The following is an 85,105-nucleotide window of genomic DNA, read 5'->3' on the forward strand; positions in this document are numbered from 1 at the left end:
CCGGGGCCCGCCCCCCCGCCGGTGCGCCCGCCATGAGAGACGCTGCCCTTTTCGCCCAGTATGTCTTTGGTTTCCTGGTGTCCGTCCATGGACCTCTTGCGTTCAGCCATAATGGTCCTCCTCTCGTACACCGGACCAACGCACGAAACCCCGCCCGCGTTCCGGGCAAAAAACGCGTCGAAGCCACACGAAAAAGCCCGCCGGAGATCTCCGGCGGGCCTGAATAAGCCAATATGCGGCATGTGCCTTACATGCGCGAGGCGACGTTTTCCCAGTTCACCAGGTTGTCGAGGAAGTTCGACAGATAAGCCGGGCGCTTGTTGCGGAAATCGATGTAGTAGGAGTGCTCCCACACATCGCAGCCCAGCAGCGCGGTCTGGTTGAAGCACAGCGGGTTGACGCCGTTTTCGGTCTTGGTCACTGCCAGCGAGCCGTCAGCGTTCTTGACCAGCCAGGCCCAGCCGGAGCCGAACTGGCCCGCGCCAGCGGCGGAGAACTGCGATTTGAACTCATCGACCGAGCCGAAGGATTCCACCAGAGCTTTCTCCAGTTCACCCGGCATTTTGCTTTCACCCGGGCCCATCATTTCCCAGAACTGGTTGTGGTTCCACAGCTGGGAGATGTTGTTGAAGATGCCGTTCTGGGCAACCGCGCCGGCGTCATAAGTGCCTTTGATGATCTCTTCCATCGACTTGCCGTCCCACTCAGTGCCGGCAATCAGCTTGTTGCCGTTGTCGACATAGGCCTTGTGGTGCAGATCGTGGTGGTATTCCAGGGTTTCCGCCGACATGCCTTTGGCGGCCAGGGCGTCGTGTGCATAAGGAAGATCGGGAAGTTCAAAAGCCATTTTGGCCCCCTGTGAAATAAGTTTGCGTTCCTGCGCAGATACATGCGGTGTGCGCGCTATCAGGTCAAGGGGCCTAGGCGTGAAAACACCGCAGGACCCATGTGCAAAAAACTAGTGGCTACCAAGAATTCCAGGTCTCAATGCTGAACAGTCTTCAAGCAGCAACAGACCTTGTTAGCGCGCATATTGTCCACCAAAGGATGAGCTCGCATTGCCGTGCGACATTATCCGCGGACCTTGCAATTCTGGTTCCGAACTGTTTAGCCCTTCTTGACCTTGCACTTACCCCGCCCGCGCGGCAGGTTTTCGTAGCCGGTGATCACGCCACGGATCGACAGGGTGTTCTGCTTCATATTGAGAACCCCGGTGTACAAACCATCCACTTTGGTTCTGGCGTTGCCGACCGGGATATCATTTACACGCCAGTCCAAGTTGTAGGAAATCTCATTGCGCCGTTCAACGCGTGCCTCAAGAGGCTCACCAACAAGTTCGTGAATGAAACCATCATAAATCTTTGCCGACTCATCCTCATCGTTCCACATCACGATGACCCTAGGTGCAATCCAGCCATTGTTGGTGAAGGCTTTGATCTCACAATCATAAACCGTCTCGGCAAAGGCCACCTGCCCCGCGAAGCTGACGGAAGCTGCTATCCCGGAAAGTGCAAAACGTAGCATCTGTTTTTCTCCAAATTCATCCCGGGGTTGTTTGCAGCCGAAGAAAAGAAAGGCAAGCATATTCTAACGTCAAAAGAACACGTTTTCTACTATTGCGATATCAATGCGACGCAATTCACGCGTGCCAGCTAAGCCAGCAGGTCAGCCTTCGTTCTGAGCCAGCAAAGACAGGCTGCGGAGCATTTCGCAATGACCCTGTCCACGTGGCAGTACCCCATCCTGACCGCTGCGCTCTGCCTTGATGCTCATTTTGTGGTTCGCAGTGTTCAAAATCGCCCGGAATCGAGGCTTGGGCCGTCCAGCGTCTCCACCGACAGCCAGTTTCGGCAACGCCCAATTCAGCATATAAGAGGTTTCACTGTGCTGCATCACCCTAGCATTGACCGTCACGCCAAAGACCATATCGGTGATCACAGCGCCGCTGAAGTCATCCGCGAACTTCAGGCTGAAACGGCTGGGAATCCACTCTGTTCCGGAAATCGGTTTCAGGCTGCAGCGAAAGCCGGGCCCCGCGATAGCCGCGGCACCTCCAAGCGTTAGTACAAGTGCAAAGAACCCGCAAAACCGCAGACCCATGGGCAGCCCCCCGAAACATCGTCACGCAGCCACCTCCCCCCAAGGAAACAGCCAGAGTTCAACCGCTTGCAAAATGCGCAAAAGGAGACATTCCGGGAACGGGCAAAAAAAAGGTGCCCTGGAAGGTCTCCAGGACACCGTAAATGACGCGCAAAGGCGTCACAAGCAGAAAGCGAGTGATAATTTTAGTAAACACCCACTTTACTTTGCGGATGCGCCCCTGCGCTCAGCAGTTTGAACACATATTCACCAACCGAGCGGAAGCAGACGATGTAGAAGTTGCCGTCGTCGTTCAACCAGAAGGCGCCTGCCACCTGGGCCAGGCGCGAGCGGCGGAACTGGCCCGGTTTGAAGGCCGCAGCGTCAAAGTCCACCGGGCTCACCTTGCCCAGAACCTCGCGCGCACCCTCGCCCGACAGGCGGAAGAAGGCACGGGCGTCGGAGACGTTTACAGCCAGAGCATGCTCGCCTTTCAGCGCCTCGGCCACTTCCGCGGTCTTGGCAACTGCATCCTCATAGGGAACCAGCAGCAGCAGTTCGTCCGGGGACATCCACGCAGCGGCGCCGTTTTCGGCAACCGAGATGGAGCCCTGTGCCGGAACCTCGGCGCCGGTGGCGGCTTTGACAGCCGCCTTCAGCGCCGATGAACCCAGATCGCCGCGCAGGGTGATCATACCCTGCAGACCGGCATCCTCGACGGTGGCCAGACCCGAGAAACGGGCGCCGCTTAGTACGGAAACAGCCTTAGACATTCTGCTTCTCTCCATCCTTATCGTAGAAGACCGGATCAACGATCTTGGCTTTGTAGGTCTTGCCGTCAGTGCCGGGGAACTCGATCACTTCGCCCATCCGCTTGGGACCATGCTTGACCAGGCCCATGGCGATGCCGCGGCCCAGGGTCGCGGAGTGATAGGTCGAGGTGACCCGGCCGATCATGTTACGCTGGCCGTTGGCGTTGACGCCTTCACCCAGGGCATAGGCGCCGTCAGGCAGCACCGAACCGTCGACGGTTTCCAGGCCAACCAGCTGCCAGCGGTCCGGATCAACCATGTGCGAACGCTGCTGCGCGCGTTTGCCCAGGTAGTCTTCCTTCTTCTTCGACAGCGCCCAGTGCAAACCCAGATCCTGCGGGATCACGGTGCCATCGGTCTCGTCGCCGATCATGATGAAGCCCTTCTCGGCGCGCAGGATGTGCAGGGTCTCGGTGCCGTACGGCATGACTCCGAATTCCTTGCCTGCTTCCATCAGCGCATCCCAGAACGCCTGGCCTTCGGAGGCCGCAACCGCGATCTCGTAGGACAGCTCACCCGAGAAGGAGATCCGGTAAGCCCGGGCGTCAAACTCGCCGATCTTGCCGTCACGCCATTCCATGAACGGCAGCGCCTCTTTCGAGACATCCATGCCGCCGCCTGCTGCCGCATTCAGCTTCTCCAGCACCTTGCGGGCGTTGGGGCCGACCACAGCGATCTGGGCGTACTGTTCGGTCACGTTGGCTACGTAGACCTTCATGTCCCACCATTCGGTCTGCAGCCACTCTTCCATCCAGCCATGGATGCGCTCGGCACCGCCGGTAGTTGTGTGGCACAGGAAGGTGTCCTCGTCGATGCGGGCAACCACACCGTCGTCCATCAGGAAGCCGTTTTCGGTGCACATCAGGCCATAGCGGCATTTGCCCGGCTTCAGCGTCGACATCATGTTGGTGTACAGCATGTCCAGAAACTTGCCTGCGTCGGGGCCTTTGACCACCAGCTTGCCCAGCGTCGAGGCGTCCAGCAGGCCGAGGTTCTCGCGGGTGTTCTTCACCTCGCGGTTCACCGCTGCATGACGGTCCTCGCCCGGCTTGTTGATGGAGAACGGGCGGCGCCACTGGCCAACCGGTTCCCAATCAGCGCCGTTCTTGTCGAACCAGTCGTAGATCGGTGTCTTGCGCACCGGCTGGAAGATCTCGGCCCGTGCCTCACCAGCGATCGCGCCCAGCGAGATCGGGTGGTACGGCGGACGGAAGGTGGTGGTGCCAACCTGCGGGATTTCCGAGTTCAGGCTGTCGGCCAGAATGGCCAGGCCGTTGATGTTCGAAAGCTTGCCCTGGTCGGTGGCCATACCCAGCGTGGTGTAACGCTTGGTGTGCTCGACGCTCTCATAGCCTTCGCGGGCCGCCAGCTGCACGTCCGACACTTTCACGTCGTTCTGATAGTCCAGCCAGGACTTCATGCGCAGCTTGATGTCTGCCTTGGCAGGCATCAGCCACACTGCTTCCATCTGCGCTTCCGCTTCGGACTCGCCCTTGGCAGCCGCCACGGATTTCGCCGGGAATCCGGCCGCTTCAGCTGCTTTCGCGCCAGCCGCAGCTGCATCTTCCAGCAGCGCGCCCAGGCCGAACTCGCCGTTTGCGGCACCAGCAGGCACCACAAAGCCGTTGCCGTCGTGGCCCAGCGGCGGACGGGAGGCATCGGGGCGGAAATTGGCGTTCACTTCGTCCCAGATCAGCTTGCCGCCGCAATGGGACCACAGGTGGACCACAGGAGACCAGCCGCCGGACATGGCGACCGCATCGGCCTGCACGGTCTCACGCGCGCCGCCTTCGCCGTTCTGGGCGCAGATGGCGACCTCGGTCACGCATTTGCCGTCCTTCACCTTGGCGATGGCACGGCCCAGTTCAACCCGGATGCCCTTTTCGCGGACAGCTTCCATCAGCGCGCCGCCGCCAGTTTCGCGGGTGTCGACCACGCGGACCACTTCGACGCCAGCCTCATGCAGCACCAGCGCAGTGCGATAGGCATCGTCGTTGTTGGTGGCAACCACGACCTTCTGGCCCGGGTTGATGCCCCAGTTCACCACATAGTCGCGCATCGAGGCCGCCAGCATCACGCCGGGAACGTCGTTACCGGCAAAGGACAGCGGACGCTCGATCGCACCGGTTGCGGTGACGATCTGGGATGCACGGATCCGCCACAGGCGATGGCGCGGACCGCCCTGCCCCGGTGCGTGGTCGGTCAGGCGCTCATAGCCCAGGGCATAGCCGTGGTCATAAACGCCGGAACCCATGCAGCGGTCGCGCAGGGTGACGTTGTCCATGCCGCGCAGCTCTTCCAGGGTCTTTTCGATCCAGACCTCCGGCGCTTCGCCGTCGATGGTGCCGCCGTCAACCGGCGCACGGCCGCCCCAGTGGCTGTTCTGCTCCAGCACCAGAACCTTGGCGCCGGAGGCCGCAGCCGCCTTGGCCGCCTGCAGGCCGGCAACGCCGCCGCCGATGACCAGCACATCTGCAAAGAAGTAGAAGTGCTCGTATGCGTCAGCGTCCTTCAGTTCCTTGTCAGGGGCTGCGCCCAGACCGGCGGACTTCCGGATGATCGGCTCATAGACGTGTTTCCACAGCGGACGCGGATGGATGAACATCTTGTAGTAGAAGCCGGCAGTCAGGAAGCGCGACAGCTTGTTGTTCACCGCCAGAACGTCGAACTCCAGGCTCGGCCAGTGGTTCTGCGACTGCGCGGTCAGACCCGAGAACAGCTCGGTGGTGGTGGCGCGCTGGTTCGGCTCGTAGCGGTCGCCCACACCCAGCTGCATCAGCGCGTTGGGCTCTTCCGAGCCGGATGCGACAACGCCGCGCGGGCGGTGGTATTTGAACGAGCGGCCCATCATCACCTGGCCGTTGGCCAGCAGTGCGGACGCCAGGGTATCGCCGGCAAAACCCTGCATGGATTTACCGTTGAAGGTGAAGGCGATCTGTTTGGAGCGGTCGATCAGCCGGCCGTGTTTGGCAAGACGCGTGCTCATGGGCGCAGACCTTTCAAGAGAAAAGCGGGTGTTTCAATCAGGCGGAGGTTCATTTCTTGCCGTCCGCAAATTCGCGCCAGGCCCAGCCCGGGCGTTTGGCAGCGATCTTTTCCAGGATCTCCTGCGTCGGAACGCTGGTCTGTGCGGTATAGGTGCCAAAGACCTCCAGCGTCATGGTGCAGCGGGCGGCGTGAAACCACTTGCCGCAGCCGTTGGCATGGCGCCAGCGTTCAAAGTGAACGCCTTTGGGGTTTTCGCGCATGAACAGGTAGTCATGGAACTCATCATCCGAGGAACCGGGGCCATAGCGCTTCAGGTGCGCTTCGCCGCCCGCGGCCAGTTCGGTTTCTTCGGCTTTGACGCCGCAATAGGGGCATTCAAGGATCAGCATTGTGCTTGCTCCACAGTATTGAATTTTGCGGCGTTAGTGCGCCACACCGGCGGCGACGCTCTCGTCGATGAACTTGCCTTCTTTGAAGCGGTTGATCGAGAACTCCTCGGTCAGCGGCGAGTGGCCGGTGGCCATCAGCTCTGCCATCGCCCAGCCCGAGCCCGGGATCGACTTAAAGCCGCCGGTGCCCCAGCCGCAGTTGATGAAGCAGTTCTGAACCGGGGTCTTGGAAATGATCGGCGAGCGGTCGCCGGTCACATCCACGATACCGCCCCACTGGCGCAGCATCTTCAGGCGGCTGACCATCGGGAAGGTTTCGACCAGGGCGCGCACGGTTTCCTCGATATGGTGGAAGCTGCCGCGCTGGGTGTAGTTGTTGAACCCGTCGGTGCCGCCGCCGATGACCATCTCGCCCTTGTCGGACTGGGACATGTAGCCGTGCACGGTGTTGGCCATCACAACCACGTCCATGCAGGGCTTGATCGGCTCGGACACCATCGCCTGCAGGGCAACGGATTCCATCGGCAGACGGAAGCCCGCCATTTCCGACAGAACGGAGGCGTTGCCCGCAACGATCATGCCGATCTTGTCGCAGTCGATCGGGCCTTTGGTGGTGTCGACACCCACTGTGCGGCCGTTTTCAACGCGCACGCCGGTGACTTCACACTTCTGGATGATATCCATGCCCATGTCGGAGCACGCACGCGCATAACCCCAGGCCACAGCGTCGTGGCGGGCAGTGCCGCCGCGTTCCTGATAGAGACCGCCCAGCACGGGGTAACGGGGCCCATGCAGGTTGATGATCGGCACGATCTCCTTGACGCGTTCGGGGCTGATCCACTCGGTCTGCACACCCTGCTGCTGGTTGGCATGCGCGGTGCGCTTGTAGCCGCGGATCTCATGCTCGGTCTGGGCCAGCATGATCACGCCGCGCGGGCTGAACATCACGTTGTAGTTCAGGTCCTGCGACATGGTCTCATACAGGCTGCGCGCCTTTTCATAGATCGCAGCCGAGGGATCCTGCAGGTAGTTCGAGCGGATGATGGTGGTGTTCCGGCCCGTATTGCCGCCACCCAGCCAGCCTTTCTCGATGATTGCGACATTGGTAATGCCGAAGTTTTTTCCCAGGTAGTAGGCAGTGGCGAGGCCATGCCCGCCCGCACCCACGATGACGACATCGTAGTGGCGTTTGGGTTCCGGCGAGCGCCAAGCGCGCTCCCATCCGGTGTGATAGCGCAGGGCTTCCCGCGCGACAGCAAAGACTGAATAGCGTTTCATGAGCGAATCCGATGGTTCGTGTCTGATAGCGGGTATGCCCGAAACGCATGGCTGACCAGTGCCGTTTATCGCCCTGTTTCTGCGTTATTGCGACATATCGAAATGACGCATTGCAGCATCCCGCGGCAGATTGGCTCTTTTGTTCGCCCCGCCCCGCATATAGATGAAAACCAAACTTCGGAGACGGCATGATTTTCTGGACAGTCACCGCCCTCATCGCCTTTGCGGCCGCGCTGCTGCTGGCAATGATCATCATTCGCGCCCGTGAGCAAGGCGAACCTGCCGCGGCTTACGACCTGCGTGTCTACCGCCAGCAATTGCGCGAGGTTGACAAGGATCTGGCCCGCGGCGTCATCGCCGAAAGCGACGCAGAGCGCATCCGCACCGAGATATCGCGCCGCATTCTGGCCGCTGACACGCAGCTGCAAAAGCGCAAGTCCGGCCCCGCCCAGCCCCGCGCCCTGTCGCTTGGCTTTGCCATCACCACCGCAGTGCTGGTCACCGGCGGCACTTTGGGCCTGTACTGGCAGCTGGGCGCACCGGGTTATGGCGACCTGGGCCTGCAGGACCGTATCCGCCTGGCGGGCGAGCGCGCCGAAAATCGCCCCTCGCAGGCTGAAGCGGAAGCCGATGTTCCGGCGATTGAAAACCCGCAAGTGGAAGAGGGCTACCTTAAACTGGTCGAACAGCTGCGCAAAACCGCAGGCGAGCGCGAAGATGACGCCCGCGGCCAAGCGCTGCTGGCCCAGCACGAGGCTAACCTCGGCAACTTCAAGGCCGCCTATGAGGCCAAGACCAACTACATCCGCCTGGCCGAAGGCAAGGTGAACGCCCGCGACTTCACCGAACTTGCCGAGCTCAAGATCATGGCGGCCGGCGGCTATGTCTCGCCCGAGGCGCAGACCGACCTGCAAAAAGCCCGCGCCATTGACCCCACACACGGACCTGCCCGCTATTACTGGGGCCTGATGCTGGGCCAGATCGGCCGCCCGGACCTTGCCTACCGCGAATGGGCCGCTACCCTGCGCGACGGACCGGCGGATGCCCTGTGGGTCAAGGGCATTCAGGGACAGATCGAGGAAATGGCTTTCCGCGCCGGTGTCGAATACCGCCCGATCACCCCCGGCGGCGGCACCGCCCCTGCCCTGCCCGGCCCCAGCGCCGAGGAGATGTCGTCTGCCAGCGAACTCAGCCCCGAAGAACAGCAGGAAATGATCCGCGGCATGGTCACCCGCCTGTCGGACCGGCTGGCAACCGAGGGCGGCAGCGCTGAGGAATGGGCCCGCCTGATCGGCGCCCTGTCGGTGCTTGGCGAGACCGAGCGCGCCCGCACCGTCTATGACGAGGCCCGCGGCGCCTTTGAGGCCGACGTAGAAGCCCTGGCGCTCTTGGAAACCATCGCCGCCCAGGCAGGACTGACAGAATGATCCACGACGCCTTTGAAGACTTCGCCGCCGCCCTGCCTCCGATGCACTCGCTGATAGGGCTGGACCTGGGCACCAAGACCATTGGCGTCGCTGTCTCCGACCGCATCGGCGCTGTGGCGACACCCCTGGAAACCGTAAAGCGCAAGAAGTTCTCGGCAGACGCTGCCCGCCTGCTGGAAATCATCCAAGCCCGCGACATCAGCGGCATCCTCCTCGGCCTGCCCCGCAACATGGACGGCACAGAGGGGCCGCGCTGCCAATCCACCCGCGCCTTTGCCCGCAATCTGGGCCAGCTCACCGATCTGCCAATCTCCTTCTGGGATGAGCGCCTCAGCACTGTGGCAGCAGAAAAAGCGCTTCTTGAAGCAGATACGACACGCAAACGCCGCGCAGAGGTTATCGACCACGTCGCGGCCTCCTATATCTTGCAAGGCGCATTGGACCGGATGCGGCATTTGAAGAACGGGTGAACTGATGACTGACGACGTTTGGAAACGGGACGAGATCCAGTCCCCCTGCATCAAGATCTGCGTCGTCCACCCCGAGGCCCGCATCTGCACCGGATGCTACCGCTCCATCGACGAAATCCGCGACTGGTCGAAAATGACCAACGAGGAGCGCGCCGGTATCATGAACGACTTGCCGGAGCGCGCCAGCAAACTGGTCAAGCGCCGCGGCGGCCGCGGCGCGAGGTTAAAACGCAGCTAACGCGGCGCGCGGTGAGGTAACCGCTTGTCAATCATGCGGAATAAGCACTGACCCAATGTTTCGCGCGCGAAACATTTAGGCAGGATTGCTGACCTTTCTTTCAAAGATGCACTTCTCAACGTTTGGCAACTTCTGTGGAAGGACCTGCAAAAGGCTCCTATCCAATCAAGCAGCCTGCATTATCAAAGAAAAACATAACGCCGGCTTCCTTCGCAAAATTCAATTGGGGTTTCACAAACACTCTTAGTGCCAACACAAACTCATCAGGTGCCCCAGACCGGTACGGAGGCTGTCGATTGTCTTCGTATTCCCAGCCCCTCGCTTTAGAAGCCTCGACCAAGGCATCCTTAGTAAGGCAACTGAGAACCGACGCGTCCTTCAACAGACCACTGTAAGAACTATGAAAATTTCGGACGTTTCGAACATCCCACGCTATCAAAGATTGGTATGCGAGGAGCACAACAGCCACAAAAAACAAGAATGGAAGAACTACCCTCTTCATTCGAAATGCATTCCTTAGAATTGACGTTTAACACATTGAAAAGACCAGCTACCCTTCCGCCAGCCATCCCGTGGTCCAATCCAACAGCTCTGGCCGGAAGTACGCAATCATCCGTCCCTCTTCCGGCGCGCTTGCCCCCTCGCTCCAGGGCGCAACCCCATGCAGGCACAGCCGGTGCATCAGGTAGGACTCACCGGGTTTGGCGTGCACCGTGATCCGCGGGCAGGTCTCGAACACTTCGGCGCGGGCAGCCGTGTAGGCGTAGGTCACATCCACATCCGCCCAGTCCGCAGGCGATACCCCCTCAAACGCAGCAGCAAAGGCGCGGCGCATGATCCTGTGGCTGCCCTCCCAGATCACCAGGGGCGAAGCATCGGGACTGCTTTCGTTCAGCGGGATGCCCAGCACCCAGGCATGCGGCTCCTCCACCTTGCGGCGGCGGTGCTCGCCGTACATTTTCACCCCGTCCACATGCGCCGCATCGCGTTTGATGCGGTAGCGGAAGGCGGCCTCGCCCTCACCGGGGCGCGGGCGCGGATAACCGGGAAAGACCGAGGACACCTGCGCCCGGTGCAACTCGGGGATCGGGCCAAGGTTCTGCGTGATGAACTCCACCGGCGCCCCCGCCAGCGGCGGCCCGTCCGGCAAACGCCCGGCGGCATCATTGGGCAGCGCATCGACGCCGATGAACCAAGTGCGCTCGCACTGAAACCACTCGGCGCAGGCCGGGTCATCCAGAGACCGGATGCCGTGACGCAACGCATCCGCCGCCCACGCGGCGACCTGCGAGTCATGGGAAAAGCGCACCCAGCCCTTGTCCTGAAACTGTTCGAACTGCTCATTCATTGTCTTAGTACCCGAAAGCCTTGCGCAGCATGTTCAGTGCCACCAGCACCAGAAACGCCCCGAACACCCGCTTCAGCGGCTTGGGGTCCATCGCATGGGCCAGTTTCACGCCCCACGGCGCTGTAATCAGCGTCATGGCGATAACGATGAAGAACGCCACCAGATTGACCGCGCCGATGGTGAAGGGCGGCTTGGTTGCAGGGTCGACGTTCAGCAGCAGAAAGCCCGCCACAGAAGGTACCGCGATGATCACGCCAAAGCCGGCGGCGGTCGCCACCGCCCGGTGCACGGCAACTCCGTGCAGGGTCATCAGCGGCACCCCGAAGCTGCCGCCGCCAATCCCCATCAGCACCGAAAGGAACCCGACCGCAGGAGATAGCGCCGCGCGCTTGCCGCCCTTTGGCATGGCTTCGGCCAGTCTCCATTCCGAACGCCCCAGGCCAAGGTAGCAGCCAATCACCAGCGCCAGCCCACCGAACACGCCTTGCAGCACGGTAGAGCGCAGGGCGGAAGCAGCTAGAACGCCGACAACCGCGCCCAACGTAATGCCAATCCCCCAGGTACGCAGGATCTCCCAATCCACCGCGCCCTTCTTGTTGTGGCTCATGACAGAACGCAGCGAGGTCACGATGATGGTCGCCAAAGAGGTCGCCAGGCAAATCTGCATCAGCTGGTCGCCGCCATAACCAAGGGTCTGGAAGGCATAGAAAAACGCAGGCACCAGCACGATGCCGCCGCCAACCCCCAGAAGGCCAGCCAGCACGCCCGCAAAGGCGCCAATCACCACCAGAAGCCCTGCCATTTGCATCAGCAGCGCAGGCTCCGCCAGCAAGGCAGCGGTCACGGCAGGATCGTTCATCTGGGGCACCTCGGGCTTTTGCGTCTGCGGCAAAGGGTTAGCCGCCGCAGCCCGCTTGCACAAGACACTCGCGCATGAGGCGCCGCGTCACGCCGCCGCGCGGTTCTCCACCTGCGCCAGCGCGTCCAGGACCAGTTCCGGCCCGGCACCCGCCCGGCAGGCGCCCTCGGACAGCATCCGCCGCCACTGCCGCGCGCCCGGCTTGCCCGCAAACAGCCCCAGCATATGCCGGGTGATCTGGTTCAGTTTGGCGCCCTCGCTGAGCCTCGCCTCGATATAGGGCAGCATCTGCCGCACCGCCTCGCCCGCATCGCTCACCGCGCCGGTGCCGTATATCTCAGAATCCGCCGCGCACAGCAAATCGGCAGGCTGGTGATAGGCCGCCCGGCCCACCATCACCCCGTCAAGCCCGCGCTCCAAATGCGTCTTAGCCTCCGCCAGCGTGGCAATGCCGCCGTTGATCGAGACATGCAGGTCCGGAAACGCCGCCTTCATCCGGTGCACCAGATCATAATCGAGCGGCGGGATGTCCCGGTTCTCCTTGGGCGACAGCCCCTGCAACCAGGCCTTGCGGGCATGGATGGTGACCCGCTTGCAGCCAGCCGCGCGGATCTTCTCCAGGAAATCCGGCAGCACCTGTTCCGGCTCCTGCTCATCCACGCCAATACGGCATTTGACGGTGACTTCCACATCCACCGCTTCGCGCATGGCAGCCACACAATCGGCCACCAGTTCCGGCGTCTGCATCAGCACCGCACCAAAGGCCCCGGATTGCACCCGGTCGCTAGGGCAGCCGCAGTTGAGGTTGATTTCGTCATACCCCGCATCAGCCCCCAGCCGCGCCGCCTCTGCCAGTTCCTGCGGATCGGAGCCGCCCAGCTGCAGCGCCACAGGATGCTCCTCAGGGTTGAACTCCAGCAAATGCAGCGCCTGGCCCCGGACCAGCGCCGGCGCCGTAACCATCTCGGTATACAGCAGCGTCTCCCGGCTCAACAGCCGGTGCAGATAGCGACAGTGCCGGTCGGTCCAGTCCATCATGGGTGCCACGCTCAAACGCGCTGCTTTTTGTGCGTTATTTTTCGACACGTTAACTCCATATGACCTTTTTTTGGCCCCGTAGCACTATTCCCCCGATTTCGCCGGTTTTCCGCGGATTTCGGGGGTTCTCGATTCGAGCGTGCTACGGTGTAGCACATCCGAGGCTTACAAACAGCGGCGCCAATGCAGCTGGTTCCTGGCCCGGGCACCTCCGGTTCCATCTTCCGTGTTTCCTTCGGAATTCGGCTATCAAACCCCAAAAACTTTTCGTGCGCGCGAACCGAATTCCTTATCATCGAAATCAAGATGGGATGAATTCCATGACCAGTAGCAAGAACAGCTCGATGGATGTGCTCGGCTTTGTTGCAGAACTTGCTCAATGGCAGGAGCTATAAGATAAGGACGGACAACCCGTACAACACCGGTCTGCCCCCCCGCAAACTATCAGCCGCTGACGCCGCTGACCTTCCTGGAATGCGCCGCCAGCGCCTTTCCGGACCGCACGGCGATTGTGCATGAGTCCCTGCGGCGCAGCTACGCGGAGTTTTTTGCGCGGTCGCGGCGGCTGGCCTCGGCCTTGGCCAAGAACGGCATCCGCCGCGGCGATACCGTGTCGGCGGTGCTACCTAATACCCCGGCGATGCTTGAGTGCCATTACGGCGTGCCTATGTGCGGCGCGGTGCTGCATTCGATCAACACAAGGCTGGATGCAGCGGTGATTGCGTTCCAGCTCGACCACGCGATGTCGAAATTGGTAATCGTGGACCGGGAATTCATGCCGCTGATGCAAGAGGCGCTGGCGCTTGCCACGGTCTCGCCGGTTCTGATCCAGTATGATGACCCAGAGTATGACGGTGTGCCGGCAGATTCGGAGGCCGCCGACTACGAGGTGTTTCTGACCCGCGGCAACCCGGAATTCGCCTGGCTGATGCCGGAGGACGAATGGGATGCGATCTCGATCAACTACACCTCCGGCACCACCGGCGACCCCAAGGGCGTGGTTTCGCACCACCGGGGCGCCTATCTGCTCGCGCAGGGCAACGCGCTGACCACGTCGATGCAGAAACACGCGGTCTATCTCTGGACCCTGCCGATGTTCCACTGCAACGGCTGGTGCTTCCCATGGACACTGTCCGCCATCGCAGGCACCCATGTGTGCTTGCGGCAGGTGCGGGCCGAACCGATCTGGAACGCCCTGGCGGACGAGGGCGTGACCCACCTGTGCGGCGCCCCCATCGTGATGTCGCTGCTGATCTCGGCACCCGCAGAAGCCAAGCGTGAACTTTCCCAGCCGGTGCAGTTCTTCACCGCCGCCGCGCCGCCGCCGGAAAGCCTGCTGGCAGAGATGAAGGCCGCAGGCTTTGATGTGACCCATCTTTATGGCCGACGGAAACCTACGGTCCTGCGGTGGTCAATGACTGGCACCATAGCTGGTCGGATCTGCCGCCTGCCGAACAGGCCGCACTGAAGGCGCGCCAGGGCGTGCGCTACCTACCGCTGGAACAGCTGGATGTGCTGGACCCGGAGACGATGCGGCCGGTGCCGCGCGACGGCCAGACCATGGGCGAGGTGATGTTCCGCGGCAACGTCGTGATGAAGGGCTATTTCCGCAATCCCAAAGCCACCGAGAAAGCCTTTGCCGGCGGCTGGTTCCACTCCGGCGATCTGGGTGTCATGCACCCTGACGGCTACATCCAGCTCAAGGACAGGTCAAAGGACATCATCATCTCGGGTGGTGAGAACATCTCCTCGATCGAGGTCGAAGAGGCGCTTTACCGCCACCCGGCGGTTGCGGTTGCTGCCGTTGTGGCAATGCCGCACAAAAAATGGGGCGAAACTCCCTGCGCCTTTGTTGAACTGGTTCAAGGCCAGGAGGCCGACGCGGAAGTCCCGCGCAGCTGGTGCCGCGACCGTCTGGCGCCCTACAAGGTTCCGGGCAGGTTCGTGTTCATGGATATTCCAAGAACCTCGACCGGCAAGATCCAGAAATTTGCGCTGCGCGAGCAGGCAAGGGAAATCACGACCTGACCACTCAAGCACGGGGCGTCTGCATTCGATACGCTACAGAGGTGCGGCTTCCACTTACGCCGCCTTCTTGCTCCACATTTCGGTTCAGGGATCGATGCAGCTTCCGTCCCAAGCGAAGCAGTGTCCGCTCTGCGATGGCGTCAGAGTCTGGACTACAGCCATCATCCGGGAAACCGAGTATTGCGGTGAAAAGCGCTTGTCCGGGGCAACGTTGCGTAGAAACGGCTGGGACAGGCCGCTTTCCACCGTGCCGGGATGCAGCCCGACGGCAATGGCCTCTGGATTGCGGCGGCGGATTTCTATCGCGGCATTGCGGATGAACATGTTCAGGGCTGCCTTGGACGCCCGGTAGGAATACCAGCCGCCCAGATGATTGTCGGAGATGCTGCCGACACGGGCGGACAGAGCGACAAAGACCCCGCGCCTGTCACGCGGCAGCAAGGGCAGAAAGTGCTTTGCGGTCAGGGCCGGGGCCACCGTGTTGGCCGAGAAAAGCTCCAGGAGTTTCTCGGCGCTCAGCTCTCTCAGGGATTTCTCCGGCGTGATATCCCCCTGGTGCAGGATCCCGCTGGCCAAGATTATCAGGTCAACCGCGCCTTTCCCCGCGACCTGCCCCGCTGCGGCTTGCAGGCTGTCTTCATCCAGGTAATCCACCTGCAATGTCTGCACGCCGGGCGGCGCTGAGGCTTTCAGGCGACGGGACAGGCTGTGAATGCTGGCCTGCGGGTATTTCCGGGCCAGTTTGCTGAGGAAGGCCGACCCGATCGCTCCGGACCCGCCGCTGACAACTACATTGCGCATCGCTGAACACTTTCTTGCAGAAGGTTTCATGTGTTACGCCGCGCAGCCGGAGGCGGATCAGGTCTTGGTGCCCTGGCCGCCCATCGGGGTTTCCGGGCGTGCAAAAATTGCGGCGGCCCATGATCCAACTTCCACACCAGTCCGTATCCGGACTATGCTGACACAAAACTTGGACAGGCCGCCCGATAATTTCACCGTGCTTCGGGCTTCCCCTGAGGGCAAAGCAGTAGTGTCAAACGAGCAAACCTATTCGCAGCTCACCGTCTGGCTGCTGGCGGTGCGTGATCACCGTGACCGCGCGGCGTTCGGTGACATGTTTGACTACCTGGCACCGCGCCTGAAAGGCTTCGTCATCCGCTGCGGCGCGCGACCGGCGCTGGCTGAAGAGATTGTTCAGGACGTCATGCTGACGATCTGGCGCAAGGCGGGGATGTTCGATCCGCACAAGGCGCAGGCGTCGGCCTGGATTTACCAGATCGCCCGCAACCGCCATATCGATATCGTCCGCAAGGAAAACCGGCCCGTCCCCGATGAATTGGGCGAGGACCCCGGAACGGAACCCGATGCCAGCCAGATCCTGGCCCTGGAGCAGGAAACCCTGCAATTGAAACAGGCCATCGAGCAACTGCACCCCGATCAGAAAGAAATGATCGAGAAGGCCTATATCGGGGATTTGACCCATCAAGAGATCAGCACCCAGACAGGCTTGCCGCTGGGTACAGTAAAGTCACGTATCCGCCTTGGCCTCGGGCGGCTGCGCAAGGAACTAAAAGGATTGCGTTGAATGCCTGCAATCACACATCACATCCCCGACCCGATGATCGCGGCCTATGCCTCGGGCAGCCTGCCGCACGCCTTTTCCATGGTTGTTGCAAGCCACCTGTCGCTGTGCCGCGACTGCCAGGCGGCGCTTGGGGCGCATCAGGCGGTTGGCGGCGCGCTGCTGGAAGAGGCTGCTTGCGTGGCGGTGTCGCAGGACGCGAAATCAAACCTCATGGCGCAGCTGGATGAGCCTGCCGCGCCGGAGCCGCTCTATGACGCCAAGGGGATCTACCCGGGGCCGGTGATGCAGTCCCTGAAGGGGCAGCCGCTACGCTGGAAAACGCTGGGCATGGGGGTCAAGCAGAACATTCTGTTCGAGGGTCAGGGCGGATCTGCCCGGCTGCTGTATATCCCTGCGGGCCAGGCGGTGCCGGATCACAGCCACAACGGGCTGGAGCTGACGCTGGTGCTGCAGGGCAGTTTCAGCGACGAGACCGGGCGGTTTGGTGTCGGGGATGTCGAAATCGGCGATGAAACCCTGGAGCACACGCCAGTTGCGGATGCCGGCGATCCCTGCATTTGCCTGGCCGCCACCGATGCGCCGCTGCGTTTCAAGGCGTTCATGCCGCGTCTGCTGCAGCCCTTGTTCCGGATTTGAAGCATGCGGCCGAGGGCTGCCAGCCTCACTTGCCGCGGTAAACCAGCCAGTCGGGCAAAAGGTTGAACGCCTTGATTGCGTAAGAAAAAGGCCGGGGGAAGTCCGTTCTGAACCGGCGCGATTGCATGGCGGCCACCACATGTCCGGCGGCGTCCTCCGGTTCCATCAGCTGCGGCATCTTGAAACTGTTCTTGTCCGTCAGCCGGGTTTTGATGAAACCCGGGTTGACCACGCGCACGGTGACGCCGCTGTCCTTCAGATCATGCCGCATGGTTTCCGCAAGGCTGATCAGCGCAGATTTGCTGGCGCCATAGCCGATGGAGGCGGGCAGCCCCCGGTATCCGGCCAAGGAGCCGACCAGCGTGATATCGCCCCGGCCCGCCTTCACAAATTCAGGCACCACTTGTCCCAGAACCCGCAGCGCGCCTGTGAAATTCACATCGCTCATCCCCAGCGCAGCCTCGCTATCCCAGTCCTGAGTGCGCATCGGCTCATAGGCGCCTGCGTTGTAGATGACGCCATCCAGCTGCCCGGCAAGACGGGCAGCCTTTCTGACCGAGTGCATATCGGTCACATCCACAGGCACCGGCTTTGCCCGGCACAGCTCATGTGCCAGCGCTTCCAGCGCATCCTCTGACCGCGCCGAAAGGATCAGCCGGGCGCCGGTCCGGTCCAGCTGCCGGGCAATCTCGCGCCCCAGCCCGTGGCTCGCCCCGACCAGCCAGAAGGTCTTGCCTTCAAACTGCGTCACGCCTTGCCGCCCGAGAAGGTCGAGCTGTCGGAGATCAACGGTTCCGGCGGCTCCGGCTTCTTCAGAAACGGCGCGCGCTTTACCCAAAGCTTAAGCGCCTGCCAGTAGATCAACGCCACCACACGGGCAGCTCCCAGCGGCCTGCGCAGGGCGGCGCGCAGCAGCCCGCCGGTGGTTACCGGACGGCGCAGGCCATTCAGCGTCGCCAGCACGCCCTCGCGTCCATTGGTGTAGGAAATCCGGATGTTGAACGCCCGCTCCGTCATCTCGAAATTGAACCGGTAGCGCCCCGCCACCTGTTGAAACGGCGAGACATGCATCAGCTTCTCCGCTTCGATCACCTCGCTGCGCTGGATCGGACGGAAATCAGGATGGGCCGCAAAATAACAATGGCGGTCGCCGAAGGTGTTGTTCACCTCGGCTATAAAGGCCCGCGGGCTGCCATCCTTGACCGCGATCCAGAAGCTGACAGGGTTGAAATGAAACCACAGGAAACTCGGCTGGGTCAGCAGCAGCAGCTGAGCGCCTTGCAAGGGAAACCCGCGCCGCTCCAGCTCCTCTCGGAACCAGGCGGCGCCGCGCCCGTTGCCGAGGGGGCCGCCGTGGCGGCGGTCGTGGATCGAGAACAGGTTGAAGCAGTTGCGCGACAGCAGCGGCGGCGCGCCATCAGTCATGTCGGTCAGAATGAAGTCCACGCCGTAGCGGAAGGCATTCTTCAAGCGGCCCCGGCGCGCATGAAAGGTCTGTGCTGCAACATGTTCGATCATGCAGTGGTTACGCAGCCGCTGCCGCCCCGGATCACCCGCAAGCACAGTTTTATCGGGAAAGAAGTGATCCGCATTCTTGCTCCCGGCGTATCAGGTCCAAACATCAGCAAGGGAAAACCGACGCATGCTGGATCAAACTCAGGGACCGCGCCGCAAGATCGCCATCGTGGGAGGCGGTATTTCCGGGCTCTCCGCGGCGTATTACCTGTCTGAAAGACATGACGTTACCTTGTTTGAGGCCGCCCCCCGACTGGGCGGCCACGCGCGCACCGTGCTGGCGGGCAAGAATGGCGATCAGCCGGTGGATACCGGCTTCATCGTGTTCAACTATGCCACCTACCCCTACCTGACCCGGCTGTTCCGCGAGCTGGATGTGCCTGTGATCAAAAGCGAGATGAGCTTTTGCGCCAGCATCGACGACGGCCGTCTGGAATACGGGCTGAACAATCTGCGAATGCTGGCGGCACAGAAACGCAATCTGGTGCGGCCGCAGTTTCACAAGATGGTCGCCGATATCGTGCGCTTCGGCAAACGGGCCGAGGCCGCCGCCACCGACGACAACAAGACCATCGGCGAGCTGGTGGAGGAGCTGGGTCTGGGCAGCTGGTTCCGCAACCATTACCTGATGCCAATGTGCGGCGCGATCTGGTCGACCCCGGTCACCGACGTCGACGCTTTTCCGGCCAAATCGCTGGTCCGCTTCTTCCGCAACCACGCACTGCTGGCCGGGACGGGCAAACACCAGTGGTGGACCGTCAAGGGCGGCAGCATCGAATATGTCCGCCGCCTGGAAGCCGCCCTGGTTGCGCGGGGCTGTGAGATCCGCACCGGCAGTCCGGTCGAGCAAGTCACCCGTCAGGCGGGCTGTGTTTCGGTGCAGGCGCAGGGCGCGGACCCGCGCCTGTTCGATGACATCATCCTTGCCTGCCATTCCGATCAGGCGCTTTCCATACTGGGGGCTGATGCCACCCCGGCCGAGGCCGCGGCGCTTGGGGCAATCCGCTATCAGCCCAACACCGCGGTTCTGCATTGCGACAGCGGGCAGATGCCCAAGCGGCGCAGCTGCTGGTCCAGCTGGGCCTACCGCAGCCAGGACGGCGGCGTCGGCGTTACTTACTGGATGAACCGCCTGCAAAGCATTCCGGAAAGCGATCCGCTGTTCGTGACCCTGAACCCCACCCGGCCTATTCCTGCGGGTAAGGTTTATGACACGGTGGAATTCTCCCACCCCGTTTTCGACAAGGCAGCCCTGCGCGCCCAGCGACAGATCCGGACGATACAGGGGCAGAACAACACCTGGTTTGCAGGCGCCTACAACCGCCACGGCTTTCACGAAGACGGCATCGCCAGCGCCATGCGGATTGTCCGCATAATGAATTCTCTCACCCCTTACCTGGCCAAAGGAACAGATCATGGCATTCACGGACAAAGCCCTTCAGTCGGAATTTCTGACGGTCTGCGCGCGACTGCGTGAGGGCCGGCTGACGCTGCGCACCCCGGATGGCGCGCGCTATGAATTCGGCGACCGCGGCCCCGAGGCGGAAATGCAGATCAATGACTGGGCCGCGGTTTCCGCGATGGCGGCGCACGGCCAGGTCGGGCTGGGCGAGGCCTATGTGCAGGGCCTGTGGGACACGCCGTCAGTGGACGGCCTTATGCAGCTGGCAATGCGCAACCGCGAGCATCTGGGCAGCTACGATCAGGCCAGCCCCCTGAATCGCGCCAAGTTCCGCGTTGTCGACACCCTGCTGCGGGCGAATTCCAAACGCGGAGCGCGCAAAAACATCCGCGCCCATTACGATGTAGGCAATGAGTTCTACCAGCTGTGGCTGGATGACGGCATGACCTATTCCTCCGGGTTGTTCGAGGCGGAGGGCGATGATCTGGCGCAGGCGCAGACCCGCAAGAACGCCCGCATCCTTTCGCGGCTGGGCGGTGGCGAACGGGTGCTGGAGATCGGTTGCGGCTGGGGCGGCTTCGCCGAACAGGCCAGTGCCGCGGGCCGCGACGTGACCGGTGTCACCATCTCGCGCAACCAGCACAGCTATGCCGAAAGCCGCCTGGACGGGCGCGCCGACATCCAGCTGCGCGACTACCGCGATATCGAGGGCAAGTTTTCCAGCATCGTCTCCATCGAGATGATCGAGGCCGTGGGCGAGCGGTATTGGCCCAGCTACTTCGCCAAGCTCAAAAGCAGCCTTGCCGAAGGCGGACGGGTGCTGCTGCAGGCGATCACGGTGCGGGATGACTTCTTCCCGACCTACCGGACCTCCTCCGACTACATACGCCAATATGTCTTTCCCGGCGGTATGCTGCTGTCTGACCAGGTGATTGCGCAGCAGGCAAAATCGGCCGGTCTGCAGGTCGCGGACAGTTTCGCTTTCGGCCAGGATTATACCCGCACCTGCCGGATCTGGGCGCGTCGTCTGGCCGCGCAAAAGCGCCGGATCATGGATCTGGGATACGGCGAGGCCTTCTTCCGCAACTGGCAGTATTACCTGGAGATCTGCGCCGCCTCCTTTGCCATCGGCCACACCAATGTTGTGCAGGTGGAGCTCGCCCATGCGTAAGCTGCTCCTGACCCTCTGCCTGCTAGCGGTCCCAGCGGTCGGCTTTGCCTCTCCGGTTCAATCCCTGCTGCCGGGGGCCGAACAGCGTGGCGCGGCGACGTTCCGGCTGCTTGGCCTGCCAGTTTACCAGGCCCGGCTCTTCACCAAGCGTGCCGCGCCTTTGGACTGGTCGCAGGATTTCGGAATCGAACTGACCTATCAGCGAAAACTGAGCCAGGATGACTTGGTCGACGCAACGCTGCGCGAGATGCGGCGCCTTGGGTATTCCGCACCCGGCCGCCCCCGGTTCGAGGCCTGTTTCAAAGGCGTCTCCCCCGGCGACCGTTATCTGGCCGTGAGCCAGGGTCCGGACCGGGTCAGGTTTCTGCGCAATGGACGCACCGCCTGCACGCTGAACCAAGTGGGTATCAAGCGCAGCTTCATGTCGATTTTTGTGGGCGAAAACACCCGCTCCGCCCGATTCACCCGCGCGCTTCTGGGCTAATGATGCTGTATCCCCGGGTCAGCCTCTATGCGATGATGCTCGCCTCTGCGGGGATCCCTCTCTACATCCACCTGCCGCAGTTTGCGTCGGTGAACCTGGGGATAGGCCTGGGGACGCTTGGCGGCATCCTGTTGGGGATCCGCCTGTTTGATCTTGTCCAGGACCCGCTGATCGGCTGGGCCATCGACCGCTGGCCCGGGGCGCAGCTTTGGTTCGCGCTGCTGGCAGCGGGTGGACTGGCAATAGGCTTTCCGCTGCTGTTCGGCCTGACGGCAGGCCCCCTGGTGGTGCCCAAGCTTGTGCTGATCCTGCTTCTGCTGTTCTCGGCCTACAGCCTGGGCATGATCCTGCTCTATGGGCGCAGCGCCACTTTGGCCAAACGCGCTGCCCCGCGTGAACTGCTGACGCTGGCGGCCTTCCGCGAAGCGGGCATGCTGAGTGGTGTGATCTTTGCCTCCATCGCACCCGGCATCCTGGTGGCGCTTGGAGCCGCGGGTCAAGGCTATGCGGCCTTTGGCCTTGTGCTGGGAGGCTTTGCCCTGTTCACCGCCGCTGCAACCCGGCCGGTCTGGATGCGTTCGGCAGTCACCGGCCAGCCGCTGTCGGCGATGGCCCTGACACAGGCTGGCGCGCTGCGCCTCCTGTGCCTGGCGATGCTCAACAGTCTGCCGGTGGCACTGACCTCCACCCTTTTCTTGTTCTTTGTCGAGGACCGGCTGAACCTACCTGCATACGCAGGGCCGCTGCTGGTGCTGTTTTTCCTCTGCGCCGGGCTCAGCGTGCCGCTGTGGGCGCGCCTCAGCCAGCGGATCGGAGCGAAACAGACGCTGCTGATCGCCATGCCACTGGCCATCGCCAGCTTTGCCGGCGCAGCCTTTCTGGGGCCGGGCAGCCTGCTGGGCTTTGCGGTGATCTGCGCGGTGTCGGGTGCCACCCTGGGCGCCGACATGGTGCTGCTGCCCGCCATGTTCAGCATCGCGCTGACCCGCGCGGGCCTCAACGCCTCTGCGGCCTTTGGCATCTGGTCCTTTGCCGGCAAGCTGGCGCTGGCCCTGGCCGCCGCCCTGGCGCTGCCGCTGCTGGAGCAGCAGGGCTTCCGGCCCGGAACGGACAACAGCCCGCAAGCGCTTAGCGCCCTTGCTGTGTCCTATGCAGTCCTGCCCTGCGTCCTGAAAACCGCTGCCTTCGCCTTTGCCCTGACCCTGCCATCAGAAAGAGCAACAGCATGAAACTCCTGACCCTCTGCCTCGCGATCGCTCTTCTTGCGATGATCGCGAAAACCTACCTGTTCAGCTTTCGGTTCCAGTCGCCGCCGGATTATGCGGACACAGGCCCGCACTTCATCCTGACCGAACACCTGTCCGGTGAAATCCTGTCTGAAGGGGTGATCTTTGGCCCCACCGGTAAGATGGCCAACAGCTTTACCGCCAAAATGGTTGGCGAATGGGACGGCAGAACCGGCACGCTGAGCGAAGAGTTCACTTATTCCAACGGCGTCACCCAAAGCCGCAAGTGGTTCCTGACCCTTGGCCCCGGCAACACCTTCACCGCCACAGCCGATGACTTGGTGGGAGAGGCTCAGGGCATCGTGTCCGGCTCAACGGTGCAGCTCCAATATGAAATCACCCTGCCCGAAAGCGCCGGCGGGTACACCCTGAAAGCCACCGATTGGCTGTACCTGACCGCTGACGGGGTGATCATGAACCGGGCCGAGATGCGCAAGTTCGGCGTCAAGGTTGCCGAGCTGGTTGCCACCATGCGGCCCGCACCATGACCCGTCCTGGCGGCGCGGCATGACCGCAGAACGCGATCCGGCTGCAGCTGGAAATCTCATACTCATTCTAGGCGATCAGCTCAGCCGCAGCCTTTCCTCGCTGCGGGACGCGGACCCGTCCCGCGATATCCTGCTGATGGCGGAGGTTGCAGAAGAGGCGTCCTATGTCCGGCACCACAAGAAGAAAATCGCGTTTGTGTTTTCGGCCATGCGCCACTTCGCCAAGGAGCTGGAGGCCGACGGCTGGCAGCTGCGCTTTGTGCGGCTGGACGATCCCGAGAACACTGGCAGTCTGACGGGCGAGATCGACCGGCTGCGCGCGGACCATCCGGAGGCACGGGTGGTGGTCACGGAGCCCGGAGAATACAGGCTGAAATCCGCGCTGCTGGACTGGGCGGAACAGGCGGGCGCCGCCCTGGACATGCGGCTGGACAGCCGCTTTCTCTGCTCCCATCAGCGGTTCCGCAAATGGGCCGAGGGGCGCAAGCAGCTGCGGATGGAGTATTTCTACCGCGACATGCGCCGTGATACCGGGCTGCTGATGGACGGCGATAAGCCGGAGGGCGGCAAGTGGAATTTCGACCACGAGAACCGCAAACCCGCCGGGGGCGGATTGTTCCTGCCACGCCCGCCGCAAACCCCGCCCGACGGTATCACGGAGGATGTTCTGGACCTGGTCGACGCCCGGTTCGGCGGCCATTTCGGTTCTCTGCGCCCGTTCTGGTTTGCGGTCACCCGGGACGGCGCGCTGGAGGCGCTTGAAAGCTTCGTTGAACAGGCGCTGCCGGATTTCGGCGACTATCAGGACGCCATGCTGGAGGGGGAGCGGTTCCTCTACCATTCGGTCCTGTCGCATTACATCAATGCGGGCCTGCTGGAACCGCTTGAGGTCTGCCGCCGGGTCGAGCGCGCCTATTACGAGGGCCTCGCGCCGCTAAACGCGGCCGAGGGGTTCATCCGCCAGATCATCGGCTGGCGCGAATACATGCGCGGCATCTACTGGCTCAACATGCCAGGCTATACAGAGCGGAATTTTCTGGAGGCCACCCGCCCCCTGCCCGGTTTCTACTGGACAGGCGAGACAGACATGGCCTGCCTGTCTGCCGCCATCACCCAGACCCGCGACGAAGCCTATGCGCATCACATTCAGCGGCTGATGGTAACGGGGAATTTCGCCATGCTGGCGGGCGTTGACCCGCATCAGGTACACGAATGGTACCTTGCGGTTTACGCCGACGCCTATGAATGGGTCGAGGCGCCGAATGTGATCGGCATGAGCCAGTTTGCCGACGGCGGCCTGCTGGGATCAAAACCCTATGCCGCCAGCGGCAACTACATCAACAAGATGTCGGACCACTGCTCCAGCTGCCGTTACGATGTGAAGCACAAGTCCGGCGCGGGGGCCTGTCCGTTCAACCCGCTCTACTGGGACTTCCTTTCGCGCAATGCGGACAAACTGCGCGGTAACCCCCGCCTGCGTCAGGTCTACAGCATCTGGGACAGGATGAGTGCCGGACAGCAAGACGAATATCTGGAAACTGCCCGGCAGGTACTGGAGCGGTATTGTGACGAATAACCTTGCCTTATGTAATTTTGCCTGTCCGTCCACAAGCGCCGGATCGCGTTCCTATCGACAACTCAGAAAGTACTGGGGAATTCACCTTGTAGCTTGCATGCCATTAGTCGAAATATCCGCGTCTTGGATGCTGACACATACGAGGGTGGTTTTATTACCTGATCTACTCGTCACTTCGCACTCGCAAGGAACGGCTTTTCTATGTTGTTGCACCGCGGCATCCAGCCAAGAAAACGAATGCCCGGATTGGGCCGAGGCTGTGTTGAAACTCCCAGAGACTGCAAACTGCAGACGGGCATCGGCAAGTATTCATGGCATATTTTATTGAGGGCGTGAACTGGATGACATACCACCAGAAAAACGGTCCCGCTGCTCAGCTTGCCTCAAACTATGACAAGAAAAGACAGAGCTGCTGGCAAACGGAAGAAATTTAGCGCCGATCGCATCACCACTCTCCTTCATGTAACGTTGCGGACCCAGCTTGGAAACCCCATGCGGTCAAGGGCAGTCACTGCATCAAAGTCATCCTTAGACAACGTTGATTGCCAGGCTCACATTGCACCCCCATTGAACAATTTTCCTGAGCTTGCGGTCGCAGGTGTTTCTTCGAGATTTCGGTATGAACCCCGAAAAACGCCCTGCCCCGCAATGAACTGAGAGAAAGCAGCCTCTCAAAACGAAAACCGCGCAGTCGAAAGGAAAAACAGCCGCTCTTGAAGCCGTCAGCAACCCCGCCGCGGCGCTGCATAGGAAAACACCATGTTCGACCTTAGTCATGACACATTGAAAGAGCAGCGTGATTTCATGTCCTCACACGACGAGGCGCTTCAAAATGCGTCCGTCCTCCTGGGTGTCCAACCCGCTCTGCGCCGGACCCAGGCGCTTCTCGACGAAATCAAGTTGGCCCAAGGGCTAACACGAAGATTGAACGCACCGTTCACAAGGTGACGATGGAAGCGATCATCTTGGGCCGGTTGCTCGCAAAAGAATGGCTCGAAGGAAGTCTGGTTACAAAAGGATTGACCCGGCTGATCATCTTGGAAGCCTTACGGTCTCTCCGGGAGCGTGGGGGCCTCGTGGGCATCGACCAAGATCTGAGCGGGCTCATGGGAGAGCAAATCCGCAAAACACAGAATAAAATCCGCTACGGCAAAGGCGATGCCGCGATTTCGCAAGATGTGGATGTGGATTGGGAACAGGATCAAAAGGTCATCGAGTACGTGAACTGGCCTACCGCTGGAAACAATTCAAAGCCGCCAAGATCGCACTGGATGACAAACTGGCCGCCATCCGCGACGCAGATGTCCTTCTGGCCAAGATCCTGTGAGATATCAGCGGAATGGCCAGGACATTTCGCGCTGTCCTGGCACATTCATTTGGAGACCAAACAGAAAGGATGCATCCTCGAACAAATAAGGCCCGGCTTCACGATCAGGAAGGGACGGCTGCTACGTATGTGCTACACGCAAAATTCAGAACTGAAAAATCACACAAAATCAGCGCACTAAAATCAGTCGCACAAATCCGTCATCGGCGTCACGCTCAAACGCGCGGCCTGGTGCGGGGGGGCAAAATCTCTGATTCCGCGCCATATAGGCCCTGCACCGCCCGCTGCCAAGCCGCAGCGCAAAGCTCCCCGCTGCTAGCCCGCCAGGGACGGAAGGTAGAGAACAATCCCGGGGAAGGCGACCAGCAAGGCAATCGTCACTGCATCGGCGATGAAGAACGGCGTGACGCCGCGGAACACATCCTGCACGCTCAGATCCTCGCGCACGCCGGCCACCACGAAACAGTTCAACCCGATGGGCGGGGTGATCAGGCAGAACTCGGCCATCTTCACCACCAGAATGCCGAACCAGATCGCGCACATGGTGCCGCTCATGCCGAATGCGCTGTCTGCCGCGGCGACGCTTTCGCCGCCATTCAGCGCCATCACTGCCGGGTAGACCACCGGCAGGGTCAACAAGAGCATCCCGATGGCATCCATGAACATCCCCAGCACCGCATAGGCCAAGAGGATGCAGATCAGGATCAGCATCGGCGACATCTCCAGCGAGGTGATCCAATCCGAAAACGCCCCTGGCAGATCCGCAAAGCCAAGGAAGCGCACATAGATCAGGACGCCCCAGATGATGGTGAAGATCATCACGGTAAGCTTGGCGGTCTCCAGCAGCGCCGACTTCAGCTCCGCCCATTTCATCCCTTCCTTCAGCGCATAGAGAAACACGATGAAGGCGCCGATGGCACCGCCTTCGGTCGGGGTGCCCCAGGCATCGCCGCCAAAGGGGTTGTAGACAAAGCAGATGATGATCACGACCACCAGAACGATGGGCAGCGCGCCCGGCAGCGCCGCGAACCGCTGGCCCCAAGTAAATCCCTTGACCGGCGGGCCGACGGATTTGAAGACCACCGCGATGCCAACAATCAGCAGGCCATAGATTATTGCGGAGAAAGCGCCGGGGATGAAGCCTGCCAGCAGCAGCTTGCCCACGTCCTGCTCAACAATGATCGCGTAGATCACCAGAATGGCGGAGGGCGGGATCAGCGATGCCAGGGTGCCGCCCGCCGCCACCACACCAGCAGCAAAGCGCTTGTCATAGCCGATCGCCAGCATTTCCGGGATGGCGATGCGGGCGAAGACGGCGGAGGTCGCCACGGAGGCGCCCGACACGGCAGCAAACCCAGCTGTGGCAAAGACGGTGGAGACCGCCAGCCCGCCCGGCAGCCAGGCGATCCAGCGTTTGGCGGCCACAAACAGCGCGCGGGTCAGACCTGCGTAATACGCGAGATATCCGATCAGGATGAAGGTCGGAATAAGGCTCAGTGCCTGGCTGGACACCTTGGAGTGCGGCACCTGACCTGCGGTCTTGACCGCGATGGTCAGCGCTTTGCCAAAGCGCGCCGGGTCATAGCCGAACTTGGCCCAGAAGATCCAGATGAGACCCGCAAGCCCCGCCATGCCGGCAGCAAAGGCCACCCGCATCCCCAAAACCACCATGGCCAGCAGGCCGCCCGTGACCCACAGGCCGATTTCAATCGGTTCCATCTGCCTTACCCCTGCCCGCTGCCATTTGTGTCATGGCCCTGCATCTGGTCTGCTTCAGCCGCCGCCTGCTCTGCCGCGGTCTGGATCAGCGGCACCGCCACCGGCGCCTCCAGCCCCAGCACCAGCGCCCGCCCGTAGCCCCAGACCTGCAGCAGCAGCCGCAGGGCCAGCACCCCAAAGGCCACCGGCGCCAGCAGCTTAGCGGGCCAGATTGGCAACCCGATGTCGATGGAACTGTCGCGGCTCCACAGCGGCGCGGCGAAATCGAAGGAGCGCAGGAAATGCGACCAGCTGCCCCAGACCAGCGCCAGGATCAGCAGCAGGATCAGCACAACCGAGACCAGCTCGAACAGCCACAGTGCACGTCCCCTCAGTGCGCCGATAAAGATATCCATGCGGATGTGGCCGCCCTGACGCTGCACATAGGCAATGCCCATGAATGCAATCAGCGGCATGATCTGCTCGATCCAGTCGACATAGCCGGGCAAGGGCGCATTGGCCGCGTTTCGCCCGCCGACCGAAACCACCGCCAGGATCATCAGGGAGAACACCGCAAGCCCGCTTAGCAGCGCCAGCAGCTGCTCTGCTTTCAGCAATCTTCGGTCCAGCCTGCTGATCAGGCTGCCATCCTCCAGCACCGCCGCGCTGCCTGCCATGCCCTGCCCCCATCATTTCCGTAGTATCAAAGACAAAAAGGGGCCGGCGCTGTCCTGCCCGGCCCCTTCCAGTTCCGTCAGCCTCAGCTGCCCGAGCGGTGGTCGCTAAGGGTTTTCTGCACCAGGTCATAGAGCTCCTGCGCCGGCAGTCCCTGGGCGCTCATGTCCTCGATCCACTTGGCACGGATCGGGTCGGCGGCCACCTTGCGGAACTCGGCCAGCTGATCATCAGAGATCATCACCTTCTCGACGCCCTTCTCTTCCAGAACGCCGTCCCACTTGGTCAGCAGCGCGCCGTAGTTTTCCAGGTAGTGGGCAATCGCCTCCTCCACTGAACTGTCCAGTGCCTCGCGTTCGGCATCGCTCAGGGCATCATAGGCATCGGTGTTCACCACCACCGGGCAGTTCACTGTGCCGGGGTTCAGGTTGGCGGTCCACCAGTCGGCCTTGTTGATGGTGCCAAAGCTGAGATGCGCGTGCTGGGCAAAGGCGACAGTGTCGACAACGCCGGATTCCATGGCGTTGTAGGCTTCGGTTGCGGTCACCGAAGTGGGAACCGCGCCCACGGCCGAGAACGCCTGGCCGATGCCGCCGGTGGCGCGCACCCGCATGTCCTTGAACTCTGCCAGCTCATCGCGCGGCTCGCCGGTGCCGACGATATTGTACTGCGGCATCGGCGAAGTCATCAGCAGCTTGGCGTTCCAGCGCGCCAGATCGGCCTGCACCGCCGGGTGGCCATAGACCGCGTGGCTGACAGCGACCTCTTCTTCCAGCGTGTTCACGCCCAGGAACGGCAGTTCCAGCACGGTGATGGTCGGGTTCTTGTCGCGGTGGTATCCGGCGCAGAACTGCGCCATCTCAAAGGCGCCAATGGAGATGCCGTCGAGGTTTTCCTTGTTCTTGGACAGCCCGCCATAGCTGATATTCAGGGTGAACTCGCCGCCGGTTTTCTCGGAGACCAGCTCCGCCAGCTTCTCCACATGTTCAGTGAAGGCGCGGCGCTTGCCCCACAGGGACACGTTCCACTCGGTGGCCGCGGCCTCGCCAGCGATGGCAAAACCCACAGCAGCCGCCACGGCGGCAGTCAGAAATCTGTTCATGATGTAACTCTCCCGAATTGCGCCCTTGTGACTGCCGGCAAAAGGAAATCCGGCCTGGACGCTTGGCTGTCAGGCTAGCGGCAGGGATGCGCCCTGCCAAGCCCCCCGGCGGCAAAGGTGACGCAGCGACTCGCGCCGGGCATCTGGCGCCCGTTCCGCCCCGCCGGCACAATTTGCCGCAGGCTTCAGGCCGTCCCAGCCTGCGGCAGGACGCCGCTGCCGGGGCAATAGCGGCCCCGCAGGCAGCTATCAGCGTGCCCAGGACTTTACAGAAAAGGCCTTTAAAACAAGCGCTGGTATGCGCCGGCATGCAAATTACTTTTCAAACCCATCCTAAACCTTGAAATTCGTTTACAGATAAATCCTTTGATACCGGCATTTTATTCACAAATTTTCAGACTGCGGTATTATCTGGCCCCAGGAGGAAACGGTTTGACAGCCACGGCACAGCGTTGTCGTTTGTCTTGCCAATAAAATTCTGGGAGGAAACCGAATGAACGCGCTGCACGCAGACGCTGTCTATCCGCCGTCCGACGAAACCGTTGCCCGCGCGCATGTGAATGCCGCCAAGTATCAGGAGATGTATGAAGCCTCGCTGTCCGATCCCGAAGGGTTCTGGGGCGAACAGGGCAAGCGCATCGACTGGATCAAGCCCTTCACCCAGGTGAAGGACGTGAACTACAACTTCGGCAATGTCTCGATCAACTGGTATGCCGACGGCACCCTGAACGTCTCCGCCAACTGCATCGACCGCCACCTGGCGGCCCGCGGCGATCAGACCGCGATCATCTGGGAACCGGACAGCCCCGAAGAAGACGCACAGCACATTACCTACAGCGAACTGCACCGCCGCACTTGCCGGATGGCCAACATCCTGGAGTCGATGGGCGTGCGCAAAGGCGACCGGGTGGTAATCTACCTGCCGATGATCCCCGAAGCGGCCTATGCCATGCTGGCCTGCGCCCGCATCGGCGCCATTCATTCCATCGTCTTTGCCGGCTTCTCCCCCGACGCGCTGGCGGCCCGGATCAACGGCTGCGACGCTAAGGTGATCATCACCGCCGACGAGGCGCCGCGCGGCGGCCGCAAGACCCCGCTGAAGTCGAACGCCGACGCAGCCCTGCTGCACACCAAGGACAGCGTGACATGCCTGGTGGTCAAGCGCACCGGCGGCCAGACCACCTGGGTCGACGGCCGCGACTACGACTACAACGAGATGGCGCTGGAAGCGGATGACTACTGCGCGCCCGCCGAGATGAACGCCGAAGACCCGCTGTTCATCCTTTACACCTCCGGCTCCACCGGCCAGCCCAAGGGCGTTGTGCACACTTCCGGCGGTTATCTGACCTACGCCGCGATGACCCACGAGATCACCTTTGATTACCACGACGGCGACATCTACTGGTGCACCGCAGACGTGGGCTGGGTCACCGGCCACAGCTACATCGTCTATGGCCCGCTCGCCAATGGCGCCACAACGCTGATGTTCGAGGGCGTGCCGACCTACCCCGACGCCTCGCGCTTCTGGCAGGTCTGCGAAAAGCACAAGGTCAACCAGTTCTACACCGCCCCCACCGCCCTGCGCGCGCTGATGGGCCAGGGCAACGAATGGGTCGAAAGATGCAACCTGAGCGACCTCAAGGTGCTGGGCACCGTAGGTGAGCCGATCAACCCGGAAGCCTGGAACTGGTACAATGAGGTTGTCGGCAAGGGCAAATGCCCGATCGTCGACACCTGGTGGCAGACCGAGACCGGCGGCCACCTGATGACCCCGCTGCCGGGTGCCCATGCGATGAAGCCGGGCGCAGCGATGAAACCTTTCTTCGGCATTCAGCCGGTGGTCCTGGACCCGCAGTCCGGCGCCGAGATCGAAGGCAATGGCGTCGAAGGCGTGCTCTGCATCAAGGACAGCTGGCCGGGCCAGATGCGCACCGTCTGGGGCGATCATGAGCGCTTCGAGAAGACTTATTTCTCCGACTACAAGGGCTATTACTTCACCGGCGACGGCTGCCGCCGCGACGAGGATGGCGATTACTGGATCACCGGCCGCGTCGATGATGTGATCAACGTCTCCGGCCACCGCATGGGCACCGCCGAGGTCGAAAGCGCGCTGGTGGCCCATGCTGCCGTGGCTGAGGCCGCCGTGGTCGGCTACCCGCATGAGATCAAGGGCCAGGGCATCTACTGCTACGTGACCCTGATGAACGACCGCGAGCCGTCGGATGAGCTGCTGAAGGAGCTGCGCACCTGGGTTCGCACCGAGATCGGCCCGATCGCCTCTCCGGATGTAATCCAATGGGCGCCGGGCCTGCCGAAAACCCGCTCCGGCAAGATCATGCGCCGCATCCTGCGCAAGATCGCCGAGAACGACTTCGGCTCCCTCGGCGACACTTCGACCCTCGCCGATCCTTCGGTGGTCGAAGACCTGATCGAAAACCGTGCGAACAAGGGGTGATTGAACAATGAATATGGCAGTCATGACCCGTCCCGCCGTTCTGATCCTGCTGGGGCCTCCGGGCGCCGGCAAGGGCACCCAGGCGCGTATGCTTGAGGAAAAATTCGGCTATGTGCAGCTGTCGACCGGCGACCTCCTGCGCGAGGCGGTTGCCGCCGGCACGCCCGCCGGCCTTGCCGCCAAGGCGGTGATGGAGGCAGGCCAGCTGGTCAGCGACGAGATCGTGATCAACATCCTGCGCGACCGTCTGGCAGAGCCCGATTGCACCAAGGGCGTGATCCTCGACGGCTTTCCCCGCACCACCGTTCAGGCCGAGGCGCTGGACGGTCTGCTGGCGGAAACGAACCAGAAGATCAACGCCGCGATCAGCCTGGAGGTGGACGACGCCGCCATGGTCGAGCGGATTTCAGGCCGCTACACCTGCGGAGGCTGCGGCGAAGGCTATCACGACAGCTTCAAACAGCCCGCGGAAGCCGGCAAATGCGACAAATGCGGCGGCACCGAGATGAAGCGCCGCGCCGATGACAATGCAGAAACCGTTGCCAGCCGGCTGGAGGCCTATCACGCGCAGACCGCGCCGCTGATCGCCTACTACGGCGGAAAGGATGTTCTGAAAACCACAGATGCCATGGGCGGTATCGACGACATCGCCCAGGACATGGCGGCCATCGTGACCAAGGCCACCAGCTAACAACCAAGAAACGGGGCCTGCCCTGACCCGGCAGGACCCCGTCCCCGGACATTGGAATACCCGTCGGACCCGCCTTGGCGGACCGGAGGAGTCATGTCTGCGCGCCCGTGAATCCGGCGGCAGGCAAACAGAGGAGGTCTGCCCTGCGCTCCCGCACGGCAGGCATGGAGGAAGAAGGAGGAGCCGCCATGGCGGATCAAACCACAAACGCGGACAAAGCCGCCGAAGCCGACAAGGGCTATTGGGCGGCAAATGTGCGCATCATCATCGTCAGTCTGATCATCTGGGCTGTTGTTTCATTCGGCTTCGGCATTCTGCTGCGCCCGATGCTGGCAGGCATCAAGGTCGGCGGCAGCGATCTGGGCTTCTGGTTCGCCCAGCAAGGCTCGATCCTGGTGTTCCTCGGGCTGATCTTTTTCTACGCGTTCCGGATGAACAAGCTGGACCGCGAATACGGCGTGGAGGAAGAATAAGATGGACCAGTTTACCATCAACCTGCTGTTTGTGGGCGCTTCTTTCGCGCTCTACATCGGCATCGCGATCTGGGCCCGTGCGGGCTCCACATCTGAATTCTATGCCGCCGGCCGGGGTGTGCACCCCGTCACCAACGGCATGGCCACTGCGGCCGACTGGATGTCGGCGGCGTCATTTATCTCGATGGCGGGCCTCATTGCCTTTACCGGCTATGACAACTCCACCTTCCTGATGGGCTGGACCGGCGGCTACGTTCTGCTGGCACTGCTGCTGGCGCCCTACCTGCGCAAGTTCGGCAAATTCACCGTCTCCGAATTCATCGGCGACCGGTTCTATTCGCCCACCGCGCGCGTGGTGGCGGTGATCTGCCTGATCGTGGCCTCGACCACTTACGTGATTGGCCAGATGACCGGCGTCGGCGTGGCCTTTGGCCGCTTCCTGGAAGTTTCCAACACCGCAGGCCTGCTGATCGGCGCCTGTGTGGTCTTCGCCTACGCCGTGTTCGGCGGCATGAAGGGCGTGACCTACACCCAGGTGGCCCAGTACTGCGTCCTGATCATGGCCTACACCATCCCGGCCATCTTCATCTCGCTGCAGCTGACCGGCAACCCGATCCCGGCGCTCGGCCTGTTCGGCGATCACGCCGCAAGCGGCGAGCCGCTGCTGTCCAAACTGGACGCCATCGTGACCGAGCTTGGCTTCAACGAGTACACCGCGCATCACGCCGACACCTTCAACATGGTGCTCTTCACCCTGTCGCTGATGATCGGCACCGCGGGCCTGCCCCACGTGATCATGCGCTTCTTCACTGTGCCGAAAGTAGCTGATGCCCGCTGGTCGGCCGGCTGGGCGCTGGTGTTCATCGCGCTCCTGTACCTGACCGCTCCGGCAGTCGGCGCCATGGCCCGCCTGAACATCACTGAGATGATGTGGCCGAACGGCGGCATCGAAGGCGGCGCCGTCACCGTGCAGCAGATCGAAGAAGATCCCAAGTACGACTGGATGGCGACCTGGCAGCAAACCGGCCTCCTGGGCTGGGAAGACAAGAACGGCGACGGTGCGATCCAGTACTACAACGACAAGAACGCCGATCTGCAGGCCACTGCCGAAGCCAACGGCTGGGCCGGCAATGAGCTGACCAACTTCAACCGCGACATCCTGGTTCTGGCCAATCCTGAGATTGCCAACCTGCCGGGCTGGGTGATCGGTCTGGTGGCCGCAGGCGGCCTGGCGGCTGCTCTTTCCACCGCTGCGGGCCTCTTGCTGGCGATCTCTTCGGCAGTCTCCCACGACCTGATCAAGGGCTCAATCAATCCGAACATCTCGGAAAAAGGCGAGCTGCTGTCGGCCCGTATCGCCATGGCCGTAGCCATTGCTGTGGCGACCTACCTGGGTCTGAACCCGCCGGGCTTTGCCGCACAGACCGTGGCGCTGGCTTTCGGCCTGGCCGCCGCCTCGATCTTCCCTGCGCTGATGATGGGCATCTTCACCAAGGTGAACAACAAGGGCGCCGTGGCCGGCATGCTGGCAGGCCTGATCGTGACCCTGGTCTACATCTTCCTGCACAAGGGCTGGCTGTTCATCCCGGACACCAACTCCTTCACCGATGCAGATCCGCTGCTGGGCACCATCAAATCCACCTCCTTCGGTGCGGTTGGCGCAATGGTGAACTTCGCGGTGGCCTTCATCGTCTCCAAATCGACCGAGGCCATCCCGGCCGAGATCGAAGAGCTGGTGGAAAGCGTCCGCATCCCGCGCGGCGCAGGCGCTGCACAGGACCACTGACCTCCCCTGGGCGGGCTGACCTCCCGGCGGCCCGCCTCTTCCCTCATGGTCCCGTCCGGTGTTTCACTGGCGGGGCCATTTTTTCCTGAAGACGCCCAGGTATTCCCATGCCCTTATCTGACGCTGCCCTGCTCCGCTTCCTGTCCTCGGTCCACCCCTACGACAGCTTGGAACCCGCACTGCTGCAGGACCTGGCACCCAAGTTCCGCCAGATCGAAGCAAGCGCAGGCAGCCCCGTCTATGCCCTGAACGAAGATCTGGACGGCCTCTACCTGGTCCACACCGGCGAGGTGGAAGTGACCGACGAAAACGGCATCCCTGTTTCCATCCTCGGTCCCCGCAATTCCTTTGGCGAACGCGGCCTGACCCGCACTGGACGCGCAGTAACCTCGGCCCGAACCACCACGGACACAATCCTGCTGCTGCTGCCCAAGGCGGACTTTCACGCCCTGATGGCAAGCCAGCCCAAAGTGGCCAAGTTCTTCGACCGCCGCCGCCCCGGAAGCCGGGACAGCACCAGCCTTGCCACCACCCGCGTGGCAACCATCATGGCGCGCGACCCGGTCACCTGCTCCAGCGGCCTCACCTGCCAGGGTGCGGCGCAACTGATGCGCGACCGCCGCATCTCCTCCATCTGCGTAACCGACGGGGACAGACTGCAAGGCATCCTCACCACCCGCGACCTCACGGCAAAAATCCTCGCCGCCGGCAAACCCATCTCGACCCCGGTCAGCACGGTAATGACCCCGGATCCGCTGACCCTGGCGCCTTCCGCCATCGGGTCGGACGTGCTGCACATGATGATGGAGCATGGCATCGGCCACATCCCGGTGGTTGAGGCAGGCAGGCTCGCGGGCATCGTGACCCAAACCGACCTCACCCGGTTCCAGGCCGTCAGCTCAGGCGAGATGGTCTCCAGCATCGCCCGCGCAGGTTCCGCTGAGGAGATGGCCAAGGTCACCGCCGAAATTCCCCGCCTTCTGGTGCAGTTGGTGGCAGGCGGCAACCGGCATGAGGTGGTGACCCGGCTGATCACCGACATCGCCGACACCGCGACCCGCCGCCTGCTGGCGCTGGCCGAGGAGCAACTGGGCGCCCCGCCGGTGCCCTACCTGTGGCTCGCCTGCGGCTCGCAAGGCAGGCGCGAGCAAACCGGCGTCTCCGACCAGGACAACTGCCTGATCCTGTCCGATGACCTGAAGCCGGAAGACAACGCCTATTTCGAACAGCTTGCCAAGTTTGTCTGCGACGGGCTGGATACCTGCGGCTACGTCTATTGCCCCGGCGACATGATGGCCTCCAACCCGCGCTGGCGGCAGCCGCTGCGCGTCTGGCGCGACTATTTCCGCGGCTGGATCGCCAAGCCGAATCCTGAGGCGCAGATGCTGGCCTCGGTGATGTTTGACCTGCGCCCGATCGGCGGCGACGCCGTGCTGTTTGCGGACCTGCAGCAGGAGACGCTCAGGGCCGCCAGCGCCAATTCGATCTTCACCGCCCATATGACCGCCAACTCGCTGAAGCACACGCCGCCCTTGGGCCTGTTGCGCGGGCTGGCCACCATCCGTTCGGGCGAGCACCGCAACACGCTGGACATGAAGCACAACGGGGTGGTGCCGGTGGTGGACCTGGGCCGCATCTACGCGCTGCAGGGCCAGCTGGCAGAGGTGAACACCCGCGCCCGGCTGGAGACGGCGGAGGCCGCGGGTGTGCTCAGCCCTTCGGGTGCGCGCGACCTCATGGACGCCTATGACCTGATCGCCCAGACCCGGCTGGAGCATCAGGCGGCACAAATCCGCAGCAGCCAGGCGCCGGACAACTATCTGGCGCCTTCAGATCTGTCGGATTTTGAGCGAAGTCATCTGCGCGACGCATTTGTTGTTGTAAAGACCATGCAATCGGCAGCCGGGCACGGCAAAGGCATGTTAAGCTGACAGCAGCGCCAGCCGGCAGTGCGGGAGCCTGCGGCGCGAGTATTTAGACAAAGAAGAAGAGGCCTGGGGCCTTCGGGGAGATCGGATGTTTCTGGAACTGATTGCGGTGATCTTTGCGGGTATTGCCGCGGCGGGTGTGGTGATGCTCCTGAACCGGACATTGAAAGGCCGGCTGCCGCGCTGGTTCGCGCCGGTGGCGGCGGGGCTGGCGATGATCGGGGTGACCATCGCGTCCGAGTACGGCTGGTACAGCCGCACCAAAGCCGCCCTGCCCGAAGGCCTGGCGGTGGCCGAAACCATCGAGAACCGCAGTCTCTACCGCCCCTGGACGCAGGTGGTGCCTTACGTGGACCGCTTCGCCGCGGTGGATACCGCCACGATGAAAAGCCACGCCGCGCACCCGCAGGTTTTCCTGGCGGATCTCTATTTCTTCGGCCGCTGGGCGCCGGTCAGCAAACAGGCCGCGGTGCTGGACTGCGGTAAGTGGCAGCGTGCGCTGGCCGGTGGCACAGTGGCCTTTTCCGGCGACGGGCTGCCCAAGGGGCTGGACTGGATCGCAGCCGAGGCCGATGATGCCATCCTCACCACCGCCTGCGGAGGGTAGCCATGCACAGACGCCTGTCACTGCGGCTGCGGATTTTCCTGTTCTTCTGCCTGCTGGCATTTGGCGGCATCGCCGTCACCGCAGGCGCGCTTTGGGCCGGCTACAGCCGGGCAGAGCAGCCAGAGCTGTCAGATGCCTTCATTTTCTCCGGCCTGCTCAGCACCTTTGCCATTCTCGGCCTCTGCGCCGGGGTCTGGCTGCTGTTCGATGAAAACGTCGCCAAGCCGATCGAACGCCTGGCTGCGGGTATGCGCGCCCGCGCCCATGCGGGCGTTAGCAAAGAGCTGGATACCCACGGCGCCCGCTACCTGGGCGATCTTGCCGCAGCGGCCCAGGGGCTGGCGGGCCAGCTCGGCGCCTCTGCCATGAACGCCGCTGAGGCCATCGCCCGAGAAACGGAGCATCTGGAAGCCGAGAAAACCCGGCTGGCCGCGCTCCTGACCGACATTCCCATCGCCACCGTGATGGCCAGCCCCGCCCATCAGATCGTGCTCTACGACGGCCAGGCCGCGGCGGTGCTGGCGGAGGAGGCACCGCCGCGCCTGAATGCACCGCTGTCCGATTACCTGGACCTCACCGGGCTGGAGGCGGCCTATGGCCGGCTGGTGCGCAGCGGCATGGAGGTTCAGGCAGAAGTCAAAAGCGCCAGCGGCGCTCAGGTGTTCGACCTGCGCCTGAAACCGCTGGGCGGCGCGCCGGGCTATATCATCCTGTTTGAGGGCGCCCATGCGGGCCTTGCGCCAGAAGACTCCCGCCCGCTGGTTTATGACTTTGGTCTGCTGGAGAGCGAGCATGCGGAATTGAACGGGCGCAAGCTCAGCAACCTGAGCTATGTGGTGTTCGACACCGAGACCACCGGCCTCTTGCCCCACAAGGATGAGATCGTGCAGATCGGCGCCCTGCGGGTGGTGCGCGGGCGGATCATCGAAAGCGAAGCCTTTGAAACCCTGGTGAACCCGGGCTGCCCCATTCCGGCCTCCTCAACCAAGGTGCATGGCATCACCGATACCATGGTTCGGGGGCGGCCCGGCATCGCCAGCGCCGCGCGGCATTTCCACCGCTTTGCCTCTGACGCGGTGATTGTCGCCCACAATGCGCCCTTCGACATGGCCTTCCTGCACCGCCATGCCAAACGCACCGGTGTCACATGGGACCAGCCGGTGCTGGACACGGTGCTGCTGAGCGCGGTCCTGTTCGGTGCCTCCCAGAACCACACGCTCGACGCCTTGTGCGACCGGCTTGATGTCACCATCCCATCTGCCCTGCGCCACACCGCCATGGGGGACGCCCGCGCCACAGCTGAGGTCTTCTGCAAGATGCTGCCGATGCTGGAGGCGCGCGGGCTCATGACCTTTGGCGCCATTTTGGAGGAGACCCGCAAACACGGCCGCCTCATTGAGGACTTGAACTAGGTAGACAATCCGGGCCATGCGTGGCAGGTCACTGCCCGGAACGAACAAAAGGCGCGCGAGATGGCCGACACCAGCTTTATTCCCGGGCCGGAAACCGCCCGGGCCTACCGCGATGCGCTCGGCTGCTTTGGCACCGGGGTGACGGTTGTCACCACCCAGACGCCCCGCGGCCCGCTGGCCATTACCGTCAACAGCTTCACTTCAGTCTCGCTGGAGCCGCCGCTGATGCTATGGTGCCCGGCCAAGGCCTCCTTGCGCCACGATGCCTTTGTCGCGGCTGAGAACTTTGCGATTCACGTGATGGCAGAGGACCAGCTGCCGCTGGCCAAGCATTTCGCCGCTTTCGGCGAGGATTTCAGCGCCGCAGCCTGGCAGCCCAACGATCTGGGCGCGCCGGCGCTGGAGGGGGTGATCGCCCGTTTCGACTGCCGCCGCTATGCCGCCCATCCGGCAGGCGACCACACCATTGTCATCGGTGAAGTGGCCCGCGTCACCACCCGCCCGGGCAAGGGGCTGATCTTCAAGCGCGGTCTGTATGGCGGGTTTCTGGAACAGGGATAACCGGCAGCTCCGCAACAGGCAGATCCGTCCCGGCTTCATGGCGGGCTACAGGGGTGGATGCTCCAGCGGCCTTCCCCTCCGCCTCCGTCAGCAAATGCGGCAGCACCGCATAGGCGGTCAGATCCATGCCCGGTGTCATGCTCAGCGCCCGCTGCGGGCAAATGGAGACGCACAGCCCGCATTGGGTGCACAGCGATTCCACAAAATTCAGTGCTCCGGCGTTTTCAGTCAGGCTCAGCGCATCCGAGGGGCAGACCCAGACGCAGCTGTTGCAATTATTGCACAGGTCCTCCTGCAGGCTGACAGTGCCATAGGGTGCCTGCTCCGGCAGCGCCGCATGACCGGTGCTGGCCGGCAGCAGCGCGGCGGCGCTGGCCCGCGCGGTGTCCCTGCGGCTGCCCACCGCCAGCACCTCGGGCTCAACTGAGGGAAACGGCAGCAGCCGTGCCGCCAGACGCCGGTCCACGGCAGCGGCGCCGTTGAACAGCACAATCCGGCCCAATCCCCCCAGCGCGCGCACCAGGTCCACTTCCAGCCTCTGCGGCTCACGCCCCTGCGGCGCTTTGCACGCCTGCAAGTAGACAACGTCGAACCCGCAGGCCAGCGCATGCAGCAGATCAGCATGGGTGATCTTTTCAAGGCGGCACACCGCGACCGGCACTACATCGCTGTGCCCTACGCTGGCCTCTTCCAACCCTGCCGGCTCCAGCTCATACAGCACCAGGATCTGTGCCCGGCCGGTAGCCAGCTTGCGGCCATGGGCAGCCTGGCACAGCGGCATCAGCGGCAAGGCGCTGCTTCGGCTCCCCACATCCAGCAGGGCGGACCGTCCTTTGACCGCATACCTTGACCGGCATTCGGCAACTTCCGCCTGAGAGCAAAGGCATAAATGCTGCGGCCCATTGCCAGCAGGTTCATGCCGTTCAGAGATATGTCCGCACACCTCTCCCATAAGAGAAGGTTAACACAAATTTAAACAACCTGCGGATGTTTTTCCTTCAAGCCGGAATTTTGTTGCAATTTTAACCAATCCTCGGACATTTCACGCAAAACCCCGCCGGACAGGATCCGGCGGGGCTGCAAGGCTTGTTGCTGGTCCGAAGCCTTACTTCAGCGCCGCATCAGTGATGGCATGGGTCCAGGCGCCTTCCGGCTCCTTGGTGATCACCGGATCAGAGCCGCCGCCCATCAGGGTCGACACGGTGCGCTGGTAGTCCGCTTCGTCCAGCGCGCCATTGCTGCCCGCGGTCAGCTTGGCAATCTCACCCATCATACGCTTCTGGTGGGTCTCGGTCTGGGCACCCGAGGCGTCATTGTCCAGCACGATCTCCGCCGCTTCGTCCGGGTTTTCCTCGGCGTATTTCCAGCCCTTCATCGACGCGCGCACAAACCGCTCCATCTTGCCGGCAAAGGCCTCATCGCTCAGGTTCTCCTCCAGCACATACAGACCATCTTCCAGCGTCGCCACGCCCTGGTCCTCATACTTGAAGGTAATCAGCTCATCCGGCGACACACCCGCATCGATCACCTGCCAGTATTCGTTATAGGTCATGGTCGAGATACAGTCCGCCTGGCGCTGCAGCAGCGGATCGACGTTGAAACCCTGCTTCAGAACTTCCACACCGTTTTCGCTCTTACCCTCGGTGGAGATACCCAGCTGGCTCATCCAGCTCATGAAGGGGAACTCATTGCCGAAGAACCAGACACCCAGGGTGCGGTTGGCCAAATCGGCGGGTTCAGCAATGCCGGTGTCTTTCCAGCAAGTCAGCATCATGCCGGAGGATTTGAACGGCTGGGCGATATTGACAAGCGGCAGGCCCTTTTCCCGAGCGGCCAGAGCGGCAGGCATCCATTCCACCGTCACATCGGCGCCGCCGCCGGCAATCACCTGGGTCGGCGCGATATCCGGGCCGCCCGGCAGGATGGTGACATTCAGGTCCTCTTCCTCATAGAACCCCTTGTCCAGCGCCACATAATAGCCCGCGAACTGCGCTTGGGTCACCCACTTCAGCTGCAGCGTCACGTCATCCGCCGCCTGCGCCGCCCCCGCGGCCCCCATCATCAGCGCTGCCGCCGTCATCAGATGTTTCATGTCTCGTTCTCCCTATTGATTATGATGTGAAGCTTGCCCGGGTTTGACCATTCGTTCAAAGTTTTTTCTTTATGAGGCCGGCCTTTGACGGCACCTCGCGCAAGATTTCCGCAAAAACCGCCCCGCAGCCGGCGGGACGGTTCAACTTTCAGCCCCGCTGTGATGGGTGCCAGAAGGTAAAGCTCTTCTCGATCAGCGCCACCAGCCCGTAGAAGGCAGACCCCGCCAGCGCCGCCACCACGATCTCCGCCCAGACCATATCCAGCGCCAGCTGGCCGACGCTGGTGGAAATGCGGAACCCCATGCCGACGGTGGGCGAACCAAAGAACTCCGCCACAATCGCGCCGATCAGCGCCAGCGTGGTGGAAATCTTGAGCCCGTTGAACACAAACGGCAGCGCCGCCGGCAGCCGCAGCTTGAAAAACGCCTGCCAGTAGGTCGCCGCATAAGTCTGCATCAGATCGCGCTGCATAGCCGAAGTCTCGCGCAGCCCCGCCACTGTGTTCACCAGCATCGGAAAGAACACCATGACCACGACCACCGCGGCCTTGGAGTGCCAGTCAAAGCCGAACCACATCACCAGGATCGGCGCGGTGCCGACAATCGGCAGCGCCGCCACGAAGTTCCCGACCGGCAGCAGCCCGCGGCGCAGGAAATCGCTGCGGTCGACCAGGATCGCGGTCAAAAACGCCGCGCCGCAACCGATCAGGTAACCGCCAAGCGCGCCTTTCAGGATGGTCTGGGCAAAGTCCTCCCACAGGATCGGCAGGCTGGAGGCAAAGCGCGCCGCAATAACCGTCGGCGCCGGCAGGATCACCAGCGACACCGCCAGCCCCCTGACCAGCAGTTCCCAGACCACCAGCACGGTGATGCCAAAGATCGCAGGCACCAGCAGTTGCACCGCCCGGGTCTTCGAGGCCGGGCTGTTTGCCAGCCGGCTGTTCAGCCACCAGCCCAGACACCAGACAAGGATTGCAAGGATCACCAGTATCATGCCCGCACCCCCATCCGGTTCAAGACAACCTTCTCGATCAGGCCCAGAAGCGCCACCAGCGCCGCCGCCAGGATCGCCGCGGCAAACAGCGCCGACCAGATCTGCACGGTCTGCCCGTAGTAGCTGCCCGCCAGCAGCCGCGCGCCAAGACCCGCAACCGCACCGGTCGGCAGCTCACCCACGATGGCCCCGACCAGCGAGGCGGCAATGCCGATCTTCAGCGAGGCAAACAAGTATGGCATGGAGGACGGCAGCCGAAGCTTCCAGAACCCCTGGTTCGTGTTGGCGTTGTAGGTTTTCAGCAGATCCAGCTGCATCGCATCCGGCGCCCGAAGCCCCTTCACCATGCCGACAACCACCGGGAAGAAGCTGAGGTAGGCCGAGATCACCGCCTTCGGGATAATCCCCTGCACCCCGATGGAATAGAGCACCACGATGATCATCGGCGCCAGCGCGATGATCGGGATGGTCTGGCTGACAATCGCCCAGGGCATCACCGACATATCCATCACCCTGCTGTGCACGATGCCCACCGCCAGCAAAATGCCAAGGCCGGTACCGATGGCAAAGCCCAGCAGCGTGGCGCTCAGCGTTACCTGTGCATGATAGATCAGGCTGCGCTTGGAGGTGATCTTCTTCTCCACCGTGGTCTCCCACAGCTCCACCGCCACCTGATGCGGCGCGGGCAGCCTCGGGCGCTCCTGCACCCAGGTGTCGCCGATGGCAAATGTGTTCTGCGCCACCAGCCCGATCTCACCCCTGTCCCGGCGCTCCTTGGCGGTGGCGGGGGTGACTTCGACCCCTGCCCGCTCCGCCTGATCCAGCACGCCCTTGATGTTCATCGGCACGCAGGCCGCATACCAGAAGGCGATGATGGCGGCGAGCACGGTGAGGACGGCAACAAGGCTTTTCATGGTTGTGTTTCCTTCCGCCACTCGATCACCGTTCGCGCCGAACGATAAAGGTACACGACACCGAGCAACCCGAAGACCAGAGCACCAAAGTACTCTCCATCTGCCAACCGGGTTGTTACAAGGAATATTGAGCCTGCAATGAGGAGCCCCCAAAAGAGTAGGCTCCAAATTCTTTTTTGGCGCTCCAGCTTGGTCTGCGCTCCTGCCCAAGCCTCAGGTTCACCCCCCGGCGCATTTTGATTTTTCTCATCCATCTGCAACTGCCTCCCTTATCCGGCAGCTGCCCGGTGCACAGGGGGTGTACAGGCGGTGCACGCATGTCACGCCCCAATTCCGGCGGGACCGGCTGGCGAACTCAGTCATCGCCATGCCCCGCCCGCAGCCCCTCGCGCACCCGGTGGGCAATCTCGATGAACTCCGGGCTGTCCCGGATATCCAGCGGCCTTTCCTTGGGGAGCGTACTGTCGATCACATCATGGATCCGGCCCGGCCGCGGCGACATCACCACGATCTTGGTGGACAGATACACCGCCTCGGGGATCGAGTGGGTGACAAAGCCGATGGTCTTGTTGGTCCGCGCCCAGAGCTTCAAGAGCTGCTCATTCAGGTGGTCGCGCACGATCTCGTCCAGCGCCCCGAAAGGTTCATCCATCAACAGGATGTCAGCGTCAAACGCGAGCGCCCGCGCGATGCTGGCCCGCTGCTGCATACCGCCGGACAACTGCCACGGAAACTTACCGCCGAAGCCTGACAATTCAACAAGTTCCAGCACTTGGTTAACGCGCTTTTCCTGCTCCGCCTTGGAGTATCCCATGATCTCCAGCGGCAGCTTGATGTTCTTGGCGATGGTGCGCCAGGGGTAAAGCCCAGCCGCCTGAAACACATAGCCATAAGCCCGGTTACGACGCGCCTCATCCGGGGTCATGCCATTCACGGACAGGCTGCCGCCGGTCGGCGTTTCCAGCGCCGCAATACAGCGCAGAAACGTGGTCTTGCCGCAGCCCGACGGGCCGATGAAGGAGACAAAGTCGCCCTTGTTGATCTCCAGGCTGACATCTTTCAGCGCGTGCACCGGGCCATCGTTGGTCTGGAAGGTCAGGTCCAGGTTCCGGGCCTCGATCACACAGTTCGCGGGGGCTGGTGCGGAAGCGGCGGCCTCGGGTCGGATTGCCTGGGTGGTCGGTTCCATATTCATATCTTCGCCTTGATTTCACACAGGAAAACGGGCCGCCGATACCGGCAGCCCGCTCCTGATTTACACGCCTGTTGCCGGGATGCCGGTGCGTTCCACCGGGCGCGGCGAGGTCAACTCTTTCCAGGTCGACAGCGCCTTGTTCACCGTGGTGTTGGCCTCGCGCGAAACGAACTTGCCATGGCCTTCCTGGCAGCGGATCTCACCGTCATGCACCGCCACATGGCCGCGGGTCAGGGTAAAGCGCGGCAGGCCCTTCACCTCATGGCCCTCGAACACGTTGTAGTCGATCGAGGACTGCTGAGTTCCGGCCGAAATCGTCTTGCGCTTTTCCGGGTCCCAGACCACCAGATCGGCATCGGCGCCGACCAGAACCGCGCCCTTTTTCGGGTAGCAATTCAGGATCTTGGCGATGTTTGTTGAGGTCACGGCGACAAACTCGTTCGGGGTCAGACGGCCGGTCTCCACACCGTGGGTCCACAGCATCGGCATCCGGTCCTCAAGGCCGCCGGTGCCGTTCGGGATCTTGGTGAAATCGCCGACGCCATAGCGCTTCTGCTCGGTGGTAAAGGCGCAGTGATCCGTTGCCACCACCGACAGCGAACCCGACTGCAAACCGGCCCACAGGCTGTCCTGATGCTGTTTGTTGCGGAACGGGGGCGACATCACCCGGCGGGCGGCGTGGTCCCAATCCTTGTTGAAGTATTCGCTCTCATCCAGGGTCAGATGCTGGATCAGCGGCTCGCCCCAGACCCGCTTGCCCTGCATGCGGGCGCGGCGGATGGCCTCGTGGCTGTCCTCGCAGGAGGTATGCACAACATAAAGCGGTACGCCCGCCATGTCGGCGATCATAATGGCCCGGTTGGTCGCTTCACCCTCCACCTGCGGCGGCCGGGAATAGGCATGCGCCTCGGGTCCATTATTGCCTTGTGCCAAGAGCTTAGCGGACAGTTCTGCCACCACATCGCCGTTTTCAGCATGCACCATGGCGATGCCGCCCAGTTCCGCCAGCCGCTGGAACGACGCATAAAGTTCATCATCATTCACCATCAGCGCGCCCTTGTAGGCCATGAAGTGCTTGAAGGTGTTGATGCCCCGTTCCTGAATCACGGTCTTGATGTCGTCAAAGACCTGCTCCCCCCACCAGGTGACAGCCATATGGAAGGAATAATCGCAGTTGGCGCGGGTGGATTTATTGTCCCAGCGCTTCAGAGCGTCCAGCAGGCTCTCACCCGGGTTGGGCAGTGCAAAATCCACCACCATCGTGGTGCCGCCCGCCAGCCCGGCGCGGGTGCCGGACTCGAAATCGTCCGAACTGTAGGTGCCCATGAAGGGCATCTCCAGGTGCGTATGCGGATCAATCCCGCCCGGCATCACATAGCAGCCGGTGGCGTCCAGCTCCTCTTCGCCTTTCAGGTTCGGGCCAATCTGAGTGATCACCCCGTTCTCGATCAGCACATCGGCCTTATAGGTCAGATCGGCGGTCACGATGGTGCCGTTCCGGATGACTTTACTCATGGTTACAACTCCCTGAATCGGGGCGCATTTTAACGCCTCCATTTGTCTCGTTGCTGTCTTTCGCAGCTTATTTCATCTTTCCCGAAGTACTCCGGGGCAGCGGCCCAAAAGGCCGCGGGGGCAGCGCCCCCTACTCAACGATCTCCGCTGTCTCGACCACCGCGTGGAACAGCACGTTGGCGCCAGCCTCGGCCCAATCCTTGCTGATCTCCTCAGCCTCGTTGTGGCTAAGGCCATCGACACAGGGGCACATCACCATCGCGGTCGGCGCCACCCGGTTGATCCAGCAGGCGTCGTGACCCGCGCCAGAAATGATATTGAGATGGGAATAGCCCAGCCGTTCCGCCGCGCTGCGCACCGCGCTGACACAGCCCTCGTCAAAGGCCACGGGGTCAAAGCCGCCTACCTTTTCGAATTCGATTTCCACTCCCATCGTCTCGGCAATCTGGGTGCCCTTTTCGCGCAGACGGTTTTCCATGTCGGTGATCACGTCCAGTTCCGGGCTGCGGAAATCGACGGTGAAGACCACCTTGCCCGGGATCACGTTGCGCGAGTTCGGGTAGACGTCGATGTGGCCCGCGGCCCCCACGGCATGGGGCGCGTGGCTCCAGGCGATCTCGTCTACCGCTTCCAGTACCCGCGCCATCGCCAGGCCAGCATTGCGGCGCATGGGCATCGGGGTAGAACCGGTATGGGCGTCCTTGCCGGTGATCGTCACCTGCGTCCAGCTGAGGCCCTGGCCGTGGGTCACCACGCCGATGTCCTTGCCTTCCGCCTCCAGGATCGGGCCCTGCTCGATGTGCAGCTCAAAGAACGCGTGCATCTTGCGGGCGCCGGTCTCCTCCTCGCCGCGCCATCCGATGCGCTTCAGCTCATCGCCGAATTTCTTTCCCTCGGCGTCCTCACGCTCATAGGCCCAATCCTGGGTGTGCACGCCGGCAAACACGCCCGATGACAGCATGGCCGGCGCATAGCGGGTGCCTTCCTCGTTGGTGAAGTTGGTGGCCACAATCGGGTGCTTGGTCTTGATGTTCATGTCGTTGAGCGAGCGGATCAGCTCCAGCCCCGCCAGCACCCCCAGCACTCCATCGTATTTGCCGCCGGTCGGCTGGGTATCCAGATGCGAACCAACATAAACCGGCAGCGCATCCGGGTCGGTGCCCGCGCGCACCGCAAACATGTTGCCCATCTGATCGAGCCCCATGGTACAGCCCGCGGCCTCGCACCATTTCTGGAAAAGCGCGCGGCCCTCGCCATCTTCATCGGTCAGCGTCTGGCGGTTGTTGCCGCCCGCAACGCCGGGGCCGATCTTGGCCATCTCCATCAGGCTGTCCCACAGCCTGTCCCCGTCAATTTTCAGATTCTGTCCAAGCGACGTCATCAAGAGCTTCCTTCCCTGTGCGCCCATCTTTGCAGGCTTTCCGGCTTGGCGCCGTGTTAGGTGGCTTTGAGTGCCGGTCCCATCAAAGCTGAGGATTGTGCCCCTGTCTTTGATTTGACCAACTGGTCAAACTCACGCTATCACGGGTTCACCACCAGTCAAGAAATTGCCGCGTGGCTCTTGAAAAAATCGGTGCTTTTGCCGGAAATAGGTGAAATTCCGCGCTTCCGCTGGCGGCTGCGGCAAAATCAGACAAGGACGGACATGCCCGCAGACCGCGCGCCTACCCGCATTCAGAAAAAGAATCGCGCCGCTATCTTGGAGGCCGCGCTGGATGTCTTTTCCAGCCACGGTTTCCGCGGCTCCACCGTGGACCAGATCGCCAAGGCGGCAGGGCTCAGCAAGCCGAACTTGCTTTATTACTTTCCCTCCAAGGAAGCGATCTTCAATGAGCTGATGGCGGGGCTTCTGGACACCTGGCTGGACCCTCTCAGGGCGCTGGACCCGGAAGGGGAGCCACTGGAGGAGATCCTCGCCTATGTGCAGCGCAAGCTGCAGATGAGCCGCGACTTCCCCCGTGAAAGCCGGCTTTATGCCAATGAAATCGTGCAGGGCGCGCCGCGTCTGCATGACGTGATCGCGGCGGATCTTAATGTGCTGGTCGAGGAAAAGGCGCAGCTGCTGCAGGGATGGATGGATGCCGGCAGGATCAACCGCGCACACCCCAAGCATCTGTTGTTTTCAATCTGGTCGCTGACCCAGCATTATGCGGATTTTGACGCCCAGGTACGGACCTTGATGGGGGACGAAGACCCTTTTGACGCCGCGCCGCAGTACCTGGAAACCCTGTACCGTCGTATGCTTACGCCGAAAAGCTGAAGCAGCCGACCGCAGCAACTCCGCTGGCCAGCCTAGCTGCCTGCACCGGAACCAAATCCAACAAAAAAGCCCCGGCCAAAAAGCCGGGGCGCAAAGTCAACGGGGAGACCGCGCGCCCGCTTGGGCGCGTTTCAGTTATTCCGCAGCTGTTGCCGACGGATTATTCGGATGCGTGGTCCAGTTCGCATAGTCGCCTGAAACCACCTCACCAGTGCGCTCGTCGATCTGGCCTGCGGGAACCTCGACCATTGTGATGCAGTTTTCGACCGGGCAGACGTTCACACAGAGATTGCAGGCGACGCATTCGTCGTCCTTCACCGTGAACACCCGGTCCTCGCTCATCGCGATTGCCTGGTGCGAGGTGTCCTCGCAGGCCGCATAGCAGCGGCCGCATTTGATGCAGTCGTCCTGGCTGATCTTCGCCTTGGTGACATAGTTCAAGTCCAGATACTGCCAGTCGGTCACATTCGGGACCGCCATGCCGATGAAATCCTGGGTGGAGGTATAACCCTTCTCGTCCATCCAAGTAGACAGGCCGGAAATCATCTCCTTCACCACGTTGAAGCCATAGGTCATTGCGGCGGTGCAGACCTGCACGTTGCCCGCGCCCAGTGCCATGAATTCAGCCGCGTCGCGCCAGGTGGTGACACCGCCGATAGCAGAGATCGGCAACCCGTGGGTCTGCGGGTCGCGGGCGATTTCGGCGACCATGTTCAGCGCAATCGGCTTCACCGCCGGTCCGCAATAGCCGCCGTGGGTGCCCTTGCCGCCGATGGTCGGTTCCGGCGCCATGCTGTCGAGGTCCACCGAAGTGATGGAGTTGATGGTGTTGATCAGGCTGACCGCATCCGCATTGCCCGCATTTGCTGCTCGGGCCGGGTTGCGGATGTCAGTGATATTCGGCGTCAGCTTCACGATCACCGGCTTGGAGTAGTATTTCTTGCACCACTCGGTGACCATCTGGATGTATTCCGGCACCTGCCCCACGGCGGAGCCCATGCCGCGCTCGGCCATGCCGTGCGGGCAGCCGAAGTTCAGCTCTATCCCGTCAGCGCCGGTGGCTTCCACCTGCGGCAGAATGTCTTTCCAGGCCTGCTCCTCGCAGGGCACCATGATCGAGACGATCACGGCGCGGTCCGGATAGTCCTTCTTGACCCGGGTGATCTCCTCCAGGTTGGTCTGCAGCGGCCGGTCGGTGATCAGCTCGATATTGTTGAGGCCCAAGAGACGGCGGTCGGCGCCCCAGATTGCGCCATAGCGCGGGCCGTTCACATTGACCACCGGCGGGCCTTCGGCACCCAGCGTTTTCCAGACCACGCCGCCCCAGCCGGCCTCGAAGGCGCGGCGGACGTTGTATTCCTTGTCGGTCGGCGGCGCGGAGGCCAGCCAGAACGGGTTGGGGGATTTAATACCCAGAAATTCTGTTGTCAGATCAGCCATTTGATCTCTCCTCTTAAGGCTAGCTTGGGTGCAGTGGAACTGCTCCCGAGCTGGCTCAGCCCATCAGGCTGGAGTGAATGTCCATTGCAGCGTCACGGCCCTCGGCCACGGCGGTCACGGTCAGGTCCTCGCCGCCAGAAGCGCAATCGCCCCCGGCCCAGACACCAGCCATCGAGGTGCGGCCCGTGTCACTGACCTTGATCTTGCGCCCCTCAAGCTCCAGCGCATCCGGCTGGCCCTCCAAGGTTTGGCCGATGGCCTTGAACACCTGATCCGCGGCCAAACGCACGGTCTCGCCGGTGCCGGACACCTTGCCGTCGGTGACGTCAGTATACTCCAATTCGATCTCAGCTGCTGCGCCATTGCCAAGTACCGCCTTGGGCATGACGTTGAACATCAGCTTGACACCCTTGGAGGCTGCCAGATCCTGTTCAAAGCGGCTGGCGCCCATGTCCTCGCGGCCACGGCGGTAGGCGATGGTGACGTTTTCGGCGCCCAGCAGCTTGGACTGCACCGCGGCGTCTACCGCGGTCATGCCGCCGCCGATCACCACCACATTGCGGCCCACCGGCAGCGCGGTCAGATCTTCGGCCTGGCGCAGTTCCGCAATGAACTCCACCGCGTCGCGCACGCCGTCCTTGTCCTCGCCCGGCGAACGCAGAGCGTTTACGCCGGCCAGACCGATCGACAGAAAAACCGCGTCATAGCCGGAGGTCAGCCCGTCCAGCGACAGTTCCTCGCCCAGCTTCTTGCCGTAATCCATTGTAATGCCGCCGATTTGCAGCAGCCAGTCGACCTCTCGCGCGGCGAAGTCATTGGTGGATTTATAGGCCGCGATGCCAAACTCGTTGAGCCCGCCCGCCTTGGTCTTGGCATCGTAAACCACCACGTCGTGGCCCAGCATCGCCAGCCGGTGGGCAGCAGCCAGGCCCGCGGGGCCGGCGCCAACCACGGCGATCTTCTTGCCGGTGGTAGCCGCGCGGGTGAACGGATGCGCGCCCTTCTCCATCAGCGTGTCGGTGGCATAGCGCTGCAAGCGGCCAATCTCGACCGGCTTGCCCTCGGCGGTTTCGCGCACGCAAACCTCTTCACACAGGGTTTCCGTCGGGCAAACCCGGGCGCACATACCGCCGAGGATGTTCTGCTCCAGAATGGTCTTGGCCGCGCTTTCAGGGTGGCCAGCCTGGATCTCCCGGATGAACTGGGGAATGTCGATGCTGGTCGGACAGGCTGTCATGCAGGGCGCGTCATAGCAGAAATAGCAGCGGTCCGCCGCCACGGCTGCTTCATGCGCGTCATAGGCTGGATGCAGGTCCGAGAAATTCTCGGCAATGCCGGCAGCGTCAAGCCGCGCTGCCTGAATGCCGGATGCCTGATGGCTGGTCGCCATTGGGTGTCTCCCTGATTTTCTGTTGTTCTTGCTATCAGAGTGCCACAGTCTGATTTTTTATCAACTGGTAAAATTTTTTCGCGGGCAAAAAAATTGCCGCCCCTGGAGGAACGGCCTGCAACAGATTGGAAAAGCGTGTTTTTGCCTGGAAGTAATTCGGCCAAATTGCGCCTGAAGCCTCCCCCAGACATGCCGAAACTGCGGTTCCCCCCTCAAAAGCGCCTTTGGTCAGGCCTTACGGCAGCCATTCAGACCCTTGAAAGCATCGCTCCGGCACCCCGCGAAATCTCAGGATGGCAGCACTGCAGTGGCTTCGATTTCCACTTTGGCCTCATCTTCAACCAGGGCGGAAACCACCACCATGGTCATAGCCGGGAAGTGATAGCCCATCACCGCGCGGTAGGCTTTCCCGACCTCCGACTGGTGGGCCAAGTACTCCGCCTTGTCCGTCACATACCAAGTGAGCCGGGTGATATCCCCGGCAGTGCCGCCCGCGGTTTCAACCACCTCAAGGATGTTGCGCAGGGCCTGGCTCATCTGGCCGATGAAGTCCTCCGCCTCGAACACCTGATCTGCGGTCCAGCCGATCTGGCCGCCGACGAACAGCTGCCGGCCTTCTGCCACCATGCCGTTGGCATAGCCTTTTGCGGGCTTCCACCCTTCGGGATGCACGCTGATGGCCGGCATGGCGGTACTCCTTTGCTGATCATTGCCTGGGCCGACCATAGCGCCGCCGCGGCATTTATTTCAAGCTTAAAATTTCTTAGAGCCAACACCGCAAAAACAAAAGCCGCGCAGGTCCGGGACCTGCGCGGCTTGGCATTTCAACGTGGCAGCGCGGCTTACATGCCGAGCGCTTCTTTATACATTTCCAGCACCGCCTCTTCTTCGGCGATGTCGTTCTCGTCGCGCTTGCGCAGGGCGATGATCTTGCGCATCACCTTGGTGTCATAGCCGCGGCCCTTGGCCTCGGCCATCACCTCTTTCTGCTGCTCGGCAATGGTTTTCTTCTCTTCGTCGAGCCGCTCGAACCGCTCAATGAACTGGCGCAGTTCGCCAGCGGTCACGCGGTAGTTTTCGCTCTTTTCGTCTTCTGTGATGTCCATCTGCGGCTCCGTCGGCAAAGGCTGTCAGTTGCTGTCGGAGCAAGGGGATAGCGCCCTGCCCGCCGCGCCGCAAGACGGGAAAGCGGCGGAGGCTCACTGAGCGGCGAAAACCGGCAACGGTCCCGTGCGATCAGGGCTGAAACGCTTGCACGTGCAATGCGGATCGGCTAGCCGCGTCGCATCAAGACCTCTGCAGGAGCACCCAAATGTTCGATTTGATCGTCTGGACCGGAGCCGCCGTATCTGTTGCCGGCCTGCTGGGGCTGATCTGGTGCATCATCAAGGTCGCACAAGCCCGCCGCCAGAAACTGGACGACGAGGCGCTGCGCGCCGTGGTGCAATCGGTGCTGCCCTACAATCTGGGCGCCCTGCTTCTGTCCGTGCTAGGGCTGATGCTGGTGATGGTGGGCATCTTCCTGGGCTGACGCCCTCTGCCGCCCGCACCTGGCTTGTGTTCAAACCGGCACGTTGTCGAACATCTCCTCAACTGCTTCTTCGCACAGGGTCGCCTCCAGACGGCGCAGGCGTCCGGGAACCTCGGCACCAGTCTTGCGCATGTAGTCCAGCAGACGGATGAATTCCGGCCGCATGGCCAGCCTAGCAGCGCCGCTTTCCTTGCGGATCCGGGTTTCCAGGCTCTCGACGGTGCTGAGCAGATCTTCACGTGTCATAGCAGTCCTCCCTGTCTCATGATGAGGTTATCCCGGTATTTCACAACAGGCGTATGAATACCTGCGCCATTTGAGCATTCTGCCGCTTATTTACGCAGTTTTACCGGTCTTCTGGTGGTTTTTGCGGCCTCCCGACAGCGCAGAAAGCTTACCGCAGCGCAGCATTCCGGCGCCTTGACTTAAATCAGATGGAAGTGATGATTCAGCAGCCTTTCAATCCCGCCAACTGGCAGGCTTGAAACACATTCTTAAATTGTTATATGAATTGCGAACCCAAGGGAGAGCACCTCATGACCCCCGCCGTCAAAGCCTTTTTCGACGAAACAACCAATACCGTTTCCTACGTGGTGCGCGAACCCGAAGGGTCCGCCTGCGCGATCATTGATTCGGTCCTGGATTACGACCAGGCGGCGGGGCGCACCTGTACTGCATCAGCGGACGCAGTCATTGACTGGATTAAATCCGAAAACCTGCGCGTCGAATGGATTCTGGAAAGCCATGTCCACGCCGATCACCTGTCCGCGGCGCCCTATTTGCAGGATCAGCTTGGCGGCAAGATCGGTATCGGCGACCAGATCACGGTGATTCAGGACACTTTTGGCAAAGTGTTCAACGAAGGCACTGAATTCCAGCGCGATGGCAGCCAATTCGACAAGCTGTTCCGCGAGAGCGACAGCTTTATGATCGGGCAAATGCGCGGCGAGGTGCTGCATACGCCAGGCCACACGCCGGCCTGCCTCACCTATGTGATCGGCGATGCGGCCTTTGTCGGCGATACGCTGTTCATGCCGGACTTTGGCACGGCCCGTTGCGATTTTCCTGGGGGGTCCTCTGCCGATCTCTACAACTCGATCCAGAAGATCCTGGCCCTGCCGGACAGCACCCGCGTGTTTGTCGGCCACGACTACAAAGCCCCTGGGCGGGATGACTATGCCTGGGAGACCACGGTGGGCGAGCAGAAGGCGCTGAACGTGCATATCGGGGCCGGCCGCAGCATCGAGGAGTTTGTCGAGATGCGCGACGCCCGTGACGCAACGCTGGGCATGCCGCGCCTGATCCTGCCGTCGCTGCAAGTCAACATGCGCGCAGGCCAGATGCCGGAGCCGGATGAACAGGGCGACGTGTTCCTGAAGATCCCGGTCAACAAGATTTAGGCAGGCAAGCAGGAGCAAACGGATGGAAGCGGATTGGATCTGGGGACTGGGCGGCGGGCTGCTGATTGGCCTCGGCGGCGCGGTGTTCCTGCTGGGCAACGGACGTATCATGGGCGCCAGCGGCATCCTGGGCGGGCTTCTGGATGGCAGCGGCCGCTCCAACGCAGCTGAGCGTATCGCCTTCATCGGCGGCGTCGTGCTGGTGCCGTTTCTGATCGCACTTTCTACCGGACATGCACCGGATACCCGCGTCACGAGCAATGCTGCGGTGCTGATTGGCGCGGGGCTGCTAGTGGGCATCGGGACACGCATTGCCAATGGCTGCACCTCCGGCCACGGGGTTTGCGGTATCTCCCGTCTGTCTCTGCGCGGAATCGCGGCAACCGCTGTTTTCATGCTGGCAGGCATTTTGACACTGGCGGTTCTGCGCCAAATCCTGGGGGTGATCTGATGCTGCGTATTCTTCTGGCGCTTTTCGCTGGCGGGCTGTTCGGCAACGGGCTTATGCTCTCAGGGATGACCGACACCGCCAAAGTGCAGGGCTGGCTGGATATATTTGGCAACTGGGATCCCACGCTGGCATTCGTGATGGGCGGCGCACTGCTGCCGATGGCCTTGGCCTGGCGGCTGACACAGGGGCGCCGGCCCGCGGCTGGTGGCAGCTTCCCTGCCGCGCCGCACACCGAACTGGACAGGCGGCTGGTGCTGGGCTCCGTGCTGTTTGGAGCGGGTTGGGGACTGGCAGGCCTTTGCCCCGGCCCCGCCATGGCTTCGCTCAGCTACAACGGATGGCAGGGGATGCTATTCTTTGCAGCCATGGCCTGCGGCATGTTGGCAGCGCCCAGGCTCAGCCGGCATCTGGACCGTGCGGTTGCAAACGCGTAAAGACTAAGGCCATGGATGCACGCGTAATCACCCCCCGATATTCAGTCTCGCCGCAGATCTCTGCCGAGGACATGTCTGCCATTGCAGATGCCGGCTACAAGACGGTGATCTGCAACCGCCCGGACGAGGAAGTGCCGCCCAGCCACCAGGCCGAGGCGATCCGTGCCGCCGCTGAGGCCGCAGGGCTGCGGTTCGAGGTGCTGCCGCTGACCCATCAGACCATGACTCCGGATAATGTTGCGCTGCAGAGGGAACTGTACGAGGGCTGCGAAGGCCCTGTGCTGGCCTATTGCGCCTCCGGCACGCGCTGTTCGGTGGTCTGGGCGCTGAGCCAGGCCTGCGACATGGCTGCCGACGACATCCTGCAGAAAACCCAGGCTGCGGGGTATCAGCTGGATGGGCTGCGTCCGGCGCTGGAATCACTGGCAAGCAACTGAGCGCGGGCAGCTGATCTGCTCCAAGACGCGCTGCAGCCTGCCCGGCGGGGCAATTGATTGGGCATGCATCGAAGGCAGCAGTTCAAGCAGCGCAAAGGAAGTGAATCCTGAGACACTAAACAAGGCGCTGCCACGCTGTTTCAGCCAGGTTCACAAACCCGCTTGATCCCGCAAGCCGTTGATGGCCGGGGGAAAACTGGTATCGCAGGCGCCCAATTTTTCGGCTGTTCCAAACAAGGGGCTGGCCGCTGCCTTCAGCGCCTCAGCTTTCAGGCAGAGCGCCATCGAATCCGGCGAGCTGGGATATTTCATCCATATCCCCGGCCGCGAAATCGCCAAGATCACCGGCGGGGAAATCTGGCAGTTCGGGAAGATCAGGCAAATCGGTCAAGCCGCCGTCAAGCCCGTCCATGCTCATCGCGCCTTCACCTTCGAGCATGGGCATGCCCATCGGATCGGCCCCACCATCGAGGCCGCTGCCCAGATCACCGCCAAGCCCGCCGCCGAAACCTGCGTCCAGACCGTCACCAGCGCCTGCGTCCAGCGCTGAACCCTCCAGCCCCGGCCCAGCATCAAGCGCGGGCAGGCCCATGTCATCCATCGGATCCTGCAGCCCTTGGGCAGCAATCCCCATATCCATTTCCAGTGCTGGCGCCGGTTCCGGCATCGTTTCCATGCCGCCGCCTTCGGAAAATGCGGCCGCTTCAGCGCCGCCGTTACGCGGCTGGCTGTTTCTGGGCGGGTTCAGACGCACAGCCCGCGAGCCGTTCATCTGGCCAAGACGCCCCTGTGCAACCGGTTTGCCGCCAATGGTCAGCAGATCCGTTTCATAGAGAAAGGCCGAATCCAACGGGATGCTGTCGCCAATCTTGAGGCTGGCAAACTGCTGCACCGGCACGCGCATCTTGCACAGCACCGCTGTCAGCTCCGCACGGATCGAATCAAGGCTGGCGCCAAGCGACGGGCCATTGGCGCTGCCCTGGCCGTCTTGCAGTTCTTCCGCAGTTGGTTCTGGCAGGATCAGCTTCATCACGCCCTGCATGGCACCGCAGGCGAGATCCAGGTTCAGTTCGATTACCCGGTAGTCATCGGCCTCCATCCCCAGCACCAGGCTGCGAACGTTTTCGACCTGAGCACCGAAGCGGTAGCCGGAAAACAGGGACTGGTCCGTCTGACCGTCCAGCATAGCCACAACTTTGGCAAAGCTGCGCTCCAGGAAATCGGCCGTCATTGCCGCGTCGGTCGGTGTGTAGTGACGTTCAGACGGTGCCTTGCCGATCACCGCCCCGATGGTCTGCTGCTGGATCAGCGCCGTAACAGTAGCCGCATCCATGCTGGCAGCCCCCAGCCGCCCCTGCGGGCAGTCCAGCACCACCAGCAAATCCTTGTCGGATAGCTGATCGGCCAGGTCCTCGGACATCCGGTTGGACTGGCGCGCGGCCAGCACCGCCATCGGCAGATTGCAGAGATCCGCAGCCGCGCGCGCAACCGAACGGCGCAACGCCTTCAGGGTCAGGGAACTGGAGAGTCCCCCGGCGCCTTCCTTGGTCGCCGCCAGCTTACGTGCAAGCACACTTTGCCTGCCGCTGCCTGCCTCTGCTGCTTCTGTCTCAGACATAGGCTGTTTAACCTGCCCCTTGCGCGTCCCGTTTCCCCGGTTTTAACCGAAAGGGGGTTAACAACTTCTGTATTCCGGCGCTGGTTATGCAGCCTTTTCACCTGCAGCGGGCAGAGAAACCCGGAAAGCGCCGCCGCCGTGTCCAGGCAGATAGGAGACATCACCGCCCAGCCGCTGCATGACCTCGCGGCAGATCGCCAAGCCCAGGCCGGCACCGCCTGCCCGTTCCGGGCTGACCCGCGCAAATTTCTCGAAAATCATCTGCTGGGCGTCCGCTGGCACACCACTTCCATTGTCAAAGAAATCAACATGAAGCCGCCCGCCGGACATCGAGGCGGAGACAGACAGCTCCGGCTGCTCCGCGTCGCAATACTTCTGGGCATTGGCAATCAGATTGATGAACACCTGCGCCAGCCTGTCTAGATCGGAGGTCAGGCGAAACCCTTCCGCCTCCGGGCGGCGGCGGACCCGCAGCGGCTGATCCGACCCTGCCAGAGCGGCAGCAACAGCATGATCCAGCACTTCGGACAGGGTGCCGGCGGTAATGTTTAGGCTGACCTGCCCGCTTTCGAGCACACTAAGATCGAGCAGGTCATTCAAGAGCCGCGTCAGACGCAGTGTTTCATCATGAATGATTCCCGCATAGCGGCGCTGCTCCTGCGCATCGAGCTGCCCGGCATCCCGCAGGATCTCGGAGAATGCCCGGATTGAAGTCATGGGCGTGCGCAACTCATGGCTTACCTGGCTCAGGAAGGCATCCTTCTGTTCTGAAATCTGAGTAAGCTTCTCGTTTGTTTCCCTAAGCTTACGCGCTGTTGCCGACAATTCCGCCGATTGCGCCTCTAGACGGCTGGAATATTCCAGCATCTGTGCTGTCTCATCCGCCACCGCCAGCAGATCGGCAACCGAAACCGATGAGCCGCCGGCAATCTGGCCGATCATCGCATGCGCCGCAGCCGCCCCGATGGAGGCGCTGAGCTCCCGTTCCAGCCGTTCAAGAAAGGCGGGCGTCGGCTCTGGCAGCGGCCCTCGGCCGCCCTGGCGCATCCGCTCGCGCTGGAAGAACGCCTGCGCCTCCGTTGCGCCAAGAATCCGCTGCGACATGATCATCAGATCCTCGCATTGCGCCACCGAACCGGTCCAGCCGCGCGGACCCGCTGAATGGTCGAAGACATTGACGAACTGCGCCCCCTGCAGCCGCTCCAGCGGGCTAGGGAAGCTCATCAGCGAGACCAGGCAGAACACCATTGCATTGAGGCTCATCGACCACATCACCGCATGCACTGTGGGATCGAGGCCCTCGATCCCGAACAGCGCCTCGGGACGCAGCCAGCTGAGACCGAACAAGCCGTATCGCAAAATGTGCTCCGGCAGCAGCCCGCCGCCCAAGGCCGGCAGCAGCATGGTATAAAGCCAGATTGCAAACCCCACTGTCAGCCCCGCAAGCGCGCCGCTGCGGGTGGCGCCGCGCCAGAACAGGCCGCCCACCAGCGCGGGCAGCAACTGCGCCACCCCTGCAAAGGAAATGAGGCCAATGGCCGCCAGCGCCGCGGCGCCCCCGGAGAGGTGGTAATAGAAATACCCCAGCGCCATGATCGCCGCGATCGACACCCGCCGCGACAGCAGCACCACATCGCGCACATCGCCCGATACGGACGCCTGCCGGTTTTGCAGCCGCAGCCAGACCGGCATCACGATGTGGTTCGACACCATCGTCGACAGCGCCATTGCCGCCACGATCACCATGGAGGTGGCCGAGGAAAACCCGCCCAGGAAGGACAGCATCGCCAGCCCCTGCTGGCCTTGCTGCAACGGTACCGTAAGGACAAACATGTCGGGGTTCGACCCGGCAGGCAAAAGGTCCAGCCCGACAACGGCAATCGGCACCACGAACATCGAGATCAGCAGCAGGTACAGCGGAAAGGCCCAGGACGCGATGCGCAGGTGGCGCTCATCCTCATTCTCCACCACCATCACCTGGAACATCCGCGGCAGGCAGATGAAGGCCGCAGCAGCCAGGAAGGTGATCGTGGCCCAGCGGCTGCCATCGACATTCCACTGCCCGATCTGGGAGGCGTCGATGCGCGCCAGCGTTTCGCCGATGCCGCCGGCAATACCCCAGACAACAAAGATCCCCACCGCCAGCAGCGCGGCCAGTTTGACAATCGCCTCCAGCGCAACCGCGGTTACCACACCGTGGTGGCGCTCATTGGCATTGAGGTTGCGGGTGCCGAACAGGATCGCAAACACCGCCAGCCCCGCAGCAACCCAGAACACGATGGAGGTTTCGTTATACCCCCGCAGCGGGTCGGCCTCTGCAAAGATTGCAAAGGACAAGGTAACGGATTGCAATTGCAGTGAAATATACGGGGTGACGCCAATCACCGCCAGTATGGTCACCCCGGCGGCCAGCAGGTTCGACTTGCCATAGCGCGAGGACAGGAGGTCAGCGATTGAGGTGATCCGCTGGCTGCGCCCGATCCGCACCAGCTTGCGCAACCCCCACCACCAGCAGATCATCACCAGGGACGGGCCCAGGTAGATGGTCACGAACTCCAGCCCGGACCGCGCCGCATAGCCAACTGCGCCGTAAAAAGTCCAGGCAGTGCAGTAGATTGACAGCGACAGCGTGTAGATCAGCGGCGAACGCATCCAGGCCGCGCTCTTGCCCCGCGTTGCCATGCGGTCAGCCCAGAAAGCGATGAAGAACAGAAAGGCCACGTAGGCCAAACAAACGAAGGCAAGAACGTTGAGGGAGGCCATTAGCTGCCTGCCTCTCTGCCAGCGGGCTGCTCTGGGGAGCTTGTCCCGTCCGGTCCGCCGCCGGTCCAGTGGTCGGCCCACCGCTGCACCGCCAGGCTGAATACAAAACAGGCGGCGATCAGCCCGATCCAGACCGCAAAGATATAGATAATGGCCGACGACATGCTGACCCCTCCGCGTGCCGCTGGATGGGCCGAAGCCTCGGGCCACAGCAGCGGCAGCGCCAGCAACAGGGCGCCGATCAGCGGCAGCAGCCGGGAAATGTCCATCAGCCGGCGGCGGCGGTAGGTCTGGCGCTCTGTCCGGGTCCCTGCCTGTTCTTCGCCGCTTCCTAGCGCCATGGCGCCCTTATCCCTGTCCGGCCTGGGCATGCAGGTCGCGGACCGCAGTAAGAACCTCGGCGTTGGAGAACGGTTTGGTCATAAAGCGGGTGACGCCTGCCTTTTCTGCCATTTCGCGGTCGCGCATCTGGCCGCGGGCGGTCAGCATCAGGACCGGCAAGGCCTGCATGCCCTCTAACGCGCGCAGTTCGCGCACGATTTCCAGCCCGCTTTTGCCCGGCAGCATCAGATCCAGTATCACCAGGTCCGGACCCGCATCCCGGATCACCTCGACCGCGGTTGCACCATCGGTGTGCGCATCCACGCTCCAGCCGTCGCGCATCAGCAGAAACCGGATCGCCTCGGTGATGTTCGGTTCGTCTTCAATCAGAACAACATGCCTGCCCATCAGCAGAATTTCCTCCCGGCGCGGTCCTGCGGCCTGCTCGGCCCGGACACGCGGTTATTTTTCCGCAGGTTAGCCCCCTGCCCGCATGAGTGTCAAAACTCTTCCTTAAGGATCGAAGGTTCGCGCCGCGCCGGGCAGGCTTGGCGCGGGCAGATCCGGCAGCTGGCTCCCACCGGCTGCGGATCCTCGGCGTCCTTGGCCCCGGGCAGAATCAGCATCACTGCCCGGTACAGGGGGTCCTCACCAAAGTCCGGCTGTTTCTGCATCCAGGCCGTGGCCATGCAATCAAACGCCGCGGCATTGCGCCCGTGCTGCACCACATTGCGCCGGACCGGCACATTGGGGTTCACCAAAGCAGTATAAAGCGGCCAAAGCGGGCATGAAGCACCGAAGCGCGGCATCGCAAAGCCGGTCACCGGCTTGCGGAACAACAGCGTGCCGGAGGCATCGCAGATCACCAGCCCGGCCTCCTGGCTAAGCACCTCCTCCGGCAGCGCCGCGAGGCGGCGCAACACCACAGGCAGCCCGCAATTGAACCGGCCCGCCAAAGCAACCGGGTTTATGCCGCTTGCGGAAATCTCTTGTTCCAGAGCTTGCAGGGGCATCGCACGCGCGTCGGACTGGTATTGCTCCAGCGCTGCCTGGGCGAGGCTGCGGGCCGCCTCGCCGGTCAGGTCCGGCTCGTCCCGCACCAAATCCTCGGGCGTGGCAGAGCCGTCTTCAAGGGCTGGGAAATGAAAACCGCAGCCCTTGAAAAATGCCTCGGCCTCCTCCTGCGGCATGCCGCGCCGGTCCGCGCCACTGCCGTCCTCATCGAGAAAGCTGACCAGCGCCCGGCTGCTTTCGGACAGGCGCAGCGAGTCCTGGTTGAGGTTTTTATGGAACCGGTCCCGCCATTCCGGTTCCAGCTCACCGGTTTCCGCAAGGATCGAAGCGGTGGAGCGGATCGCAGCAGCGGTCGACAGCACCTCATGCACCGAGGCTGCCAGGTTGGGGTCATGGGTCAGCCTGTCAGACAGGGTTTCCACCGTGCGCTCCAGCGTGGCGATGCGGCGGTGCCCTGCTGCCAGAACCTCAGCCCAGCCCGGAAAGCGGCCCGCAAATTCATCGACCCGGTCCAGTTCTGCCACCGGCACCCCGCTGTCTGCCGCCGCCTCCCGCAGGGTGGAGATCAGCGCCGCTTCCGCCCCCTCGCTCAGCATCGAGGGCTCGACCCCCAGCACACCTGCAATCCCGACCAGCAGCTTGCCGCCGATTCTGCGCCGGTTGTGCTCAATCAGGTTGAGGTATGAGGCCGAGATCCCCGCCTCCCGCGCCAGTTCGGCCTGGCGCATGCCCAGGATCAGCCTGCGCTCGCGGATTCGGCTGCCGGTCAGGGTATCGCGTGCCATGATGGCGGGCCTCCCAAAACACTTCCATTTCAACGGCTTTCTGCAACGCAAAATAACTTTGTTTACAGATGGCCGAAACTTATTGTTCAGTTCTTTACAGAATTTTCAAGCAGTAAAAGGGTTTTATTGCCTGAGTTTACATGTGCCTCTCATACTGATTTTGCACGCAAAGTGCTGGTACCGCGCAGAAGTGAGGAGCTGCAAGGCACCAATCATATCAGGGAGGAATACATGTCTAAATTTGACGCATCGCGCCGCAGAGTCCTTAAGACCGGCGCAATTGCAGGCGCCGGCGTGGCGCTGCCAACGATCTTTACCGCCTCTTCCGCCGCGGCATTCACCAACGAGCCGACCGGCGGAACTGTTACTCTTGGCTTCAACGTGCCCCAGACCGGCCCGTATGCCGACGAAGGCGCTGACGAGCTGCGCGCTTATGAGCTTGCGGTTGAGCACCTGAACGGCGGCGGCGACGGCGGCATGATGAACACCTTCAGCTCCAAGGCGCTGCAGGGCAACGGCATCCTGGGCAAGAAGGTCGAGTATGTCACCGGCGACACCCAGACCAAGTCCGACGCTGCCCGTGCCTCTGCCAAGTCGATGATCGAGAAGGACGGCGCGGTGATGATCACCGGCGGCTCCTCTTCCGGTGTGGCGATTGCCGTGCAGGGCCTCTGCCAGGAGGCAGGCGTGATCTTCATGGCTGGCCTGACCCACTCCAACGACACCACCGGCAAGGACAAGAAGGCCAACGGTTTCCGCCATTTCTTCAACGGCTACATGTCCGGCGCGGCACTGGCACCGGTGCTGAAGAACCTCTATGGCACCGACCGCACCGCCTATCACCTGACCGCAGACTACACCTGGGGCTGGACCCAGGAGGAATCGATTGCAGCCGCCACCGAGGCGCTGGGATGGCAGACCGTGAACAAGGTCCGCACCCCGCTGGCTGCAACTGACTTCTCCTCCTACATCGCCCCGGTGCTGAACTCCGGCGCCGACGTGCTGGTGCTGAACCACTACGGCGGCAACATGGTGAACTCGCTGACCAATGCGGTGCAGTTCGGCCTGCGCGACAAGGTGGTGAACGGCAAGAACTTTGAAATCGTGGTGCCGCTCTACTCCCGCCTGATGGCCAAGGGCGCCGGCGAGAACGTCAAGGGCATCCACGGCTCCACCAACTGGCACTGGACGCTGCAAGATGAAGGCTCCAAAGCTTTCGTGAAATCCTTCGGCACCAAATACGGCTTCCCGCCGAGCCAGGCCGCGCACACCTGTTATGTGCAGACCCTGCTTTATGCGGATGCAGTGGAGCGCGCCGGCAGCTTCAACCCCTGCGCAGTTGCCGAAGCCCTGGAAGGCTTTGAGTTCGACGGCATGGGCAACGGCCCGACCCTCTACCGCGCCGAAGACCATCAGTGCTTCAAGGATGTTCTGGTGGTGCGCGGCAAGGAAAACCCGACCTCGGAATTCGACCTTCTGGAAGTGGTCGAAGTCACCCCGCGGGCACAGGTGGAATACGCACCGGATCACCCGATGTTCGCCGGCGGCAACCTGGGCGCCTGCAACCCGGGCGCATAAGCCAGCCACAGGGCACCGGAATTACCTTTGATTCCCGGGCTGGAGTCCGCACTGGACTCCGGCAGCCCCAACCGGCCCGTCCGCTCCCCCGCCGGACGGGCCTTCCCCAACCTGACGCACGGTGGGACCCATGGACGCCATTCTCCTGCAAATCCTGAACGGGCTAGACAAAGGCTCGGCCTATGCGCTGATCGCGCTGGGTTTGACACTCATCTTCGGCACGCTGGGCGTGGTGAACTTTGCCCATGGGGCGCTGTTCATGATCGGCGCCTTCTGCGCCGTCACCCTGCAGCGCATCCTGAACCTCAGCTTCGAACTCGTAGACGAAACCCAAACGGACTTTCTGGGCAACCCGCTCAAAGTGAAAACCCCCTATGTGGAGGCCTGGTTCGGCCCCGACATCGGCGGCAGCATCATCGACTGGGCGGTACCTTTGGCGATCCTCTTTGCGATCCCGATCATGATCGGCGTCGGCTATGTGATGGAGCGCGGGCTGATCAAACATTTCTACAAGCGCCCCCACGCCGACCAGATCCTGGTGACCTTTGGCCTCGCCATCGTGCTGCAGGAAGTGGTGAAGTACTTCTACGGCGCCAACCCGATCCAGACCCCGGCCCCGGATGCCCTGAACGGCGTTGTGAACCTGGGAGCCGCCATCGGCATGGACATCGTCTATCCGGTCTGGCGCGTGGTCTACTTCTTCTTTGCGGTGCTGATCATCGGCGGCATCTTCAGCTTCCTGCAGTTCACCACCTTCGGCATGGTGGTGCGGGCCGGCATGGCAGACCGCGAAACCGTGGGCCTCTTGGGCATCAACATCGACCGCCGCTTCACCATCATGTTCGGCATCGCCGCCGCTGTCGCCGGCCTCGCGGGCGTCATGTACACGCCAATCAATTCCCCCAACTACCACATGGGCATGGACTTCCTGGTCCTCAGCTTCGTGGTCGTGGTTGTCGGCGGCATGGGCTCGCTGCCCGGCGCGGTGCTGGCGGGTTTCCTGCTGGGCGTGCTCGAAAGCTTTGCCTCGATGAACGAGGTCAAATCGCTGCTGCCCGGCATCGATCAGATCATCATCTATGTGGTCGCAATCATCATTCTGCTGACCCGGCCGCGGGGCCTGATGGGCCGCAAAGGCGTGATGGAGGAATAAGACATGTTCGGACTCGACAAAAAAGACACATCAAAGCTGATCATCGTCGCCTGCCTCGCGCTGCTTGCGCCCTTCATCCTGAACCCGTTCCCAACGGACAGCGCCCTGGCGCAGTTCAACGCGGGCTATCCGGACCTGATGCAGCGTTTCGTGATCTTCGGGATTTTCGCCATCGGCTTCAACATCCTCTTCGGCCTCACCGGCTACCTGTCCTTCGGCCACGCGGCCTTCCTGGGTGTCGGCTCCTACTCCGCCGTCTGGATGTTCAAGCTGATCGGCATGAACGTGATCCCGGCGATCGTGCTGTCGGTGATTGTCGCGGGCCTGTTTGCGCTGCTGATCGGCTTTGTCAGCTTGAGACGCTCAGGCATCTACTTCTCGATCCTGACGCTGGCCTTTGCGCAGATGTCCTTCAACCTCGCCTATTCAGTGCTGACCCCGATCACCAACGGCGAAACCGGCCTGCAGCTGACGCTGGAAGACCCCCGCATCCTGGGCGTTTCTGCCACCGCGGACGGCTCGATCCCGGTGACCAACCTGTTCGGCCTTGAAATGCGCTCCACCTTCGAGATGGCGGTCGGCCCCTGGGCGTTCCAGTTCAACGCGGGCTACTACCTCTGCGCGCTGATCATGCTGGCAGCCTTCTACCTGTCGATCCGCATCTTCCGCTCACCCTTCGGCATGATGCTGCGGGCGGTGAAGTCGAACCAGCAGCGGATGAACTACACCGGCCTCAACACCCGTCCCTACACCCTGGCCGCCTTTGTGATCTCCGGCATGTATGCAGGTCTTGCAGGCGGGCTGATGGCCTCGATGGATCCGCTGGCAGGCGCGGAGCGGATGCAGTGGACCGCCTCCGGCGAGGTGGTGCTGATGACCATCCTCGGCGGTGCCGGCACGCTGATCGGCCCGGTCCTGGGCGCGGGCTTCATCAAGTACTTCGAAAACATTTTCTCCAAGATCAACGACAACGTGCTGCACACCTGGTTCAGCTTCCTGCCGGACGGGATGGAGGACGCGGTGGTGTTCATCATCCACCCCTTCATCGGCAAGGGCTGGCATCTGACCCTCGGCATCCTGTTCATGCTGGTGGTGATCTTCCTGCCCGGCGGCCTGGTTGAAGGCGGCCAGCGGATCAAGGGCTGGCTCAGCCGCCGCAAGGCCAAGGGCAGCAACGCCCCCGGCGAAACCAACCCCGCGGAATAAGGAGACGAAACAATGGGTATCCTTGAAGTCAAAGACGTGGGGAAACGGTTCGGCGGCCTGCAGGCGCTCTCGAACGTGAACCTCAGCGTTCAGGAAAACTCGGTCCACGCAATCATCGGGCCGAACGGCGCCGGCAAGTCCACGCTGCTGAATTGCCTGGTGGGCAAACTGATCCCCGACACCGGTTCCGTCATGTTCGACGGCCAGTCGGTGCTGGGCCGCGCGCCTTACGAGATCAACCAGATGGGCATCAGCCGTGTGTTCCAGACGCCGGAAATCTTCGGCGATCTGACGGTGCTGGAGAACATGATGATCCCCTGCTTTGCAAAGCGGGACGGCGCGTTTGAGCTGAACGCCCTCTCCGCGGTGCTGAAACAGAAGGACATCCTGCAAAAGGCTGAGCACATGCTGGAAGAAATGAACATGGCGGACAAGCGGCACATGCACGCCGCCGCCATGTCCCGCGGCGACAAGCGGCGGCTGGAGATCGGCATGTGCCTGAGCCAGGAACCGCGCCTGCTGCTGCTGGACGAGCCCACCGCTGGCATGGCCCGGGCTGACACCAACAACACAATCGACCTGCTGAAACAGATCAGCGACGAGCGCGACATCACCATCGCCATCATCGAGCACGACATGCATGTTGTGTTCAGCCTCGCCAACCGGATCACCGTGCTGGCCCAGGGCACACCCCTGGTCGAGGACGATCCGCAGAACATCCGCGGCAACCCCAAGGTGCGCGAAGCATACCTAGGCGAGTCGGCGTAAGGAGGAACCAAGATGAACGTCAAACCCGATTTCTCCAAGAATGCCAACGTCGCCACCACCGCACCGGCTTTCCTGTCGGTCTGGGATGTGCACGCCTATTACGGCGAGAGCTACATCGTGCAAGGCATCAGCTTCAACGTCCACGAGGGCGAGATCCTGGCGCTGCTGGGCCGGAATGGCGCGGGCAAGACCTCGACCCTGCGGTCCATCGCCCGCACCGGCTCCCCCATGGTGACCCGCGGCGAAATCTGGCTGGACCACAAGCCGCTGCACAAGATGGCCTCGCACGAAGCCGCCGCTGCGGGCTTGGGCTTGGTGCCCGAAGACCGTCGTATCATCCCTGGCCTGACAGTGGAGGAAAACCTGCAACTGGCGCAGATCGCGCCGCCCATCGGCTGGTCGCTGGAGCGTCTCTATGACCTGTTCCCGCGCCTTGGCGAACGCCGCAAGCAGGAAGGCGTGACGCTTTCGGGCGGCGAGCAGCAGATGCTGGCGATTGCCCGGGCACTGGCCCGCGACATCAAGGTGCTGTTGCTGGACGAACCCTACGAAGGCCTCGCCCCGGTGATCGTCGACGAGATTGAAAAGACCCTCATCCACATCAAGGAACAGGGCATGACAACCATCATTGTCGAGCAGAACGCGGTCCGCGCCCTGGAACTGGCGGACCGCGCGGTGATCCTCGATACCGGCGGCATCGTCTTTGACGGCACCGCTGCCGAGGTTCTGGAAAACGAAGAGCTGCGCGCCGAATACCTGGCGATCTGAAGCGCATCCAAGACATCATCTCCGCCGTGCCGGCCACCCGCGTGCCGGCACAGGGTGACTGAGGCCGGCTCTGTTCAGGGCTGGCCTCTTTTTTGCGTGGCCTGCGAAACTGACTTCGAAGCCACAATTTGCTAGGATGTATGAGAAGGCTCGCAGCGGCACGGCGCGGCCTCGCCGTCTAACTCTTCACTTCCCGGCACCCCGTGCCCCGGACCCGCTGCGCGAATTGCCGTCATCGGGGGCTGACCATGAGACCACAGACACAATACGCCAAGAGCGGCGATGTCCATATCGCCTATCAAACCTTTGGCAGCGGACCGCGCAACCTGGTGTTCGTTCCGGGCTTCATCTCGCAGATCGAAACCTATTGGGACGAGCCAGGTTTTGCCCGCTGGCTGGAGCGGATCGGCCATTTCACCCGGGTGGCAGTGTTTGACAAGCGCGGCACCGGCCTGTCGGACCGCGGCGTGGCGACCCCGGACATGGACAAGCGGATGGATGACATCCGCGCTGTGATGGATGCAGCCGGCTTTGACACCGCATCAGTCATGGGAATTTCTGAGGGTGGCTCCCTTGCTGCAGTATTTGCTGCCTACCACGCGCGCCGCTGCGAGCATCTGATCCTTTACGGTGCGTTTGCCAGCTTCACCTCCTGGTTCCCGACGCAGGAGGCGCTGCAGGAGCTGTTCGACTATGCCGAGTCTGCTTGGGGAACCGGAACCAGCCTGCCGCTGTTCTGCCCCTCCACGGCGGGGGATCTTCAGGTCCAGGACTGGTGGGGCAAATACGAGCGCACCGGCGCCTCGCCCCGGGACGTGATTGAAATCATGAAAGTGAATAGCCAAATCGACATCACCGCCATCCTGCCTGCGATCAAAGCGCCTGCGCTGGTGCTGCACAAGACAGAGGATGCACTGATCGATATCGAGGGCGGACGCACCCTGGCCGCCGGAATTCCCAATGCCCGGCTCATAGAGTTGTCCGGAACCGATCACTTTCCTTTCATCGGGCCGGAGGCCGGGCAGATTGTTGCAGAGATCGAGGAGTTTGTGACCGGCTCCAAGGCTGATCCGGTGGTGGACCGGGTGCTGGCCGCCATCGTGTTCACCGACATCGCTGGCTCCACTGCCCGCGCCGAGGCAATGGGAGACAGCGCCTGGCGCAGCCTGAAGGACGCCCATGATGCACGGGTGCGCCAGGAACTGCAGCAGTATGACGGGCGGGAAATCAAATCGCTGGGCGACGGGTTTCTCGCCACGTTTGACGGCCCCGGCCGGGCCATCCAATGCGCAGGTGCCATCCGTGACGCCATTTCCAGGCTTGGACTTGATATCCGCGTGGCGGTCCATACCGGCGAGGTCGAGGTCACCGAGGACGATGTGCGCGGGCTGGCTGTGCACATCGCTTCACGGATTGCGGACCTGGCGCAGCCAGGCGACATCGTTGTCTCGCGCACGGTCAAGGATCTGGTAGCAGGGTCCGGCTTCTGCTTCGAATCCCTGGGCTCGCACGAACTGAAGGGGCTGCCGGACAGGTGGCAGGTCTACAAAACCGCCGCCTGAGTTCCGGTTGCCGTCACCTGCCTTCCGCAAGCCGCTTGCGCAGCTCGGTTTTCAAAACCTTGCCATAGTTGTTCTTGGGCAAGGCTTCGATACGCAAATACGCCTTGGGGCGTTTGAACCGCGCGATCCGGCTATTGCACAGGTCATCCAATTCCGCATCTGGCGCATCGCCCACGACAAAGGCCACCACTTCCTCGCCCCAATCCGCGTGGGGGCGGCCCACCACAGAGACTTCACGCACCTGAGGATGCAGCAGCAAGACCTCCTCCACCTCGCGCGGATAAACGTTGGAGCCGCCGGTGATGATCATGTCTTTGGAACGGTCCTGCAAGGTCAGATAGCCGTCCTCGTCCAGCACCCCCATGTCGCCGGTCATCAGCCAGCCGTTGACCAGCGTCTTGGCGGTGGCTTCGGGGTTGTCCCAGTACCCGGGCATCACCGCATCGCCGCGCACCATGATCTCACCATGGCTTCCGGCTGGCAGGAACTCTCCCTCAGGCGTGCCGATCCGAACCTCCACCACGCTCTGCGCCCGGCCAACACTGGCCAGCCGCTCTTTCCAGCGCGGATGCGCGCGGTCCTGCACGTCGTGGCGCGGCAGCGCGGTGATCGCCATCGGGCATTCGCCCTGCCCGTAGACCTGCACAAAGACCGGGCCGAAATGGTCCACCGCTTCCATGATGTCAGCGACATACATCGGGCCGCCGGCATAGACGACCGTGCGCAAACCCTCGCCCTTGCGTCCCAGCCGCTTGGCTTCTGAGGTCATGCGCGTGACCATGGTGGGCGCAGCAAACATGTGCACACGGCCAAAATGTGCGGCCAGATCAAAGATCTCCGCCTCGTCAAAACCGCCGGACACCGGGCAGACATGCCGCGCACCTGCCAGAACATGCTGGATGGCATAGATTCCAGCGCCATGGCTCATCGGCGCCGCGTACAGAGCGTGATCCTCCGCGCTCACCTGATCGACATCCGCGAAATAGGCAATCGCCATGTTCATCAGCATCCGGTGGGTAATCATCACCCCCTTGGGCCGACCGGTGGTGCCGGAAGTGTAAAACAGCCAGGCCAGATCTTCCGGCAGGCGCGACGCGGGTTCCGCCACGGGATCTGCCTGCAACGCGGCGGCATAGTCCGCGCCGGTGATATCCACGCAGCGCACCTCAGCCTCGGTACCTTCGACAGCCTCCGTCAGGACCGGCGAGGTGAACACCAGCCCGGCACCGGAGTTTTCAAGGATGAACTCCGCCTCCTTGCCGTGCAGCTTGGCGTTGATGGGCACCGCCGCCGCGCCGGCATACCAGATGCCATAAAGCGAGATCAGGTAGTCCGGGCAGTTCTTCATGAAAATGCCGACCCGGTCCCTGGGCGCGATGCCCTGCGCCCGCAGCCAGCCCGCCACCGAGGCCGCGCGCGCATGGAACCCGGCGTAATCTGCAACCAATTGCTGCCCCAGATACAGCGCCGGCCGCGCCCCCTCTGCCGCGGCCATCCTCGCCAGCCACACTGCTATGTTCATCCCAATCGCCTCCCCGGCTTGCCGTTGCGGCCGGAAACTGGCACGCACAAGCAAAGTCCTTCAATTCCGCAAAAATACCTGCGTAAGAATACCATATGAGCGATCTTGCCTTTGACCATGCCCCTGTAGGCCTTGCGGTTCTGGAACGCCGCGTCATCACCCGGTGCAACCTGCAATTCGCGGCGACCTTCGGCGGCGCGCCCGGCGACTACACCGGCGTGCTGATTGCTGAGCTCTATCCCAGCCAGGAGGATTTCAACCGCATCGGTGCCCTTCTGCAGCAGCCCGAGGCGCAAGGCGGCACTTACAGCGACGAGCGCATCATGCGCCGCCGGTCGGGCGGCTTGTTCTGGTGCCGGGTGCGGGGCCGGTCAGTGACGCCGGAGGCTCCGTTTCAGACCGGGATCTGGTCCTTTGCCGATATTTCGGACGACCGCCCTGTGGTCTCCCTCACCCCGCGCGAACGCGAAGTTGCGATCCTGACCTGCAAGGGGCTGTCGGCCAAGGAAATCGGCAAACAGTTGGATCTGTCCTACCGCACGGTGGAAAGCCACCGGGCGCACCTGTTGCAGAAATTCGGCGCCCGCAAGCTGCCGGAGCTGGTGGCCAAACTGACCGGGATGCCTCTTTGACCAGGAATTTCCTGCCGGCAATTGCGAATCCGCGCCATAGCCCTCATGTTACAGCCCAGTTCAGGAGTGCTTTCCTTGCGGTAATCCTTGCCCTATAAGCGCCCTAATTTCCTGCCCGCCCCTCCGGCGGGCCTGTCGGAATTGGCTGAGGACAATATGACCAACAAATCTCACGAAGCTGACGTGGCATTCATCAAGGCGCTGGCGGAGCTGCTGCGCGAAAACGACCTGACCGAGCTGCAGGTCAAACGCGACTATGGCGACGACGACAGTCTGAACGTGCGTGTGTCGCGCCAGACTGCAATGGCAGCTGCACCGGTGCAGGTACAGGTTCCTGCCGCAGCTGCCCCCGCACCGGTTGCTGCCGCAGCCGCGCCTGCCGCCGCTGCCGCTCCTGCAGCCGCAAACGACGATCCGGCCAGCCATCCCGGCGCCGTGACCTCGCCGATGGTCGGCACCGTCTACCTGCAGCCGGAACCCGGCTCGCCGTCCTTCATTTCGGTTGGCGCGCAGGTCAGCGAAGGCGACACCCTGCTGATCGTCGAAGCGATGAAGACCATGAACCACATCCCGGCCCCGAAATCCGGCACCGTGAAGCGCATCCTGGTCGAAGACGGCGCCGCCGTTGAATTCGGGTCTCCCCTGGTCATCATCGAATAAGGGTCTGCCATGTTTGACAAGATCCTGATTGCCAACCGCGGCGAGATCGCCCTGCGCGTGATCCGCGCCTGCCGGGAGATGGGCATCAAGTCCGTCGCGGTGCACTCCACCGCAGATGCCGACGCGATGCACGTCCGCATGGCCGATGAATCGGTCTGCATCGGGCCGCCCTCCGGCACCCAAAGCTACCTGTCGATCCCGGCCATCATCTCCGCTTGCGAGATCACCGGCGCCCAGGCGATCCACCCGGGCTACGGCTTCCTGTCGGAAAACGCCAACTTCGTGCAGATCATCGAAGATCACGGCCTGACCTTCATCGGCCCGTCGGCGGCGCATATCCGCATCATGGGCGACAAGATCACCGCCAAGGAAACCGCCAAGAACCTCGGCATCCCGGTGGTGCCCGGCTCCGACGGCGGCGTGCCTGATATTGGCGCAGCCAAGAAGGCCGCCGCGGACATGGGCTACCCGGTGATCATCAAGGCCACCGCCGGCGGCGGCGGCCGCGGCATGAAGGTCGCCAAGGACGAGAAAGAGCTGGTTTCGGCCTTCTCCACCGCCCGCTCCGAGGCCAAGGCAGCCTTCGGTAATGACGAAGTTTATATGGAGAAATACCTCCAGAAGCCGCGTCACATCGAGGTTCAAGTCTTTGGTGACGGCAAAGGCACCGGCATCCATCTGGCGGAACGCGACTGCTCGCTGCAGCGCCGCCACCAGAAGGTGTTCGAGGAGGCCCCCGGCCCCTGCATCACCCCGGAAGAGCGTGCTCGCATCGGCAAGATCTGCGCCGACGCCATCGGCAAGATGGGCTATTCCGGTGCAGGCACCGTCGAGTTCCTCTATGAGGACGGCGAGTTTTATTTCATCGAGATGAACACCCGCTTGCAGGTGGAACACCCGGTAACCGAGGCCATCTTCGGCGTCGACCTGGTGCGCGAGCAGATCCGGGTGGCCGAAGGCCTGCCGATGTCCTTCACCCAGGAAGACCTGGAGATCAACGGCCACGCCATCGAAGTGCGGATCAACGCCGAGAAACTGCCGAACTTCTCGCCCTGCCCGGGCAAGATCACCCAGTACCACGCCCCCGGCGGCCTGGGTGTGCGGATGGATTCGGCGCTTTATGACGGCTATTCGATCCCGCCTTACTATGACTCGCTGATTGGTAAGCTGATCGTGCACGGCCGCGACCGAACCGAGGCGCTGGCGCGCCTGAACCGGGCCCTGGGCGAGCTGATCATCGACGGTATCGACACCACCGTGCCGCTGTTCCACGCGCTGCTGCAGGAGCAGGACATCCACACCGGCGATTACGGCATTCACTGGCTGGAACGCTGGCTGGAAGAGAACACACCGGGTTAAAAACCTGCGGGGCGCACCATCCGGATGCGCCCCGTTTTACATTTCCCTGCCATTGCCCTTTATACTGGCGGCATCATGAGCCTGACTGCCGATCTTTTGCTGCACGCCTATTCCGCCGGTGTTTTCCCGATGGCCGAACACCGCGACGATCCCGAAGTGTTCTGGGTCGACCCCAAGCGGCGCGGGATCTTGCCGCTGGACGGATTCCGCATCTCCCGCTCTCTCGCCAAGCGCATCCGCAACGGCGGCTTCGAGATCACCGTGAACCGGGATTTCGCAGGTGTCGTGGACGGTTGCGCCGACCGGGCAGAAACTTGGATCAACAGTGAAATCCGCGACCGGTATCTGGAACTGCACCTGATGGGCAACGCCCACTCACTCGAGGTCTGGCACCAGGGCGAACTGGCAGGCGGCACATACGGCGTGTCTCTGGGTGGCGCGTTCTTTGGCGAAAGCATGTTCTCCCGCCGCCGCGACGCCTCCAAGGTGGCACTGGCCTATCTGACGGACCGGCTGGTGCAGGCGGGTTTCACCCTATGCGACACCCAGTTCCTGACACCGCATCTGGCCTCCCTTGGCGGCGTCGAAGTGACACGCGCACGCTACCGCGCGCTGCTGCGCGAGGCTTTGGACAAGGATGCGGATTTCATGCGGCCGACAGTTCCGGATCCTCAGCTGCTTTTGCAGCGGATGACCCAGACGTCGTAACGGTTGTGGTCCAGCGCGTTCAGCGCCGGGCTGGAGGCAATCATCCAGCCCTGAAAATGCTCTGCCCCGTTTTTGGGGTCCTGAACCGACAAATAGGCAAAGGCATCGCCCGTCGGGTTTTCCGCCGGATAGCGGCAATCCCGCACAGTCACCAGAAGGCCGAACATCTCTGCGCTGGCGCCAATGGCGACCTCAGCATCGACGGAATGCCCGTTCACCTTGTCAAGCGCGCGCAGCACCGCAGCGGTGCCTTGTGCGGCCTGCTCCTGCCCCCAGGCGGGCATAGCCAGCACCACCGCCGTAAGCGCTGCGGTCAGCCGCTTCACGACTCTTCCTCACCGCCGCCAGCCACGAATTTCACCAGCAGCGAAATCAGGCTGACCGCGCCTTGGGTATCTTCAATCTCGTCACCCGCCTCAAAGGCAAAGGGCGATCCGCCCGGCATGATCTCAACGAAATTGCCGCCCAGCAGGCCTTCGGAGGAAATCACCACGGCGCTGTCGTCGGGGATCTCGATACCATCTTTAACCGAAAAAACGGTATCGGCGCGGAAGGTTTCCGGGTTCAGGCCCACACCGGTCACGGTGCCGATCTTGACCCCGGCCAGCCGCACGTCGGTGCCGACGCTGACGCCTTCCAAAGAGCGGAAAGACGCATTCAAATCATAAGTGGAGCCGGCACGCGACAGGCCAGCCGCCTGTCCTGCATAAACGGCAAAGCCGATGGCCGCCGCCAGCACGATGCCGCCGGCAAAAACTTCAGTAGGATTATGGGACATGAAATCAGCCTTTTGGCAGATGTGTTTACTCGGGCACCCAGGCCTCGTAATCGCGGCGCTCTTTCGGCTCGCCGCCCGCGCGGATCGACCCGGCCGGCGCATAGGCCATGTTGGTGCCGGTCAGGTTTTCCTGATGCGGCTTTTCCCAGGCCTTGTGCTTCAGCGGCTTTTCGCTCGGCACCTCGTCAAAGGTGCGGTGCAGCCAGCCGTGCCAGTCGGGGCTGATGCGGGAGGCTTCCACTTCGCCGTTGAACATCACCCAGCGCTTGCTGTCATCCGCGTTGCGGTAGAACACGTTGCCCTGGTCATCTTCACCCACCTTGATGCCCTTGCGGGCGGTGAAGATCCGGGTGTTCAGGGTGGAGCCGTTCCACCAGGTCACAGCGCGCAGAAGTGTGTTCAGGATTCCCATGGGTGCCTCCGGATTTTTCCGACTTCGATATGGCCCAATTTCCCGCCAAGGTCCAGTGGCTTGCGCCACGGGCAGCCTGTGACTTGGCGGGATTTGGCAGATTTGCCTCAGCGGCCTCTGTGCCGCTGGCAGGGTCAGCCCTCAGCGGGTGCCAGCGCGGTCAATTCGATCTCGATCCGGAATTTGGAGTCAATCAGATTGCATTCCACCATGGTGGCCGCCGGCGGGTTGGCGCCAAAGGTTTCCGCCAGAATGGGCCAGCAGGGTTCGAACTCCGCTGCATCCGGCAGGTAATAGTTCACCCGCACTGCGTCGGCAAAGCTGGCGCCTGCCTTCTCCAGTGCCGCACCTATGGTGTCCAGCGCCGAGCGGCACTGGGCCACCACGTCGTCGCCCTGCCCTACGGTTCCAGCAACATGCACGAAACCGCCGGCGACCACAGCGCGGCAATAGCCGATCTTGGCCTCGAACTCGCCGCCCGAAGAAATCCGCTTGATCATGTTTCTCTCCTCAACATGAAAGCGGCGCGGAAATGACCGCGCCGCTCTATCAGAAACTTTCGCCTGTCAGCCCGCTGACGCCGGCTCTTTCTCCGCATCCGCGTGGATCATCAGCGGCTGCGCGTCAGAGGTCACGGCCTCCTCGTTCACAACCACCTTGGTCACACTGTCCATGCCCGGCAGGTCGAACATGGTATCCAAGAGGATGTCTTCCATGATCGAGCGCAGGCCGCGGGCGCCGGTCTTGCGTTCGATTGCCTTCTTGGCAATCGCGCTCAGCGCCTCGTCGGTGAAGTCCAGCTCTGTGTCTTCCAGCTCGAACAGGCGCTGGTACTGCTTGACCAGGGCGTTCTTCGGCAGGGTCAGAATGGTGACCAGCGCATCCTCGTCCAGATCTTCGAGTGTTGCCAGCACCGGCAGACGGCCGACGAATTCCGGGATCAGGCCGAATTTCAGCAGGTCTTCCGGCTCCAGATCCTTGAAGATCTCGCCAACGCCGCGCTCGTCATTGTCGCGCACATCAGCCCCAAAGCCCATCGCCGAGCCCTTGCCGCGCTGCGCGATGATCTTGTCGAGGCCGGCAAAGGCGCCGCCGCAGATGAACAGGATGTTGGTGGTGTCCACCTGCAGGAATTCCTGCTGCGGATGCTTGCGCCCGCCTTGCGGCGGCACAGAGGCGACGGTGCCTTCCATCAGCTTCAGCAGTGCCTGCTGCACGCCCTCGCCCGACACGTCGCGGGTGATTGAGGGGTTTTCCGACTTGCGGGTGATCTTGTCGACCTCGTCGATATAAACGATGCCGCGCTGAGCACGCTCAACGTTGTATTCCGACGCCTGCAAGAGCTTCAGGATGATGTTCTCGACATCTTCCCCCACATAACCGGCCTCGGTCAGCGTGGTGGCATCCGCCATGGTGAAGGGCACATCCAGGATCCGCGCCAGCGTCTGCGCCAGCAGCGTTTTGCCGCAGCCGGTCGGGCCGATCAGCAGGATGTTGGATTTCGCCAGTTCGATGTCAGAACCCGCCTTCTGGGCGTGGTTCAGACGCTTGTAGTGGTTATGCACCGCGACCGACAGCACGCGCTTGGCGGTGGCCTGGCCGATCACGTAATCATCCAGCACCTGGCAGATATCCTTGGGCGTCGGCACGCCGTCGGTCGCCTTCAGCCCGGAGGCCTTGGTCTCTTCACGGATGATATCCATGCACAGTTCAACGCATTCATCGCAAATGAATACGGTGGGGCCAGCGATCAGCTTGCGCACTTCATGCTGGCTCTTGCCGCAGAAGCTGCAATAGAGGGTGTTCTTGCTGTCGCCGCCTGAATTCGTCGCCATGGTCTACCTTTCAGTCCGCCCGGTCCGCTGCGCCCGCGCTGCGGGGCAATTCATCTTTTGGCCAGCTTAAGCCAGTGCTTAGGCCGCCACAATGTGAAAGTGCGCCCCATCTGAAACGCGGGGCACACGGCTGTTCACAAGCGCAGGCGTCAGGCCTGCTCGTCGTCGCCCTTGGCGCGGTTCTCGACGATCTCGTCGATCAGACCGAATTCCTTGGCCTCTTCCGGAGACATGAAGTTGTCGCGCTCCAGCGCATTGACGATGGTGTCGTAATCCTGACTGGTGTGCTTGACGTAAATCTCGTTCAGGCGCTTTTTCAGCTTCAGGGTTTCCTCGGCGTGAATCATGATGTCGGTCGCCTGACCCTGGAAGCCGCCTGAGGGCTGGTGCACCATCACGCGGGAATTCGGCAGGCTGAAGCGCATGCCCGGCTCGCCGGCGGTCAGCAGCAGTGAGCCCATCGAGGCCGCTTGGCCGATCACCAGGGTCGAGACCTTGGGCTTGATGTACTGCATGGTGTCGTAGATCGACAGGCCGGAGGTCACAACGCCGCCGGGGCTGTTGATATACATGGAGATTTCCTTCGACGGGTTTTCCGCCTCAAGGTGCAGCAGCTGGGCCACGATCAGCGAGCTCATCCCGTCATGCACCGGGCCGTTCAGGAAGATGATCCGCTCCTTCAGCAGGCGGGAAAAGATGTCATAGGCCCGTTCTCCCCGGCTGGTCTGCTCAACCACCATCGGGACCAGGGTGTTCATGTATGTTTCTCTGGGATCAATCATTGCAACCTGCCTGCGTTGTTTATGTCCGGCACCATACCCGACAGTGTGTTACCCGAGTCTTAGTATCGCCCCTTTTGACCTGCAAGAGGCGGCAGGCATTTTCCGGGTGACGCAAACCTGCATGTGGTGTCGCAATCCGCTGGAACGCTGTCGCTATTCTCGGGCTGCGCGCGGCACCAGCGCCTTAGGAAGCAAAATCAAGTCCGAATTCCGCCCGGTGTCTTTCACCGGGTGCTGCGCTGGGGTCCCGCCATGTCCGATGACAGCTTCGTTCAGAAAGGCGCCGCCGCCAATCTCGCCATTCCATTTGAGGGCGAGCCGCAGGATTTCTATTTCCTGCTGCTGCCCAAGGCGACGATGCTGCCGGTGGCCGCTGCTATCGAACCCCTGCGCATTGCCAACCAGGTGACCGGCACCCGGCTCTACCGCTGGTACATCATGACGGAGGACGGCCAGCCGGTGCGCTGCTCCAACGGCATGGTGGTAACCCCGGACACCCAGTTGCAGCCGCTGCCCTCGGATTCGATGGGTTTTGTCTGCGCAGGCGTTGAACCGCACGCGGCCGCCAGCGAAGTCACCTTGAACTGGCTGCGCCGCGAAAGCCGCTTTGGCCGCTCCATTGGCGGTATCTGCACCGGTGCCTTTGCGCTGGCCCAGGCCGGTCTGATCAAGAACCACAAGTTCACCCTGCACTGGGAAAACCAGCCGGGCTTCCTGGAAAGCTATCCCAGCCTGGAGCCCTCCCCAAACATCTTCGAAATCTCGGGGCCCTTGATGACCTGCGGCGGCGGCAATGCCGCCACCGACATGATGCTGCACCTGATCGAGGAGCGCCACGGCAAGCAACTGGCGATCATCGTCGCCGATATGTGCCTGCATGTGCGCTCCGGCGGCCAGGCGGCGCCGCAGAAGTCGAACTATGCGGTGGCCATCGGCAGCCGCAACCAGCGCCTGCTGAACGCGCTGCAGCTTATGCAGGAATCGATCGAGGAACCGTTGTCGATCGGCGAGTTGTGCGACCGGCTCGACATCTCCCGCCGCCAGCTGGAGCGGCTGTTCTCGCGCTATCTGAACCAAAGCCCGATGCATGTCTATTTTGACATGCGCCTCAGCCACGCCTTTGCGCTGATGAACGAAACCTCAATGTCTGTCACCGAGATCGCGCTGGCCTCGGGCTTCAATTCGGCCACCCACTTCTCACGCCAGTTCAAGCGAAAATTCGGCGCTTCGCCGCACTTCTTCCGCAAGGGCTGGAGCTGAGAAAGGCTGCATGGCCGCCCGCCTTTGTCCCGAGCGGGCGGAAAGGCGCTATTTTTACAAAAACCAAAATTGGCAGCATTTCTTTTGGCCGCGCCGTTCAACTCTGGTAACAGCTCCTACATATTATATTGTTAGTACACAGAAGTTACGCCAAGTATTCGCCAGCACGGATTTCAAAAAGGAGTAAGGCGCCCCGGTGCCACCAGGAGACACAAGATGCCACTACCCGAGTTTTCAGCTGATATGGATCCGGAAGAAAAGGAGCAAATGGTTGCAAACGCGACCAAGGCTTCCAACTTTCTCAAGGCCATCAGCCATCAGGGGCGGCTGATGATCCTGTGCCATCTGGTCTCCGGCGAAAAATCCGTCACGGAACTGGAACAACTTCTGTCGGCCCGACAGGCTGCCGTCTCCCAGCAGCTTTCCCGGCTGCGCCTTGAGGGCCTGGTTGTCCCGCGCCGCGACGGCAAAGCGATCTACTACAGCCTCGCGGATGATAAGCCCCGCCGCGTTCTGGAAGTGGTCTACGATATTTTCTGCAACGACGGCGATTGACGCCATCGGGCTGCAGAATACTCTGCGTTCCGGCAAAACCGCGCAAGCCGCCCCCATGCGGCACGCCAACCGGAGCGCAGCAATGAACCGCAGGCAGATCATCAATGACCCGCAGACCGGCAACAAGGCGGAAGCTTTTGAAGCCGCTGATGACTGCCCCGCCAACCCGATCCGTCACCGCACCATCGGAGATGTGATCTCCGCCCGCCATGGCCGCCGCGCGGTGCTTCAGGGAATGCTTGGCACTTCTGCCTCTGCTGCCCTTTTTGGCGCGACGGCTCTCACTCAGCCGCACCGGGCCGCCGCGGCTGTCTCAAGTGCTCAAAGCCGTTACGCCTTTGACGAACTGGCATGGGGCAACGACGAAACCCACCATGTCGCACCGGGCTATGACGCGGACATCCTGCTGCGCTGGGGGGACCCCATCACCGCGGACGCGCCGGATTTCGACGTGATGAACCAGAGCGCCGCAGCACAGCTTCAGCAGTTCGGCTACAACAACGACTATGTTGGGTTCCTGCCCCTCAACGCAGAAGGCACCCGCGGGCTTTTGTGCGTGAACCATGAGTACACAAATGAAGAGGTGATGTTCCCCGGCCTTGGCCGCCAGGACAAGGCAGAGTTTGCTGGCATGACGCGGGAACTGGCGGAAATCGAAATGGCCGCCCACGGCGGCTCCGTGGTGGAAATTGCCCGCAACCAGGAGGGCAAGTGGGCCGTTGTCCGTGACAGCGAGTTGAACCGCCGCATTTCCCCGCTGAACACGGTGATGGCCATTGATGGCCCCGCCGCGGGCCACCCGCGGATGCAGACCGGCGCTGATCCTACCGGGCGCGAGGTCATTGGCACCCTGAACAACTGCGCCGGCGGCATGACCCCCTGGGGCACCTGGCTGATGGCTGAGGAGAACTTTCACGGCTATTTCTGGACCGATCAACTGGGCGCCGAGGGCGAGCCCGATCTCACGGGCCAGCCAGAGGCCGCACAGATGGCCCGCTACAACGTGCCTGCCCTGTGGTACGCTTGGGGCAAATACCACGACCGTTTTAACATTGATAAAACTCCCAATGAAGTGAACCGCTTCGGCTGGGTTGTTGAAGTTGATCCGCTGGATCCGCATTCCACGCCGGTAAAGCACACAGCGCTTGGCCGCTTTGCGCATGAGGGCGCGGAAACCACCCTGTCCGCCGACGGCCGCCTGGTGGTCTACATGGGCGACGATGCCCGGTTCGAATACCTTTACAAATACGTGTCCCGCGGATCAGTTTCGCAGGACCGCGCCGCAAACTCCCGCCTGCTCAGCGACGGGACGCTCTATGCAGCCCGGTTTGATCCGGACGGCACTCTGCACTGGCTGCCGCTGGTGCAAGGCCACGGGCCGCTCACGGCGGACAACGGCTTTGCCAGCCAGGCAGACGTCCTGATTGACGCCCGCCTGGCCGCGGATGTTCTGGGCGCAACCCCGATGGACCGCCCCGAAGATGTCTCGCCGCGCGGCGACGGCACTGCTTTCGTGATGCTGACCAACAACTCCAAGCGTGAGCCGGGCCAGACCAACGCCGCCAATCCGCGGCCTGAATCTGATTTCGGCCATGTCATTGAACTGAAGGAGGACGGCGGCGACCACGCCGCCACCCGCGGCAGCTGGTCCATCCTGGTGCAATGCGGAAACCCCGCAATTGCTTCCGTAGGCGCCCAGTGGAACCCGGAGACTTCGGCAAACGGCTGGTTCTCCTCCCCGGACAATTGCGCCATCGACGCCGAGGGACGCCTCTGGGTCGCCACCGACCAGGGCCGCAAGTGGGACAAGACAGGCAAATCCGACGGGCTATATGGCGTGGAGACCGAAGGGGGTCTGCGCGGCCACTCCAAACTGTTCTTCCGTTGTCCCGTGGGGGCAGAGCTTTGCGGTCCCTACTTCACCCCGGACATTGAAACTCTGTTTCTGGCAGTGCAGCACCCCGGCACCGACGGAACCAAAAACCTGAAAGGCTTTGAACGCGAATCCACTTTCGATGACCCGGCCACCCGCTGGCCGGATTTCGAACCGTCGATGCCGCCCCGCCCCTCGGTGGTAGTGGTGACCAAACAGGGTGGCGGCAAGATCGCAACCTGACCGGGCGCCTCAGCCCCCACAAAATTGTGAGCCGCAGCCCCTCGGTTATGCCCTAGATGTTTCAAGCACGCCTTGGAGAAGCCCCATGTCTTTCATCCGTCTGACCGCCGCCTTGATCCTGACAGCTTCAACAGCCGCCGCTGGCAACATCTCCCCGCGTGACGGCTGGGCGGTGCATGAGACCTCCAAACCCTTCGAGCAGCTGATTGCAGATGTCAAAGCCGCAGCCAAAACCCAAGGCCTGGGCGTCGTCACCCAGGCAGGCCCCACAGGCGCTGCCGCCGCCCGCGGCATCACCATCCCCGGCAATCGGGTTATTGGCCTCTTCAACAATGATTTCGCAGTGAAGATCCTGGCACTTTCCACCGCTGCGATGATCGAAGCCCCTGTGCGGATGTATGTGACAGAGGAAGCTGACGGCACCGCCACGCTGTCTTACAAACTGCCCACTCATGTCTTTGCCCCATACGCGGATGAGGGCGGCGCAGGCCTGGCAGCTCTGGCCGGTCAACTCGACCGCCGATTCGCGTTGATCGCTGAACAGGCCCAAAAGTAGCTGCAGCTTCTTTCTGGTCACAAATACCCAAATCCCCCCGTTTGCGCCAAAAACCGCCGCAGCATTTCTCACACTGGCGTGAGAGGGCTTGCGCGCGGGCACAGGCTCGGCATTCTGGCGGCAAATCAACGGATTGGACGAACAAGATGACAGAACCCTCACGCGCAGCCGATGTTCTGGCCCGGCGGCTCTATGAGGCAGGCTGCCGCCATGCCTTCGGGATGCCCGGCGGCGAGGTGCTGACCCTGGTCGATGCGCTTACACGCGCGGGTATCGCCTTTCACCTGGCCAAGCATGAGAACTGCGCCGGCTTCATGGGCGAAGGCGTGCATCATGCGGACGGCGCGCCGGTCATCCTGGTCGCCACCCTCGGCCCTGGTGCGCTGAACGGCATCAACGTGGTGGCCAACGCCCATCAGGACCGGGTGCCGATGCTGGTGCTGACCGGCTGCGTCGATGCAGCGGAGGAACAAAGCTATACCCATCAAGTTCTTGACCACCGCGCAGTGTTCACCCCTATCACCAAGGCGACCTTCCGGCTGGACGCCGAAGCTGCGGACCTGATCGCAGACAAGGCGGTCGCCATCGCAACTGAACCCCGAAACGGGCCGGTGCATATTGACGTGCCGATCTCGGTGGCAGATGCGCCGGCAAAGGACCGCGGCGTCCGCCGCGCGCCTGCAAGTGCCAGCGCGCCAAGCGGAGAGGCACTGGCGCAGGCGCAGTCCTGGCTGGCTGCAGCTGAACGTCCGGTGGCGGTCATTGGTCTTGATGCGCTGCAGGAAAACGCAGGCACTGCCCTTCGCAGTTTTCTTGAGAGACACCAGATCCCTTTCGTCACAACCTACAAGGCCAAGGGTATCCTGCCTGAGAACCACCCCCTCTGCCTGGGCGGTGCGGGCCTGTCACCGCTGGCGGACAAACACCTGCTGCCGATGGTGCGCGAGGCCGATCTGGTGCTCTCCATCGGCTATGACCCGATTGAGATGCGCCCCGGCTGGCGCAATGTCTGGGATCTTGACACCCAGAACGTCATTGACGTCGCGCCAGAGGCCAACACCCATTACATGCATCAGGCCGGCCTGAACTTCCTGACGGCCATTACCCCCACGCTGGAAACCCTCTCCGAAGGCACCGCCCCGCGCGAAACCTGGGCCAATGGCCGCCCTGCAGCAGTCAAATCCGCGCTGGCAGCTGCCTTCCCGCAGGATGTGGACTGGGGCCCGGCCGGCGTCATCGCCGAATGCCGCGCGACCCTGCCGCCGGAAACCCTCGCCACCGCCGACAGCGGCGCCCACCGTATTTTGCTCAGCCAGATGTGGGAATGTTCCGAGCCGCGCAGTCTGATCCAGTCTTCCGGCCTCTGCACCATGGGCTGCGCCGTGCCAATGGCCATCGGGCGCAAGCTGGCGCAGCCGGACCGCCCGGTGGTCAGTTTCTCCGGTGACGCGGGCTTTCTGATGGTCGCAGGCGAGCTCGCCACAGCTGCCGAACTTGGCGTGGCTCCCATCTTCGTGGTTTTTGCGGACGCCAGCCTTGCCTTGATTGAGCTGAAACAGCGCCAGCGCCAGCTTGCCAACGGCGGTGTCGATTTCGCCGAGCACGATTTTGCCGCCATGGGCCGGGCGTTCGGCGGCAACGGTGTGAAGGTCACCAACCGAAGCGAACTGCGCGCCGCGCTGATGGACGCAATGAAATCAGACAAATTCACCGTCATCTCGGCTGTGATCGACCGCGGAGGCTACGATGGCCGCATCTGACCTGCTGCCCCACGGCGCCCTCAAAGGCGTCAAGGTTCTCGACCTCTCCCGCATCCTGGCAGGCCCGACCTGCACCCAGCTCCTGGGCGACCTCGGCGCCACGGTGATCAAGGTGGAAAACCCCAAGACTGGCGGCGACGACACCCGCCAGTGGGGGCCGCCCTATGTTGTCGATGCGAACCGGCAGCAATCCGATCTCTCCGCCTATTTCATGGCGGCCAACCGCAACAAACGCTCGGTCGCCATTGATATTGCAACAAAAGACGGCCAGCAGGCCATCCGACGCCTGGCGGCTGAGGCCGACATCCTGATCGAGAATTTCAAACCCGGCGGGCTGGCGAAATACGGGCTGGACTATGCCAGCCTCAAGGACGATCTGCCGGGGCTGATCTACTGCTCCATTTCGGGCTACGGCCAAACCGGCCCCAACAGCCACAAGCCCGGCTATGACATCATGGCCCAAGGGTTCGGCGGCATCATGTCGTTGACTGGGGAGCCGGGCGGCCAGCCGATGAAGGCAGGCGTCGGCATCGCCGATGTGATGTGCGGCATGTACGCCTGCATCGGCATCCTTTCCGCACTGCACCACCGCGAGAAAACCGGCGAAGGCCAGCAGATCGACCTGGCGCTGGTCGACGCCCAGATCGCCTGGCTGATCAACGAGGGTGTCGCCTATCTGAACACAGGCCAGAACCCCAAGCGCCGCGGCAACGAACACCCCAGCATCATGCCTTATGGCGTCTATGAGACTTCGGACGGCCACGTGATC

The 85,105-nt window shown here is 62.4% G+C and carries 84 protein-coding genes and 1 pseudogene; 44 read left to right on the forward strand and 41 right to left on the reverse strand.

Translation table 11 applies throughout. The features are described 5' to 3' along the window. Positions 1 to 247 precede the first annotated feature (247 nt). From RA21_RS18760 to RA21_RS18790, 7 genes are all read right to left on the reverse strand, one after another. Positions 248 to 847 (reverse strand): superoxide dismutase, encoded by a 600-nt coding sequence (locus RA21_RS18760; protein WP_019295431.1) that lies wholly within the window; start codon positions 845 to 847, stop codon positions 248 to 250. Positions 848 to 1,107: 260 nt separating this feature from the next. Next, positions 1,108 to 1,584, reverse strand: a complete 477-nt coding sequence (locus tag RA21_RS18765; protein ID WP_039151773.1) for a hypothetical protein — start codon at positions 1,582 to 1,584, stop codon at positions 1,108 to 1,110. A gap of 81 nt (positions 1,585 to 1,665) precedes the next feature. Next, positions 1,666 to 2,100, reverse strand: coding sequence for a hypothetical protein (locus tag RA21_RS18770; RefSeq protein ID WP_019295429.1), 435 nt, complete (start codon positions 2,098 to 2,100; stop codon positions 1,666 to 1,668). Between the two features lie 185 nt (positions 2,101 to 2,285). Further along, positions 2,286 to 2,852: a sarcosine oxidase subunit gamma gene (locus tag RA21_RS18775; RefSeq protein WP_039151775.1), complete on the reverse strand. Its 567-nt coding sequence runs from the start codon at positions 2,850 to 2,852 to the stop codon at positions 2,286 to 2,288. Beyond that, positions 2,845 to 5,877, reverse strand: a complete 3,033-nt coding sequence (locus RA21_RS18780; RefSeq protein WP_039151777.1) for a sarcosine oxidase subunit alpha family protein — start codon at positions 5,875 to 5,877, stop codon at positions 2,845 to 2,847. Before RA21_RS18780 ends, RA21_RS18775 begins: the two co-directional genes overlap by 8 nt. Positions 5,878 to 5,926: 49 nt before the next feature. After that, entirely contained in the window at positions 5,927 to 6,268 is a 342-nt protein-coding gene (locus tag RA21_RS18785) for a sarcosine oxidase subunit delta (RefSeq protein WP_039151779.1), read from the reverse strand. Positions 6,269 to 6,301: 33 nt separating this feature from the next. Further along, the gene (locus RA21_RS18790) at positions 6,302 to 7,546 is read right to left on the reverse strand and encodes a sarcosine oxidase subunit beta family protein (RefSeq protein ID WP_039151781.1); all 1,245 of its coding nucleotides are present in this window, start codon (positions 7,544 to 7,546) and stop codon (positions 6,302 to 6,304) included. A gap of 188 nt (positions 7,547 to 7,734) precedes the next feature. Between RA21_RS18790 and ccmI the strand changes: the two genes are divergently transcribed. The 3 genes from ccmI to RA21_RS18805 are packed head-to-tail and all read left to right on the forward strand — an operon-like array spanning position 7,735 to position 9,681. After that, positions 7,735 to 8,973: a c-type cytochrome biogenesis protein CcmI gene (ccmI, locus tag RA21_RS18795; protein WP_039151783.1), complete on the forward strand. Its 1,239-nt coding sequence runs from the start codon at positions 7,735 to 7,737 to the stop codon at positions 8,971 to 8,973. Next, complete coding sequence (gene ruvX, locus RA21_RS18800; RefSeq protein WP_039151786.1) at positions 8,970 to 9,443, forward strand: Holliday junction resolvase RuvX; 474 nt, start codon at positions 8,970 to 8,972, stop codon at positions 9,441 to 9,443. The genes ccmI and ruvX overlap by 4 nt, the downstream gene beginning before the upstream one ends. A 4-nt stretch (positions 9,444 to 9,447) precedes the next feature. Continuing rightward, complete coding sequence (locus RA21_RS18805) at positions 9,448 to 9,681, forward strand: DUF1289 domain-containing protein (RefSeq protein WP_019295422.1); 234 nt, start codon at positions 9,448 to 9,450, stop codon at positions 9,679 to 9,681. Between the two features lie 550 nt (positions 9,682 to 10,231). Here the strand turns inward: RA21_RS18805 and RA21_RS18810 are convergent. The 3 genes from RA21_RS18810 to dusA all read right to left on the reverse strand — a co-directional run bounded on the left by RA21_RS18810 (position 10,232) and on the right by dusA (position 12,974). Continuing rightward, positions 10,232 to 11,029 (reverse strand): hypothetical protein, encoded by a 798-nt coding sequence (locus RA21_RS18810; protein WP_039151787.1) that lies wholly within the window; start codon positions 11,027 to 11,029, stop codon positions 10,232 to 10,234. A gap of 4 nt (positions 11,030 to 11,033) precedes the next feature. Continuing rightward, a complete protein-coding gene (locus RA21_RS18815) occupies positions 11,034 to 11,888 on the reverse strand; it encodes a sulfite exporter TauE/SafE family protein (RefSeq protein ID WP_039151789.1) in 855 nt (284 codons plus the stop codon). A gap of 87 nt (positions 11,889 to 11,975) precedes the next feature. Next, a complete protein-coding gene (dusA, locus tag RA21_RS18820; protein WP_082009005.1) occupies positions 11,976 to 12,974 on the reverse strand; it encodes a tRNA dihydrouridine(20/20a) synthase DusA in 999 nt (332 codons plus the stop codon). A 300-nt stretch (positions 12,975 to 13,274) separates the two neighbouring features. Between dusA and RA21_RS18825 the strand changes: the two are divergent. Continuing rightward, positions 13,275 to 14,954, forward strand: a pseudogene (locus tag RA21_RS18825) (acyl-CoA synthetase). 84 nt (positions 14,955 to 15,038) lie between these two features. Here the strand turns inward: RA21_RS18825 and RA21_RS18830 are convergent. Next, positions 15,039 to 15,755: an SDR family NAD(P)-dependent oxidoreductase gene (locus RA21_RS18830; RefSeq protein ID WP_039151792.1), complete on the reverse strand. Its 717-nt coding sequence runs from the start codon at positions 15,753 to 15,755 to the stop codon at positions 15,039 to 15,041. Between RA21_RS18830 and RA21_RS18835 the strand changes: the two genes are divergently transcribed. Together RA21_RS18835 and RA21_RS18840 are read left to right on the forward strand one after the other, a co-directional pair. Beyond that, positions 15,748 to 16,539 (forward strand): sigma-70 family RNA polymerase sigma factor, encoded by a 792-nt coding sequence (locus tag RA21_RS18835; RefSeq protein WP_342586527.1) that lies wholly within the window; start codon positions 15,748 to 15,750, stop codon positions 16,537 to 16,539. The two genes, RA21_RS18830 and RA21_RS18835, sit on opposite strands and share 8 nt — an antisense overlap. Further along, complete coding sequence (locus RA21_RS18840; RefSeq protein WP_039151794.1) at positions 16,540 to 17,175, forward strand: ChrR family anti-sigma-E factor; 636 nt, start codon at positions 16,540 to 16,542, stop codon at positions 17,173 to 17,175. Between the two features lie 25 nt (positions 17,176 to 17,200). Here RA21_RS18840 and RA21_RS18845 read toward each other — a convergent pair whose 3' ends face one another. Then, complete coding sequence (locus RA21_RS18845; RefSeq protein WP_039151796.1) at positions 17,201 to 17,926, reverse strand: SDR family NAD(P)-dependent oxidoreductase; 726 nt, start codon at positions 17,924 to 17,926, stop codon at positions 17,201 to 17,203. After that, complete coding sequence (locus tag RA21_RS18850; protein WP_039151798.1) at positions 17,923 to 18,693, reverse strand: DUF1365 domain-containing protein; 771 nt, start codon at positions 18,691 to 18,693, stop codon at positions 17,923 to 17,925. Before RA21_RS18850 ends, RA21_RS18845 begins: the two co-directional genes overlap by 4 nt. A gap of 124 nt (positions 18,694 to 18,817) precedes the next feature. On the opposite strand from RA21_RS18850, the gene RA21_RS18855 reads away from it, so the two are divergent. From RA21_RS18855 to RA21_RS18890, 8 genes are all read left to right on the forward strand, one after another. After that, complete coding sequence (locus RA21_RS18855) at positions 18,818 to 20,167, forward strand: NAD(P)/FAD-dependent oxidoreductase (protein ID WP_039151800.1); 1,350 nt, start codon at positions 18,818 to 18,820, stop codon at positions 20,165 to 20,167. Beyond that, a complete protein-coding gene (locus RA21_RS18860) occupies positions 20,106 to 21,263 on the forward strand; it encodes an SAM-dependent methyltransferase (RefSeq protein ID WP_039151802.1) in 1,158 nt (385 codons plus the stop codon). Before RA21_RS18855 ends, RA21_RS18860 begins: the two co-directional genes overlap by 62 nt. Continuing rightward, complete coding sequence (locus RA21_RS18865) at positions 21,256 to 21,747, forward strand: hypothetical protein (RefSeq protein ID WP_019295410.1); 492 nt, start codon at positions 21,256 to 21,258, stop codon at positions 21,745 to 21,747. Before RA21_RS18860 ends, RA21_RS18865 begins: the two co-directional genes overlap by 8 nt. Before the next feature lie 2 nt (positions 21,748 to 21,749). After that, entirely contained in the window at positions 21,750 to 22,976 is a 1,227-nt protein-coding gene (locus tag RA21_RS18870) for an MFS transporter (protein ID WP_039151867.1), read from the forward strand. Next, positions 22,973 to 23,521, forward strand: coding sequence for a DUF3833 family protein (locus RA21_RS18875; RefSeq protein ID WP_039151803.1), 549 nt, complete (start codon positions 22,973 to 22,975; stop codon positions 23,519 to 23,521). The genes RA21_RS18870 and RA21_RS18875 overlap by 4 nt, the downstream gene beginning before the upstream one ends. A gap of 19 nt (positions 23,522 to 23,540) precedes the next feature. Continuing rightward, positions 23,541 to 25,097, forward strand: coding sequence for a cryptochrome/photolyase family protein (locus RA21_RS18880; protein WP_039151805.1), 1,557 nt, complete (start codon positions 23,541 to 23,543; stop codon positions 25,095 to 25,097). 759 nt (positions 25,098 to 25,856) lie between these two features. Beyond that, positions 25,857 to 26,045: a hypothetical protein gene (locus tag RA21_RS23065; RefSeq protein ID WP_039151807.1), complete on the forward strand. Its 189-nt coding sequence runs from the start codon at positions 25,857 to 25,859 to the stop codon at positions 26,043 to 26,045. Between the two features lie 2 nt (positions 26,046 to 26,047). Beyond that, positions 26,048 to 26,605: a hypothetical protein gene (locus RA21_RS18890; protein WP_039151809.1), complete on the forward strand. Its 558-nt coding sequence runs from the start codon at positions 26,048 to 26,050 to the stop codon at positions 26,603 to 26,605. Between the two features lie 134 nt (positions 26,606 to 26,739). Here the strand turns inward: RA21_RS18890 and RA21_RS18895 are convergent, their stop codons facing one another. From RA21_RS18895 to RA21_RS18905, 3 genes are all read right to left on the reverse strand, one after another. Then, entirely contained in the window at positions 26,740 to 28,143 is a 1,404-nt protein-coding gene (locus tag RA21_RS18895; protein ID WP_039151811.1) for a TRAP transporter large permease, read from the reverse strand. A gap of 5 nt (positions 28,144 to 28,148) precedes the next feature. Continuing rightward, positions 28,149 to 28,799, reverse strand: a complete 651-nt coding sequence (locus RA21_RS18900) for a TRAP transporter small permease subunit (RefSeq protein ID WP_039151812.1) — start codon at positions 28,797 to 28,799, stop codon at positions 28,149 to 28,151. Positions 28,800 to 28,882: 83 nt separating this feature from the next. Then, entirely contained in the window at positions 28,883 to 29,899 is a 1,017-nt protein-coding gene (locus RA21_RS18905) for a C4-dicarboxylate TRAP transporter substrate-binding protein (RefSeq protein ID WP_039151814.1), read from the reverse strand. A gap of 493 nt (positions 29,900 to 30,392) precedes the next feature. Between RA21_RS18905 and acs the strand changes: the two genes are divergently transcribed. The 8 genes from acs (at position 30,393) to RA21_RS18945 (ending at position 39,812) form a co-directional block, all read left to right on the forward strand. After that, entirely contained in the window at positions 30,393 to 32,354 is a 1,962-nt protein-coding gene (gene acs / locus RA21_RS18910; protein WP_039151816.1) for an acetate--CoA ligase, read from the forward strand. 7 nt (positions 32,355 to 32,361) lie between these two features. Continuing rightward, the gene (locus RA21_RS18915) at positions 32,362 to 33,045 is read left to right on the forward strand and encodes an adenylate kinase (protein ID WP_019295879.1); all 684 of its coding nucleotides are present in this window, start codon (positions 32,362 to 32,364) and stop codon (positions 33,043 to 33,045) included. A gap of 188 nt (positions 33,046 to 33,233) precedes the next feature. Next, the gene (locus RA21_RS18920) at positions 33,234 to 33,518 is read left to right on the forward strand and encodes a DUF4212 domain-containing protein (RefSeq protein ID WP_019295878.1); all 285 of its coding nucleotides are present in this window, start codon (positions 33,234 to 33,236) and stop codon (positions 33,516 to 33,518) included. A gap of 1 nt (position 33,519) precedes the next feature. Next, the gene (locus RA21_RS18925) at positions 33,520 to 35,304 is read left to right on the forward strand and encodes a sodium:solute symporter family protein (protein WP_019295877.1); all 1,785 of its coding nucleotides are present in this window, start codon (positions 33,520 to 33,522) and stop codon (positions 35,302 to 35,304) included. Between the two features lie 107 nt (positions 35,305 to 35,411). Beyond that, entirely contained in the window at positions 35,412 to 37,235 is a 1,824-nt protein-coding gene (locus RA21_RS18930; RefSeq protein WP_039151818.1) for a DUF294 nucleotidyltransferase-like domain-containing protein, read from the forward strand. An 85-nt stretch (positions 37,236 to 37,320) separates the two neighbouring features. Continuing rightward, entirely contained in the window at positions 37,321 to 37,839 is a 519-nt protein-coding gene (locus RA21_RS18935) for a hypothetical protein (RefSeq protein ID WP_039151819.1), read from the forward strand. Positions 37,840 to 37,841: 2 nt separating this feature from the next. Then, positions 37,842 to 39,251: a 3'-5' exonuclease gene (locus tag RA21_RS18940; protein ID WP_019295874.1), complete on the forward strand. Its 1,410-nt coding sequence runs from the start codon at positions 37,842 to 37,844 to the stop codon at positions 39,249 to 39,251. A 60-nt stretch (positions 39,252 to 39,311) separates the two neighbouring features. Then, positions 39,312 to 39,812, forward strand: a complete 501-nt coding sequence (locus tag RA21_RS18945; protein ID WP_019295873.1) for a flavin reductase family protein — start codon at positions 39,312 to 39,314, stop codon at positions 39,810 to 39,812. On the opposite strand, the gene RA21_RS18950 is transcribed toward RA21_RS18945, so the two are convergent. The 8 genes from RA21_RS18950 to RA21_RS18980 form a co-directional block, all read right to left on the reverse strand. Next, the gene (locus RA21_RS18950) at positions 39,772 to 40,593 is read right to left on the reverse strand and encodes an ATP-binding protein (protein ID WP_237754561.1); all 822 of its coding nucleotides are present in this window, start codon (positions 40,591 to 40,593) and stop codon (positions 39,772 to 39,774) included. The genes RA21_RS18945 and RA21_RS18950 overlap by 41 nt on opposite strands. Positions 40,594 to 40,917: 324 nt before the next feature. Further along, a complete protein-coding gene (locus tag RA21_RS18955; protein ID WP_019295871.1) occupies positions 40,918 to 41,904 on the reverse strand; it encodes an ABC transporter substrate-binding protein in 987 nt (328 codons plus the stop codon). Positions 41,905 to 42,052: 148 nt separating this feature from the next. Further along, complete coding sequence (locus tag RA21_RS18960) at positions 42,053 to 42,898, reverse strand: ABC transporter permease (protein WP_019295870.1); 846 nt, start codon at positions 42,896 to 42,898, stop codon at positions 42,053 to 42,055. Next, positions 42,895 to 43,812: an ABC transporter permease gene (locus RA21_RS18965; RefSeq protein WP_039151869.1), complete on the reverse strand. Its 918-nt coding sequence runs from the start codon at positions 43,810 to 43,812 to the stop codon at positions 42,895 to 42,897. The genes RA21_RS18960 and RA21_RS18965 overlap by 4 nt, the downstream gene beginning before the upstream one ends. Further along, complete coding sequence (locus RA21_RS22700; protein ID WP_039169821.1) at positions 43,809 to 44,066, reverse strand: hypothetical protein; 258 nt, start codon at positions 44,064 to 44,066, stop codon at positions 43,809 to 43,811. Before RA21_RS22700 ends, RA21_RS18965 begins: the two co-directional genes overlap by 4 nt. 101 nt (positions 44,067 to 44,167) lie before the next feature. Next, positions 44,168 to 45,007, reverse strand: a complete 840-nt coding sequence (locus RA21_RS18970) for an ABC transporter ATP-binding protein (protein ID WP_019295868.1) — start codon at positions 45,005 to 45,007, stop codon at positions 44,168 to 44,170. A 60-nt stretch (positions 45,008 to 45,067) separates the two neighbouring features. After that, the gene (gene hydA / locus RA21_RS18975; RefSeq protein WP_039151822.1) at positions 45,068 to 46,522 is read right to left on the reverse strand and encodes a dihydropyrimidinase; all 1,455 of its coding nucleotides are present in this window, start codon (positions 46,520 to 46,522) and stop codon (positions 45,068 to 45,070) included. A gap of 130 nt (positions 46,523 to 46,652) precedes the next feature. Next, the gene (locus RA21_RS18980) at positions 46,653 to 47,903 is read right to left on the reverse strand and encodes a Zn-dependent hydrolase (protein WP_039151824.1); all 1,251 of its coding nucleotides are present in this window, start codon (positions 47,901 to 47,903) and stop codon (positions 46,653 to 46,655) included. Between the two features lie 264 nt (positions 47,904 to 48,167). Here RA21_RS18980 and RA21_RS18985 point away from each other — a divergent pair, with 264 nt between their 5' ends. Beyond that, the gene (locus RA21_RS18985; protein ID WP_029204781.1) at positions 48,168 to 48,782 is read left to right on the forward strand and encodes a TetR family transcriptional regulator C-terminal domain-containing protein; all 615 of its coding nucleotides are present in this window, start codon (positions 48,168 to 48,170) and stop codon (positions 48,780 to 48,782) included. A gap of 135 nt (positions 48,783 to 48,917) precedes the next feature. Here RA21_RS18985 and preA read toward each other — a convergent pair whose 3' ends face one another. The 4 genes from preA to RA21_RS19005 form a co-directional block, all read right to left on the reverse strand. Beyond that, positions 48,918 to 50,222 carry an NAD-dependent dihydropyrimidine dehydrogenase subunit PreA gene (preA, locus tag RA21_RS18990; protein ID WP_019295864.1) on the reverse strand — a complete coding sequence of 435 codons (1,305 nt, stop codon included), beginning with the start codon at positions 50,220 to 50,222 and terminating at the stop codon, positions 48,918 to 48,920. Between the two features lie 55 nt (positions 50,223 to 50,277). Further along, on the reverse strand, positions 50,278 to 51,612 hold the full coding sequence (locus tag RA21_RS18995) for an NAD(P)-dependent oxidoreductase (protein ID WP_039151826.1): 1,335 nt from the start codon (positions 51,610 to 51,612) through the stop codon (positions 50,278 to 50,280). Between the two features lie 288 nt (positions 51,613 to 51,900). Continuing rightward, positions 51,901 to 52,299: a RidA family protein gene (locus RA21_RS19000; RefSeq protein ID WP_039151871.1), complete on the reverse strand. Its 399-nt coding sequence runs from the start codon at positions 52,297 to 52,299 to the stop codon at positions 51,901 to 51,903. 155 nt (positions 52,300 to 52,454) lie between these two features. Then, positions 52,455 to 52,718, reverse strand: coding sequence for a DUF2312 domain-containing protein (locus RA21_RS19005; protein WP_008553759.1), 264 nt, complete (start codon positions 52,716 to 52,718; stop codon positions 52,455 to 52,457). 206 nt (positions 52,719 to 52,924) lie between these two features. Between RA21_RS19005 and RA21_RS19010 the strand changes: the two genes are divergently transcribed. After that, entirely contained in the window at positions 52,925 to 53,143 is a 219-nt protein-coding gene (locus RA21_RS19010) for a hypothetical protein (RefSeq protein ID WP_019295861.1), read from the forward strand. Positions 53,144 to 53,173: 30 nt separating this feature from the next. Here the strand turns inward: RA21_RS19010 and RA21_RS19015 are convergent, their stop codons facing one another. After that, positions 53,174 to 53,389, reverse strand: a complete 216-nt coding sequence (locus RA21_RS19015) for a hypothetical protein (RefSeq protein WP_019295860.1) — start codon at positions 53,387 to 53,389, stop codon at positions 53,174 to 53,176. 290 nt (positions 53,390 to 53,679) lie between these two features. Here RA21_RS19015 and RA21_RS19020 point away from each other — a divergent pair, with 290 nt between their 5' ends. Genes RA21_RS19020 through RA21_RS19035 form a run of 4 tightly spaced genes read left to right on the forward strand, consistent with a single transcriptional unit; the run spans position 53,680 to position 55,865 of the window. Further along, a complete protein-coding gene (locus tag RA21_RS19020; protein WP_039151828.1) occupies positions 53,680 to 54,543 on the forward strand; it encodes an MBL fold metallo-hydrolase in 864 nt (287 codons plus the stop codon). A 22-nt stretch (positions 54,544 to 54,565) separates the two neighbouring features. Further along, positions 54,566 to 54,994, forward strand: coding sequence for a YeeE/YedE family protein (locus tag RA21_RS19025; RefSeq protein ID WP_019295858.1), 429 nt, complete (start codon positions 54,566 to 54,568; stop codon positions 54,992 to 54,994). Next, a complete protein-coding gene (locus RA21_RS19030) occupies positions 54,994 to 55,428 on the forward strand; it encodes a DUF6691 family protein (RefSeq protein WP_193748095.1) in 435 nt (144 codons plus the stop codon). The genes RA21_RS19025 and RA21_RS19030 overlap by 1 nt, the downstream gene beginning before the upstream one ends. An 11-nt stretch (positions 55,429 to 55,439) precedes the next feature. Continuing rightward, the gene (locus RA21_RS19035; protein ID WP_039151830.1) at positions 55,440 to 55,865 is read left to right on the forward strand and encodes a TIGR01244 family sulfur transferase; all 426 of its coding nucleotides are present in this window, start codon (positions 55,440 to 55,442) and stop codon (positions 55,863 to 55,865) included. Between the two features lie 262 nt (positions 55,866 to 56,127). Here RA21_RS19035 and RA21_RS19040 read toward each other — a convergent pair whose 3' ends face one another. The 5 genes from RA21_RS19040 to RA21_RS19060 all read right to left on the reverse strand — a co-directional run bounded on the left by RA21_RS19040 (position 56,128) and on the right by RA21_RS19060 (position 62,366). Next, complete coding sequence (locus RA21_RS19040; protein WP_039151831.1) at positions 56,128 to 57,483, reverse strand: FliM/FliN family flagellar motor C-terminal domain-containing protein; 1,356 nt, start codon at positions 57,481 to 57,483, stop codon at positions 56,128 to 56,130. 84 nt (positions 57,484 to 57,567) lie between these two features. Then, positions 57,568 to 60,246 carry an ATP-binding protein gene (locus RA21_RS19045; RefSeq protein WP_039151833.1) on the reverse strand — a complete coding sequence of 893 codons (2,679 nt, stop codon included), beginning with the start codon at positions 60,244 to 60,246 and terminating at the stop codon, positions 57,568 to 57,570. Beyond that, complete coding sequence (locus RA21_RS19050; protein WP_019295852.1) at positions 60,246 to 60,587, reverse strand: hypothetical protein; 342 nt, start codon at positions 60,585 to 60,587, stop codon at positions 60,246 to 60,248. The genes RA21_RS19045 and RA21_RS19050 overlap by 1 nt, the downstream gene beginning before the upstream one ends. 7 nt (positions 60,588 to 60,594) lie before the next feature. Then, entirely contained in the window at positions 60,595 to 60,975 is a 381-nt protein-coding gene (locus tag RA21_RS19055; protein ID WP_019295851.1) for a response regulator transcription factor, read from the reverse strand. Between the two features lie 92 nt (positions 60,976 to 61,067). Next, positions 61,068 to 62,366 carry a helix-turn-helix domain-containing protein gene (locus RA21_RS19060; protein ID WP_039151835.1) on the reverse strand — a complete coding sequence of 433 codons (1,299 nt, stop codon included), beginning with the start codon at positions 62,364 to 62,366 and terminating at the stop codon, positions 61,068 to 61,070. Between the two features lie 231 nt (positions 62,367 to 62,597). Here RA21_RS19060 and RA21_RS19065 point away from each other — a divergent pair, with 231 nt between their 5' ends. The 6 genes from RA21_RS19065 to RA21_RS19090 all read left to right on the forward strand — a co-directional run bounded on the left by RA21_RS19065 (position 62,598) and on the right by RA21_RS19090 (position 69,401). Next, a complete protein-coding gene (locus tag RA21_RS19065) occupies positions 62,598 to 63,944 on the forward strand; it encodes a substrate-binding protein (RefSeq protein WP_019295849.1) in 1,347 nt (448 codons plus the stop codon). Between the two features lie 130 nt (positions 63,945 to 64,074). Continuing rightward, entirely contained in the window at positions 64,075 to 65,097 is a 1,023-nt protein-coding gene (locus tag RA21_RS19070; protein ID WP_019295848.1) for a branched-chain amino acid ABC transporter permease, read from the forward strand. 3 nt (positions 65,098 to 65,100) lie between these two features. After that, complete coding sequence (locus RA21_RS19075) at positions 65,101 to 66,303, forward strand: branched-chain amino acid ABC transporter permease (RefSeq protein ID WP_039151837.1); 1,203 nt, start codon at positions 65,101 to 65,103, stop codon at positions 66,301 to 66,303. A 12-nt stretch (positions 66,304 to 66,315) separates the two neighbouring features. After that, positions 66,316 to 67,071 (forward strand): ABC transporter ATP-binding protein, encoded by a 756-nt coding sequence (locus RA21_RS19080; protein WP_008557057.1) that lies wholly within the window; start codon positions 66,316 to 66,318, stop codon positions 67,069 to 67,071. Between the two features lie 12 nt (positions 67,072 to 67,083). After that, on the forward strand, positions 67,084 to 67,839 hold the full coding sequence (locus RA21_RS19085) for an ABC transporter ATP-binding protein (RefSeq protein ID WP_039151840.1): 756 nt from the start codon (positions 67,084 to 67,086) through the stop codon (positions 67,837 to 67,839). Between the two features lie 248 nt (positions 67,840 to 68,087). Further along, positions 68,088 to 69,401, forward strand: a complete 1,314-nt coding sequence (locus tag RA21_RS19090; RefSeq protein ID WP_039151841.1) for an adenylate/guanylate cyclase domain-containing protein — start codon at positions 68,088 to 68,090, stop codon at positions 69,399 to 69,401. A 13-nt stretch (positions 69,402 to 69,414) separates the two neighbouring features. On the opposite strand, the gene RA21_RS19095 is transcribed toward RA21_RS19090, so the two are convergent. After that, the gene (locus RA21_RS19095; protein ID WP_039151843.1) at positions 69,415 to 70,923 is read right to left on the reverse strand and encodes a class I adenylate-forming enzyme family protein; all 1,509 of its coding nucleotides are present in this window, start codon (positions 70,921 to 70,923) and stop codon (positions 69,415 to 69,417) included. A 95-nt stretch (positions 70,924 to 71,018) separates the two neighbouring features. Here RA21_RS19095 and RA21_RS19100 point away from each other — a divergent pair, with 95 nt between their 5' ends. From RA21_RS19100 to aat, 4 genes are all read left to right on the forward strand, one after another. After that, positions 71,019 to 71,555: a PAS and helix-turn-helix domain-containing protein gene (locus RA21_RS19100; RefSeq protein WP_039151845.1), complete on the forward strand. Its 537-nt coding sequence runs from the start codon at positions 71,019 to 71,021 to the stop codon at positions 71,553 to 71,555. Between the two features lie 156 nt (positions 71,556 to 71,711). Next, on the forward strand, positions 71,712 to 72,215 hold the full coding sequence (accB, locus tag RA21_RS19105) for an acetyl-CoA carboxylase biotin carboxyl carrier protein (RefSeq protein ID WP_039151875.1): 504 nt from the start codon (positions 71,712 to 71,714) through the stop codon (positions 72,213 to 72,215). A gap of 9 nt (positions 72,216 to 72,224) precedes the next feature. Continuing rightward, positions 72,225 to 73,574, forward strand: a complete 1,350-nt coding sequence (gene accC / locus RA21_RS19110) for an acetyl-CoA carboxylase biotin carboxylase subunit (RefSeq protein ID WP_039151847.1) — start codon at positions 72,225 to 72,227, stop codon at positions 73,572 to 73,574. 75 nt (positions 73,575 to 73,649) lie between these two features. Further along, complete coding sequence (gene aat, locus RA21_RS19115) at positions 73,650 to 74,282, forward strand: leucyl/phenylalanyl-tRNA--protein transferase (RefSeq protein ID WP_039151849.1); 633 nt, start codon at positions 73,650 to 73,652, stop codon at positions 74,280 to 74,282. Here aat and RA21_RS19120 read toward each other — a convergent pair. The 6 genes from RA21_RS19120 to RA21_RS19145 form a co-directional block, all read right to left on the reverse strand. Further along, positions 74,246 to 74,608 (reverse strand): DUF2155 domain-containing protein, encoded by a 363-nt coding sequence (locus RA21_RS19120; protein WP_019295836.1) that lies wholly within the window; start codon positions 74,606 to 74,608, stop codon positions 74,246 to 74,248. The genes aat and RA21_RS19120 overlap by 37 nt on opposite strands. Further along, positions 74,605 to 75,060: an outer membrane lipid asymmetry maintenance protein MlaD gene (mlaD, locus tag RA21_RS19125; protein WP_019295835.1), complete on the reverse strand. Its 456-nt coding sequence runs from the start codon at positions 75,058 to 75,060 to the stop codon at positions 74,605 to 74,607. Before mlaD ends, RA21_RS19120 begins: the two co-directional genes overlap by 4 nt. 25 nt (positions 75,061 to 75,085) lie before the next feature. Then, a complete protein-coding gene (locus RA21_RS19130; protein ID WP_039151851.1) occupies positions 75,086 to 75,472 on the reverse strand; it encodes an NADH:ubiquinone oxidoreductase subunit NDUFA12 in 387 nt (128 codons plus the stop codon). A 134-nt stretch (positions 75,473 to 75,606) separates the two neighbouring features. Then, the gene (locus RA21_RS19135) at positions 75,607 to 75,972 is read right to left on the reverse strand and encodes a RidA family protein (RefSeq protein ID WP_039151852.1); all 366 of its coding nucleotides are present in this window, start codon (positions 75,970 to 75,972) and stop codon (positions 75,607 to 75,609) included. Positions 75,973 to 76,038: 66 nt separating this feature from the next. Next, positions 76,039 to 77,307, reverse strand: a complete 1,269-nt coding sequence (gene clpX / locus RA21_RS19140; protein WP_019295832.1) for an ATP-dependent Clp protease ATP-binding subunit ClpX — start codon at positions 77,305 to 77,307, stop codon at positions 76,039 to 76,041. Positions 77,308 to 77,456: 149 nt separating this feature from the next. Further along, on the reverse strand, positions 77,457 to 78,089 hold the full coding sequence (locus RA21_RS19145) for an ATP-dependent Clp protease proteolytic subunit (RefSeq protein WP_019295831.1): 633 nt from the start codon (positions 78,087 to 78,089) through the stop codon (positions 77,457 to 77,459). A 252-nt stretch (positions 78,090 to 78,341) separates the two neighbouring features. Here RA21_RS19145 and RA21_RS19150 point away from each other — a divergent pair, with 252 nt between their 5' ends. From RA21_RS19150 to RA21_RS19175, 6 genes are all read left to right on the forward strand, one after another. Next, complete coding sequence (locus RA21_RS19150; RefSeq protein ID WP_039151854.1) at positions 78,342 to 79,349, forward strand: GlxA family transcriptional regulator; 1,008 nt, start codon at positions 78,342 to 78,344, stop codon at positions 79,347 to 79,349. A 216-nt stretch (positions 79,350 to 79,565) separates the two neighbouring features. Beyond that, positions 79,566 to 79,904 carry an ArsR/SmtB family transcription factor gene (locus tag RA21_RS19155; protein ID WP_039151856.1) on the forward strand — a complete coding sequence of 113 codons (339 nt, stop codon included), beginning with the start codon at positions 79,566 to 79,568 and terminating at the stop codon, positions 79,902 to 79,904. Between the two features lie 82 nt (positions 79,905 to 79,986). Beyond that, positions 79,987 to 82,020 carry a PhoX family protein gene (locus RA21_RS19160; protein WP_039151877.1) on the forward strand — a complete coding sequence of 678 codons (2,034 nt, stop codon included), beginning with the start codon at positions 79,987 to 79,989 and terminating at the stop codon, positions 82,018 to 82,020. Positions 82,021 to 82,105: 85 nt separating this feature from the next. Next, complete coding sequence (locus RA21_RS19165; RefSeq protein WP_039151858.1) at positions 82,106 to 82,576, forward strand: DUF302 domain-containing protein; 471 nt, start codon at positions 82,106 to 82,108, stop codon at positions 82,574 to 82,576. A 146-nt stretch (positions 82,577 to 82,722) separates the two neighbouring features. Next, positions 82,723 to 84,336 carry a thiamine pyrophosphate-binding protein gene (locus RA21_RS19170; protein WP_039151860.1) on the forward strand — a complete coding sequence of 538 codons (1,614 nt, stop codon included), beginning with the start codon at positions 82,723 to 82,725 and terminating at the stop codon, positions 84,334 to 84,336. Then, positions 84,323 to 85,105: CaiB/BaiF CoA transferase family protein (locus tag RA21_RS19175; protein ID WP_039151863.1), on the forward strand; the 783-nt coding region annotated here is incomplete at its 3' end. The genes RA21_RS19170 and RA21_RS19175, both read left to right, overlap by 14 nt.

The organism is Leisingera sp. ANG-DT (assembly GCF_000813785.1).
Classification (GTDB): domain Bacteria; phylum Pseudomonadota; class Alphaproteobacteria; order Rhodobacterales; family Rhodobacteraceae; genus Leisingera.

Excerpts from the sequence above, each read along its gene's own strand:
- RA21_RS18875 (WP_039151803.1), top strand. The coding sequence starts at position 22,973 with ATGAAACTCCTGACCCTCTGCCTCGCGATCGCTCTTCTTGCGATGATC.
- RA21_RS19150 (WP_039151854.1), top strand. The coding sequence starts at position 78,342 with ATGTCCGATGACAGCTTCGTTCAGAAAGGCGCCGCCGCCAATCTCGCC.
- RA21_RS18790 (WP_039151781.1), bottom strand. The coding sequence starts at position 7,546 with ATGAAACGCTATTCAGTCTTTGCTGTCGCGCGGGAAGCCCTGCGCTAT.
- RA21_RS19055 (WP_019295851.1), bottom strand. The coding sequence starts at position 60,975 with ATGGGCAGGCATGTTGTTCTGATTGAAGACGAACCGAACATCACCGAG.
- RA21_RS22700 (WP_039169821.1), bottom strand. The coding sequence starts at position 44,066 with ATGGATGAGAAAAATCAAAATGCGCCGGGGGGTGAACCTGAGGCTTGG.
- accC (WP_039151847.1), top strand. The coding sequence starts at position 72,225 with ATGTTTGACAAGATCCTGATTGCCAACCGCGGCGAGATCGCCCTGCGC.
- RA21_RS18785 (WP_039151779.1), bottom strand. The coding sequence starts at position 6,268 with ATGCTGATCCTTGAATGCCCCTATTGCGGCGTCAAAGCCGAAGAAACC.
- RA21_RS19160 (WP_039151877.1), top strand. The coding sequence starts at position 79,987 with ATGAACCGCAGGCAGATCATCAATGACCCGCAGACCGGCAACAAGGCG.
- RA21_RS18915 (WP_019295879.1), top strand. The coding sequence starts at position 32,362 with ATGAATATGGCAGTCATGACCCGTCCCGCCGTTCTGATCCTGCTGGGG.
- RA21_RS18940 (WP_019295874.1), top strand. The coding sequence starts at position 37,842 with ATGCACAGACGCCTGTCACTGCGGCTGCGGATTTTCCTGTTCTTCTGC.
- RA21_RS18860 (WP_039151802.1), top strand. The coding sequence starts at position 20,106 with ATGGCATTCACGGACAAAGCCCTTCAGTCGGAATTTCTGACGGTCTGC.
- RA21_RS18900 (WP_039151812.1), bottom strand. The coding sequence starts at position 28,799 with ATGGCAGGCAGCGCGGCGGTGCTGGAGGATGGCAGCCTGATCAGCAGG.
- RA21_RS19065 (WP_019295849.1), top strand. The coding sequence starts at position 62,598 with ATGTCTAAATTTGACGCATCGCGCCGCAGAGTCCTTAAGACCGGCGCA.
- RA21_RS18965 (WP_039151869.1), bottom strand. The coding sequence starts at position 43,812 with ATGAAAAGCCTTGTTGCCGTCCTCACCGTGCTCGCCGCCATCATCGCC.
- RA21_RS18890 (WP_039151809.1), top strand. The coding sequence starts at position 26,048 with ATGGAAGCGATCATCTTGGGCCGGTTGCTCGCAAAAGAATGGCTCGAA.
- aat (WP_039151849.1), top strand. The coding sequence starts at position 73,650 with ATGAGCCTGACTGCCGATCTTTTGCTGCACGCCTATTCCGCCGGTGTT.
- RA21_RS18850 (WP_039151798.1), bottom strand. The coding sequence starts at position 18,693 with ATGATCGAACATGTTGCAGCACAGACCTTTCATGCGCGCCGGGGCCGC.
- RA21_RS18925 (WP_019295877.1), top strand. The coding sequence starts at position 33,520 with ATGGACCAGTTTACCATCAACCTGCTGTTTGTGGGCGCTTCTTTCGCG.
- RA21_RS18955 (WP_019295871.1), bottom strand. The coding sequence starts at position 41,904 with ATGAAACATCTGATGACGGCGGCAGCGCTGATGATGGGGGCCGCGGGG.
- RA21_RS19035 (WP_039151830.1), top strand. The coding sequence starts at position 55,440 with ATGGATGCACGCGTAATCACCCCCCGATATTCAGTCTCGCCGCAGATC.
- RA21_RS18810 (WP_039151787.1), bottom strand. The coding sequence starts at position 11,029 with ATGAATGAGCAGTTCGAACAGTTTCAGGACAAGGGCTGGGTGCGCTTT.
- RA21_RS19070 (WP_019295848.1), top strand. The coding sequence starts at position 64,075 with ATGGACGCCATTCTCCTGCAAATCCTGAACGGGCTAGACAAAGGCTCG.
- RA21_RS18980 (WP_039151824.1), bottom strand. The coding sequence starts at position 47,903 with ATGACGTCGCTTGGACAGAATCTGAAAATTGACGGGGACAGGCTGTGG.
- RA21_RS18815 (WP_039151789.1), bottom strand. The coding sequence starts at position 11,888 with ATGAACGATCCTGCCGTGACCGCTGCCTTGCTGGCGGAGCCTGCGCTG.
- RA21_RS18935 (WP_039151819.1), top strand. The coding sequence starts at position 37,321 with ATGTTTCTGGAACTGATTGCGGTGATCTTTGCGGGTATTGCCGCGGCG.
- RA21_RS18775 (WP_039151775.1), bottom strand. The coding sequence starts at position 2,852 with ATGTCTAAGGCTGTTTCCGTACTAAGCGGCGCCCGTTTCTCGGGTCTG.
- RA21_RS18960 (WP_019295870.1), bottom strand. The coding sequence starts at position 42,898 with ATGATACTGGTGATCCTTGCAATCCTTGTCTGGTGTCTGGGCTGGTGG.
- RA21_RS19020 (WP_039151828.1), top strand. The coding sequence starts at position 53,680 with ATGACCCCCGCCGTCAAAGCCTTTTTCGACGAAACAACCAATACCGTT.
- RA21_RS19145 (WP_019295831.1), bottom strand. The coding sequence starts at position 78,089 with ATGATTGATCCCAGAGAAACATACATGAACACCCTGGTCCCGATGGTG.
- RA21_RS19050 (WP_019295852.1), bottom strand. The coding sequence starts at position 60,587 with ATGGCGCTAGGAAGCGGCGAAGAACAGGCAGGGACCCGGACAGAGCGC.
- RA21_RS19030 (WP_193748095.1), top strand. The coding sequence starts at position 54,994 with ATGCTGCGTATTCTTCTGGCGCTTTTCGCTGGCGGGCTGTTCGGCAAC.
- RA21_RS18945 (WP_019295873.1), top strand. The coding sequence starts at position 39,312 with ATGGCCGACACCAGCTTTATTCCCGGGCCGGAAACCGCCCGGGCCTAC.
- RA21_RS19090 (WP_039151841.1), top strand. The coding sequence starts at position 68,088 with ATGAGACCACAGACACAATACGCCAAGAGCGGCGATGTCCATATCGCC.
- RA21_RS19100 (WP_039151845.1), top strand. The coding sequence starts at position 71,019 with ATGAGCGATCTTGCCTTTGACCATGCCCCTGTAGGCCTTGCGGTTCTG.
- RA21_RS18865 (WP_019295410.1), top strand. The coding sequence starts at position 21,256 with ATGCGTAAGCTGCTCCTGACCCTCTGCCTGCTAGCGGTCCCAGCGGTC.
- RA21_RS19025 (WP_019295858.1), top strand. The coding sequence starts at position 54,566 with ATGGAAGCGGATTGGATCTGGGGACTGGGCGGCGGGCTGCTGATTGGC.
- RA21_RS18905 (WP_039151814.1), bottom strand. The coding sequence starts at position 29,899 with ATGAACAGATTTCTGACTGCCGCCGTGGCGGCTGCTGTGGGTTTTGCC.
- RA21_RS19085 (WP_039151840.1), top strand. The coding sequence starts at position 67,084 with ATGAACGTCAAACCCGATTTCTCCAAGAATGCCAACGTCGCCACCACC.
- RA21_RS18995 (WP_039151826.1), bottom strand. The coding sequence starts at position 51,612 with ATGGCGACCAGCCATCAGGCATCCGGCATTCAGGCAGCGCGGCTTGAC.
- RA21_RS19045 (WP_039151833.1), bottom strand. The coding sequence starts at position 60,246 with ATGGCCTCCCTCAACGTTCTTGCCTTCGTTTGTTTGGCCTACGTGGCC.
- mlaD (WP_019295835.1), bottom strand. The coding sequence starts at position 75,060 with ATGTCCCATAATCCTACTGAAGTTTTTGCCGGCGGCATCGTGCTGGCG.
- RA21_RS19040 (WP_039151831.1), bottom strand. The coding sequence starts at position 57,483 with ATGTCTGAGACAGAAGCAGCAGAGGCAGGCAGCGGCAGGCAAAGTGTG.
- RA21_RS18985 (WP_029204781.1), top strand. The coding sequence starts at position 48,168 with ATGCCCGCAGACCGCGCGCCTACCCGCATTCAGAAAAAGAATCGCGCC.
- accB (WP_039151875.1), top strand. The coding sequence starts at position 71,712 with ATGACCAACAAATCTCACGAAGCTGACGTGGCATTCATCAAGGCGCTG.
- RA21_RS19005 (WP_008553759.1), bottom strand. The coding sequence starts at position 52,718 with ATGGACATCACAGAAGACGAAAAGAGCGAAAACTACCGCGTGACCGCT.
- RA21_RS18855 (WP_039151800.1), top strand. The coding sequence starts at position 18,818 with ATGCTGGATCAAACTCAGGGACCGCGCCGCAAGATCGCCATCGTGGGA.
- RA21_RS18970 (WP_019295868.1), bottom strand. The coding sequence starts at position 45,007 with ATGAATATGGAACCGACCACCCAGGCAATCCGACCCGAGGCCGCCGCT.
- RA21_RS19170 (WP_039151860.1), top strand. The coding sequence starts at position 82,723 with ATGACAGAACCCTCACGCGCAGCCGATGTTCTGGCCCGGCGGCTCTAT.
- RA21_RS18950 (WP_237754561.1), bottom strand. The coding sequence starts at position 40,593 with ATGCCGCTGTGCCAGGCTGCCCATGGCCGCAAGCTGGCTACCGGCCGG.
- RA21_RS19165 (WP_039151858.1), top strand. The coding sequence starts at position 82,106 with ATGTCTTTCATCCGTCTGACCGCCGCCTTGATCCTGACAGCTTCAACA.
- RA21_RS18895 (WP_039151811.1), bottom strand. The coding sequence starts at position 28,143 with ATGGAACCGATTGAAATCGGCCTGTGGGTCACGGGCGGCCTGCTGGCC.
- RA21_RS18770 (WP_019295429.1), bottom strand. The coding sequence starts at position 2,100 with ATGGGTCTGCGGTTTTGCGGGTTCTTTGCACTTGTACTAACGCTTGGA.
- RA21_RS18840 (WP_039151794.1), top strand. The coding sequence starts at position 16,540 with ATGCCTGCAATCACACATCACATCCCCGACCCGATGATCGCGGCCTAT.
- RA21_RS19075 (WP_039151837.1), top strand. The coding sequence starts at position 65,101 with ATGTTCGGACTCGACAAAAAAGACACATCAAAGCTGATCATCGTCGCC.
- RA21_RS19155 (WP_039151856.1), top strand. The coding sequence starts at position 79,566 with ATGCCACTACCCGAGTTTTCAGCTGATATGGATCCGGAAGAAAAGGAG.
- RA21_RS19015 (WP_019295860.1), bottom strand. The coding sequence starts at position 53,389 with ATGACACGTGAAGATCTGCTCAGCACCGTCGAGAGCCTGGAAACCCGG.
- RA21_RS19060 (WP_039151835.1), bottom strand. The coding sequence starts at position 62,366 with ATGGCACGCGATACCCTGACCGGCAGCCGAATCCGCGAGCGCAGGCTG.
- RA21_RS19080 (WP_008557057.1), top strand. The coding sequence starts at position 66,316 with ATGGGTATCCTTGAAGTCAAAGACGTGGGGAAACGGTTCGGCGGCCTG.
- RA21_RS18870 (WP_039151867.1), top strand. The coding sequence starts at position 21,750 with ATGCTGTATCCCCGGGTCAGCCTCTATGCGATGATGCTCGCCTCTGCG.
- ccmI (WP_039151783.1), top strand. The coding sequence starts at position 7,735 with ATGATTTTCTGGACAGTCACCGCCCTCATCGCCTTTGCGGCCGCGCTG.
- RA21_RS19000 (WP_039151871.1), bottom strand. The coding sequence starts at position 52,299 with ATGCCGGCCATCAGCGTGCATCCCGAAGGGTGGAAGCCCGCAAAAGGC.
- RA21_RS18830 (WP_039151792.1), bottom strand. The coding sequence starts at position 15,755 with ATGCGCAATGTAGTTGTCAGCGGCGGGTCCGGAGCGATCGGGTCGGCC.
- RA21_RS18805 (WP_019295422.1), top strand. The coding sequence starts at position 9,448 with ATGACTGACGACGTTTGGAAACGGGACGAGATCCAGTCCCCCTGCATC.
- RA21_RS19130 (WP_039151851.1), bottom strand. The coding sequence starts at position 75,472 with ATGGGAATCCTGAACACACTTCTGCGCGCTGTGACCTGGTGGAACGGC.
- RA21_RS19135 (WP_039151852.1), bottom strand. The coding sequence starts at position 75,972 with ATGATCAAGCGGATTTCTTCGGGCGGCGAGTTCGAGGCCAAGATCGGC.
- RA21_RS18780 (WP_039151777.1), bottom strand. The coding sequence starts at position 5,877 with ATGAGCACGCGTCTTGCCAAACACGGCCGGCTGATCGACCGCTCCAAA.
- RA21_RS18920 (WP_019295878.1), top strand. The coding sequence starts at position 33,234 with ATGGCGGATCAAACCACAAACGCGGACAAAGCCGCCGAAGCCGACAAG.
- RA21_RS19010 (WP_019295861.1), top strand. The coding sequence starts at position 52,925 with ATGTTCGATTTGATCGTCTGGACCGGAGCCGCCGTATCTGTTGCCGGC.
- RA21_RS19095 (WP_039151843.1), bottom strand. The coding sequence starts at position 70,923 with ATGAACATAGCAGTGTGGCTGGCGAGGATGGCCGCGGCAGAGGGGGCG.
- RA21_RS18765 (WP_039151773.1), bottom strand. The coding sequence starts at position 1,584 with ATGCTTGCCTTTCTTTTCTTCGGCTGCAAACAACCCCGGGATGAATTT.
- RA21_RS18760 (WP_019295431.1), bottom strand. The coding sequence starts at position 847 with ATGGCTTTTGAACTTCCCGATCTTCCTTATGCACACGACGCCCTGGCC.
- clpX (WP_019295832.1), bottom strand. The coding sequence starts at position 77,307 with ATGGCGACGAATTCAGGCGGCGACAGCAAGAACACCCTCTATTGCAGC.
- ruvX (WP_039151786.1), top strand. The coding sequence starts at position 8,970 with ATGATCCACGACGCCTTTGAAGACTTCGCCGCCGCCCTGCCTCCGATG.
- RA21_RS18880 (WP_039151805.1), top strand. The coding sequence starts at position 23,541 with ATGACCGCAGAACGCGATCCGGCTGCAGCTGGAAATCTCATACTCATT.
- preA (WP_019295864.1), bottom strand. The coding sequence starts at position 50,222 with ATGGCTGATCTGACAACAGAATTTCTGGGTATTAAATCCCCCAACCCG.
- RA21_RS23065 (WP_039151807.1), top strand. The coding sequence starts at position 25,857 with ATGTTCGACCTTAGTCATGACACATTGAAAGAGCAGCGTGATTTCATG.
- acs (WP_039151816.1), top strand. The coding sequence starts at position 30,393 with ATGAACGCGCTGCACGCAGACGCTGTCTATCCGCCGTCCGACGAAACC.
- hydA (WP_039151822.1), bottom strand. The coding sequence starts at position 46,522 with ATGAGTAAAGTCATCCGGAACGGCACCATCGTGACCGCCGATCTGACC.
- RA21_RS18930 (WP_039151818.1), top strand. The coding sequence starts at position 35,412 with ATGCCCTTATCTGACGCTGCCCTGCTCCGCTTCCTGTCCTCGGTCCAC.